Below are 112,653 nucleotides of genomic sequence, written 5' to 3'. Positions count from 1 at the left end.
GAGTGGTCGTTGAAGTGGCATTCCGGCTATCCGCCGCGGGACAAGGATCGGCACGACATGCGCCTGCTTCGGGAGCGCTTCGGCTGAGGGAAGCGCGGCCGGGGGCTGGGGGAGCGCGGCCGGGGGCTGGGGGAGCGCGGGTGAGGGCTGGGGGCGGGCGAGGACTGAAGGGAAACGCGGCCGAGGGCTGGGGGAGCGCGGGCGAGGACTGAAGGAAATGCGGCCGAGGGCTGAGAGAAGCGCGGACGAGGGCTGACGGAAACGCGGGCAGCGGCTGAGGGAAAACGCCGGCGAGGGAACGGCCGGAAAGGGCTACCAGACGTCGCCGTTGCGCCAGTCGCAGGCCAGTACGCCGTCGGGATCGAGGGAACCGCCGCGGATCAGGGCGTCGTCGTCGGTGAGTTCGAGGCCGGTGGGGGAGAGCACGGCTGTCCGGCCGCGCCAGGGCTGCCAGCCGCGGGATAAGTAGAGGCTGCGGCCGGCGTCCGAGGCGGACAGCGCGCCGAAGTCGTAGGCTCGGTCGATCACGGTCTCGGCCGCCGTCATCACCGAGGCGGCCAGGCCCTGTCGGCGCCACGACGGATGGACGGCGACGGCCTCGACGTAGCCGCAGCGCCAGGCCCGGTCGGCGTGGAAGAAGCTGCGCTGCACCACAGCCGCGTGCGCGACTATCGTGTCGTCGCGCGTGGCGATGAAATGCAGCCCGCCCAGTGCGTGGTCCCAGTCGTCGTCGGAGAATTCGCCGTCGAAGGCGTCGTCGAGCAGCCGGCGAATGGCCGAGCGCTGGCCGGGGGACAGTTCCGCGGTCGGGATCACGAGTTGACGGCCCAGCGCAGAAAATCGTATGCATCCTGGCCGCGGGCCGCCGGATCGTCGTACCGGCCGGGCGCGTCCGGCTGTTCGCGAATGCGCAACGCGTCGCGTCCGATGGCGTGCCAGCGCGGGTCGAGGTGGGACACGATGTAACGGCCGGCGCCGCTTTTCGACGTCAACTCGTCAAGCGCCAGCAAATGGTGCAGCCGGGCGACGCCGAGCACCACCCAGGCGATCGACGGATCGTGTTTGCCGAACGCCTCGATGCCCGCCTCCTCGACCTGCGCGATCGTCGAGCGCCAATACGTGTCGAGGTTGTCGCGGGTGAATGCGCGCAGCTCGGCCCGGTCGGTGTGCACCGGCGGCAGCGGCCCGCGCACGACGACCGCGCGTTCGGCCAGCTCGTGCCACGTCACCGGGTTGATGTCGATCTTGCCGGCGGGGTCGAACGAGCCCTGGAAGAACGCGGGCCGGCGTCCGATGGTCAGCGACGAGACGGCCAGGTCGGCCGGTGTGCAGTGGAAACCGTCGAATACGACCTCGGGGTGCCGTTCTTTTGTCGCCTCGTGCGCCTCGGCCAGCATCGCGTGGTCCGGCAGTTCGGCCCACACACCGACGAAGTCGACGTCGCTGCCGGGGAAGAATTCGCCCCAGCACAGCGATCCGTGCAGGAACAGGCCCGTCAATGCGCCGGGCGCGCGGGCATCGACCTCGTCGGCAAACGTGCGAGCAACATCCACGGCGAAGACCTTATTAGACGTACGCGTCCCGGGGTGCCCCAACCGCAATGGCGCGAACCGGGCCAGCAGTTCGGGCCGGCTGCCACGAAAGGCCGTAGACCCGCTGCGGCACCGAACCGGTGGTTGCGCAGAAAAACGCGATAAGAAAGAGCGATGACGACCCCCGCAGCCCGCGCCCGGGAGCAGTACGCGACCACGACCGAGAATTTGGCTTCCAGGATCGCCATCTACGACTACCGCACCAACGAGCAGGACTGGTATTCCTGGCTCGGCGAGCGCCTGCCCCTGAGCGGCGACGTGATCGAGGTCGGCGCCGGCACCGGTGCACTGTGGAGCCGCGTCGACCCGGCAGCCCACCCGATGCGGCTCACGCTCACGGATTTCTCCCCGGCCATGTGCGAGCGGCTCCGCCAAGTCCCCGGCGTGACCGTGCTGCGCAGCGACGCCACCCGGCTGCCGTTCCCCGACGAGAGCGCCGACCTGCTGATCGCCAACCACATGCTCTACCACCTCGACGACCCCGAGGCGGGCCTGCGCGAGTTCGCCCGCGTGCTCCGGCCCGGCGGCCGGCTGGCCATGGGCCTCAACGGCGACGACCACCTGGCCGAGCTGGCCGACATCGGGCCCGCGGTGGGGCGGACCGACCTGGGGCTGCGACCCGGGCACAACGACATCTCGGCGAGCACTGCCGGGGCGTACGTGGGAACGCTTTTCGACGACGTGACGAGCGAGCGCTATCCGTGCGCGCTGGAGGTGCCCGGCCCGGAGCCGGTGCTGCGCTATCTGGCCAGCCAGGGCCGCGCGCCGCTGACCGCCGCCGAGGAGGAGGCGGCCCGCGACTTCATCGCCGCCCGGATCGCCGCCGACGGCTCGTTCCGCATCCGCCAGCACGCAGTGTTGATCACGGCGAGGAAAGGGGCGAGGGGAGGGGCGGAGTGAGGGTCGGCGGGGCGAAGTGAGGGTGAGGGGAGGGGCGGAGTGAGGGTCGGCGGGGCTAAATGAGGGCGGAGCGAAGGCCGGAGGGGCGAAGGGAGGGGCGGCGTGAGGGTCGGCGTGAGGGTCGGCGAAGCGAAGCGAAGTGAGGGCGAGGGGAGGGGCGGAGTGGGGTCGGCGCGGCGAAATGAGGGCGGAGTGAAGGTCGAGGGGCGAAGGGAGAGGCCAAGAGAAGGGCGGAGTGAGGCTTTAGGGGAGGGGCGACGGAAGTGCCCCGCTGACCGATTCGAGTGCGGCGAGGCGGAGGGCCTCGCTGCGGGCGTAGACGGAAGCGCCCGGCCCCGGCTCGAGGCGCCCGTTGACGCCGCTGTAGCTGCCGCCGGCCTCGCGGACGATCAGGGAGGTCGCGGCGAAGTCCCAGATCTGCCCGCCGGTCTGCACGCCCAGGTCGAGGTCGCCGCGCGCGATCATCAGGGCCGGGTGGATCGGCCACGGCAGCGCGGGCGTCACCTCCTTGAGCGGCGCCACCAGTTCGCGCCCCCACTCCTCGGGCACCACGCCGAGCCGGCAGCCGGCCACCGTGTCGGCCCCCGCCGAGACGTGCACGGGCGTCTCGGCGACGACCCGGCCGCCGACGATCCGTCCCTCGAACGCGCCGCCGCCGCGGGTCGCCCACCACACGCTGCCCTGCGCCGGGTGCGCGGCCACCGCGGTCGTGACGACGCCGTCCTCCTCGAGCGCGATCAGGATCAGCCAGCGGTTGTCGCCCGCCACGAACAGCGCCGTCCCGTCGATCGGGTCGATGATCCAGCGGCGTACGGCCGTGCCGGTCTGGCCCTCCTCCTCGCCCAGGATCGCGTCGGACGGGCGGGCCGCGGTGAGCACCTCCCGGATCGCCGCCTCGACGGCCCGGTCGGCCGCGGTCACGACCGAGCCGTCCGCCTTGACCTCGCGCGGCAGGTCGGCCAGCGCCTCGAAGTGCGGCAGGGCCACGGCGGCCCCGGTCATGGCGGCGCGCTGGGCGAGCTGAAGATCCGTCTCCACGTGACCCATCCTGCCTCCGTTCGACGGGCGGGCCGGCGCGAATCGCTGGCGTGTCACCCGCACCAGCACATCGCACGCGTCTTAACGGTCAGCAGACTTCGGCTGTCGCCACCCCGACGGTTCCGCGCGGCACCTCGGCCACGATCTCGCCGGCCGGGTTCATCACGCATGTCGGCCCGAGCCCGAGATGAGTGTCGCCGCGTTCCCCGGTCACGTCGGCCGAGGCCAGCCACAGCCCCGTTTCCGCGATCCGTTTGCGGCGCAGTTCGTTGTGCTTTCCCGCCCACCCGTACGCGTTCTCCCGGCGCATCATGTTCTGCGCCGGGAAGGCGAGCAGGGTCGCCCCCTGACGCGCGACCGCGGCGGCGGCGTGCGGAAACTGCCCGTCGAAGCAGATGTTGACGCCGAACCGCATCCCCGCCGTCTCGAACACCGGATAGGCGTCGCCCGCCGTGAAGACGCGCTCGCCTCGAGTCAAGAACGTTTTCCGGTACGCCCCCACGACCCGCCCGCCGTCGAACACCGCCGCGGTGTTGTAGTAACGATTCCCGGCGCGCTCGATCATGCCCAGCACCACGATCCCCGGCACGTCGAGCCGCACGTCCGCGCAGCTCATCGCATACCGGCGTACGTGGTCCGCAGTCGGCCGGTAGCCCTGCAGGAAACACTCCGGAAAGACGAGCAGGTCGGCCCGTCCCGCGTATTCGTGCACGATGTCGAGCGCCGCCCGCACGTCGCCCATGATCTCGGGCGTCTGACACACTCCGACCACGAGCATGGGTCGCAGTCTGCCGCATAATTGTTGACCATGGCGGCGAGCGACCCCCCCCCGGTGACCCGCTTCTGGATCGGCGGCTCGCCCTGCTCGGGCAAGACCACGGTGGCCGCCCTGATCGCCGCGGAGCTGGACCTGCCGCTCTATTCGTGCGACGACGCCTTCGATCGTCACGCCCCCATGGCCGGCCCCACGATGCGCAAGGTGACGACGATGCCGGTCGGGGAGCGGCTCGCCCAGCCCGTCGCCGTGCAGGTGGACGACGTCTTCCGGCTCTACCGGGAGCAGTTCCCGCTGATCCGGGCCGAGCTCCCGCCCGCGGCCGTGATCGAGGGCGCCGCCCTGCTGCCGTCACTGCTCCACGACGAGACCGTGCCGCCCGCCGACGCCGTCTGGATCGTGCCGGCCCCGGCCTTCCAGCGCCACCACTACGCGCAGCGGCCCTGGGCCCGCGAGCTGGTCGCCGGCCTGCCCCCGTCCGCCTTCGACCACTGGATGCAACGGGACGAGCGCTTCGCCGCCCGGGTCGCCGCCGAGGCCCGTGAGCTGGGCTATCACGTCGTCACCGTCGACGGGTCACGGCCACCGTCCGAGCTCGCCGCCGACCTCCTCGCGCAGCACTCGGCGCAAGGCGTGACCAAACAAGGCGTGACCAAACAAGGCGTGACCAAACAAGGCGTGACCAAACAAGGCGTGACCAAACAAGGCGTGACCAAACAAGGCGTGACAAGGCGAGGCAGCTCTCGACGCGAGCCGTCACCGGGCGTGAGGCATCACCCGTGGCGAGGCGGGTACCCGTCCGGTATGACTGACACCTCGAATGCCGGAGCCAGCACCGAGCAGCACGTCACCGGCGCACCCGAGACCGACGAGTTTCCCACCGACGCCCCGCCCAACGCCGACACGCCCGCGAGCGGGAGCAGCAACAAGGGCATCAACGACACCGACGCCAACCGGCAGCCCGAGGAGAACGAGCCGCCGGACTGAGTCACGAAGCCGGGGCGTGCAGGGTCAGGGTCGTCCAGGCGCCGACGTGCACGCGGTCGCCGTCGGCCAGCGCGCGGGACTGGCCGGCCGTCAGCGGCGCCTGGTCGTCGTTGACGTAGGTGCCGTTGGTCGAGCCGACGTCGGAGACCAGCCACACCCCGTCGACGCTCAGGGTCAGCAGCGCGTGGGAGTGCGACACACCGGGGTCGTCGTCGGACAGGTCGATCTCGGGGTGGGTGCCCTTCGAGGTGCTCTTGCGGCCGATCCGCACCTGCGGCGGGGGCAGGGGGACCGTACGGGTCTTGCCGTCGGCCGGGAACTCGATGCCGTCGATCGCGTTCTCCTCGAAATACGACCGGTCGGGCGCGATCGTGACCGTCCAGCCCGCCAGCTCGGCCGGGGAGCCGGGCAGCGTCGGGGCGACCAGCGTGGGCACCCGGCCCGTGCTGTGGTCGTAGCCGCAGTCCTCGCAGAAGCGGCTCGCCCCGGCTCGCGGCGTGCCGCAGTTCGGGCAGGGCTCGGCGGCGGGCGCGGGCTTCTCAAAAACCGGAGCCGGCGCCGGCGTCGCGGCGGCAGCGCCGTCGATCTTGGCCCCGCACGTGTCGCAGAAGTCGCTCTCCTCCGACACGTGACCCTTGGGGCAGGCATACGTCGTCACTGGCCGCGCCCCACCCGCACGGTCTTGGTGGAGCGGGTGTCCAGCGCCATCTCGTCGGCCGCGGCCACCTTGCGCCGCAGCCGCACCGTGCCGGTCGCCGCGTCCTCGATGTCGACCACCGTGGCCAGCAGCTCGGAGGTGGCCTGGTTGCCGCTCTCGTGGGCCAGCTGGGCCGCCCGGCCGAACTTGATCGTCGCGGTGTGGTCGTCGCCGGCCTTGCGGGCCTCGATGCCGGCCTGGATCGCGTCGGCCAGCTCGGCCTGCCCGGTGTAGTGGGCCACCTGACGGTTGATCTTGGTCGACAGCGCGACGTCGTCGGTCCAGACCGCCCGTACGAGGGACTGGGCGTGCACCGTGTCGCCCTCGACGATCGACACCCGGGCCGCCAGCATCTCGTCGCCCGCCGCGCCCGGTGGCACGTCGATGCAGAGGTGATAGTCGCGGCTCTCGGCGCCCCACGAGCCCAGCGGATAGCGGCCCGCCCGGGCGCCGTCGGCCACCCGCTTGCCGGTCAGGTCGGCCACCTGCGGCTCGACCTGCTTGACGAACCGGACCGTGGCGTTGACCGGCGTCCACACCTTGAGCTGCACGTCGGCCGAGGTCTTGCCCATCGCCGCGGTCATCATCTGCTCGAAGGCGGCGGTGAGGCCGTCGGGCCGGGCCACGATGTCGACAGTGCCCAGCATCGCGTCGGCGATCTTGCGGAGCTCGGAGACCTTCCAGTTGGTGCCGACGCCCCGGCAGTCGACCGCGAACTTGCCGCCGATCGAGGTCAGCACGCTCTCCAGATAGCCCTGCCGCTCGCCGTTGTCGCCGTCGGTGAGCATGATGGCGTGCGCGATGTCGCCCGGCCGCTGCGCGAACAGCTGCGCCGCGAGCAGCAGCCAGGCCCCCATGGCGGTGCCGCCGCTGGCGTGCAGCCGGTCGATCGCCCACGACGCCTCGGCCCGGGTCTGCGCCGAGGCCACCGCGAGCTGGCCGGGCGCCGGGAAGAGCTGCTGCGCCGTGCCGACCCCGGCGATCAGCGCGAAGTGCACGCCGTCGTCGATGCAGGCGACCGCGGCCTTGGCGGCCTGCCGGGCGGCGGTGATGCGGCCCTCGGCCTGCATCGAGCCGGACGCGTCGACGATGATGATCTCGGTCGCCCCGGACGTGCGGGTGCCCGTCGCGCTGCCCGACGACGTGACCGTGACGATCGCGTTGACCTCGGCCGCCCCGAGGGCGAGGTACTCGTTCTGGAAGGCCTCGGCGGTGTACGTCATCCCTGTTCTCCCCCAACTGGCGTGATCGGTACCAGGGCCACGGTGATGTTGTCGGCGCCCCCGGCGGTGATCGCGTAGTCGGCGAGCCACCGGGCCGCAGTGATCAGCGTGCCCTGCTCGCGCAACCCCTCGCGCACCGCGGCCGCGAAGGCGCCCGCGTCGGTCAGGTAGTTCCACAACCCGTCGCTGCACAGCACGAGATGCCCGGGGTCGCCCACCACGAACTCGGCCGTCCGCGGCGCGATCGTGCCCGCGTCGGCCCCGAGCCACGCCGTGATCGCGTGCGCCTTCGGGTCGCGCATCGCCTGCTCGGGGTCGGCGCCCAGCGAGATCACGTGGGTCGCCCACGAGTCGTCCTCGGTGAGCTGCTCGGCCACGCCCTCCTCGGGCACCCAGTACGCCCGGCTGTCGCCGATCCACCCGACGGTGACCGCGCCGCCGCGCACCGCGGCCGCGACGATCGTGCACGCCGGGTTGGAGGCCTGCCGCCGCGGGTCGCCCTCGGCGGCCAGCTTGGCCACCGCGATCTGCGCCGAGCCGATGGCCGTGGCCAGGTCGATCCCGTCACCCAGGGCCGCCCCGGCCGAGGAGACCGCGGTCAGCGAGGCCACGTCGGGGTCGAACGACGAGGAGACGCCGTCGCTGATCACCACGTCGACGTCGCGGCCGCGGGTGGCCAGCCACATCGCGTCCTCGTTGCGGTGGTGGCGCAGCCCGCGGTCGGTCACCGCCGCCGCCACGTCGCCGCAGTCCGTCTCGAGGTGGTCACGTTCCCGCCCGGCCAGCATCCCGCAATGCTCGCAGTACCCGTCGTCGCCGACACCACCCGGGGTGCCGCAGTGGGGACAGGCCGGCTCGGGGGCGAGCGACCGCCCGCAGGCCTCGCAGAAGGCCGCTCCGGCGGCACGCTCGTCGGCGCACGAGGCGCAGTCGGTCATGGTCATCGTGCCTCGCTGTCGCAGTTCAGGCTGGTGTCGGGGGCCCAAGTATGAGCCCACCGGCGCGCGCCGTGGGGGAGGGGGCGGGTCATGTCCTCGTCCGGGGCCGCGACGCGTTGGCCAGGTCGACCAGGCGGATCTTCTCGACGCCGTGCGCGGCCCGGGCCATCTCCCGGTACGCCTCCTCGAGCGCGAACCGGATGTCGCGCTCGCGGATGTTCCCGCTGCGGGCGGACCCGAGCACCGCCGCGGGCAGCGTCGTGCCGCCCGTGACGTTGCGCAGCGCCTGCTCGAGCAGCTCGGCCCGCAGCTGGGCCAGCTGGGCGGCCTCCACCTCGAGCCGTTCGATCAGGGCCGCGGCGGCCGACAGCGAGTCGACGTCGGGCGCCGCCGACGGGTGCGCCTGCACGAGCGCGCGCACCGCCCCGACCTGCGAGCTGCGATAGGCCGACGACGTGCCGGGCACCCGGTTGTACGCCTCGACGGCCCCGCTGCGGTCGCCCGCGCGCAGGCGGCAGCGGGCCAGCCCGGCCGCGGCCGCCGTGTACGACGGGTCGGTGCGGCTGACCACGTCGTAGTAGCCGGCCGCCTTCGGGTCGCCGGCCAGCTCCAGCGTCAGGCCCAGCGCGAGCTGCGGCGCCAGCTCGCCCGGCAGCGCCGAGTAGACCGCGTCGAACCGCTGCTCGGCCGCCGCGAAGTCGCCCGCGGCCAGCCGCAGCAGCCCGTCGTACCAGGCCACCCGCCAGTCGCCGCCCCCGGTGGCGAGCAGCCGGTCGCAGGCCTCGCGGGCCTGGCCGAAGTCGCTGGTGCGGGCGGCCAGGTCGATGCGAGCCCGCAGCGCGCGCAGCCGGGTCTCGATCGTGTCGACCGGGGCCGAGGTCAGCAGCGTGAGCACCTCGGACGGCTCGGTCACGGTGACCGAGGCCAGGAACGCGGCGGCCGGGTCGGTCAGGTCGATCAGTGGGGTCGGCAGGTCCTGCCAGCGCGGCGTCTCGGAGCGCAGGTCGGTGCGCAGCTCGCCGGTGAACAGCCGGGACGGCGCCGGGTGGGCCGTGCCGCCGGCCGCCAGCACCTGCCGCAGCACGCCCAGCATCTGCTCGGCCATCTCGGCCGCGTCGACGAACCGCTCCGCCGGGTCCTTGCGGGTTGCCCGATGCAGCAGCCGGTAGAACGACTCGAACCGCTGGTAGACGTCGAACTCGCCGCGGTCGGGCAGGCTGTCGGCGAACGTGCTCTGGTAACCGCGGAAATCCGTGGTGAGCACGGCCAGCGTACGGCCGATGGTGTAGAGATCGGAGCCGATGGACGGGCCGAGCGTGGCCATCTCGGGGGCCTGATAACCCACCGTGCCGTAGAGCGCCGCGTCGTGGTCGTCGATGTGCACGACGCCGCCGAGGTCGATCAGCTTGAGCTGGTCGGCCACCTGGATCACGTTGTCCGGCTTGAAGTCGCAGTAGATCAGGCCGCGGTCGTGCAGATAGCCGAACGCGGGCATGATCTCCAGGACGTACGCCAGGGCCTGGTCGACCGGCAGCGGGTCGGAGGTGTTGCCGGCCTGCTGGCGCCGGTCCTTGAGGATGTCCTTGAGCGACTTGCCGCCGACGTACTCCATCACGATGTAGCCGGCGCCGTCGTGCTCGACGAAGTTGTAGATCTTGACGATGTTCGGGTGCTCGACCTCGGCCAGGAACCGCCGCTCGGCCACGGCGGCGGCCAGCGCGTCCTCGTCGCCCGCGTTGAGCAGGCCCTTGAGCACCACCCAGCGGTCCGAGACGTTCTTGTCGACGGCCAGATAGATCCAGCCCAGGCCGCCGTGCGCGAGCGCGCCGACCACCTCGTACTGCCCGCCGATCAGGTCGCCCTTGCCGAGCTTGGGCGTGAAGTTGAACGGCTCGCCGCACGAGGGGCAGAAGCCCGACGTACGCCCCTCGCGGTCGCCGCGCGTCCGGCCGACCGCGTTGCCGCACTTCGAGCAGTACCGCTTCGACTCGGGCACCTCGGCGTTGGCCTTGACGACGGTCGCCGGGTCGGCCTGCGTGATCGGCGCGATGTCGACCAGGCCGCCCCCGAAGCGCCGCCGCGACGAGCCGGTGCGCGAGCTGCCGGTGCGGGTGGACCCCACGGTGCGGGTGGAGAGAGCGCCCGTACGGGTCGAGGCCGCGGTCGCCTCGCGCGGTTTGGGCACCGTGCCGGTTCGGGGCGCGAGGCCGCACGTGTCGCAGTACCCGTCCTCGATCGTTCCCGGGCAGTTACGTTCGCACTTCATCGGCCGTCCTTCGCGATCGTGGCGGTGAGCGCATCCTGGTAGGCGTTGACGGCCCGGCGGGCGACGGCGAGGTCGCAGGGTGCGACGTAGAGCGCCTCGCGCGCGGTCGTGGCCAGCGGGGAGAGCTGCGGATTCTCGGCCAGCCCGCGGCGCAGGGCCTTGGCCTGATAGGCGTCGAGGCGCCCGCGCAGCTCGTTGCGGGCGGCCAGCAGGCCGTCGTTGTGGGCCGCGCCCTCGCGCAGCGCGGTGAGGCGCTCGCGGGCCCGCCGGGTCCACTCCGAGAGCCGCGCGCTGATCAGCGGCCACTGCCCGGCGGCGGCCAGCGCGTCGATGGCGGCCAGGTCGGGCCGCAAGTCGCCCACGGGCACGGCGGCGATCTCGTGGGCCGGGAACCGGTCGACGGCCTTCTCGGCGGCCACATAGGCCTGCGCGGTCGCGGCCACCAGCTCGGCCACGAGGCGGTGCGCGTCGGCCAGCCGGTGGGTCAGGGCCTCGCGCAGCTCACCGGCCGACGTGCGCTCGGCGTCGGCCCGCTGGATCAGGGTCCGGACGGCGGCCAGGTCGCGCTCCTCGACGCCCAGGGGATCGCCGGCCAGGGTCGCCGTGAACTGCCCGAGCCGCCGGTCGGCCTCGTCGATCGTGGCCGTGCTGCCGCCCGCCGCGCGGGTCAGCCGGCGTACGGTCTCGAGGGCACCGGCCGCCTCGGCCGCGGCCGGCAGCAGCCTGTCCCACGCCGCCCCGGCCTCGGTGGCCACCCCGACCGCCGTGGCGAACGCGGCCTCCATCGCCGACAGCAGCTGACCCGGCGTGCACGTGTTGTGCACCTGGCCGGGGCCGAGCAGCCCGCGCTGGGCCAGCGGCACGACCTTGACCGACAACGTGATCGACTCGCCCAGCACGTCGTGCCGGAAGCGGGCCCGGTCGTCGTCGTTGGGCCGCTTGATGTCGCGGAAGGCCTGCCCGCGCGCGATCACCTCGGTCAGCAGCCGATAGCCGTCCCACAGCTCGGTCAGCGCCGCGGTCGCGTCGGCCCACGCCACAGCCGTCCGCCCGGTCAGCTTCGACTTGTCCAGCTCCTTGCGGGCCGGGTTGTCGTCGAGGTCGACCAGGTTGGCCGCGATCGCCGTCACCGCGGTCTCGAGCCGCAGCAGCTCGGCCTCTGCCTGTGCGGTCATTTGTCGTACTGGGCCGTGGGCGGGGCGGGGGCCGTGCCGAAGTCGCCCAGCCACCGCTCGTACGTCTTCTTCCAGGTGCCGTCGGCCCGGTTGCGCTCGAGCACGGCGTTGACGAACCGGGCGAACTCCGGGTGCGCCTTCGACATGGCGATCGCGTACGGCTCGTCGGTGAACTTCTGACCGATGACCTTCGCGTACGGGTCCTGCGCGGCCATGCCGGCCAGGATCGTGTCGTCGGTCGAGATGCCGTCGACCTCGTTGCGCTGGAACGCGACCAGGCAGTCGCCGAACGCCGGTTTCGCCACCGCGATCGGTTTCGTGGGCCGCTTGCCGATGTTCTCGAACGACGTGGAGCCAGCGGCCGAGCACACCTTCTTGCCGCCGAGGTCGTCGATGCTCTTCGCCGTCGAGGTCTTCGACACGAGCACCTTCTGCCCGGCTTCGTAATAGATGCTGGAGAAATTCACGTCTCGCCAGCGGTCGCAGTTGGCCGTCATGGTGTCCGCGACGATATCGACACTGCCGTCGGCCGCGGAACTGACCCGCTTGTCGTACCCGATGACTTTGATCTGAATTTTCGTGGCGTCTCCGAAGATGGCCTCGGCGATCTGGCGGCCCATGTCGACGTCGAAGCCCTCGATCTGACCCGTGAAGGGGTTGCGCGAGCTGAACAGCAGCGTGTCCTGGCTGGTGCCGAGCACGAGCCGGCCGCGCTTCTGGATCGTCGCCATGTAGCTGCCGGCAGGCATGTCGCCCGGCGTGGGCAGGGCGCCGGCGGGTCGCAGGCTGGCCCGCGGGTTGCACGCGGGCGCGGGCGGGCGTTCGGCCGGCGGGGCCGCGGTGACGGCGTTCTGCTGCGGCATGGCGGTGGCCGAGGCCAGCGGGCTGGTGTCGCCCGAGCAGGCGGTCAGCGCGGTGGTGGCGGCGAGCGCGGTGACGGCGAGGGCGGCTCGGATGCGCATCAGCGGTATTCCTCCAGTCGCGCGCGGAGACCGGCGAACGCGAAGACGCAGATCGCCACGGCCAGCAGCGGCCCCAGCACGGTGAGCAGGCCCAGCCCGCTGCCCGCGCGGTCGATCTCGGCGGTGAAGAACTCCTTGCGGTTCTCCAGCGCCGAGTCGAGGTCGCCGCGCAGGTCCTCGAACACCTTCGTGGTCTCGGGCCCGATCGCCAGCGCGACCGCCTTGTCGTACTGGCCGCTGTCGTCCAGCGCGCGCACGTCGTCGTGGATCGTGGCGTACTGCTGGAACTGCTTCGACGCCCGGTCCATCGTCCGGCCGAGCTGATAGTCGAGCTGGTCGTACTCGTTGACCATCGGCCCGCCGCGCTGGTTGAGCCGCGCCTCGACGCTGCTGAAGTCGAGCTCGTACGGGCCCGAGCCGGCCCGCGCGGCCAGCGTGAGCGCCTCGTCGCCGCGCGCCTGCAACGTGAGCAGGCGGCTCTGCGCGATCGAGGCCATCGGACCCGAGCCCTGGTTGGCCGCCCGGTCGAGCCGGGCCTGCTGCACGGCCAGGATGCCGATCGCGCCGACCGTGAAGACCAGCGTCAGGCCGGTCGCGGCCAGCAGCGGCACGTTGAAGGTGCGCTGGGTGCGGCGGCTCAGATAGCGCTGGGTGACGATCAGCGTGATCAGCAAAACGACCAGCGACAGCAGCAGCAGCGCGACCCAGCCCAGCGCGCCGGCCGAGGAGTAGCCGTCCTCGACCTCGTCCTGCGCGCCCTCGAACAGCTCGCGGGCCTGCGGCTGCAGCGTGTCGCGGTTGAGCCGGGAGGCCTCGGACAGATACGACGCGCCGATCGGCAGGCCCTGGCGGTTGTTGGCCCGGGCCGTGGCGACCAGCGCGGAGTATTGCGCGACACCGGCCGACAGGTTGCGGACGGCCTCGGCCGCCCGGCCGTCCTCCGGCGTGCGCCGGGCCGCCGAGGTGAGCGCGGTGGTCGCGCGTTCCAGGTCGGCGTCGTAGCGGCGGGTCAGCGCGGTCGGCTCGAGCCCGCCGGCCAGGAACGCCTGCGCGGCAGTGGTGTCGGCGTCGGCCAGCGCCGAATAGATCGTCTCGGCCTCGACCAGCAACGGCTGCGCCCGGTTGCCGAGGTCGCTCGTGCCGGCCCGCGCCGACGCGCCCGCGACGCCCGCGAGCAGGCCGCTGAGCAGCCCGAACCCGACCAGCAGGGCGATCAGCAGCTGCAATCGGCCGGGGGAGGTGTGCCGCAGGCCGCTGACCCGGCGCACGAGGCCGGCCTTGCGTACGGTGGTCGGTGCGGGCCGTGCCGCCAGCGCAGTCGTCAAGCTCTTCTCCCCCGCTGTTGTGCGGCCTTCACTGTGCGGCATCAATGCAAGCCCCCGGCGGCCGGGGCCGCCGGGGGACGTAAATGTCCGTAGATCAGCTGAGTTCGCGCTTGAGCAGCTTGCCCGTCGCGGTCATCGGCAGCGACTCAACGATCGAGACGACGCGGGGATATTTGTAGGCCGCCATCTGCTCCTTGCCCCACTCGACGAGCTCGGCCTCGGTGACCGTCGCGCCCGGGTTGAGGATCACGAACGCCTTGACCTCCTCGCCGTGGCTCGGGTGGGGCACGCCGATCACGGCGGCCAGCGAGACGGCCTCGTGGGTGATCAGGACTTCCTCGATCTCGCGCGGGTAGACGTTGAAGCCACCCCGGATGATCATGTCTTTGGCCCGGTCGACGATGTAGTAATAGCCGTCCTTGTCGCGCCGGCCCAGGTCGCCGCTGCGGAACCAGCCGTCCCGCACGACCTCGGCGGTGGCCTCCGGCCGGTTGTAGTAGCCGCGCATGATGTTGTGGCCGCGGATCGCGATCTCGCCGATCTCGTCGACGTTGTCGATCGTGTTCCACTCGCCGTCGATCAGCTTCACCTCGACACCCCAGATGGGCACGCCGATCGAGCCCGGCCGCGGGTCGGCCCCGGGCCGGCTGAACGTGGCCACCGGCGAGGTCTCGGAGAGCCCGTACCCCTCGAGGATCGTCACCCCGAAGCGCTCCTTGACCGCCTTGATGATCTCGACGGGCAGGCTGGACCCGCCCGAGACGGCCACGCGCATGTTGGCCGCGATGCGCTCGACGTCGACGCCCTCGCCGAGCGCGTTGAGCAGCCCCCACCACATGGTCGGCACCCCGGCGAAGAAGGTGACGTTCTCGCTCTGCAGCAGCTGCACGGCGGCCGCCGCGTCGAAGCGGGGGAGCAGCACCAGCGTGGCGGCGGTGGCGAAGCCCGCGTTCATGTTCACCGTCGAGCCGAACGAGTGGAACAGCGGCAGCACGAGCAGGTGGGTGTCGGTGCCCGGGGTGCCGCCGAACAGCCGGTTGCAGGTGAGCGCGTTCAGCAGCAGGTTCGCGTGGCTGAGCTCGGCACCCTTGGCCTGACCGGTCGTGCCGCTGGTGTAGAGGATGACGGCCGGGTCGGTCTCGGGCAGCAGCACCGCCTCGAAGACCGGCGACTTGCCGGCCAGCCCCGACCCGAGCGTCTCGGCCCCCTCGATCGGCGACGGCGCGGCCGGGTCGGCGGTGATCAGGAAGAACGTCTCGCAGCCCTCGGCCTGCTGGAAGCCGGCGAAGCCCTCGGTGCCCATCGGCAGCTCGGGGGTGCCCTGGAAGCACAGATACGCCTTGGCCTCGGAGTCCTTCAGGTGATACGCGATCTCGCGACCCTTGAGCAGCACGTTCAGCGGCACCACGACGGCGCCGGCCTTGAGGATGCCGTAATAGACGACGGGGAAGTAGGGCAGGTTGGGGCAGGAGAGCGCCACCTTGTCGCCGGGCCGGATGCCGCGCTCGACGAGCAGGTGCGCCACCTGGTTGGCGGCCGCGTCGACCTGGGCGTAGGTCAGGCGCCGGTCACCCAGGACGACGGCCGCCCGGTCGGGGTAGTTGCGGGCGCTGTCCTCGAGCAGGATCGAGAGGTTGAGCATGCGGCGGTTCCCCTTCGCGGTGGCGATTGTGACTGCCGTCTCATCCCAACACGCCCGCCTTACCCGGCAAAAGCCCTTCTCAGCGACCTGTTATCAACTGCCAGGCCGTCCGGCGCAGACCTCCGGGCATCTTCCGGGCATATCGCTGTGCAGGGTCGATCTCGCCAAGCCGGGCCTGAAGGCGTTCGGGCACCCACGAGCCTTCCTCGTACGCGGCGAGCTTCGCGTAGTCGGGCCCGAACAGGCACCACGCGGGCGGCGTCGGCGGCAGCCCGAGCCAGTCACCCATGGGCGCGAGATACGGCTCCTCGGGGCGCTCGGCCGGTCCCCACAGCGTGTTGCGGTCGAGCGTCATGCCGCCCGCGATCGAGGCCGAGACATAGAACGTCTGGTCGCTCGCCATGGCCGAGGCGAATGCCCGCACCCGTACGTCGTGAGGGTCGGCCACGATGTTCAGCGACTGCACCATGACGGGCCCGCGCTTCGTGGCCGCGCCCCCGACCAGCGACATGTGATAGACCGGCTTCTTGCCGGTCATGAACAGCAGCGGGTCGGCCCGCGCCCAGGCGGCCGTGAACTCCTCGTCGCCGCCCCGGCCGCGCAGCGGTTCCGACTCGCCGAACCGCACCGGGATCGCCTCGGGCAGATGCTCGCGGGCCGCGGCCAGCCACCGCGCCGCGACGTCGGTCGTGCGGCGCTCGTACCACCGCACGACCAGCACATCGATCTTGGTGTCGCTCACCGGGCCGAGCTTACGACGGGTTCGCTCGCCACGGCCGGAGGCTCGTCCGCCGCCTTCCCGGGCAACACGAACGAGACCAGGACGGCGACGCCGGTGAAGCCGACCGTCCACCAGAACGCGACGTCGAAGGCGTGCGCGAGATTTCCCGTACGGGAGGTGGCCGTCGAGAGGATGACCGCGAGCAGGGCCACGCCGACCGAGCCGCCGACCTGCTGGGCGATCCGGGTGACGATGCTGGCGTGCGGGACCTGGGCGTGCGCGAGACCGGTGAACGCGACAGTCATGAGCGGGATGATGACCATGCCGAGACCCAGGCCGCGCGCGAACAGGGCGGCCATCAGGGGCCAGACCGGCGTGTGCTCGCCGGCGAACGCGAACGGCACGGTGGCCAGGCCGACCAGCACGAAGCCGAGGATCGAGACGCCGCGCGCGCCGACGCGGTCGACCAGCCGGGCCGCCGCCGTACGGCTGAGCAGCGAACCCAGGCCCTGGGGGATGAGCAGCAACCCGGCGCCCAGCGCGTCCTCGCCGCGCAGCTGCTGCCAGTAGAGCGGGAGCAACAGCATGGCCCCGTACAGGGAAGCTCCTGAGAGGAACATGAGCGTGGACGCCGCCCACGTCGGGCGCGACCGGAGCACCTCGAGATCGACCAGCGCCTCGCCGCGGCGGCGCAGGGCCCACAGCGCGAACGCGGCCAGCAGCAGGGCCCCGCCGATCAGGGGGAGAAGCCCATCCGTACGGGTTATGCCGCCGCCGCCGCTGACGTTGGACAGGCCCCACAGCAGGGCGACCAGAGCCGGGGACATCAGCAGAAGCCCGACGACGTCGAGGCGGATCCGGCGGCCCGGCTCGCCGGCGGGGATCCAGCGCGCGGCGAGGACCAGGCCGGCCAGGCAGATCGGCACGTTGACGAGGAACAGCCAGCGCCAGTCGCCCGCGCCGAGGATCAGGCCGCCGAGCACCGGGCCGAGGATGGGCCCGATCGCGGTCGGCAACGCGACGACAGTCATCAGCCGGGTGCGATCGGCGGCGCTCGCGGCCTGCACGATCATCGTCGTCATCAGCGGCATCATCGCGCCGCCGCCGAGGCCCTGCACCACCCGGAAGGCGATCAGGCTGGGCGCGTCCCAGGCGAACGAGCAGAGCACCGAGCCGAGCAGGAACAGGGTGAGCGCGGCCAGCCACAGCCGTTTCGCCCCGAGGCGGCCCTGCAGCCAGCCGACGGTCGGGATGACCACGCCCAGCGCGAGCAGGTAGGCCGTGCTGACCCACTGGATCGTGCCGACGCCGGCGTCGAGATCGGTGGCCAGCTCGTGCAGCGCGACGCTGACGATAGTCGAGTCGAGGATGACCGCGATGCCGCCGGTGAGCACCGCGAGGGACGTACGGAGGGTCTGCCGTTCGATGGGCATGGCGGCCGCCTTAAGATACGGACATGTATCTAACGGTCTCGACGGTAGGCCCTTGCGATAAGATACGCAAGTGAGTCTTAATACCCGTCGTCGCGGCGCCGAACTGGAGGTCGCGATCCTGGACGCCGCCTGGGCGGTGCTGATCGAATCGGGCTACACCGGCTTCACGTTCGAGGCGATCGCGGCCCGGGCCGGCACGAGCCGCCCGGTGCTGTATCGGCGCTGGCCCCAACGCGACGACCTGCTGGTGGCCACACTGCGCCGGCACTGGGCGGCCAAGCCGATCCCGGTGCCCGACACGGGCTCACTGCGCGACGACGCGATCGGCTTCCTGCGCAACGTCGACCAGGGGCGTACCGGGCTGATGACGCTGATCAGCGCCCAGCTGGTCGAGTATTTCCGGGCCACCGGCACGAACTTCCGCGAACTGCGCGACTCCATGCGCCCACCCGGACAGCCGACGGGCTTCGCCACGATCGTGCAGCGGGCCGTGGCGCGGGGGGAGCTGGCCGACGTGGTCCGGTCGCCCCGGGTGATCGACCTGCCGTTCGACCTGTTCCGCAACGAGATGCTGATGACAATGCGCCCCGTCACCGCCGACTGGATAACCGAAACCATCGACGTCGTCTGGCTGCCCCTCCTGCACACCACCTGAACCGCGCCTGGTCCCGCTTCCGGTCGCTCGCTGCCCCGCCCCCTTGCTTTTCGCGCGCCCTCGCGCCCGCCTCGTTTTCGCGCCCCCCGCCGCGCCCCCGGCCCGCAGCGGTTCTTCGGTCGTTGTTGCGCGCGGGTGTTTCGCCCCGAATTACCCTGAAAGAGTGCGGCAGCAGAGGGACACCCGGGGCGAGCGCCTGCTCTACACGCTGGCCGTCGGCTACGAACGATGGGCGCGCCGCCGCGAACAGGGACGGGTGCGGGCGCTGGTCTTCGGGGCCGGCAGCGCCGCCAGCGTGTTGCTGCACAGCATGGTCTTCGACCCGGACAGCCCGTTCGAGCCGGTCGGCATCCTCGACGACGACCCCGCCAAACGCCGCGAACGGCTCGCCGGCATCTCGGTGCTCGGCACCCGCCACGACCTCGACCGGGCCGTGGCCGACACCCGCGCCGAGGTGGTCATCTTCGCCGTCGGCAACGCCGAGGCCGGCCTGATCCGCGAGCTGCGCGAACGGGCCGTGGCCGCCGGCGCGCGCCTGCTGGTCGTGCCCGAGGCGAGCGAGGTGCTGGACCACGAGCTGGGCGCGGCCGACGTACGCGAGGTCCGGATCACCGACCTGCTCGGCCGCCACCGGATCCGCACCGACTCACCCGCCATAGCCGAGCTGCTCACCGGCCGGCGGGTGCTGGTCACCGGGGCGGGCGGCGAGATCGGTTCCGAGTTGTGCCGGCAGATCCATCGCTACGACCCGGCCGCCCTGATCATGCTCGACCACGACGAGGCCGCCCTGCAGGCCGTCCAGCTCAGTGTCGACCCGCGGGCCGAGCTGCACGACCCGTCCGTCCAGCTGGCCGACGTACGCGACGCCGCCCGGGTGCGCGAGGTATTCCGTACGGGGAAACCGGAAGTGGTCTTTCACGCGGCCGCCCTCCGGCACCAGCCGCTGCTCGAGCGCCACCCCGCCGAGGCCGTCAAGACCAACGTGCTCGGCACCCTCAACGTGCTCGAAGCGGCCGCCGGCGCCGCGCTGTTCGTCAACGTCTCCGCCGACAAGGCCGCCGACCCGGTCAGCGTGCTCGGCTGCACCAAGCGGATCACCGAACGCCTCACCGCCCACTACGGCGGCGTCAGCGTCCGCTTCGGCAACGTGCTCGGCAGCCGCGGTTCCGTGGTCGCCAAGTTCGCCGCCCAGATCGCCGACGGCGGCCCGGTCACGGTCACCGACCCCGACGCCACCCGCTACCTGATGACCACGCAGGAGGCCGTGAGCCTGACCGTCCAGGCCGCCACGCTCGGCGCCCCCGGCGAGGCACTGGTGCTGCAACTCGGTGAGCCCGTGCTGATCGCCGAACTGGCCCGCCAGATGATCGCCCTGGCCGGCCACCCGATCGACATCGTCTTCACCGGCCTGCGCCCCGGCGAAAAACTCGGCGACGTCCTCTTCAACACCGGCGAAACCCCCACCCGGCCGCACCACCCCCTGATTGCGCACGTCACCGTGCCGCCTTTGAACCCCGAAGCCGTACGCGACCTGACCGTCGACGACTCCCCCGAGGGGCTCGCCGGGACGCTCGCCGCGTTGTGCGACCGCCTGGAAAGCCGCCCCGCCGCCTGACCGCCGTTTTGGTTGCGCGTCGCCGTCGTCCGCGCGTCGCCGTCGTCAGCCCGTCGCCGTTCTGGGCCGGTCGCCGTTTCTCAGCTCCTTGCTGTTCTCAGCTGGTCTAGCACCAACGGGTCGATCTTCCCCGCCACGATGCGCATCTCCAGGTTCTCGACGCCTGCCCACGACGCCAGCGACTCGTCCAGGTCGGGCCCGACATGTCCCGCCGCCGCCAGTCGCTCGGCGACCTCGTCGGCCAGTTCGCCGGTCAGCGGGAGCAGGGTCGCCGGGTCGGGGAACTCGAAATACAGGCTGTGCATCTCGAGTAGCCGCCCGAGCTCGGCCACCGGCTCGGCGTGGTCGTCGACCCGCAGATCGACCCACACGTCGCTGGTGCCGCCGTAGCCCATGCCCCGCGCCACCACATAGAGCGCCGCGCTCTGCCGCCCGCGCCGATCGCCACCCGCCTGATCGCCGGCCCGCAACGCCCCCAGCAGCCGATAGGCCAGCCGCTCCTGATCGGCCCCGGCCAGCCACGCCTTCTCCATGTCACCCACGACGCCGGGCCCCGCGAGCATGTTGCCCTGGATCGCGTAACCGTCCCCGGCCACGCCGCCCGCCCACTCGTGGCACTGCTCGCCGGTGAACGTAGCCCCCGGCCCCTCGGCCCCGACCACGCCGACCTGCCGATGCTCGACCGGCCCGGCGTCGCCCGCCAGGAGCGCCTTGACCGTCTCGGTGGCCGCCACCCCGGTGCCGAGCAGCGCGAGCGCCTGCGGCCGATAGGCGAGGTTCGCATACGACTGCGTGGCCACCGCCCCGACATCGACCAGCGCGGCCGGCACCGCGGCCCCGACCCCGAGAAACTTGCTGGCCACGGCGATGCCCAAAGCCTTGCCATCAGCCGAACGCGCCACGATCGAGAACGTCATGGCGAGGACCCTATCCCCATCCGCGAAGCGCTCGAGGGTTATCCACAATGGCAAGTTATCCACAGCCACTCCCGCCAAGATCGCCCCACCCGACTAAAATGGTGAGGGATGGAGGTCCCCCGGTGGGGTGGGCCTCTGTGCACTTGTAGGGGCCAAGATCAGCGTGGTGGTGCGGGGTGAGCGGCGCGGGACCATGCCGGGCCGTGGACCCGGGCGGGCGGCGCGGAACCGGACCGGGTCGCGTGGCCCAGGACGGACCCCGTCGGGTGGCGCTGGATCGAGGCCGAAGAACCGGCGATGATGCTGTCGGTGCCGCTCGCGGCGACTATCCGGGATCCGTTCAGGCCATGGAGCCGGTGACTATCTCCCCAGCCGGCTCGAAGGTGGCCAGGGTGTTGCCGCGGCTGCTGGTGCGGCTGTCGATCAGGCGCAGCGTGCCCGCCTCGGTGAACAGCCGTTTGCCGGTGCCGAGCGCGATCGGGGTGATGACCAGGCGGAAACGGTCGATCAGGCCGGCGCGCCACAGGGCGTTGACCAGGCCGGGGCTGCCGTGGATCTGCAGTTCGGGGCCGTCGGATTGTTTGAGCTCGGCCACCCTCGCGGGCACGTCGCCGGTCAGCAGCACCGAGGGCGACCACGGCAGCGCCGGGGTGCCGCGGGAGGCCACGTACTTGGTGGCGTCGTTGAGCGGCTTGGCGCCGGCGTCCTCGGTGGCGGTGGGCCAGTAGGCGGCCAGGATGTCGTACGTGCCCCGGGCCAGCAGCAGGTCGAACGGTTTGCTCATCGTCTCGGTCAGGAACGCGCCGGTCTCCTCGTCGAACAGGGGCGCCAGCCAACCGCCGTACGGGAATCCGCCTGTCTGGTCTTCGTCGGGGAGGCCGGGCGCCTGCATCACGCCGTCGAGGCTGACGTTGTTGACGACCACCACCTCCCTCACGCGAGCACCCCGTCGATCTGCCCGGCGGCCAGGCGCAGCCCCTCCTCCATGCCCATTTTGGCCATCGTCTGCAGGTGGTCGAGTGAGCCGAACTGGGAGACGACCGTCATGCGGGTGCGGCCGGCGCCGTCGGCTTCGAGGGTGACCGTCGCGTGGGTGGGGTCGGGGGAGGGGGCCGGCGCGCCGTTCTCGTCGGCGAAGCCGTCGTCGAATGCGAGCCGGGCGGGGGCCTCGATGGCCGTGAACTGCCACCAGCCGTGGGCCTTGGTGCCGTCGGGGCCGGTCATGTAATACGCCGAGCGGCCGCCGACCCGGAAGTCGTGCGTGTCGAACGTGGCCGGCCAGGTCGGCGGGCCCCACCAGCGCTCCAGCTGACGCGGGTCCTCCCACACCTGCCAGACGCGCTCGGGCGGGGCATCGAACGACGCCACCATCGTCAGCGTCAGGTTCTGCTCGTCACGGTGCATGTCAAGAACTGGCATTGCCGTCTCCCTTGAGAACGTCCTCGATGCCGCGAACGCGGTGCTGCCACAGCGACGTCAGCACGTCCCCGGCCTGCCGCAGGACCGCCGCCTCGCCGTGAACGACCTGTTCACGGCCGCGGCGTTCCTTGCTGACCAGACCCGCCGCCTCGAGCACCGCCACGTGTTTCTGCACCGCGGCGAAGCTCATCGGATAGAGCCGGGCCAGCGACGACACGGAATGGCCCTCGTGCAGGACCCGGGCGAGGATGTCGCGCCGGGTCGCGTCCGCGAGCGCCTGGAACACGCGATCGGCATCTACAACCATTTGGTTGTACGTTAGCAGAGGGCTACGACGTGGGGAAGCGGAAGCGCGTCTGGGAGTACGGCTCGCCCTTGCCGAACGCGAGCACCTTGGCCGGGGCGACGCCGAAGACGTACGCGTCGTGCTGCTCGTCCAGCTGCGTGAAGGCCTCCCCGGAAACCTTGTAGTCCCAGTTCAGGCGTTCCTTCCAGAGCTGGGCCAGCGCGCGCAGGCGGTCGCCGTCGGTGACCCGTACGGCCTGGCCCTCGACCACCACGTCGAGGCCCTCGTCCTGCTTGTCGGTGCCGGTCGTCAGCACCACGTTCGGGTTCGCCTCGAGGTTTTTGGCCTTCTGCTCGAGCGGCCCGGTGCAGAAATGCAAACTGCCCGCCGTCCACACGGCGGGCAGGGGAGTGACGTGCGGCCGTCCGTCGGCGCGAACCGTGGAGAGCCAGAAGATCTGCGCACCGGTCAGGACCGCGTCCATATCGGACCATGGCCGGGCCGGGGCGCCGGGGGTACTGAATCCAGGATTAATCTCACCAATCGGTTCAGTCATCCACGGGATTCTAGTAGCGGTAGTGCCGCGCCGCCGCCGGTTCCGTGCTGGTCTGCGGGGTGTTGCCGGACCAGCGGTTGCGCGCGGAGTTTGCGGCCGAGCGGGCGCCGGCCTTGCGGCGCGACGACGGCTTGGGGGCGATCTCGACGCCGGGCCGCGGCTCGATCTGCTCCACCGACGACACCACGACGACCGACGCCGAGCCCAGCTCGAGCATCCGCATGGCCGCCGCCCAGTCGCCCGGGATGATGCCGACGACGTTGTAGCGCCGGTTGGTGCAGTAGTCCAGGCATCGGGCAGCGCTGGCGCTGTAGTTCTCCGGGCGAACGTAAATCACTGCGTTGACCACCGGGTCGATCCCTTCACCCATGCCTGTGTGACCGTCTGATGACTCTCGATATCCGAGCGAGGTCTACCTAAACGTCTTCGTCACCATACGCATATCCGCTGTTATGGATAAGTGACCGGACGATCCATCGGCATCGACGGCGATCGGTCCCTTCTGTGCCCACCGACCGGCTAATTTCCTGATTTGGTGTTGCTTTCAACTATCCAGAGGAGAAGACTGCACGATCCCGGCGGGTTGACTTCAACCTCAGTTCACTTTCTACGGTGCCGGCATGACGAATCTCGCGGATCAGCCCGTCGCCTACTGGACCGGTGTCGCGTACGAGGCCATCATCGCCTTCATCCGCGAGCAGCAGGCCGCCCACGGATACACGCAGCCGCAGTTCTGGTTGCTGCGCAATCTGTCCCCTCACGACATCTCGCCCGACGGCCACGGCATGACCCTGGCCGAGCTCGAGGCCGCGATGACCACCTACCTGCGGCGCGAGGACGACCTCGCCGAGGCGGCGGAACCCCTGGTGGAACGGGGTTGGCTGCGCCGCGACGAGGACGACCGGCTGTGGATCACCGACGCCGGCGAGGAGGCGCTGGCCGAGCTCAAGACGTTAACGCCGGCCATCCGGGACGCGATCCACGAGGGCATCGACGACGCCGACTACGCCACCACGGTCGCCGTGCTGCAGCGGATGATCCGCAACGTGGGCGGTCCTGCCATGCTGTGACTGTGCAACGGCACCGCGTTGCGCGATCGGGCCGGTGACAGCGGGCTCGCCGCGACCCTGTTCACCGACCCGGCCGGTCTGGAGATGCGGGTCTATCACGCCTGACCCACCACCACGGCCGGAGCCCGCGTTACGTGCCTCGAGTTTTTCTCAGCTTGCGAGGCGCGGCGGGGGCCGCCCCGGTGCGGTTGTGGGAGCCGACGTCGCGTACGGGGAAACGGTTGTCAGCCTTTGATGCGGCGAGCCCACTGTGCGTTGCCTGAGCGGTCGACGCGGATCAGGGCCACCACGATCTGGTCGGGTGAGGTGAACGGGGCGGCGCCGGACGTCGGCTGATACATCCAGGCGCGGAGGCCGCCGGAGGTGGTCGCGGGGACGGTGACCGCGTCGGGTGAGGTCGTGTGGTCGCCGATGCCGCGGAGCCAGTCGTAGCGGCCGGCCAGCTCGTTGTAGGCGGCCAGCCACGTCGACCCCGAGTCGCCCTGGCCGGTCCAGCTGCCCGCCACGGCCAGCAGCGTGGGCGGGGTGACCCGGCCGTCGAGGGCGATGACCCCGAGTTCGCCGGTGAGACCGCCGCGGTTCCAGTCGACCTCGACGAGGACGGTCTGCTGGGCGGGCGCGAGCGCCATCTGTGGCACGCGCTGCTGCTCGGACGGCGGGCCGAACGTCTCGCGGGCCGCGACCCGCACCGTCGCCCGCGCGTCGATCCGGTCGCCGCCGAACGCCCACCAGCCGGCGCCCGCGGCCAATGTCACGACCACCGCGGCGGCGATCAACCCTCGTCTCACGGCGCCATTAAACGCGACAATCCGCTCGACACACCGGCCGGGGCGGGGATACAAACGGCGGGTGGAGATCGACACGGCTCTGGCCCGGCGGCTGGTCGACTCTCAGTTCCCCCAGTGGTCGGGCCGGGCGCTCGAGCTGGTCGACCCCGCGGGTTCCGATCACGTGATCCACCGGCTGGGCGACGACCTTTCCGTACGGCTTCCGCGCCACTCGGGCGCGGTCAATCAGGCGCGGCTGGAGTCCGAGTGGCTGCCGCGGCTCGCCCCGCACCTGCCCCTCGCGATCCCGGCGCCGGTGGCCGTGGGCGAGCCGGGCCTCGGCTATCCGTGGCACTGGGCCGTCACGCGCTGGCTGCCGGGCGGCCCGGCCACCGATTCCGTGGCGAACGCCGTGCTCCTGGCCGACTTCCTGAGCGCCCTGCAAGCAGTGCCGGCCGTCGGCTCGGCCCTGGTCACCGACGAGCGGCTGGCGGCGCGCGACGACGCCACGCGCGCCGCCATCGCCCAGGTGGCCGGGGTGTTCGACGCCGGCGCGCTCACCGCGGTGTGGGAGGCAGCCCTCCGCGCGCCGTTGTGGGACAGGGCGCCGGTCTGGTTTCACGGCGACTTCCACCAGGGCAACCTGCTCGGCGACGGGGGCCGGGTCACGGCGGTCATCGACTTCGGCGGGCTGGGCCGGGGCGACCCGGCGCGCGACATGATGATGCCGTTCACGCTCATGTCGGCGGGCACGCGGGCGGTGTTCCGCGACCGGCTGGGCGTCGACGACGCGACCTGGGCCCGCGGCCGGGGCTGGGCGCTCGCGACGGGCCTCAACGCCTACTGCTCGTACGCGGCGACGGTGCCGCGAGTGGCCGCCGCGACAACCAAGCAGATCACCGAGGTGCTTGCGGGCTGAACCGCTCGGCCGGGCGGTGCGTACCTCTTGCCGACAACTGTCGGCTGTGGGGGCTTGATAGTGAAAGGCCAGCTATGACTGGACTCAAGCGTGTCCTCGCCGCGTCGGTCGGTGTGGTGGGGGTGGGTGCGGCGGTGCTCTTCGCGAACTTCGCCGACGCCGCCGTTCCGCCCGCCACCGGTGAGCAGGTCGTGACCGAGACGATCGAGGTCACCGGCGTGTTCGACGGCGAGAACAAGCGGTTCATCGGCGGCGGCGAGCTCGGCGACGGCGGGCAGGCCGAGGGGCAGGACGCCCTGTTCGACCTGGCCCCGGGCGCCACGTTGCAGAACGTGATCCTGGGCAGCCCGGCGGCGGACGGCGTGCATTGCGCCGGCAGCTGCACGCTGACCAACGTGCACTGGGAGGACGTCGGGGAGGACGCGGCGACCTTCCGCGGCGCGAACGCGACCGTGGTGATCGACGGCGGCAGCGCGGCGGCCGCCTCCGACAAGGTGTTCCAAGACAATCGGGGCGCCGGCGGGTCGGTGACGATCCGCAACTTCGAGGTCTCCGACTTCGGCAAGCTCTATCGCTCGTGCGGCAACTGCTCCACCCAGGCCGCCCGGACCGTGCGGATGGAGAACATCACCGCCACCGCGCCGGGCGACACCCTGGCCGGCATCAACACCAACCTCGGCGACCGGCTCACGATCGACGGGGCCACGGTCGGCGACGGCATCTCGCTGTGCGACCTGTTCGAGGGCAACGACACGGGCGACGAGCCCACCAAGATCGGGTCGGGTCCCGACGGCGTGAGCTGCGTCGTGACCTAAGTCTTCTCAGGCCGGATGCCCCGGATGGGTGATCACCAGGACCGGTTTCGCGGACTGTTTGATCAGGTCGAGCGGCACGCTTCCGAGCAGCCGCTCGGCCACCTTCGGCCGGGTGCTGGAGCCGGCCACGATGAGGTCGGCGTGGTGCTGCTTGGCGAAGTCGAGGATGGCCTGCACCGGCCGCCCCGGCAGCACCGAGACCGTCGCCTCGACCCCGGCCTCGGCCAGCCGGCGCGCGATCGAGGTGGCCGCCGCGTAGGCGGAGTCGGAGAAGACCGTACGGGGGACCGAGGCGAGCCGTTCGAGCTCGACCCCGTCGGCGGCGACGACCGAGACGACCGCGCCGGTCTGTTTGGCCAGGCCGATCACCGCGTCGGCGAGCCACGGCTGATCGGCTTCGGGCTTGGCGGCGACGACGATACGCATCACTAGACGTTAGCGGTTGATCGCGACCCGTCGATAGTTCTGACTCGACAGAACCAGCAATCTGTACCAGGGTCGGGATTATGGCGGACGACGCGGTGGTGAAGGAAACACAACGCGAACCCGAACTCAAGCGGGTCATGGGCCCGGGGTTGCTCCTGCTCTTCGTGGTCGGCGACATCCTCGGCACCGGCGTCTACGCGCTCACCGGCCGGGTGGCCAACGAGGTCGGCGGGGCCGTGTGGCTGCCGTTCCTCATCGCCTTCCTGGTGGCGCTGCTGACCGCGTTCAGCTATCTCGAGCTGGTCACCAAATATCCGCGGGCGGCCGGCGCCGCGCTCTACACGCACAAAGCGTTCGGCATCCACTTCCTGACGTTCATCGTCGCCTTCGCCGTCATGTGCTCAGGCCTGACCTCGGCGTCCAGCGCGTCCAAGGCGTTCGCGTCCAACTTCGTCGAGGCGTTCGACCTGTCCCTGGGCGACGGCTTCGCGCTGACCGCCATCGCGCTCGGGTTCATGCTGCTGGTCGGCCTGATCAACTTCCGCGGCGTGGGCGAGAGCGTCAAACTCAACGTGCTGCTGACCTGCGTCGAGCTGACCGGCCTGCTGATCGTCATCTGCATCGGCGCGTGGGCGCTGGGCGGCGGCAACGGCGACCTGTCCCGCCTGACCGACTTCCAGGCCGCCGAGGGCGAATCCGCGTTCTTCTCGGTCACCGCGGCCACGGCCCTGGCCTTCTTCGCGATGGTCGGCTTCGAGGATTCGGTCAACATGGCCGAAGAGACAAAGGACCCCGTACGCATTTTCCCCAAGGTGATGCTGACCGGCCTCTGCATCACCGGCGCCATTTACGTACTGGTCTCGATCTCGTCGGTCGCCCTGGTGCCCCCGGCCGAATTGGGCGAGGGCGATGCGCCCCTGCTGAAAGTCGTCGAGGCGGGTGCGTCGGCGTTCCCGTTGTGGATTTTCGCCTTCATCACCATGTTCGCGGTGGCCAACTCGGCTCTGATCAACATGCTGATGGCCTCGCGGCTGCTTTACGGGATGGCCAATGAGCGGGTGCTTCCCCGGGTGCTCGGCAAAGTCCACCCCAGCCGCCGTACGCCGTGGGTCGGCATTGTCTTCACGACGGTCATCGCCTTCGGGCTGATCTGGTTCGCCGATCTGACGGCGCTGGGCGGCACGACGTCTTTGCTGCTGCTGTGCGTGTTTACGGTCGTCAACATCGCCGTTCTGGTGCTACGGCGGGATCGGGTGGAGCACAGCCACTTCAAGGCTCCTACGGTCATCCCGATCATCGGGGCGGTGGCCTGTGCTTATCTGGCCAGTCCGTTGTCGGGGCGGGCGGCGGACGACTACAAAATCGCGGGGATTCTGATCGTCATCGGCATCATTCTGTGGCTGATCACATTCCTGTACAACCGCTATGTCCGCCACGAAGAGACCACCTTGGACCCGACCAACCTCCGCGACTGACTTGCGCTCGTTGCATGTTCATTGATTACTTTGGTCACCCTCGTGTTGTTGTCACGGTGATCCCTCGATGCCGCCTTTAAGCGCCGGCCAGCTGCAACTCATCATGCTGTGGTCCAGGCCAAAGACCTTGACCCAAACGGAACGTGATCCCGCGCGAGCGGCTTGGTCGCTGTCCGTTCTGAGCGTGACCACCGAATGACGAGTTTCAGCTAGCCGGCGGTCAACAACGGCCGAGAGTAGTCACCGCAACCAAAGTCCAGAGGGTGACCAGAGTAATCATTGAAAGCCCACCGAGCGACAGCGAGCCGCCACGGGTGAGTCGTGACGCCCACTCAGCGGAAGCAAGCCGCGGCTACGCTTCAGACCTCGATCTCACACAGCCGCCCGCCGCCGCGCATGTCGGTCAGATAGGCCTTCAGCGCCGCAGTGCGAGACTCGGCCTCATCGATCAGGGTCGTCGCCACCCGGCCCCAATCATCAGGCTGCGGGTCGGCCGGCAGGGCAGCGAAAATCTCCGCGATCTCCCGAACCGTAAGCCCCACCCGCTGCGCGACCTTGGCTACCCGGATCCGGCAGGCCGCACTGTCGTCGAAGCGGCGCTGATCCCCCTGCGTACGGATGGCCGTGATGACGCCGTGCTGCTCGTAGAACCGGACCGCCGACGGCGCGACGCCGCTCTCGGCGGCCACGTCGCTGACCGAGCGGGTGAACGCGGTGATGCTCATGGCTTGACTTAAACATATGTTGAGGGTTCAGCGTAAGCCGCATGACTTCGACATCGCACATCGTCGTCCTGGCCGCCAGCGTGCGCGGGGAGCGGATGGGCCGCGTCCTCGCCGACTGGGCCGGCTCGCGGGTGGCGGCCCAGTTCGCCTCGCACGACCTGATCGACCTGGCCGACTGCGTGCTGCCCGACGACCAGCTGTTGCAGCCCGGCGGCGGCACCGCGACCCCGATCAGCGAGCGCCTTGACGCCGCAGACGGCTACGTGTTCGTCACGCCCGAGTACAATAACTCGTACCCGGGCAGCCTCAAGCGGGCGATCGACTGGCATTACCGCGAGTGGATGTTCAAGCCGGCCACCGTCCTGTCGTACGGGGTGCAGGGTGGCCTGCTCGCCACCGAGCATCTGCGCGGCGTCTTCGCCGAGCTGCACATGGTCACGACGCGGCGCGTGGTCGGGCTGCACACCCCCTGGTACGACCTGGGCCCGTCCGGCTATGCCGCCCCGGAACCGGTGACCAAGGCGTTCGACATGGCGCTGGGCGAGCTCGACTGGTGGTCGGAGACGTTGCGCGTCGCCCGGCGCGACCGCCCGTACGGGAAGTGAAGCGCCTCGGGTTTGTGCTGGCGCTCGGTGGACTGCTCGTCGTCGTCGACACCACCGTCACCGTCGTCGCCGTTCCCGCGATGGTGTCCGGCCTCGGCACCACGCTCGCCGCGATCCAGTGGGTGACCACCGCCTACCTGCTCGGCATCGTCGCCGTGATCCCGGTGGCGGGCTGGGCCTCGGACCGGTTCGGCGCCCGCCGGGTCTATCTGGTCGCGCTCGGCATCTTCACCGTCTGCTCGGTCGCCGCCGGGCTGGCCGGGAACGCCGCCACCCTGGCCGTCTTCCGCGCGTTGCAGGGCGTCGGCGGCGGCCTGCTCAATCCGGTCGGGCAGACCATCGGCATGCGCGCCGTCCCCCGTGAGCAGCGCGGCCGGCTCATGGCGATGCTCGGCCTGCCGCTGATCGTCGGCCCGGTGCTCGGCCCGCCGCTGTCGGGCTGGCTCGTCGACGCCGCCTCCTGGCGCTGGATCTTCCTGATCAACCTGCCGGTCGGCGCGCTCGCCATCGTCCTGTGTGCACGGTTCCTGCCTCGAGACCCACCGACCGAGTTCCCCGTACGCCGGATCGACTGGCCCGGCCTGGCCCTGCTCCCGGCCGGCGGCACCGGCATCGTGCTCGGCTGCACCCTGATCCCGCACGCCACCGGGTTCGCCACCCTCGCCGCCGGGCTGCTACTCGTCACCGCCTTCGTCGCGCGGGCCGTCCGCATCGCCGCACCCCTGGTCGACCTGCGGCTGCTGCGCGTTCGCCTGTTCGCGACCGGCGTCGGCATGCTGACCGCCTTCGGGGCCGCCTATTTCGGCGCGCTCACCGTGCTCCCGCTGTTCGTCCAGGGCGTACGCGGTGACCCGGCCGCCCCAGGCCCTGTTTCGTAGCTGGGGCGGGGCTGCGGCAGGGCCCAGATCCCGCCTGGCGGCGTCCCGTGAAAGCCAGGTTCCAACACCGGGAGCCAGGCTTCCCCGGGCCACCACCAGACGAAATCTGGACCCGGCCTCGCTCCCACCCCAACTACGAAACAGGGCCCAGCCGGCTCCCTCGGCGTCCCCGCGGCGATCGGTGTCGGCGTCACCGTGCAGGTCGCCACCCGCCTCGTCGACCGGATCGCGCCACGGCGGGTAGCGCTCACCGGCGTCACGCTCGGGCTGGTGGCCATGGCCTGGTTGCTCACGGCGACCACGACCAATTCCCCGTACGTGGTGCTCGTCGCGGCCGCCACCCTGCTCGGCATCGCCTCGGGGGCCACGATCCTGCCCACGATGACCGCCGCCGTACGCGACCTGCCCGCGAGCGACCTGCCCGCCGGAACCACGCTGCTGGCCCTGACCCAGCAGCTGGCCGCCGCGGTTGGCGTCGCCGTGGTGGCCACCGTGCTCGAGGTCGCGCTCGACGGCCCGACCGGGGGCGGGGGAGTGGCCGCCATGCTCGCGCTCGACCCCGTCGCCCGTCAGGCCGTGGAGCCCGACCTGGCCGTCGCGGTCGGCAGCGCGTACGGGGTGGGAACGCTCTTGATGGTGATCGCCGTGGTCGTCGCGGTGCGCCTGCCTCAGCGTGTTGACAGTCAGCGTGTGCGTCAATGATCACGTGGGACGATTCTGGTTCGGCGGCGCGGCCGTCTACTCGGTGGCCGCGAGCGTCGTCTGGTTCGTCAGCCTGGTCACGCGGGAGGGTGCGGGCGTCGCCCTCGTGCTGGCCGTGCCGGTGGTGCTGACCGCGCTGCCCGTGCTGCTCGGCCCGCAACGAATCGTGGTGTGGGGCTGCACCGGGCTGCTGGCCGGCTTCGTTCTGATCGGCGCGGCGTCAGTCGGCCTGAGCTACGTGCCCGCCCTGATCATGCTGCTGATCGGCGCCCGCCAGATGATACGAGTCGGGGGCTGAGAGATGCGGATCGCTGTTCTGGCCGTGGGCAGTCGCGGTGACGTCGTGCCGTACGTGGGCCTGGGGGTGCGGCTCCAACGGGCCGGGCACGAGGTCACCATCGCCACGCACCTGCTCTTCGAGAAGATGGTGGTGGAAAACGGCCTCCGGTACGCCCCGCTGCCGCTCGACACTTATGAGGAGCTGAGCGAGAACGCCGGAATTCTGGCCGTCAACCGCTCGGTGGCCGCGCAGGCGCTGCCCCTGGGCCGGGCGATGGCCGACGCCGCCCGCACGGCCGACGTGCTGCTGCTCACCCCGGCCGGCTGGATCGGCGGGCACGTGGCCGAGGCCCTCGAACTGCCCAGCATGGGTGTCTACCTGCAGCCCATGACACCCACCCGCGAGTTCCCGCCGTCCACGGTCACGACCCGCTCGCTCGGCGCGTGGGGCAACCGGGCGGCCGCCACCGCCGTGCTGGAACTGGGGCAGCTGCCCTATCGCGCCGCCGTCCGCGCCCTGCGGGCCGAGCTCGGTCTGCCCCCGATCGGCCATCACAAGTGGCTGCGGCACCTGACCGACTGGCCCATCTGCTACGGCTACAGCCCGCGTGTGGTGCCGCAGCCCGCGGACTGGCCGTCCTCGTGCACGACGGTCGGCTACTGGTGGGCCGCACCCGCCGATTTTGTGCCGTCCCCTTCGCTGGCTGCCTTCCTGGAGGCCGGGCCGCCGCCGGTCTACGTCGGCTTCGGCAGCATGCCCGCGCGGGACAGCCGGGCCCTGTCCGCGCTCGTCGTGCAGGCCGCACGGTCGGCCGGCGTACGGGTGGTGCTGAGCTCCGGATGGGCGGGCCTCGACGCGACCGGCGACGACGTGCTGACCGTCTCCGACGTGCCACACGAGTGGCTGTTCCCACGGATGGCGGCCGTCGTGCACCACGCGGGCGCGGGGACCACTGCCGCCGGTCTGCGTGCCGGTGTGCCCGCCGTGCCGGTGCCACTGTTGGTCGACCAGCCGTTCTGGGCGCAGCGCCTCGTGACGCTGGGGGTGGCCCCGGAGGCCCTTCCGTTCCGGCGGCTGAGCGCTGCGGGGCTGGGAGCGGCAATCCGGGCTGCGGTGGGGGAGCCGGGCTATCGGCGGCGCGCGGGGGAGTTGGCCGTGGGGCTGGCCGAGGAGGACGGGACGGCGGGGGTGCTGCGGGTGCTGGAGCGACTGTCGTAGGCCGTCGCGATACGCCGTTGTAGGGCTGGGCCGCTCCACCTCGTGTCGCAGGGCCGCCCACACCGCCGCCACAGGGCCCCGCCGCCCTAGGGCCCGCTGCACAGGGCCCACCCTCCACGGGGGTCCACCGCCACTGCCGATTTTACCGATCCGGGCGGATCTTTGCGGCTGAGCGACGGGTCGCCTGTGGATAACTCGCCTTTGTGGACAATCGCCTTGATCTTGCTGTTTGTGCTAGCGCGACATGTTGGCTGGTGAGACAGCGCCGGGGTGGCTCGGCGGAAGGCGCGACAGGGCGGCGGCAATGCAGGGCGGGCGGCAGTGCATGGCGGGGCGGCGATGCAAGGCGGACGGCGGAACGGGGCGCAGTGTGAGGCGAGCGGCGGCGAGGGGCGGCCAGGGGTGGCGGGGCGGCCAGAGGTGCCGGGGCGGCGCGGGGCAGCGCGGCGGCGAGGGGCGGGGCGGTGGTGCGGGGCGGGTGGGCGACAGGGCGGGCGGCGGCACGAGGCGGGCACGGCCGGGGCGACGATGCAGGGCGGACGGCGGCGCGAGGCGGGCGGCAGCGCACGGCGGGGCGGCGATGCAAGGCGGACAGCCGCACAGAGCGCAGTGCGAGGCGGGCGGCAGCGCGGTGCGGCGCCGGCGAGAGGCGGGGTCGGCAGGGCGGGGCGGTGGCGCACGGCGGCGGTGCAGGAGCGGGTGGCGGCACCGGGCGAGTGGCGGCGCCGGGCGGGTGGTGGTGCCGGGCGGGTGGCGGTGCCGGGCGGGTGGCGGTGCCGGGTAGGCGGCGGTGCCGGGTGGGGCGGCGGTGCGAGGCGGTGGCGGGGCGCGGCGGGGCTGGACATGGTGAGGGGCCGCGTCCGGACGTGGATGCGGCCCCTCGGGGTGAGAGCGGGTTCAGCCCTTGACGCTGCCTGCCAGCAGGCCGCGGACGAAGTAGCGCTGGAGCAGCAGGAACACCGTCACCGGGACGATGATGGAGACGAACGCGCCCGCCGACAGCAGGTGCCAGGCGGTGCCTCGGGTGCCGCTCAGGTTGGCCAGCTGCAGGGTGATCGGGGCGACCTCGTCACCGCCGCCGGCGAAGACCAGGGCGACCAGCAGGTCGTTCCAGACCCAGAGGAACTGGAAGATGCCGAATGCCGCCAGTGCGGGGGTGAGCAGCGGCAGCATCACCTTGAAGAAGATCGAGACGTGTCCGGCGCCGTCGACGCGGGCGGCCTCGATCAGGCCGGCGGGGATCTCCCGCATGAAGTTGTGCAGCAGGTAGATCGCCAGCGGCAGGGCGAACGTCGCGTGCGACAGCCACAACGTCCAGAACGTGCCGGTGATGTCGATGCTCACGAAGATCTTGAGCAGCGGGATCAGCGTGACCTGCAGCGGGACGATCTGCAAGGCGAAGATCATCAGGAATAGGACGTTCCGGCCGGGGAATTTGATCCAGGCGAACGCGTACGCCGACAGGGCCGCGATCGACATCGGGATCAGCACCGACGGGATGCAGATGATCAGCGAGTTGACGAAGAACGCGGCCAGGTTGACGCCGCCCTCCTCGCCGAACACCTTGCTGTAGTTCTCGAACGTGGTGGTCGGGTCGCTGAAGAACGTCCACCAGCCGGTCGTCTTGATCTCGCGCTCGGGCCGGAACGAGGACACCAGCAGGCCGAAGGTCGGCAGCGTCCACAGGACCGCGATCACGATCGCCGCGATCGACGCCCACGGCGAGCTGAGGCGCTTCTTGGCCACGCCGGCCGTGCTGATCTTCTCGGCCTTCAGCGGCGGGGTCGTCACCGGAGTCGCGGTGCTCATGATGCCTCCGAACGACGCAGCGAGCGGATGTTGTAGATGACGATCGGGATGACCAGGACGAACAGCAGCACCGCGAGCGCGGCGCCCAGGCCCTGGTTGTCGGCGTTGAACGTCTGCCGGTAGAACTCGTTGGCGATGACGCTGGTCTCGAAGTTGCCGCCGGTCATGGTGCGGACGATGTCGAAGACCTTGAGCGTGCCGATGCCGATCGTGGTCAGCACGACCACGACGGTCGGCTGCACGCTGGGCAGTGTGATCTTGCGGAACATGCTCCACGCGTTGACGCCGTCGAGCCGGGCCGCTTCGATGATGTCGTCCGGGATGGCCTTGATGGCCGCGGACAGGATCGTCATGGCGAAGCCGGCCTGGATCCAGATCATCACGATGATGAGCAGGAACGTGTTGAGCGGCGTCTCGATGAGCAACTGGATCGGTTTGCCGCCGAGCCAGACGATCAGCTGGTTGACCAGGCCGATCTGCTTCACGTTGCCCTGGTCGGGGCGGTATTCGTAGACGAACTTCCAGATCACGCCGGCCGCGACGAACGAGATCGACATGGGCAGGAAGATCAGCGCCTTGGCGAACGACTCGAACCGCGACTTGTCGACCAGGATGGCGTAGACGAGGCCGATCGCGGTGGCCACGAACGGCGTCACGACGACCCAGAACACCGTGTTCCGCAGCACGGTCAGCTGGTCCTTGTCGCTGAAGATCGTGCCGTAGTTGTCGAAGCCGATGAACGAGCTGCCCGCGGCGTCGAAGAACGACTGGTAGATGGTGCGGAGGCCCGGATAGACGAGACCGACCGCGAGCATCAGCACGGCCGGCAGCAGGTAGAGGTACGCGACGACCTTGTCGCCGCGCTTGCCGCCGAATCGGCCGGCGATGAAAAGAATGACGCCCATGACCGCGGCGAAAAGCAGCAGGGCCGCGAGCATCTGCAGGATTTTTTCGGGGGTGGTGGAGGCGGTGTTGAACACGCGACCCGGACCTCCTTCTGCGCTGGAGTGAAGAGAGGTTCGGGGCCGGTCGGAAAATCCGACCGGCCCCGGGAAGTGCTATGTGATTACTTGGGCCAAGCCTTTTCGATGTTGTCCACCGTGGTCTTGGTGTCCTGACCGGTGATCCACGCGGTCGACTGCTTCCAGAACGCGTCCGAGCCCACGGCGGCCGGCATCATGTCGGAGCCGTCGAAGCGGAAGGTCGCGTTCGGGTCGAGGAGGATGCCGCCCGCGAGCTTGTCGATCGGGTTCGTCAGGTTGGCCTGGTCGAGACCCTTGTTCGCGGTCACCCAGCCCGAGGAGAGCTTGGCCTTGGTGTTGGCCCAGACGTCCGAGGAGAGGTACGTCTGGAACGCCTTGACCTCGGGGCGGTCGGCGAAGGCCACCACGAACTCACCGGCGCCGAGCACCGGCTTGGTGCTGGCGTCCTTGCCGGGCAGGTAGAACGCGAAGACGTCGCCGTCCTCGGCCACCTTGGTGCCCTTCTCGAAGTTGGCCGCGTAGAAGCTGGCCTGCCGGTGCAGCGAGCACTGGCCCTCGAGGATCTTCAGACCGGCGTCCTGGAACGTCGTGGTCGCGATGCTCTTGACGTCGCCGAGGCCACCGTTGACGTACGCGTCGTTCTTCAGGTAGCCGCCGACCGCGTCGAACGCCGTGGAGATCTCCGGCGCGTTGAACGGGATCTCGTGGTTGACCCACTTGTCGTACGTCTCGGGCGAGCTGGTGCGCAGGACGAAGTCCTCCACCCAGTCGGTGACCGGCCAGCCGGTGGCGTCACCACTGGCGATGCCGGCGCACCACGGCTTGCCGCCGTCCGCGACGATCTTGTCGCTGAGCGCCTTGAGCTCGTCGAGCGTTGTCGGCACGGTGTAGCCCTTGTCCTTGAACTCCGAGGGGGAGTACCAGACCAGGGACTTCACGCTCGCGCCGAGCGGGGCGCCGTAGAACTTGCCGTCGATCGTGGTGTAGGCCTTCCAGGCCTTGTCCCAGAACTTGTCGACGTTGTCCGAGACCTCCTGCGGGGCCGCCACGGCCTTGCCGGTGGAGACCAGCTGCTTGACCAGGCCCGGCTGGGGCACGATGGCGAGGTCCGGCGGGTTGCCGGCGCGGGCCCGCACGAGCACCTGGGTCTCGAAGGACTTGTCACCCTCGTACTTGATGGTGGCGCCGGTGCACGTCTCGAAGGGCTTGTAGGACTCGATGTGCGGGGTGTCCTCGGGGGTCACGATGCCCGTGTAGATCGTGACCGTCTTGCCCTTGATGTCACCGAACTTGGTGTATGGCGCGCAGTCGATGGCGGACGCCGAGGCGTCCGCGTCGCTGCCGCTGTCAGAATCGTCGCCGCCGCACGCCGCGAGGCCGAAGACCAGCCCTGCGCTGAGCGTGCCGGCGAGCGCCGCGCGGAAACGCGGGCTCTTGGTGTGACCGAACATACCGCTCCCTATGTCAAATCGCGCTTCCGACGTCCGGAGACGTCGCCGTCCGAAGCGCTACTTGGATCACAGTCAAGAGGTAACCGGCACATTGCGCAATGATTTCCGCTTGATCGACTCGGTAACGATACGGCGTCGCTGCTCCGGACGCCTTAACCGGTTAAGGTAGAGCCCCTGGTCAGGCCGCGAAAAGCGCCTCACCAGGACCCTAGCGAAAGACAGACCACCCCGCCCGGGATATCGACGGATATCCGAGGGCGGGGTGGTCTGAACGGTCGATACCGACCTTGAGGCCGGCGGTAGTAGCGCTCAGCCGGACAACGCTCAGCCGGCCATCGAGAGGTAGCGGTAGCCGAGGCGGGCCATGCGGTCGGCGTCGAGCACGTTGCGGCCGTCGAGCACGATCGGCGTCCGCATGAGGCCGACGAACTTGCTCCAGTCGAGCTCGATGTACTGCGCCCACTTGGTCACCAGCACCACGGCGTCGCAGTCGTCGAAGACGCCGTCGAGCGTGTCGCTCAGGTGCGGCGCCATCTCGGGGTATTCCCGGCGGAAGCGGTCGCCCGCGATCGGGTCGTGCAGCTTGACCCGGGCGCCCCGGGCCAGCAGCAGGCCCGCGATGTCGAGGGCCGGCGAGTCGCGCAGGTCGTCGGTGTTGGGCTTGAACGCCACGCCGAGCAGGCCGATCTTGCGGCCCTTGAGGATGCGCAGCTCGGACTGCAGGCGCTCGACGGCGATCTCGCGCTGCCGCTGGTTGACGTCGCGGGCGGCCTTCACGATCGGCATGTCGTAGTTGTATTCCGACGCCGTGGCGATCAGGGCCTTGGTGTCCTTGCCGAAGCAGGAGCCGCCCCAGCCGACGCCGGGCTCGAGGAAGCGCGAGCCGATCCGCTGGTCGAGGCCGATGCCCCGGGCCACCTCGGTGATGTCGGCGCCGACCTTGCCGGCCAGCTGGCCGATCTCGTTCACGTAGCTGATCTTGAGGGCCAGGAACGCGTTGGCCGCATACTTGATCAGCTCGGCGCTGGCCAGATCCGTCGAGACCAGCGGGACGGCCGTGGTGTCGTCGGGCCGCGGCTGGAACGTGGGCGGCGTGAAGGTCTGGTTGATCAGCGGGCGGTAGAGGTGGTTGAGCACCTCGAGGGCGCGCGGATTGTCCGAGCCGATGACGATGCGGTCGGGGAACAACGTGTCGTGGATCGCGTTGCCCTCGCGCAGGAACTCCGGATTCGAGGCCACCGAGAATTCGCACACTTCGGGGCGGTCGGCGCGCTGGGCGAACGAATCGCGAAGAATCGCGTCGACCCAGTTGCCGGAGCCGATCGGAACGGTCGACTTGTTGACCACAACGGTGAACTCGTGATCGAGATTTTGCGCGACGCTCTCGGCCGCGGAGCGCAGGTAGCGCAGATCGGGGCTGCCGTCGGCGGCGGACGGCGTCTGCACCGCCACGAAGACCACGTCGGCGCCCGGCACGCCGTCGGCGTAGCTGGTGGTGAACGTGAGGTTGGGCGCGGCCTCGGCGAGCAGCTCCTCCATGCCGGGCTCGTAGATCGGGCACTTGCCCGCGCGCAGCATGTCGACCTTTTCCTGGTCGAGGTCGATGCAGGTCACCTGGTGTCCCAGGAAGGCCAGGCTCACACCGGTGGTCAGCCCGACGTAGCCGGTGCCGACAACACAAACCTTCATCAAACGCTCCTCCACCACAGGCGGCCGGGGGTAACTGCCGCCCCTCCCGTAATCACGGCCAGATGATACACAGCGTAGAAAAACGACGCGCAAATCCCTGACGTACGGTTATGGGTTCATTCCTTAGAGTTGCCGCGCCGTTCGCCGGCGATTACCGCAATTTAAATCGTTCAATACCGCCGCCGCATTGCGGGAGCCGGTGAAATTCCCCACCGGGCGGCGGCACGGGGTCGCGCGCGGGCGCCGGCGGCGCAGGGCAGATTCCCCAAGATGTGCACGATTGTCAACTCCTGGTTTCCAGGGCTTGACAGGGGTGTGACGCGCACACGACCCTTCTGGGAGCGCTCCCATGTTGAGATTCATCGATGGAAGGTCTCGGATGCGTAGGTCCACCCTCGCGGCGGTCGTCGCCGCCGCCCTGCTCAGCGCGTCCGCCGTGGTGATGGCCCGGCCGCTCACGGCCGTCGCGGAGGCCGCCGACCCGTACGTCTGGAAGAACGTGCGGATCGACGGCGGCGGCTTCGTGCCCGGCGTCGTGTTCAACCCCGGCGAACGGAACCTGATCTACGCCCGCACCGACATCGGCGGCGCGTACCGGTGGAACGAGAGCGGGCAGAGCTGGACGCCGCTGCTCGACTGGGTCGGCCAGGACAACTGGGGCTACAACGGGGTGCTGAGCATCGCGCCCGACCCGGTCGACACCACCCGGGTCTACGCCGCGGTCGGCATGTACACCAACAGCTGGGACCCGAACAACGGCGCGATCCTGCGGTCGTCCGACAAGGGCGCCACCTGGCAGATCACCAAGCTGCCGTTCAAGAACGGCGGCAACATGCCGGGCCGGGGCATGGGGGAGCGGCTCGCCGTCGACCCGCGCAACAACCGGAACGTCTATTTCGCCGCCGAGGGCGGAAACGGGCTCTGGCGCAGCACGGACTACGGCGTCACCTGGGGCAAGGTCGCGAACTTCCCCAACGCCGGCAACTACGTGCAGGACCCCAGCGACCCGAACGGCTATCTCAACCAGAACCAGGGCCTGACCTGGGTCACCTTCGGCGCGGCGAACCAGATCTACGTCGGCGTGGCGGACAAGGAGAACCCCGTCTATCGCTCGCTGGACGGCGGGGCGACCTGGGAACGCGTGCCGGGTCAGCCCACCGGATACATCGCGCACAAGGGCGTCGTACAGGGAAATTATCTTTTCATCGCGACGAGCGACACCGGCGGCCCGTACGACGGCGGGGCCGGCCAGGTGCAGCGGTTCGACACGACCACCGGCACCTGGACGAACATCTCGCCGACCCCGGCCGCCGACGCGTACTACGGATACTCCGGGCTCACCGTCGACCGGCAGAAACCGGGCACGCTGATGGTCGCCACGCAGATCTCCTGGTGGCCCGACGCGATCTTCTTCCGCAGCACCGACAACGGCGCCACCTGGACCCGGATCTGGGATTTCACCAGCTATCCGTCGGTCTCGAAGCGCTACACCATGGACATCTCGGCCAACCCGTGGCTGGACTTCAACACCAACCCGCAGCCGCCCGAGTCGACCCCCAAGCTCGGCTGGATGAACGAGTCGCTCGAGATCGACCCGTTCAACTCCAACCGGATGCTCTACGGCACCGGCGCCACCATCTACGGCACGACCCAGCTGACCAACTGGGACAGCAACACCACCTTCACGATCAAGCCGTACGCCAAGGGGCTCGAGGAGACCGCCGTCCTCGACCTGGCCAGCCCGCCCTCGGGCGCCCCGCTGGTCAGCGCGCTGGGCGACATCGGCGGCTTCCACCACGCCTCGCTCGACGCCGTGCAGCCCAGCTTCCACGACACACCGGCGCTGGGCAGCAACACGTCGCTGGACTTCGCCGAGCTCAACCCGCTGGTCTTCGCCCGGGTCGGCAACGCGGACGCGGCCCCGCACATCGGCATCTCGAGTGACGGCGGCAAGAACTGGTATCAGGGCCAGGAGCCGGGCGGGGTCACCGGCGGCGGCACGATCGCGGTCGGCGCCGACGCGGGCTCGATGGTCTGGTCGCCGGTCGGGGCCGGGGTGCACTACTCGACCACCCGCGGCAGCTCGTGGACGGCGTCCAGCGGCGTCCCGGCCGGCGCGATCGTCGAGAGCGACCGCGTCGACCCCAAGACCTTCTACGCGTACGCGGCGGGGAAGTTCTACACGAGCAAGGACGGCGGCGCCTCCTTCACGGCGTCGACGGCCACGCTGCCGGCGACCGGGCGGCTGCACTTCAAGGCCGTGCCGGGTGCGGCCGGAAACGTCTGGTTCGCGGGGGAGAGCGGGCTGCTGCGCTCGACCGACGCCGGGGCCACGTTCACCAAGGTCTCGTCGGTGACCTCGGGCGTCAACGTCGCGTTCGGCAAGGCGGCGCCGGGGGCCACCCACCCGGCGGTCTTCCTGGTCGGCACGGTGGGCGGGGTGACCGGGGTGTTCCGCTCCGACGACACCGGCACCTCCTGGGTCCGCATCAACGACGACCAGCACCAGTACGGCAACGCGGGTGACGCCCTGGCCGGCGATCCGCGCATCTACGGCCGCGTCTACCTGGGCACCAACGGCCGGGGCATCCTGTACGCGGATCGGACCGGTCCCGAGCCGACGCCGGTGACCCCGACCCCGACGACACCCGTGCCGACGACTCCGGTGCCGACGACTCCCGCGCCGACCACTCCGCCGCCGTCCTCCCCCAACCCCAGTGGTGGCTGCACGGCCTCGTACAAGGTCACCGGCACGTGGAGCGGGGGATTCCAAGGTGAGGTCACCGTCACCAACAACGGCACCACGCCGACCAGCGCCTGGACCGTCGGCTGGAGCTTCACCGGCGGCCAGACCGTGACTCAGCTGTGGGGCGGCGCCCACACGCAGACCGGCACCGCGGTCAGCGTGCGCAACGCCTCCTGGAACGGCGCCCTGGCCGCGGGCGCGAGCACCACCTTCGGCTTCCTCGGAAGTCTCAGCGGCAGCACCAACCCCGTCCCCTCCCCGGTCACCTGCGCTCCGGCGTAGGGCGCCTCCCCACAGGAAGGACTTCCCCCGTGCAAGTCAGATCAAGAGCCAGACGCGTGCTGGCCGTCACCGGCGCCGCCGTCCTCGGCGCCGGCGCGGCCCTCGTGGGCGGCGCCCCGGCGTTCGCCGCCCCGGGCTGCACCGTGGTCTACAAGGTGCAGAGCCAGTGGAGCGGCGGGTTCACCGGCGACATCGCCATCACCAACACCGGCGACCCGGTGACGTCGTGGAAGCTCGAATACGCCTTCCCCGACGCGGCGCAGAAGGTGACCCAGGGCTGGAGCGGCGTCTACTCGCAGAGCGGCCAGAACGTCACCGTCAACAACGCGGCCTGGAACGGCAACCTGGGCACGAACGCGACCGTGAGCACCGGCTTCAACGGCACGTTCGGCTCGGCCAACCCGGTGCCGACCGCGTTCTCGCTCAACGGCACGCGCTGCAACGGGGCCGCCAACGCGCCCACGGTCGAGATCAGCAGCCCGGCCGCGAACACCCGCTACACGGCGCCGGCCTCGATCCCGATCACGGCCACCCCGGGCGGGACCGTGGCCAAGGTCGAGTTCTACCACGACGGCCTGCTGCTCAACACCGACACGGCCGCGCCCTACACGTACACCTGGACCGGCGTCCCGGCCCAGGCGGCGGCCTATCACCTGCAGGCGATCGCGTACGACGCGGCGGGCAACAAGAGCAACACCGCCGACGTGCCGGTCTTCGTCGACGCCGCCACCACGCCCGCGATCGTCACGGACTCCACCTTCGTGTCGGTCCCGACCGGTGGCACCGGCACCTTCAAGGTGTCGCTGTCGAAGGCGCCCACGGCCAACGTGACTGTCGCGATCGCCCGCAGCGCCGGCTCGACCGCGGTCTCGGCCGCCCCGGCCTCGCTCACCTTCACCCCGTCGAACTGGAGCACCGGCCAGACCGTCACGGTCACGGCGACCAGCGCGGCGGCGGTCGGCGCGACGGCCACCTTCGGCGCGACCGCGACTGGGCACACCGCCGCGTCGGTCAACGCCCAGGTCGTACGGGTGGGGGCGCCGGACACCCGGTTCACCCAGATGTACAACGACATCAAGAACCCGGCGAACGGCTACTTCAGCCCGGACGGCGTGCCCTACCACTCGATCGAGACGCTGATCGACGAGGCGCCCGACCACGGCCACGAGACCACCTCCGAGGCGTTCAGCTACTGGCTGTGGCTCGAGGCGGAGTACGGGCACACGTCGGGTGACTGGGCGCCGTTCAACAGCGCGTGGGCGACGATGGAGAAGTACATCATCCCGTCGCACGCCGACCAGCCGACCAACGACAAGTACGACGCGTCCAAGCCGGCGACCTACGCGGCGGAGTACCCGTTGCCGTCGCAGTATCCGTCGCAGCTCGACAACAGCGTCTCGGTCGGCAGCGACCCGCTGGCGTCGGAGCTGAAGAGCGCGTACGGCACCTCCGACATCTACGGCATGCACTGGCTGCTCGACGTCGACAACACGTACGGCTTCGGTCGTTGCGGTGACGGCACCACGAAGAACGTCTACATCAACACGTTCCAGCGCGGCCCGCAGGAGTCGACGTTCGAGACCGTGCCGCAGCCCAGCTGTGACACGTTCAAGCACGGCGGCCCCAACGGCTACCTCGACCTGTTCACCAAGGACGCCAGCTACGCCAAGCAGTGGAAGTACACCAACGCCCCGGACGCGGACTCGCGCGCGGTGCAGGCGGCGTACTGGGCGTTGACCTGGGCCACCGAGCAGGGCAAGCAGTCGCAGCTGAGCGGGGCCGTGGCCAACGCGGCCAAGATGGGCGACTACCTCCGGTACTCCTTCTACGACAAGTACTTCAAGCAGCCGGGCTGCGCCTCGACCTCGTGCGCGGCGGGCACCGGCAAGAACGCCTCCAACAACCTGATGTCCTGGTATTACGCCTGGGGCGGCGCGACCGACACCAACGCCGGCTGGGCGTGGCGGATCGGCTCGAGCACCAGCCACTTCGGCTACCAGAACCCGATGGCCGCGTACGTCCTGTCCAACGTGAGCGCCTTCGCCCCGAAGTCGCCCACGGCCAAGGCGGACTGGCAGGCCAGCCTCAACCGGCAGCTCGAGTTCTACCAGTGGCTGCAGTCCTCCGAGGGCGCGATCGCCGGCGGCGCGACGAACAGCTGGAACGGCAGCTACCAGGCCCGCCCGGCCGGCGTGCCGACGTTCTACGGTCTCGCGTACGTGGAAGCCCCGGTCTACGAGGACCCGCCGTCGAACCGCTGGTTCGGCATGCAGACCTGGTCGCTCGAGCGGCTGGCCGAGTACTACTACCTGACCAACGACGCCAAGGCGAAGTCGGTGCTCGACAAGTGGGTCCCGTGGGCGCTGGCCAACAGCGACATCACGGCGACCGACTTCTCGATCCCGTCGGACATGGCGTGGTCGGGCGCCCCCGCGACGTGGAACCCGTCGTCGCCCGCGGCCAACACCAACCTGCACGTCACGGTGACGAGCAAGGGTCAGGACCTCGGCGTGGCGGGCTCGTTCGCCAAGCTGCTGACCTACTACGCGGCCAAGTCGGGCAACGCGGCGGCCAAGACCGCGGCGAAGAACCTGCTCGACGCGATCTGGACGAAGAAGGACTCGAAGGGCGTGTCGGTCACCGAGACGCGCGCCGACTACAACCGGATGGACGACACCTACAACGCGTCGACCGGCCAGGGCATCTACATCCCGCCGGGCTGGACCGGCAAGATGCCGAACGGCGACGTGATCAAGCCGGGCGTGTCCTTCCTGGACATCCGCTCCTTCTACAAGAACGACCCGGACTACCCGAAGGTCGACGCGTACCTCAAGGGCGGCCCGGCGCCGACGTTCAACTACCACCGTTTCTGGGCCCAGGTCGACGTGGCCACCGGCTACGCGGACTTCGCCCGGCTCTTCCCCAACGGATGAGGTGATTCTCGATGCGAAAAAAGCTTCTGATGTACGCCATGGCGGGGCTGCTCGCGGCAGGTGTGGGCGCGGTCGTCTCGCCGGTCGCGGCCCAGGCGCACGGCGCGATGATGGTGCCGGGCAGCCGCACGTGGCTCTGCTACAAGGACGGCCGCAACCCGAACACGGGCGCGATCGAGCCCAAGAACGCGGCCTGCGCCGCCGCGGTCGCCAAGAACGGGCCCAACGCGCTCTACAACTGGTTCGCCGTGCTCCGCTCGGACGGTGCGGGCCGGATGGACGGGTTCATCCCCAACGGTGAGCTCTGCTCCGGCGGCACCGGTGGCCCGTACGACTTCTCGGGCTTCAACCTGGCCCGCAACGACTGGCCGGTCACCCACCTGACCGCGGGCCGGCAGATCGGCATCCAGTACAACAACTGGGCCAAGCACCCCGGCACGTTCCGCCTCTACATCACCAAGGACAGCTGGAGCCCGACCCGGGCCCTGGCGTGGAGCGACCTGGAGTCGACGCCGTTCGACACGGTGACCAACCCGCCCGACCAGGGCGGCCCCGGCTCCGACGACGGCCACTACTACTGGAACGCCACGCTGCCGTCGAACAAGAGCGGCCGCCACCTGATCTACTCGGTGTGGCAACGCTCCGACAGCAACGAGACCTTCTACGGCTGCTCCGACGTCACCTTCGACGGCGGCAACGGCGAGGTCACCGGAGTCGGCGGCGGCACGACCACGCCCCCGCCCACGACGCCCCCGCCGACCACGCCGCCCCCGACCACCCCGCCGCCGACGACACCCCCGCCGACCACACCGCCGCCGGGCAACTCCAACTGCTACGCGATGTTCAACATCGCCAGCGCGTGGAACGGCGGCTTCCAGGCCGAGGTGATGGTGCACGCCGACACGGCAGCCATCAACAACTGGACCGTCTCGTGGACCTGGCCAGGTTCCCAAACCCTGACCCAGGCCTGGAACGGCACAGCGACCAGCAGCGGCTCACTCGTCTCGGTCAAGAACGTCAGCTACAACGGCACAGTCGGCGCCGGCAAGTACGTCACGTTCGGCCTGCTGGGCAACGGCACAGCCCCACCCTCGGTAAACAACCTCGCCTGCTCCACCACCTGATCCGCTGAGAGAACCCCGGCGGCGGCGCTCCCTGGCGCCGCCGCCGGCTACGACTCCAGGAGGGATGACACCTCGAGTTCGAAGGCGAACGGCTTGTCCATGGTCAGCGTCTGACCGGGGACAAGCTTCGCCATGGGCTTGTAGCAGTCGCCCACGAGCTGCTGCACGTGTAATTCGACTGAGTCCTGCGGCTGCTCGACCCGGGTCGGCTATCGATGGGTGCGGAGGCCGCGGAGGGTGAAGTCGAGGCGGCGGTGGTAGTCGGCGCGGGTTTGCTGGTTGCAGGCGCGGACTATGACGCCGCGTTCGAGGATCAAGTTGTTGAGGTCTTCGGGGGTGATGTCGGCGCGGACCACGCCGGCGGCCTGGGCGTCGGTCAGCAGCTGGGTGCCGAAGTGGCAGGCGCGGTCGAACAGGCACGTCAGGGGCTCGGAGTCGGGGAGGGAGCGGATCAGGACGTCGTTGGCTGCGGGCTCGTCGAACTGGAGGAGCCACGTGCGCAGCAGGTATTGCTCGAAGCGGAGCAGGGGGCCCTCAAGGGCGTCCACGGCGTCGATGATCTCGTGGATGCGGGCGGCCACCAGCTCGTCGACCACGGCGTCGATCAGGCCCGTACGGCTGCCGAACCGGTGATAGATCGTGCCTTTGCTGACGCCGGCGGCCCGGGCCACCTCGTCGAGCGGGGTGGTCAGGCCGCCGGTGCGGAACACGTCGAGGGCGGCCCGGCGGATGCCCTCGACGTTGCGCCGCGCGTCGGCTCTCATGCGGGGGAGGCTGCCCTGCTCTGCCACGTCTTGTCCAGCGCCTGGCGGAAGTTGTCGACCGGCTGCGCGCCCGAGACGGCGAACTTGTTGTCGAAGACGAAGAACGGCACGCCGCTGATGCCGAGCTGCCGGGCCTGCGCGAGGTCGGCCCGGATGTCCTTCTCGTACGCCTTGGTCCTGAGCGCCTCGAGGGCGTCGGCGCGGTCGAGGCCGAGCTCGACGGCCAGGTCGGCCAGCACCTCGTGGTCGGCCAGGTTGAGGCCCTCGGTGAACTCGGCCCGGAACAGGCGGTCGACCATCGGCAGCTCCTGGCCGCGCTCCTTGGCCAGGTGGATCATCCGGTGCGCGTCCAGGGTGTTGACCATCATGGTGCGCTCGAACTGATAGTCGAGGCCGGCCTCGGCGCCGCGGGCGGCCAGGTTGGCGTGCGACGCCGCGAGCTGCGGGTTGCCCGCGCCGAAGCGCTGCTCCAGGTATGCGTCGGCCAGGATCGCCTGGTCGGCCGGGAACTCCGGGTTGAGCTGGAAGCTGTGATAGCGGACCTGCACCGACGAGCCGTGCGGGAACTGCTCGACGGCCTCCTTGAGCACGGCGTTGCCCAGGTAGCAGAACGGGCAGACGACGTCGCTCCAGACGTCGACCACGATCGGCTCGGCGGCGCGGCCGAAGACGCTGGCGCTCATCAGTCGCACCACCCGTCGGGACCGCAGACAGCGGAGTCGCCCTCGAGCGGCTCCAGCAGGATCAGGGGGGCGGCGGGAGCGGGTTCGGCCTCGGCCGGCTCCACCTCGGCGACGGCGACGTGCGTCTCGGTACTTGACTGCATGGTCAAGAACGTACCCTCAACTTGACCCCATCGACAAGATGGCCGTCCGACTGGCCGAAAGTTTCGGCGTGGGCAAAGTCCGCAAAAGCCGATGATCCAGCGGTGAAGATATTGACGACATAGATGGTCGCCTCTACGTTACGAGTGTTCGGCTGATGTGTTTCCGAAACTTCCGATCCACCGCGGAGGTTGTTGATGCCCACCCGTCGCGAACTACTCGCCCTCACCTCCGGCGCGGCCGTCACCGCCGCGACCGGCCTTGCCGTGCCCACGTCCGCGTCCGCCCACCAGGGCGACGACGGCGACTGGACCGTCCCCGGGTGGATCGCCACCTGGGCCGCCGCCCCCACGACCGTCCCGCCCAACCCGCCCAGCGCCCCCACCGTGCTGGCCAACCAGACCGTCCGGCACGTCGTGCACTGCAGCGCCGGCGGCGACGAGATCCGCATCCGGGTCACCAACGAGTTCGGCCAGGGTCCCCTGCGCCTGGGTGCCGTCCGGGTCGCCCTGCGCCAGGGCGACGGCGCGAGCACGGCGATCGTGCCCGGCTCCGACCGCCGGGTGACCTTCGGCAACCGGGCCGAGGTGACCCTCCCGGCCGGCTCGCCCCTGCTCAGCGACCCCGTACGGCTGCGGGTCCCGCCCGGCGGCGACCTGGCGATCAGCCTCTACCTGCCCGCCCGCACCCCGGCGACGACCCTGGCCGCGTTCGCGTTCCAGGACAACGTGATCGCGGACGGCGATGTCACCGCCGCACGCACGGTGACCCCGGTCGCCACCATCGGGCAATATCTGTTCCTCTCCGGCGTCGCCGTCCGTGACCGCGGCGCGGCCATCGTCACGCTGGGCGACTCGATCACGAACGGCGCCAACACGCAGAACAACCTCAACCACCGCTGGCCCGACCTGCTCGGCGCGCGGCTGCGCTCGGCCGGGCTGCGGCGGGGAATCGCGAACGTCGGCATCTCGGGCAACCGGCTGCTGCACGACCCCAACCCGGCGCCCGGCAGCGACGCCGAGACGTTCGCGGCGTATTTCGGGCACAGCGGCCTGCGCCGATTCGACCGCGACGTGATCGCCCAGCCCGGCGCGGAATACCTGATCGTGCTGCTCGGCGTGAACGACCTCGGCCACCCGGGGACGGTCGCGCCGCTGTCCGAAGTGGTCAGCGCGGACGACCTGATCGGCGGTCACCGGCAGCTGATCGCCCGCGCGCACGCGGCCGGCCTGGTCGCGCTCGGCGGCACGATCCTGCCGTTCAAGGGCGACACGCTGGGCTTCTACACCGAGGCCAACGAGCGCAAACGCGAGGTGCTCAACCGCTGGATCCGCTCGGGCGGCGAGTACGACGGCGTGATCGACTTCGACCGCGCGATGGGTGACCCGGCCGACCCGCTGCGCCTCAACCCCGCGTACGACAGCGGTGATCACCTGCACCCGAACGACGCCGGCATGGCTGCGATGGCCGCCGCCGTGCCGCTGAGGGTGTTCAAATGAGAGCGCTGATGGCCGCGGTCACGGCGGCCGCGCTGGTGATCATCGTGCCGGCCCCCACACATGCACAAAAAGGGCACAAGCCGTCGGCGGGGTACGTGTCGACGACGAACGGCCCCGGCCGGTTCCCCTTGGCGGGAGCCCCGATCGTGGTCAGCAAGGACGACTACGCGGGCGTGATCAGGGTCGTCGACGACCTGCAGAGCGACCTCAAAAAAGTCACCGGCGTCGAACCAGCAGTAGGCCACGACACGATCCCGGCCGGCCGCGACCCGATCATCGTCGGCACGATCGGCAAGAGCCCGCTGATCGACCGCATCATCGCCCGCGGCAAGCTCGACGTCACCGGCGTACGGGGAAAGTGGGAGACCACGGTCGAACAGGTCGTCAGTGATCCCCTTCCCGGCGTACGGCGGGCCTTTGTGATCGCCGGCAGCGACCAGCGGGGCAGCATCTACGGCGCGTACGACCTGTCGAAGAGCATCGGCGTCTCGCCCTGGCACTTCTGGGACGACGTGCCGGTCGCGAAAAAGCCCCAGCTGTACGTGCTGTCCGGGCGCCATACGCAGGGCACGCCCAAGGTCAAATACCGCGGCTTCTTCATCAACGACGAGAACCCGGCCACCGGCACGTGGGCCCCCGGCTACTTCGGACCGGGCAAGGCCCCCGGCTATCCCGGCGGGCTGAACGCGGATTACTACGCCAAAGTGTTCGAGACCATGCTGCGGCTCAAGGCCAACTATCTGTGGCCGGCCGTGTGGGGCCGCGCGTTCGCCGAGGACGACCCGCTCAACCACGCCACGGCGAGCCTGTACGGCGTGATCATGGGCACCTCGCACGAGGCCCCGATGATGCGCGGCATCGAGGAGTGGAACCGGCACCCCACCGGCACGGGCGAGTGGAGCTTCCGCCGTAACGCCGACGCGATCAAGGCGTACTGGCGGGACGGGGCCGAGCGGATGCGCGACCAGAACATCGAGGGCGTCATCACGCTCGGCATGCGCGGCAACGGCGACGTCTCGCTGCCCGACGGCGACGGGATCGACCTGATGTCCTCGATCATCGACAGCCAGCGCGAGATTTTGCGCGACACGGGGCTGATCGACCGGCCCCAGGTGCAGACCCTTTACAAGGAGGTGCAGCGCTATTGGGACAACGGATATCGGCCGCCGGACGACGTGACAGTCGTGTTCTGCGACGACAACTGGGGCAACCTGCGCAAGCTGCCGGACTCGTCATTGCCCGCGCGTAGTGGTGGCTACGGAATGTACTACCACTTCGACTACGTCGGGGACGGCCGCAATTACAAATGGGCCGACACGATCAACCTCACCAACACGTGGGAACAGCTCAATCTCGCGTACGGGAAAGGGGTTGATCGGTTGTGGGTGGTGAATGTGGGGGATCTGAAGAACGAGGAAGTGCCCACGCAGTTCTTCCTCGACTACGCCTGGAATCCGGACGCGTGGCCGGTCGAGCGGCTGGGGGAGTGGACTTCGCAGTTCGCGGCGCAGAACTTCGGCGACAAGCTCGCGCCGGCCATTGCCGAACTGCTCGACACGTACGGGTTCCTGCAGTCGCGCCGCAAGCCGGAGCTGCTCAATCGGCGGATCACGCTCAACGCGGCCGGCGAGGTCGTTTACGACGATCAGGCCACGCCGTTCAGCCTGACCGACTACGGCGAGATGGACCGGGTGACCGAGGAATGGATCGAGTTGGCGCGGCACGCCGACCGGATCCGCGGAAAAGTGCCGCCGGAGTGGCAGGACGCGTTCTACCAGCTCGTCTATTACCAGATCAAAGACACGGCCATTGTGTACGAGTTGCGGCGGGCACAATTCACCAACATCGCGTACGCGGCTCAGGGTCGGGCGGCCACCAACAAGCTCGCCGATCAGGCCGAGCGGCTATTCGCCGAGGACCAGGCGATGAGCGACTATTACAACACCGCGCTGGCCGGCGGGAAGTGGAAGAACTGGCAGCTCCAACCCAAGATCGGGTACGGAAATGTCGAGCGCTACGGCCCCAATGCGCCCTGGCAGCAGCCGGAACTGAACAACGTCGCGCTGCCGGACGAGATCTATCCGCACCTCAAGCGGATCACCGTGCCGTCCGCGGCCGCGCTGGGGGTCGGCTCGCTGAAGCTGCCCGAGTCGAGCCCGTGGTCCAGCCAGCGGCCGCCGACGCTCGACATTTACAACAAGGGCACGACCCCGTACGGGTATCGGGTCACCACGGGCGCGTCGTGGGTGCACGTGGCGCCGGCCTCGGGGACCGTCACCGACCAGGCGCGACCGACGGTCACGGTCGACTGGAAGCGGGCGCCACGCGGAGTGACCAGCGTGCCGATCACCGTCGCGGGCGCCGGGTCGACGGTCGTCGTGCAGGCCCCGGTCAACAACCCGGCCCTGCCCGCGAAGGGGTTCCTCGAGGCCGACGGTTATGTGGCGATGGAGGCCGACCACTACACGGGTAAGGCCGGGAAGTGGCGGTTGCTGCCGGGGATCGGCAAGACCGGCAACGGGCTGACGCCGCTGAGCGAGGGCGCGCGGCTCGACTACACGATGACGCTGACCAGCAGCGGGCCGGTCAAGGTGACCGCCTATCTGTCGCCGCGCAACAACACGTTGCCGGGGGACGGGCTGAGGTACGCGGTGTCGGTCGACGGGCAGACCCCGCAGGTCGTCAACATCACGACCGCGACCGGGGCCAACGACACCACGATGAACCGGCAGTGGGCCCGCAACACGTCCGACAACATCAACCGGACCACGACCACGCATGCCATTGCCGCGCCGGGCACGCACACGCTGACGTTCCACGCGGTCGACCCGACGGTGATCGTGCAGCGGCTGGTCGTCGACACCGGCGGCGAGAAGTACAGCTACCTCGGGCCGCCTTCCAGCCGGAGGGTCCGATGAGACGGCGCACGCTGCTCGGGGCCGGCGGCCTGGCTTTTTTGCCCGCTTTGCCCCGAGGGGAAGACAAACGCTGGATCCACACGTGGACGGCGATGCCGCAGCTGACCGAGCCGTCGAACCTGCCGCCGGCACCCTTCACCGGGCCGTCGTCGGTGCTGGTCGACACCACGCTGCGGCAGACCGTGCACGTGACGGCCGGCGGAGCAAAGCTGCGATTCCGCTTCTCGAACGCCTTCGGTGGCGCGGCGCTGCCCATCACCGCGGCGGCGGTGGCCCGGCCCCTCGGCGGGCGGGCCGGGGTCTCGGCGATCGTGCCGGGATCGAGCCGGCCGCTCACGTTCGGCGGCCGGCAGTCGGCCACGGTGCCGGTCGGGGCGCAGGTCGTCTCCGACCCGGTGGCGCTGCCGGTGGGCCGGGGCGCAAACCTGACCATCACGGTCTACCTGGCGTCCGGACAGGCGACGCTCAACCTCACGTCGCACCCGGGTTCCCGTACGACGTCGTACTTGATCGGGGGTGACCAGCACACGGCCGTCGACCTGCCCGGGGCCGTGGGGGTGGCGCACTGGTATCTGATCAGCGGCGTCGAGGTGGAGGCGGACGTGCCGGCCATGGCGATCGTCGGGGACTCGCTGACCGACGGGCGGGGGTCGACGACCGACGGAAACGACCGCTGGCCCGATCAGGTGCGCGGGGCCCGGGTGGCGCTGCTCAACCAGGCCGCGGGCGGCAACCGGGTGCTCAACGACGGGCTCGGGCCCAACGTGCTGGCCCGGCTCGACCGCGACGTGCTGGCGACCAGCGGCGTCGACCGGATGCTGATCTTCTCCGGCGTCAACGACATCGGCACGGCCCCGGCCACCGTCGATGCCCAGAAGGCGCTGCTGGACGAGTTGCTCTCCGCGTACGAGCAGATCGTGACGCGGGCGCACGCGGTGGACATCAAGGTCTACGGGGCCACGATCACGCCGTTCGGGGGCAATACCGGATACGACGATCCGGACGGTTACCGCGAGGACACCCGTACGGCCGCGAACAGTGCGATCCGTCACAACCGGATCTTCGACGGGGTGGCGGACTTCGATGCCGCCGTACGGGATCCGGCCCTGCCCCGGCAGCTTCTCGCAGGCTACGACACCGGGGACCACCTGCACCTGAACCCCGCGGGGTATCGAGCGATCGCCCAGGCCGTACCGGCGCGGTGGTTGCGGTGATCCGGTCCGGCCCTCCCAGTTAACACTCGACTTGATCGGGTACCTTCCTCGGCGTCTTGTCGGCGTCGAGGAAGGGGTCGGGCGACCCGTGGCGAGCAAGGACCGATCACTTCTCGGAAAAGCCGGGTTGCTGCTCATGTGCGGCTTCCTGACCGCCGTGGTGGTTTCCGCCGCCTCGTTCCCGGCCGTCGCGCTGGGCGGGCTGGTGGCCAAGGCGGGTGCCGAGGAGTTCGCCTCGCTGCCCAGCACCATCGTCGAGCAGGCCGCGCCGCAGGTGACGCGCGTCTTCGCCGCCGACGGCAAGACCCAGCTGGCCGTGCTCTACGACGAGTTCCGCAGCGACGTGCCGAACAGCCAGATCTCGGTCAACATGCAGAACGCGATCGTCGCCGCCGAGGACCACAAGTTCTACGAGCACAACGGCGTCGACGTGAAGGGCATCGCCCGCGCCTTCGTCAACAACAGCCAGGGCGGCTCGCAGCAGGGCGCCTCGACGCTGACCATGCAGTACGTGCGGATGGCCCAGGCCTACGGCGCGAAGACGGCCCAGGAGGCCATCGACGCGACGAAGGACAGCCCCGAACGCAAGATCGCCGAGATGAAGTACGCGCTGCAGATCGAGAAGGATCTCAACAAGAAGGAGATCCTGACCCGCTATCTCAACCTCGCGCCGTTCGGCAACGGGGCGTACGGGATCTATGCCGGCGCTCAGGTCTATTTCAAGAAGTCGCCCAAGAACCTCACGATCGCCGAGTCGGCGCTGCTGGCCGGCATGGTCAAGGCGCCGACCGCGTTCGACCCGACCACCAAGACCGGCTATCCGCAGGCGCTCGACCGGCGCAACTACATCATCGACAACATGGTCGGGCTGGGCCAGATCACCAAGGCCGAGGGCGAGGCGGCGAAGAAGACCAAGCTTTCCCGTACGACCAACCGGCCCGGCAACGGGTGCACGTCGGTGTCCACGAACAGCTGGGGCTTCTTCTGCGACTACTTCTACCGCTGGTGGATGGAGCAGAAGGACTTCGGCGACAACGCGTACGACCGGGAGCGCCAGCTCAAGAGCGGCGGGTACACGGTCGTCACGTCGATGGACGTCAAGGCCCAGAACGCGGCCCGGCACGAGATCAACCGCAAGATCAAGGACGACAACAAGAACGCGGTCGTGATCGCGGGCACCGAGCCGGGCACCGGCCACGTCAAGGTGCTGGCCACCAACCGCAAGTTCAAGCTCGACGACGGCTCCAACCCGCTGAGCTCGAACCCGGCCGCGCGCAAGGCCGGGGCCCGCGCCTCCTACCCGAACACCACCAACCCGATCATCACCGGTGGCGGCGACATCGCCGGTTACCAGGCCGGCTCGGTGTTCAAGATGTTCACGATGGTGGCCGCGCTCGAGAACGGCTACGAACTGGACCACCCGATCACGTCGGACTCGACGTACAAGTCGAGCTACCCGGTCGCGTTCAACTCGGATGCCGCCTGCCCGGGCACGTCGTTCTACTGCCCGTCGAACTCGTCGCCCAACACCAAGGGCACGTTCAACATGTGGACCGGCTTCGGCAAGTCGGTCAACACGTACTTCGTGCCGCTGCAGGAACAGGTCGGGGCCGAGAAGGTCATCGACGTGTCCAAGCGGTTCGGCATGGTCTACCGCTCCTCCAGCGACCGCGACCTGATGAAGACCGAGGCCGCGGCGCACGAGTTCGGCGCCTTCACCCTCGGCGTGACCACGTCGACGCCGCTCGACATCGCCAACGCGTACGCCACCCTGGCCGGCGACGGCAAATACTGCGCGCCGACCCCGATCAAGCAGATCACCGCGTCGAACGGCAAGAAGCTCAAAACCGGCCAGCCCAACTGCGTCCAGGCGACCACCCCCGACGTGGCCCGCAAGACCATCGACGCGGCCCGCTGCCCGGTCGGCGACCGCGCCCAGCTCGGCAACTGCAACGGCAGCACCGAGGCCAACGCCTACCGCACGATCAGGCACCCGATCTTCGGCAAGACCGGCACCACCGACAGCGACCGTACGGCGTCGCTCGTGGTGGGCTCGTCGAGCCTGGTCGTGGCGGGCTACATGGTCAACCCGGACTGGGCCAACCACACCGACCGCATGCGCCACGACATCGTCAACCCGGTCACGTACCGCACGCTGGCCGACTACCTCGACGGCACCGACCCGGTGGAGTTCAAAAAGCCCGGCGAGTAATTCGGTGTCGCCGCCGCGCCGGGGTTGGTTATAAAGCTCGGGTGACCGAGGAGACCCTGGCCGGCGGCAACACCGTCGGCGCCGCGCGGATCGGCGACGTCGTGCACAAGCAGGCGTCGCCGTGGACGCCGACGGTCCACGCGCTGCTGAAATACCTGGAAGAGGCCGGTTTCGACGGCGCTCCGCGGGCGCTCGGCTTCGACTCGCAGGGCCGCGAGATGCTCTCGTACCTTCCCGGCGAGACTGCTGCGGGCCGGTTCCCCTGGCCGTCCTGGGCGTTCACCGACGTCACGCTGACCCAGGTCGGCCAGTGGCTGCGCCGGGTCCACGATCTAACGGCCGGTTTCGTGCCGCCGCCCGGCGAGCGGTGGTTCCGCGGCCGCACGATGCAGCCCGGCCAGATCATCGGCCATCAGGACGTCGCGCCGTACAACGCGGCGGTCCAGGGCGACCGGCTGACCGGCTTCTTCGACTGGGATACGGCCGGCCCGTCCTCCCGCGACTTCGACCTGGCGTTCGCGGCGCTGTGGTGGGTGCCGCTCTGCCCGCCGGAGGTGGCCGGGAGCGTGGGCTTCCATCACCCCGGCGACCGGTCCCGCCGCCTTCATCTGCTGCTCGACGCGTACGGCTACGAGGACGACCGGCTCGCCTTCCGCGACGCGATCGTGCACCGTTGCCGGCTCCAGGCTGCGGCGATGCGCGAGATGGCCGCGGCCGGCGACCCGGCGGCGATCGCGTTGCTGCCGGTGGCGCGCTACATCGAGGACTCCGCGACCCACGTCGCTGAGCTGCCGGAGGGCTTTTTCCTCAGCTGAGGGCGGGCGCCGGCCGATGGACTGTGCCGTGAAACGACGTTTTGTTGCCGCGGCGGTTCTGGTGCTGGCGCTGGCCGGGTGCACCTCGGCCGACGGGCCCGCGATGACGGTCGAGCAGGCCGGCGCGACATATCTGGAACTCAGCACCGCCTCGAACGCGGCGCGGGAAGCCTGGATGCGCGCTCCGGCCCCGACCACTGCCACCCTTGCCCAGCACAAGCAGTTGGCGGAAGAGGCGGCGGAGGCCACGGCCACCTTCTCTCAGGGGCTGCGGGACAACCACTGGCCCGACGAGGCGCAGCCCGCCATCAGCGCCCTCGACGACGCGCTGCAGGAGCGCGAGGCCGCGTACAAGCGCGTCGCCACGGCTGGGAACGTCGCCGACTATCTGGCCGCCGCGAGTGAGGTTCCGGTGACGACCAGCCTGACCGGGGACGTACGGAAGGCTCTCGGTCTGCCGGAAGGTGCGGTGGTCACCGGTGCGACCCCGCGGTGACCGGTTCGTGACTGCTATCTAGATCGAGGTTGCCTGGGGCGGTCAGCATCGGCTTCGTGGACCTTGTTATTCGAGACCGGCCCGGACCGGCAGTGGACGCGGGGCGGTGTCAGGACTTGCGACGAACGTTGATCGTGACCCGGGGTCTGCCGGCTTCCGGCAAAACGACCGAGGCGCTGAGCTGGGTGGCCGAGGATCCGGAGCATCGGGCCCGGGTGGGCAGCGACGAGATCGCCGCGATGCTGCATCCGCACGTGCTGGCCAGCGACGGGGCGGCGTACAGCTCGCGTTACGCCGAGCGGGAGCAGCTCGTGGTGAACGCCGCGATCGAGGCCCTGCTGCGCTCGGGCGTCGACGTCGTCTGCGACGACCCGTTCCTGCTGCCGCACTACCTCGACGCCGTACGCGAGCTGGCCGCACGCTGCGACGCCGAGCTCGTGGTGTGGGACTTCACCGCCGTCGACGTCGAGGACTGCATCGCCCGCGACCGGCAGCGCGGGCTGGCCGGCGGCCGGGCGATCGGCGAACAGAAGATCCGAATACAACACCAGCTCTTCAGCGCGTACGAACAGGTCGCCGCGGCCGAGGACGGCTGAGCCCCTATGCTGCGCGGGTGGCTTATGTCTTGCGGGCGGTCATCGCTCCCGGCCGTGCCCTGCAGCAACGCGGGCACGGTGTCGTGGTCGACCTCGAGCAGGGGTTCGCGCTCATGCCGATGACCTCGGCCCAGCAAGCCGACGAGCCGTACGGCGAATTCTTACCTCGAGGCTTCGAAGCGACGCTCGCCGAGTGGTCCGCCGAAGATCCGATCGCGTACGTCGAGGCGGAGTACTGGGCGGGCACGGGTCTGCAGTACGCGACGGTGTGGCACCGTGGCGAGGTCGTGTTCGGCCCGCTGTTCAAAGACGAGGACGAGCCGCTGCCGGCCGAGGGGTCGCCGATCTCGCAGGCGCTGCGCCGGCTCGGTGTGTCCGCGCTGGGCCACTACGACGAGTTCGACGCGGCCGGGCTGGGCCGGCATCGCGGCACCGAGGACTGGATCACCGCAGGCGGCGCCTCGACACCGAGCCCATGACGTCGAGGACGACCTCCCCGTTGTCGACCTCGTATGTCCACGGTGGCTCGACGAACGTCGTCCACAGCTTGCTGCCGTCCAGGCTCCAGGCGGCCAGTTCCAGCTCGGCCGACATGAGCACGACGTCGTCGTGGCGTTGCCAGCCCCAGAAGCCGACTTCCGTACGGTCGTGCCAGGTGCGCCGCCAGCCGCCGGACCGGGCGTCGTAGCCGAGCAGACGGGTGCCGGCGCCGATGAAGACTTGGCGCTGCTCCGGGACGACCAGGACTCCGGGCGTGAAGCCGGCGACCGCGGGGGAGAACCGCTGCGTGATCACCAGGCCCGGGCGACCGGATCCGACGGCGACGAAGACGTATCCGTTGTCGTAGCCGGGGTCGGGAAAGTCCTCGGCCAGCTGCGCATCCCTCCGGAGCAGGTCGAGGTCGGGTGGCGCGCTCGAGTTGACCGTGACTGCTAGATCATCCATGGGCACGGCACAGCTCCAGCAGTTGCTCGTCCTCGGGAACCTGGGCGCTCGACCACGAGTGGGGTGAGACGTTGAACCGCCGCTCGGCGGTCAGTTCGGCCCTGAACAGCGGCCGCAACGCGTCGGCCAAGGGGCCGGTGGCGGCCTCGGCGATCTTCGGGCGGGTCATCGGGTCGGCGTGCCAGGCGGTGGTCAAAGGCAGCGCCACCCGATCGGTTTCGCCGGTGAGACGCCACAGCGCGAGGGCGGCCGGCGTCGGCGCCGGAGCGTCCAGGTAGGTCGCGACCAGCGGTCCGGCCGGGGCCGCGGCCGGGCCCATGACGGCGATCTCCTCGAACGCCGCGCCGCCGGCCGGGCCGTCCAGGCGGGCCGTCACCAGCGCCAGGGCGCCGGGGAACCGGTCGATCCGCCACAGCGCTCCGGCCGCCGCGACGGCCAGGCGGGGATCGTCGCTCTTCGCGGCCACCCGCAGCAGGGGCAGCGCCTCGGCCGCCGCCGGACCGATCCGGCCGAGGGTGGCCGCCGACCAGGCCGTCAGGGGCGAGGCGAGCAGGCGGGGGACGGCCGGGGCGGCGGCCGGGCCGAAGGCGCGCAGCGCGGTCTGGAACGCGTACCACTCGAGGGGTTCCCGATCGCCGTCGGCCAGCAGGGGCAGCACGGGAACGAGCTCGGCGGTGATCCGGGCGGCGTGCTCCGGATAGCGGGCGAGCAGGTAACCGGTGTCCTTCGGGCGCCGCGGGAACCGCAGCGAGGCCAGCAACATCGGGAGCGCCCGGTCGTCGCCCAGGCCCGCGAGGATCTCGACATACGGGTGCAGGCCGGGCGGATCGTTCGAGTAGCGGACGGTCCACTCCGGCAGGCCGTCCCGCCACGGCCGGCCGTCGATGTGAGCGAGCCGCCGGGCCACGGTCTCCGCGGCGGGGGCGGCGACCGGCCCCCAGTGCCGGAGCATGCTGCCGGCCCGCCCGGCCAGCTGTCGTGACCGTTCGAAGAACGGCGCGATGCGGCTCACCGTCTCGTGATAGTCGCCCCGCCAGGCCTGGATGAGCTTGTTCGCGGCCCACAGGGCGTCGCCGGCCAGGTCGTCGTGGGGTGAGGCGAGCAGCGGGGTGACGATCGCGATGCGTTCGGCCACGCGCGGCCCGAGGGCGTCGGTCAGGTCCTCGACCATCCGCGAGCAGTGCGGCGCGCGGCGGCCCGCCTCCATCTCCTCCCGCATCACCCGCAGCGAGCCGATCAACGTGTCGGTCTGGAAGCCGCCCGCCTCGGCCGTGGGGCCTTCCTCGGCGTACGCGCGGTCGATGAGCTCGGGCACGCCGTCGAGAGGCGTCCGCTGCGGGTCGCTGCGGGCCACGGCGATGAGCGCGGCCAGCCCGGTCGAGGCCGGCGCCGACCGGACCAGATCCAGCAGGTGCCCGACCTCGTCGGCGTCGAGTTCCAGACTGCCGAGCGCGTCGAAAAGACCCATCCGCGCCTCAGCGTTGTCCTCAGTGCCCAGCAGGCTGACGAACAGGCCGGGCGTTGCCGCGTCGATGGCGACCAGCAGCTTGGGCGCGGCGGCGCGTACGGCGGGGTCGGGGTCGTCGGCCAGCGCGGTCAGGGCGGGCGCCGCGGCCACGGCGAGCGCGTGGGCCCGTACGGCCTGGCGGCGCATCTCGATCGTGCCCTCGTCGTCCAGCTCGGCCTCGTCCGGCCACTCGGCGACGTCGGCCACATCGGCGAGCAGCTGGGCTATCGCGTCCCGGCCGGGCAGACCGGGCGTGGTCAGGGCCTCGATCAAGAACGGCACCGCGGCCACCGTCGAGTCGTAGATGTCGCCCTGGTGGTGGACGGCGCCGTACATGGCGTCGAGGGACGTCTCGCGGATCGCCGGATCGGGGTCGACCAGGCCGCGTATCCACCTCGGCACCTCCCCGGCCGAGCCGTAGGCGTGCTCCAGCGATTCCCAGTCGATGTCGTCCAGCCCCGCGAACACGGCGCAAGCTTAGGTGCCGTGATCACGGCGGAGCAGGGCGAGGGTGCCGGGCAGGAGCGCCCCGGCCGTCCAGGCCGCCGTCACGGCCGGGCCTCGGATCGGCCCGGACTGACGGTGGCGCGGCGCGTGCGGGATCAGCCCAGACTGACCGTGGCTGCGCGTAGCTCCTGGAGGGCGGCCAGCGTATAGGGGGCCAGGTCGGTCTCGCCCTCGGTCTCGGACCACTGGGCGTAGCCCCGCTTGAAGGCGAGCACCCCCAGCTCGCCCGCGAGGGCGGCGATCGGGTCGGGCACGCCGCGGGCGACGAGTGCGTCGGTGATGGCGGCGGCCAGGCTGACGGTCTTGAGAGCGTCGCGTTCCTGCAGCTCGGTGCTGGCGGCGACTGCGGCCTTCAACCGGGGGCCGAGCTCGCGGTTGAGCGGGCCCATCGTGCTCGACGCGCGTTCGAGCCCGGCCGCGACCGCCTCGAGCGGGCTGGCCGTCGCCGGGGCCTCGGCGATGCCCTCGGCCAGCAGCGTGCGCAGCGTCTCCTGCCCGGCCACCAGCAGCTCACGCTTGTCGGGGAAGTGCCGGAAGAACGTGCTCTTGGTGACGCCCGCCCGCTCGGCGATCTGCGCGACCGTCGTGGCGTCATACCCCTGCTCGGCGAACAGGTCGACCGCGGCGACGACGAGCCGCTCCCGCGCCCCCGGTTCCCAACGAGCCATGCCCCCATCATAGTGACGGGACCTTTGTCCCATCACCGTGGTAGCGTGACGGGACAAGAGTCCCATCACTTGCGGGAGAGTTCCATGCGCGTCTTCCTCACCGGCGGCACCGGCCTGATCGGGTCCGCCGTCACCGCCGAGCTGCTCGGCCACGGCCACACCGTGCTCGCCCTGACCCGCTCCGCCGCGTCCGCGCAGGCCGCCGAGGCCGCAGGCGCCGAGCCGCTGCCCGGCGGGCTCGCCGACCTCGACGTGCTGCGCGCCGGCGTGGCCCGGGCCGACGGCGTGATCCACCTGGCCTTCGGCAACGACTTCAGCAGCGCCGAGGCGGTCGCCCGATCCGTCGCCGAAGAGGGTGCGGCCCAGGCCGCGATGGGCGAGGCGCTGGTCGGCAGCGACCGCCCGTACGTGACGGTCTCGGGCACGCCGTGGGTGCCCGGCCGTGCCTCGGTCGAGACCGACCAGGTGCCGACCGACGGCCCCGTCGGCGGCCGGGGACGCGCGGTCATGGGGGTGCTGGCGCTGGCCTCGCGCGGGGTGCGCAGCACGGCCGTCCGGCTGCCGCGCACGGTGCACAACCAGGGGCAGGGCGGGTTCGCCGGTCTGCTGACCGGCATCGCGCGCCAGACCGGGATCTCGGGCTATCCCGGCGACGGCACGATGCGCTGGCCCGCCGTCCACGCGTTGGACGCGGCGGTGCTCTTCCGGCTCGCCCTGGAGCAGGGGCCGGCGGGTACAGCCTGGCACGCGGTCGACGACGAGGGCGACGCGGTGCGCGACATCGCCGGGGTGATCGGACGGCGGCTCGGCCTGCCGGTGCAATCCGTCCCGGACGACACGTTCGGGCCGCTGGGGCCGATCTTCGCTACCGACCAGCCGTCGTCGAGCGCCTACACGCGGGAGACGCTGGGCTGGGTGCCGTCCCACCCGAGCCTGCTGAAGGATCTGGAGAACATTCAGCCTTGATCCCGGGCGGGGTTTGTCCCTGCGGCTCTGCTTGGCTCTCGCGATTGCCGCCTGCGCCGTCGGCCCTGACTGCCGCTTGCGGTCGGTTGTTGGCCAAGGGCGGCTTCCCAGGCGGGCGGGTGGTTGGCCGGGGTCTCTGCCGCCACTCACGCCGGGTGGGTTGCTTGGGTTGCTTCGGCGGCCTGTCGTTGTGCAGTCGGCTTCTGCGGCCGGTTTCGCTTGAGGGGACGCGGACCGTAACGGGCGGCACTCAGCGGGACCACGACGGCCACCGCCTGGGCAGCCGCTTTTGACTGTGAGTGGCTGCAGAAAGCTCGACCACCCGCGCCGTCGGCCCTTGACTGCCGCTTGCGGTCGGTTGTTGGTTAAGAGCGGCTTCCCAGGCGGGTGGGCGGGTGGCCGGGCTCTCTGCCGCCACTCACGCCGGGGTGGGTTGCTTGGCATACTTCGGCGGCCTGTCGTTGTGCAGTCGGCTTCTGAGGCCGGTTTCGCTCGAGGCGACGCGGACCGCAACGGGCGGCACTCAGCCGGACCACGACGCCCACCGCCTGGGCAGCCGCTCTTGCCGCCCGTCGACGGTGAGTGGCGGCAGAAAGCTCGGCCACCCGCTCACCCCGCCTGGGAAGCCGCTCTTGCCGCCCATCGACGGTGAGTGGCGGCAGAGAGCCCGGCCACCCGCCCACCCCGCCTGGGCAGCCGCTCTTGCCGCCCATCGACCGTGAGTGGCGGCAGAAACTCGACCACGCCGCTCCGCCGCCTGGCCAGCCGCTTGCCTCGCTGACCCTGACCGCGACCTGCGCCGTCGACCCCGAATGCCGCGCCGCCATCGGTCAGCCCGGATGCCCGCTCGATCTGCCCCCCGCTGAGCGCTTTCAGAGAACTGTCGTGCGGTCGGCTCGCCGATCTTGGACTGTCGACGACTATACAGGCAATTTAGAGAACGGTTGCTTATTGATGGCATGATCTAATGCGGCATTGTCCCTATGGGGTGGCGGATAATGTAGGCATGGGTCAGATGTCGTTGTTCAGTCGGGCCGTTGTTGCTGGGATGCGGGACAGGACAAAAGCGCGTAATTACTCGCCCGGTAATGAGGAGTTTCGGCGGGAGCATGAGCGGCGTCGGGCTTTTGGGTTGCGGCGGCGGCATGAGGAGAAGGCTCGGTGGGTGGCGGAGAATCAGCCTGAGGCGTGGGCTCAGATCCGGGCGCTGGCTGCTGCTGAGACGCCAATAAAGACGCGTTTGGCCGCGCCTGTTCCGGCGCGGGTTGTTGTTCGTCGGCGTTGGGTCAGTCCGTTGGGGGTGCCGCTTCCGGTTTTGCGGCTTGCCGGCGCTCGTTGCATTTTGATGAGAATGTGTGGTTGTTCTCCGGCGGTGGTTGCGGTGACACTCAGGCTGCGGGTCGGTGCAACCCGTCGTGCTGTGGTCGGGGTTGAAGAAATGGCCGATTCGGTGGCGGGAGCGGATTCTGACGTGGGTTCCGAGGCCGGCGAGATTCGGTCAAGCGTTCAGTTGACTACAGCGTTGATTGCCAGTCCGGCCGCGATGAGGGTGAATCCCGCGATCAGCGCCGGCTTGCGGGCCGACCGGCCGACGGTGACGCCGGCGAGGCCGGTCAGCAAGCCCAGCACGGCGGCCGCGGCGGGCACGGGGCGGATCCAGTCGGGGCCGTCGACCGGGCAGGCGATCTGGCCCGAGGCGTCGAAGCAGGCGTTCGACATGAGGGGTGCGGCCAGAAACAGGGTGAGGGCCGCGAACAGGAGCAGGAGCGCGAAGACTCCGACGAAAGCCGGGCGGCCATACCGTGTTGTCACGTGCGGGATCCAACCACACGAAAGGGCAAGAGTGGGGGCAGGCCCTGGCGCGGAAGCTGCTGGAAGGTTACTTTCCATTTACATCGATCGATGGAAAGCCCCGGTTCCTTCCTCTTCCCCCAGGAGGCTGATCGAAAATGACAACGATGTCACCGTACCGCCGGTGGCTGGCCGTAGCGGCGGCCACCGCAACCGCGACGGCCCTGAGCGCCGTCCCGGCCGAGGCCGCCCCAGCCCCGGCCCCATCCGTACGAGGGCTGTCGGCCACGCAGCAGATGGAGCAGCAACGTCCCCTGGTGGCGGCCGCTTCCGCCGTACGGTGGGCAGTTGAACGCGGCTCCTACCCGGGCTACGCCGGCATCACCCTCAACAAGGCCGACGTCACCGTCTATTGGAAGGGCGCCCTGCCCGCCTCGATGCGCCGGGTCGTCGACCAGGCCTCGGGGCAGGCGCCGGTCAAGGTGCAGCGCGCCGCCTACTCGATGGCCGAGCTGCGGCAGGCGGCCGCGAAGCTGAGCGGGCAGGCCGTCAAGCTGCAGCCCGACGGCAGCGGTCTCATCGTGTCGGTTCCCCAAGCCGTACGGGCCACTGCTGTGCCGGATGTCGGCGTGCCGGTCACCGTGGTCGCGGAGGCCGCTCTCGAGCCGGTCAGCCGCGACGACGACTGGGCGCCGTGGAAGGGTGGCGCCACGATCGTGAACACCGACCAGGGCACCGCCTGCACGTCGGGCTTCGGCGTGCGGAACGGGTCGGCCAGTTACATCCTGACCGCGGCCCACTGCGGGCAGGCCGGGCAGCGCTTCACCGACGGGCGGGGCGAGTTCATCGGCACGATCGGCCCCCGCCACCAGGATCACGACGTGGAGCTGGTGCCGACCTCGAGCGTCGACGGCTACATCTACGTGGGCACGCCGACCGACAGTGTCGCCGCGCCGGTCGAGGGCTGGGGCTGGACGTTCGTCGGCGAATACCTCTGCCAGTCGGGCGTGACCAGTTCGCGGCAGCTCGGCCGGCCGGTGTGCAACCTGAAGGTGCTGTTCTACTACGCCGACCGCGAGGACCTGGTCGAGGCGGAGCAGACGGAGGGCCAGCCGGCGGCGCGGCCGGGTGACAGCGGTGGCCCGATCTATTCGATCGCGGCCAGCGGCAAGGTCGTCGCCAAGGGCACCACCACCCGTACGGCGGGGGCCCGGATCGGCTTCCAGGACTACGGCACCGCGTGGCGCGACTTCGGGGGCATTGTCCCAGCCACCCGGTAGGTTGCGGGCGTGACGTTTCGTGGCTGGCCCAGCGAGGCCCTCGAGTTCTACGAGGGCCTCGCCGCCGACAACTCGAAGACCTACTGGACGGCGCATCAAAGCTTCTACGAGGAGCAGGTGCGCGACCCCATGCGGGAGCTGCTGGCCGCGCTCGAACCCGAGTTCGGGCCCGGCAAGATCTTCCGGCCCTATCGCGACGTGCGGTTCAGCAAGGACAAGACGCCGTACAAGACGCATCTCGGGGCCTGGCTCGACGGCGGGCACTATATCCAGCTGTCCGCGGACGGGCTCGCCGCCGGCTGCGGGATGTATCAGCTGGAGCCCGAGCGGCTCGAGCGCTATCGCCGCGCGGTGGCCGACGACAAGACGGGCGAGGAGCTGACCGCGATCATCGCGTCGATCGAGGGCGGCGGCATCGGCGTACACGGGCACGGGTCTTTGAAGACGGCACCGCGGGGCTATGCCAAGGATCACCCGCGCGTGGAGCTGCTGCGGCACAAGGGCATCACGACCTGGCGGGAGTGGGAGCCCGCGGCCTGGCTGGGCACGAGCAAGGCGAAGACCCGCGTCGTCGAGTTCCTGCGGGCCAGCCGGCCGCTCAAGGACTGGCTCGACACCCACGTCGGGCGTTAGCCCGGCAGCGGCCGCCGGCAGTGATAGACCAGGGCGGGCGGCAGGTTGGCCCAGACCGTACGGCCGATCACGACCTCGTCGAAGCGGGCGCGCAACGAGCGCAACAGGCGGCGCGCGGGCGGCGCCCAGCGGGCATGCACGTACGCGAAAGTGGTGAACGCCCCGCCCGGCGCCAGCGAACCGGTCACCGCGGTGAGCACGTCGCCCTGCAAGGCAGGGGAGAAGGCGGCCCAGGGCAGGCCGCTGACCACGACGTCGGCCGGTGCTGAGAGCAGGGCCGGCAGCTCGCGGGCGTCGGCCTGGACGACCTCGACCGTGGGATGCGCCCGGGAGAGCCGCCCGGCGAAGCGCGGGTTGATCTCGACGGCGACGTGCCGCCCGCGGCCGGCCAGGCGCCGCTGGATCGCCGCCGTGAATGAGCCCGTGCCGGGGCCCAGCTCGACGACCGTCGGATCGCCGGTCCGGGGCACCGGCGCGATCATCACCTCGGCGAGTGTGCGGCCGCTGGGCGCCACCGCGCCGACCTCCAGGGGGCTGCGTGCGAACTCCACGAGGAAACTCATGAGCGTGACGCTAGGGCCGGGAACGGCCGGAAGATCTCGTGCGGGCAGGCGGACCGGCGGCCAGAAGGAGGAGACCGGGCGGCCGGTGGCAGGGGAGCCCGCGTGCGCCCGCGGACGTATCGTGACCTGGTGAAGGCACTGATCGACGTGGGCATCGGGGTGGCCGCCGCCCTGTTCGGCGCGGTCATGATCGTGCTCGGCGCCCCTTCCGGTCAGCCGGTCGCCCAGTGGCTGCTCATCGAGGCCTCGGTGCTCGCGCTGGTGCTGATCAGGCACTTCCCCCTGGTGCTGCTCGGCATCGAGGTCGTGCTGGTCGTCGTGACCGACATCGTGCTCCCGTACGAGAGTCACGTCGCACCGCTGGCCGCGGGGCTCGCGCTCGGCGCCGTCGCCTACCGGCACAGTGGCCTGGTCACGACGGCGGGCTGGCTCGCCACGTACGGGGCCGTGGTCTTCACCGTCGGCCGGCACGACCCGGGACTGCTCTCGGGCGTGGAAGGGGCGTTGCGTCTGTGCTCGATCGCCGCCGCGGTCGGGGCGCCGGTCGCGTTCGGCTGCTGGCTGGCCGGGCTGCGCAAGGTCGCGGCCCAGGAACGCGAGCGCGCGATCGCCGAGCGGGAGGCGGCCCGGATGGGGGAGCGGGCCCGCATCTCCAACGACCTGCACGACCTCGTCGCCCATCACGTGTCGGCGATCGCGATGCGGGCCGGCTCGGCGCGCTATGCCGCCCTGCACGGGAGCGGGCCGGCGGCCGAGCGGCTCGAGGAGTCGGCGACCGCCCTGGACGCGATCCACACCAGCGCGGGCCAGGCGCTCGTCGACCTGCGGGGGCTGCTGCACGTGTTGCGCGATCCGGGCAGCGCCGATCCGCTGCTCGACCCCGAGCAGATGATCAATGATGCGGTCGAGCGCAGCCGTGCGGCGGGGCTGACGGTGACGGCCGATGTGGACGTACGGCTGGCCATGGCGCCGCTCGCGCTGCGGGTGACGGCGGCCCGGGTCGTACAGGAAGCTCTGACCAATGCTTTGAAACACGCCCCGGAATCGGCTGTCAAAGTCGCGCTCAAGAAGGACGACGGAAGGCTTTCGATCATGGTGGATAACGATTTGTCGGATAAATCGGACAGTGCGCTGCCGTCGTCGGGGCACGGGCTCGCCGGAATGCGAGAGCGCGTCGAGATCCTCGGGGGGACCTTCGCGGCCGGGCCGTCCCGCGACGGCTGGAAAGTCGCCGTCACCCTGGAGCTGCCATGATCCGCGTCCTCGTGGTGGACGACCAGGAGCTCGTACGGGCCGGGGTGACGCTCCTGCTGCGGACGGCGGGCGAGGACGTGGTCGGCGAGGCCGCGGACGGGCACGAGGCCGTACGGCTGGCCGAGCGCCTGCGCCCCGACGTGATCCTGATGGACCTGCGGATGCCGCGCGTCGACGGCATCGAGGCCACCCGCCGCATCCTGGCCGCCGCGCCCACCACCCGCGTCGTCATGCTCACCACGTTCGGGGAGGACGCCGAGGTGTACGGGGCTTTGCGCGCGGGCGCCGTGGGCTATCTGCTCAAGGACGGCGCACCCGAGGCCATGGTCGACGCCGTACGCCGGGCCGCCCGCGGCGAATCATTGCTGGCCCCCGCCGTACTATCCCGGGTGGTCGCCCGCGCCCTGAGCGCCCACCGCGAGCAGGCCCAGCCCGGCGAGCTCGACGCCCTGACCCCGCGCGAACGCGAGGTGCTGACCCTAGTTGGCGCGGGTCAGTCCAACGCCGAGATCGGCGAGACCCTGCACCTCGGCGTGACCACCGTGAAGTCGCACGTCGCCGCGGTCACCGAGAAGCTGGGCCTGCGCAACCGGGTGCAGGCCGCGGTCATGGCCCACCGGCTCGGCCTCATCGACGACGACTTCAAGCCCGTACGGTGATGGGGTAGGGCTTTTCCGCCGGCAGGAGCTCGCGCGCACCCGCCTCGTCGCCTGCGTCGAGCCGCCCCTTGATGTCGCGGGCCAGCGCGGTCACGTCGGTGATCCCGGTGACCCACTCGTCGGCATACCTGTCCGAGGCGACCCCCGACAGCCCGAGCTGCAGCGACCGATAGGGCAGCGGCTGCAACCGCAACGACCGCTCCGGATCCCACTGCACCCGCACCGGGCTCGCCTTGGCCGCGGCCGCCCACGCCTGCCGGTCGGCGTGCACGTCCCGGTCGTAGTGGCTGAGGACCGCGTTGGCCAGCGCCCACTCGAACCCGTCACGCCGGACCGACACGGCCAGCACCCGCTCCTGGCCGGGCTTGGTGGCCCAGCCGCAGCGATACATCATCCACAGGAACGACGGCTTGACCCAGGTCATCCGCCCCCGCTTGAACGGCGGCACGAACCGCCCGGCCGCCACCGCCGGCCCGGCGATGGCAGGCGAATAGGCCTGATAAACAACAATCGTCTCCGAGTCGAAAACCGCCCGAATCTGCCGGTAGGGAACCTCACTCACCGGACCATGATCGCGCGAGGGGACCGGTCAGCGCACCTGATTACCGTAGCGGCGCGCCAGACTGTCCACATCGGGCTCGCCGTACGTGGCCACCAGCTCGGCGAACCGGGCGACCTTGGCCGGACCGAAGCGGGCCAACGACTCCGCGTACGACTTGGCGGTCCAGAAGCGGGGCGGGGTTGTCTTGCTGTGGAACTTGTCGGCGTACATGATCACGGTTTCGGTGGGGGTCTCGTCGAGGTAGTCGGCCGGGGGGAGGGGCAGGGCCTGGGTCAGGATGTCGTCGCGGGTGAGGCCTACTCCGGTGTGGTGGGAGCAGATGCGGGCCAGCGGCTCGGGCAGGTCGAGGGAGCGCAGCAGCTCGTGGCCCAGCACGCCGTGGCGGATGTAGGCCTCGTCGGGGCGCAGGCGGTAGACACCGATGTCGTGGAGCAGAGCCCCCGCCCGTACGAGGTCGGGGTCGGTGCCCGGGGCCGGGAAGCTCAGGGCCAGGTCGCGCACGATCAGGCAATGCGTCCAGACGAGCTCGAACGCCGCGGGGGTCGGGGCGAAGCGTTCGTGCAGGGCGCGGATCTCGTCGTCGGTGGGCAGGTCGGTCACGGGCGGGAGACCGTCGCCGGGTTGAAGCCGTACGGGAGCTCGAGGCGGTGGGCGTGCAGCAGGGGCTCGTCGGCGAGCAGGTCGGTCGTGGGGCCGTCGGCGACGATGCGGCCGGCGTCGAGGATGACCGCCCGCGGGCACAGCTGCAACGCGTACGGGAGGTCGTGGGTCACCATGAGCACGGTGACCGGCAGCGGCTCGAGGATCTCGGCCAGCTCGCGGCGGCTGGCCGGGTCGAGATTTGACGACGGCTCGTCGAGCACGAGGATCTCGGGCCGCATCGCGAGCACGGTGGCCACGGCGACGCGGCGGCGCTGACCGAACGACAAGTGATGCGGCACCTGGTCGCGATGCTCGCTCATGCCGACCGCGGCCAGTGCCTCGTCGACGCGTTCTTCCAGAAGAGCGCCCCGTACGCCCAGGTTTTGCGGGCCGAACGCCACGTCCTCGGCGACCGTGGGCATGAAGAGCTGGTCGTCCGGGTCCTGGAAGACGATGCCGACGCGGCGGCGGATCTCGGCCAGGGCGGCGCGGTCGGCCGGATCGACGCGGGCGCCGGCCACGTCGATCGTGCCGGGGCCGCCGTGCAGGATGCCGTTGAGATGCAGCACCAGCGTGGTCTTGCCGGCGCCGTTCGGGCCGAGCAGGGCGACGCGCTCGCCGGGGGCCAGCGTGAGGTCGATGCCGTGCAGCACGGGGGTGCCGTCGGGGTAGGCGAAGTGCAGCCCCTCGACACGCAGAGCAGTCATTCTCGTCAGCCTAATCCCGCGATCAGCGCGATCCCCGCGGTAGCCACCGGTAATGCGGCCGCCGTCACCCACTGCGACATCGGCGCGCGGTTTTCGGACGTACGGGGAAGCCTTCCCGTGTAACCCCGCGACACCATGGCCAGATACACGCGCTCCCCACGCTCGTACGCCCGCAGGAACAGCGCCCCCACGCTCACCGCGAACGCCTTCACCTGCCACAGGAACCGCGGGTCGTACCCCCGGGCCAGCCGGGCGATCCGCATCCGCCGGGCGTCGTCGGCCAGCACGTCCAGGTAGCGCAGCATGAACGTCGCGATCTGGGTGAACACGGCCGGGCAGCGCAGCCGGTCGAGACCGAGGATCAGGTCGCGCATCGTGGTCGTGGCCGCCAGCAGCAGCGACGCCACGACACCGAGGGTGCCCTTGGCGAAGATGTTCCAGGCCCCGTGGATGCCGTCGAGCGACAGGGACAGCCCGAGCCAGTCGACCCGTTCCCCCTGCCCGGCGAACGGCAGCGCGATCGCCAGCAGCACGAACGGCAGCTCGATGGTGGCCCGCTTGGCCAGCCACAGGGCGGGGACGCGGGCGGCCACGGCCACGATCGCCAGCAACAGGGCGTAACCCCCGAACGCCCAGAACTCCGTACGGGGGGTGATGACCACGATGATCGTGAACAGCAGGACGGCGGCGATCTTGACCTCGGGCGCCAGGCGGTGCACGGGGCTCACCCGCTCCAGGAAAAGTGCGCCGCCCATCTAGGCGTCCGTCCCCTGGCGGCGTCGGGCCACCCAGAAGAGGCCCGCGCCCACTCCGAAGGTGATCAGCACGCCCGCCGTGCCCGCCAGCAGCGTCGACACGAAGCTGTTGCCGACGCCCCGGATCCCGTAGTCGGCCAGCGGCGAGTCGCCCAGCTGATGCTCGCCTTCCTCCTGCGCGATGCAGGTCCCGCCGGTGATCTCACCCTCGGCGTTGAACGTGCAGCCCTCGCGGGCCGTCGCGTCCAGCCCGTCGGGGCTCGACGACGCGAAGTTGCTCACCACGCCGGCCAGCAGCACGGCCACGAGCAGCCCACCGGCCAGGAACCAGCCCAGCTTCTTGGTCATGCCTTCACTCCAGCCTCGACGACGGGCGCCGGCTTGCGGAAGCGCCTCAGGGCGTACACGAGATCGGGCCGGACCTTGGCCACGGTGGCGACCGTGGTCGCGGCGATCAGGCCCTCGCCGATGCCGATCAGGGTGTGCGACAACGCCATCGTGCCCGAGACCCAGGGCAGCGACAGCTCGGTCGTGCCACCCAGCGCGTATTCGAACACGAAGCCCTGCGAGGCCACGACCACGCTGACGACCGACGCGACGAACGCCGTCACGGCCAGGCCCTGCGCGTTCCGCGGCAGCACCCGCAGCAGACCCGCGACCAGCAGATATCCGGCCGCCGTGCCGAGCAGCGCCATGTTCGTGATGTTCAGGCCGAGCGCCGTCAGGCCGCCGTCGGCGAACAGCAGGCACTGCACTATCAGCACCGTCGACACGCACAGCGCGCCCACCCACGGCCCGACCAGGATCACTGCCAGCGTGCCGCCCAGCAGGTGCCCCGACACGCCCGGCAGCACCTGGAAGTTCAGCATCTGCACGGCGAAGATGAACGCCGCCACCAGCCCCGCCATCGGCGCCAGCCGCTCGTCGAGATCGTTCCTGGCCTTCCGCACGCAGAACGCGAGCGCGGCCACCGCCAGCACCGCGAACACCGCCGACACCGGCCCGTCCACGATCCCGTTGGCGATGTGCATCGCCGTCGTCTCCATGACGCCTCCCGACTACGGATCTTGGCCGCAGCTTATGAGCAGCACCCGCTGTTGCAAAGTCTTGGCAATTGAACTCCATATGGCAACTGGTAGTTCGACGCATCACTAGTCACGGATGGGTTCATTCATCCCTCTCAAGACAACTTCCAGATCATGTCCTAGCGGGGTGGTGGGTACGGACCGTCGCTCCCGCGGGGGCCGCGACACGATGAGCTGGCCGCTGGCGCGTCCAGGACGCTCATCGCGCCACGGCGACCTGAGTGAGTGGTTGCGCCCAAAATCCGCATGACAGACTCCGGTGCTGTCACCCGTCGATCTAGCGTGCACCGGAAGGGCGGAATGGCTGACGAGGCACAGTTGCAGGTCATGGAGTTCACCAACCTGTCGTACGGGTCGCTGACCTGCCTGATCCGGTGCCTGAGCGGCATCGTCCGGGTCGGCGACCGGGTGCGGCTGGTGGTGTCGGACTCGGTCGTGGAGGGCCCGCTCGTCGACGGCCTGACGGTCACCCGGATCGAGCGCTCCCACGATGTGACGGTGCCGTTCACCGACCCCGGCATGGGCGCGGCGCTCACCGCGACCGGCGACATCGACGTACGGGCGATCCGGGCCACCACGGCCGGAACCCCCGCCGACCAACTGTGGCGGCGCAAACTGCTGTTAGTCCTGGACTGACCGCTCGCCCGGTCGATGGTTCAGGGCCGCGAGGATGACCTCCTGACTGGCGTGGACCGTGGTCGCGAACGCGCCGGGTTCGCGACCGAGGCGTTCGGCGCCCGCCCGCACGACGCCCGACAGCAACTCCACCGTGAGCGGCACGTCGCCGACGTCGCGAAACTCCCCGCGCCCGATGCCGTCCCGGACGACGTTCTCGACCTCGGCCACGATCGCGTTGAACGGGTTGCCCGGCCCCTTCGGCACCTCGGCGACCAGCGGGCCCGCGCCCGGCCGGAACATCGGCTGCAACGCCTGATCCATGGAGGCCCGCAGAAAAGCCTCGACGATCTCCCGCAGCCGAGCCGCAGCCGGCTCCTCAGCCCGCCCGGCGATCGCCGCCACCCGGGCCAGCGCGGGTCGGGCGGCCCGCTCGGTCAACGCCAGCACCAGCGCACTCTTATCCCGCGCGTAGTTGTACAACGTGTTACGCGCCAGCCCGGCCCGGGCCGCGATATGCCCCATATTGATCGAGTCGTAGTCCCGCTCGAGCAGCAACTCCCGCAAGGCCCCGGCAAGCTCCGCCCACACCATCTCGTGGTGCTCCTCAATACTGGCTCCCCGAATCCGCGGCACCCGCCAATCCTCCCTCACCACGCTCCCCACCCGACGCCCCGCCGCGCCACTCGAGGCCCCGCCAGCGCCCGAGGTGCCAGCGAACGCCCCACCGCCCGAGGAGTTATGCGCACCCGAGGCGTCACGCGGACGATGAACGTCGACGGGTTCGCGATCCCCCGCAGCGGCCGCCCGAGGTGTCACGCGCGCCCGAGGTGTCACCGGACGCCCCGCCGCGCCCGAGGCCCCGCCCGCGCCCGAGGTGTCACCGGACGCCCTGCCGCGCCTGAGGGGTCACCCGCGCCCGAGGTGTCACGCGCACCCAAGGCCACGCCCGCGCTCGAGGTGTCACCGGACGCCCTGCCGCACCCGAGTGCCACCCGCGCTTGAGGTGTCACTGAACGTCCCGCCGCGCCCGAGGTGCCGCCCGGCGCTCAGCTGCGCCCGAGGTCGCTGGCGACCGCGGCGTGGCGCGACTTTGGCTTCAGCTCCCGGCGGGCGCGGCGACTTGCCTGGCGGAACTCATGGCCAGGTCGCGTCCACCGAAGTGGTGTATGACCCGGTCTTTCCCGGCGTACTGAGGCGGCCATCGCAGATCCTTCGGATTGCTTGAAGATCACGAAGGAGAGACCTGCGATGGCCGCAGAACCGAGTCTGAATGTCGCTGAGCTGCTACGCGAGCATCTTCAATCGGCGAGCCCTGATCTACTACGGGCGATGGTGCAAACCTTCGCCGAGACGCTGATGTCAGCCGAGGCCGACGCTGTCTGCGGCGCCGAGTACGGCGAACGCAGCGACGAGCGGGTCAACTCGCGTAACGGCTACCGGCATCGCGACTGGGACACCCGGGCCGGCACGGTCGAACTGGCCATCCCGAAGCTGCGCCAGGGCTCCTACTTTCCCGACTGGCTGCTGCAGCACCGCCGCCGCGCCGAACAAGCCCTCGTCAGCGTCGTGGCCACCTCATATCTGCTCGGCGTCTCGACCCGGCGGGTGGAGAAACTGGTCGAGCAACTCGGCATCAAACAACTCTCGAAGTCCCAGGTTTCGGAGATGGCCCGCCACCTGGACGCGCAGGTCGAAGCGTTCCGCAACCGGCCCCTGGACGCCGGCCCCTACACGTTCGTCTGGGTCGACGCCCTCGTGATCAAGGTCCGCGAACACGGACGCACTATCAACGTCCACACCCTGGTCGCGGTCGGGGTCAACGCCGACGGCGGCCGCGAAGTCCTCGGCCTCGAGGTCACCAGCGACGAGGACGGCGCTGGCTGGCTGGCCTTCCTGCGCTCGCTGACTGCCCGGGGCCTGACCGGGGTCCGCCTCGTGGTCTCCGACGCCCACCGCGGCCTCGTCTCGGCGGTCGGGGCGGCGTTGCCGGGCGCGTCCTGGCAGCGCTGCCGCACTCACTACCTGCGCAACCTGCTCGCGAAAGTCCCCAAGAGCGCGCAGCCGTGGGTCGCGACCCTAGTCCGCACCGTGTTCGACCAACCCGACACCGACGAAGTGAAAGCTCAGTTCGCCCGGGTCTTGGACACCATCGGCGACAAGTTTCCCGACGCGGCCGAGCACCTCGACACCGCCCGCGACGACCTGCTCGCCTTCACCGCCTTCCCGCGTGAGCTCTGGCGCCAGATCTGGTCGAACAACCCGCAAGAACGCCTGAACAAAGAAATCCGGCGACGCACCGACGTCGTCGGGATCTTCCCGAACCGGGCCGCGATCATCCGTCTCGTCGGGGCTGTGCTCGCCGAGCAGACCGACGAATGGGTCGAAGGACGTCGCTACATGGGCCTGGACCTGCTCCGTAAAGCCCGGCTCACACCCGTCACCACCGATGCTGACCAGCCAGAAACCGACCAGATCGTCGAGATCGCGGCCTAGCATCAACAAACACGGATCTGCGGTGACCGGCTCTTACACCACGCCAGCGGACGTGACCCATGGCCACCCCGGCCAGGTCGGCGTTCTCCTGGTGGGTGGCGGTGAGCTTGACCAAGTTCAACCGCCAGCCTCCAGCGGTTCGGACGGCTTCGTTGTCGTAGAAACCCACGACCAGCCAGCTGCGCGATTCGCTGGGAAGCCAGTGCTCGGCCCGGACGTGGGCATGGATGGTCGCCCGATCCCCGTCGATCTTGATGACGTGGCTCGTGATGGCGTGGTGGGTCGCGGCCCACGGCGTGAAGCTGGCGCGGAGGATCTCGACGTAATCGGCCAACGGCACGGTCGCCGGCGAAATCCCGGTCACCGACTCGAAGTCGAGGGCGAGCGGGTCTGTGAACACCCGGCCGGGTCGACCGGTGAAGTCCTTGAGGTTGGCGATGTCGGCGTAGTGGCCAAGCAGCTCAATCAGTTCGGCGCGATCGTCCAGGGCAGTCATCAGCGAAGTCCTCTCATTTATACGACAACCTGTCCCAAAGATTACGACACACTGTCGCGTAAAGCAAAAGGTGGCGCTCAGGAAGGCGGCGACGGCGAAGCCGGGCGAAGGGGGGTGGGGCCGGGGGAAGGTGGCGGCGGGGTCGGGCGGAGGGGAGTGGGGCTGGGCCGGCGCAGGGCGGTGGCGGCGGGGTTGGGCGGAGGGGAGTGGGGCTGGGCCGGCGGAGGGCGATGGCGGCGGGGTTGGGCGGAGGGGAGTGGGGCTGGGCCGGCGCAGGGCGATGGCGGCGGGGTCGGGCGGAGGGGAGTGGGGCTGGGCCGGCGCAGGGCGATGGCGGCAGGGTCGGGCGGAGGGCAGTGGGGGCGGAGCTGGGTGGAGGGCAGTGGGGGGCTGGGTCGGCGGGCGGCGGCGAGGCCAGGGCCGGGCGGAGGGCGGTGGCGGCGAGGCTAGGCAGTGGGTGGCGGAGGGAGCGAGGCGGAGGGTCGCGGCGGCGAGGTAGACCAGGGCGGCGTCGAGGTGGGCGGAGAGTAGTGGCGAGGTAGGCGGAGGGTGGTGGCGGCGAGGCCGGGCAGAGGGCGGCGGCGAGGCGGGCGGAGGGAGGCGTTGGGCCGCGGCGGCGAGGAAGGCGGAGGGGTGGCGGCGAGGCCGGGCAGGGGCGGCGGCGGAGCAGGCGGAGGGAGCGAGGCGGAGTGCCGCGGCGGCGAGCCAGGCGGAGGGCGGCGGGAAATCGGGCGGAGTGCGGTAACGGCGGAGTCTGGCCGATGGGCGGTCGCGGCGAGGGCCTGGCAGGGGGGCGGGCGCAGGAGGTAGCGGCGGGCCAGAGCGAAGGCCAGTCGCGGTGGGGTAAGGCTGAGGGGAGTAGCGGCAAAGGGAGGACGGTAGCGGCAACGCAAGCCGAACGGCGGGCGCGGCGGAGCGGAAGGCGTCGAACCGGATAAAGCGCCGAAACTCTAGAAGAGGGCGATCTGCCCCGGCGTAGGTTCGCGGCGGGCCGCCAAGCTCCCCCGGAACACCCAAGGCCGGAACTCAGGCGTCGGGTCGGCGTCGGGTGCTGTCGGGGGATCGCCGCCGTTCAGTGCCCACAGCGACGGCCCTAAGTTGATCCCCCGGGCGCGCAGGGCCTGTCGCATGACGAAGCGGTTGAGCGGCAGCCGGGCCTGCGCCAGGTCGGGGATGGGCAGATCGTGGCGCATGCTCATCAGCCGGCGGTTGCGGTCGACGATCTCGCGGGCGCCGGGCTCGGTGAAGCACTTGGCGGCGTGTGCACCGACGGCGTCGCGCACGAGGGCGACGCCGGCCTCCCAGGCCGCCTCCAGCGTGCCGAACGCCGTCAGCAGCTTGGCCGCCGTTGTGGTGCCGAACCGCCGTACGCCGTGGAGGTTGTCGGACGGGTCGCCCCGAAGGGCGGCGAAATCCCGATATTGCCACGGGTGCACGCCGTAGAGCGAGGGCAGGGTGGCGGCGTCGATCAGCATCGCCTCGTCGAAGCCGCCGTTGCGTACGCGGAGCACTGACGTCGTGTCGTCGATCAGGGCGAACGCGTCGCGGTCGCTGGTCATCAGCACCGACTGCCAGCCCCGGTCGCGGGCCGTGGCGGCCGCGCTGGCCAGCACGTCGTCGGCCTCGTAGGCCCGGGGCACCACCGTGCACACCCCGGCGTCGCGCAGCAGGGCGGGGGCGGCCAGCAGCTGGGCGGTCAGGTCGGCCGCCTTGTCGGGGCGGTGCGCCTTGTAGGCCGGATAGTCGGTGCGGCGGGCCGACTCCTCGGGGCAGTCGAAGCCGACCACCACCGCGTCGGGGCGCAGGTGGGCGGCGGCCCGGGCCAGATATCCGAAAAGGCCGCGCAACGCCCAAATCGGATTGCCGTCGTCGTCGAGCCAGCCGTCGCCCGCGCCGGCGTGGTAGGCGCGGTGCAACATGCTGTTGCCGTCGAGAACGAGCAGGAGTGGCACGCGAGAGAGACTACGCCGGGGGTGCGACGCTTTCCCGCACCACGAGGGTGGGCTCGATCGTCCGGCGTACGGCATCGGTGGTTCCCGATTCGATCTGCGCCAGCAGCAGCTCCAGCGAGGCCGTCGCCACCGCGTCGAAGTCGGGCTTGATCGTCGTCAGCGGGGGGTTGTAGAAACCCGCTTCCGGTACGTCGTCGAAGCCCACGATGCTGACGTCGGCCGGCACCCGGCGCCCGTGCTCGTTGAGCGCCCGCAGCAGCCCCAGCGCGATGTGGTCGTTGGCCGCGAAGACCGCGGTCGCCTCGGGCAGGCGCGCCAGCAGCTGGCCGTTGCGATAGCCCGACGCCGCGCTCCAGTCGCCGGTCAGCAGCGGCGGGATCTCGCGGCCGGCCTCGCGCAGGGCCGCCTCCCAGCCCTGGATGCGCCCGGCCGCGTCGAACCAGTCGGCCGGGCCCGAGATGTGCCAGACCGACGCGTGCCCCTGGCTCAGCAGGTGCTCGGTGGCGGCGCGGGCCCCGGCGACCTGGTCGACGGTCACCAGCGTGGACGAGCGTTCGGGGTCGCCGTCGATGGTCACCAGCGGCACGTCGCCCGGCAGCTTGGCCAGGGCGGGACCGGCGCTGGCCACGGGCGCGATCACAACGAGCCCGGCGACGCGCTGGTCGAGATGCCGCTCCACCGCATCCGCGATCGACCGTTCGTCGAGGTTGCGCACACTGCCCACGTTGACCGCGAACCCGGTGGCCTGCGCCGCCTCCTCGAACGCGGTCAGCATCGACGCCGGACCGTACAGGGAAGAGTTTTGCGCGACGACGCCGATCACCTTGGACGTGCCGGTGACCAGCGCGCGGGCGGCACGATCGGGCCGGTAGCCGAGCTCGGCAATGGCCGCCTGGACCTTGAGGCGGGTCTGCTCGCTGACGTTCGGGTGCTCGTTGAGCACACGCGACACCGTCTGATGCGACACCCCCGCGAGCCGGGCGACGTCCATCATGCCCGGCGGCCGACCACGTTTGACGCTCATCCGCGGCAGGATAACCGCACGGAGCCGGCCGGCGGGGGTCCGCCGGCCGGTCGTGTCGGGTCAGACGAGCGGACAGGTGTTGCGATAGTCCGAGATGGAGGTGTTCGCCGGGCCCGGGCAGATGAACTGGTCGTAGCGGGTGTCGTTGTCGACGAAGCGCTTCAGCCAGGCCGTGGCGAGGCGGGCGGTGAACGTGTTGGTGGTCTGCGGGAAGAAGTGCGAGGCGTTGTTGAGCTCCAGGTACGCCTTCTCCGACGCGGACGGGATGCTGTTGTAGAACGGGATCGAGTGCGACGCGACCGGCGCGATGGTGTCGCTCTCGCCGCCGACGATCAGGGTCGGCACCCGCAGCGTCGACCAGCTCTTGGTCGCGTTCCACGGGGCCAGCGGGACGGCCGCCTGCAGCGACGGCCGGGTGCGGGCGGCCTCGAGGCTCCCGCCGCCGCCCATCGAGTGACCGGCCACGGCCAGCCGCGTGGCGTCGATCCGGGACCGCACCGAGCTCGACCGCGTCAGGTAGTCGAGCGCGGCCAGCAGCTGGTCGCCGCGCGAGCCGGGCTGGTCGTACAGGGTGTTGGTCTCGATGCCGATCACCACGAAGCCGTGCGACGCGAGGCGCGGGCCCAGCCACGAGATGCTCGACCAGCGGGCGGTGAAGCCGGGCGAGATGGCGACCGCCCCGAAGGTGCCGTCGGCGGTGCTGGTCGGGTAGTAGATCGTGCCGCCGCCGAATCCGGTGACCAGCGAGGACACGTTCTCGGTGGCCACGCTGTAGGGCCCACGGCTGGCGTCGAGCGCGGCGGTCGTGGGGGCCGGCCCCCGCTCGTACGGGTTGTCGGCGGCCTGAGCCGGCGCCGCGCCGAGCCCGGCAGCCAGTGCGGCGGCCGCGCCCATCGCGAGGAAGAACCGGCGTGGTTTGCGAAGTTGCTGCACCTGACACGCTCCCGATAATTGGGGATTGATGGCGGTCAGTGTTTGCGCGGCTCCGCGCGGTGCGCATCGGCGAAACCACCGGCCTTGTAACACGCTAGAAATTTCATCTGCCGAAAAGTCCGCGCCGCCACCTTCCCCACCGCGACCTGCGGCGACAGACTCGCGACATGGTTAGTGCACGTCAAGTGCAAAATTCCTTCCCGTACGGTCGGCAAGCGCAACTGACGGCGATCAGCGCGCTGCTGGCGGCGGCGAAGAACGGCCGTGGCGGCGCCCTGGTGCTGGCCGGCGCCCCGGGCGAGGGCCGCACAACCCTGCTGCACGCGGCCGCCGGGAGCCAGCCGCATGCGTTCGCCAGGAGTCAGCCGTCCGCGAGCGCCCTGGGGCTGCTCACGCTGGCCGTCGAGGGGCATGCCGACGAGTCGGAGTTCGCCCTCGCCGGTCTGCAACGCCTGCTCGAGCCGCTGGCCGATCTCGTCCCGAGCCTGCCCACGCGTCAGCAGGCGCCCCTGACTGACGTGATCGACGGACGCCCACCCGCGGCCGGCCCGCTGACGCTCGGAGTGGGCGTGCTCGCCCTGCTGCGCCGGGCCGCCGGCCGGGGCCCGCTGCTTCTGCTGATCGACGACGCCGACCGTCTCGACCCGCTGTCGTGGCAGCAGCTCCGCCTGGTCGCCCGCCGCCTGAGCGGCCTGCCCGTCGCCCTGCTGGCCACCGTGACCGCCGACGACCGGGGCCTGGCCACGGCGGCTGACCTGCCGCTGAGCCGGTTGGAGCCGCTGCCGGAGACCGCAAGCCTCGCCCTCCTCAAAAGCTGCGCGCCCGATCTCGCCCCAGAGGTCGCGGCCGCCCTGACCGACCTGGCCGCGGGCCACCCCGGCGCCCTCACCGACCTCGTCAGCGCGCTGACCCCGGCCCAGCGCCGCGGCTTCGACCCACCGCCCCTCGCCCTGCCACCCGCCAGCACCCTCCGCCGCCACGGCAACGCCCTGATGTCGGTCCTGCCCGCGGCCACCCGCCGCCTGTTGCTCCTGGCCGCCACCGCCCCGGACGCCACCCCCACCGACCTCGTGGCGGCCGCGAGCGACGGCCTGCGCACGCGGGAGTGCGCGAGGGTGCTCGATAGTGCGCGTTTGGGCGACCTCGAACCCGCAGAGCGAGCGGGCCTCGTCGAGGTGTCGTCGAGCGGCGTCCGGTTTACGCCGGAAGTGTTGCGGACGGTCGTCTACGGCGACGCCCCGATCGGCCAACGCCACGCCGCCCACCTGAGCCTGGCCACCGTGCTGGCCAAACGTGGCCGCACCCTGGCCGCCCTCGTGCATCAGGCGGCCGTCACCACAGGGACCGACGACGACCTGGCCCGCGACCTGCTCGAAGCGGCCAAGAACGCCCCGGCCCCCGAAGCCTTCCACGCCCGCCGCCGAGCGGCCGACCTCAGCGCCGATCCGCGGGTGGCCGCGGAAGCCGCGCTGGCCGCCGCCCGCAGCGCCCTGGCCGCGGGCCGCCCCCGGGACGCGGCGCCCCTGCTGCGGCGGGCGGGCAACGCGACCGGCAACACCGTCGTCCAGGCCCGGGCGCGGGCCCTGATCGCCGAGCTGCACGCGCGCGGCGCGCCCGCCGAGTCACGGGACACGCTGCTCGGCGTGGCCGCGGAGACGATGGCGACCGACCCCGCCGCCGCCCTTGACGCGCTGGTGGTGGCGGGGGAGGCGTGTGGGCGTACGGGGGAAGCGGGTTCGTTCCCCGGGTTGGCGCGACAGGCCGCCGACCGCTGCCGCGACGGGCGCCCCGGCACCGAGCTCGCCGTCCAGCAGGTGCTGGGGATGGCCGACCTGCTCACCGGCGACGAGGAGGCCGGTTTCGGGCATCTGCGGGAGGTCGTGCGGCTGGGCGAGCGCAGCGGCGACGCGACCGCGCTGATCCGGGCGGCCGACGCGGGCATCGTGCTCGGCGACGACGACCGGGCCGCGCGCCTGGCCGGGCGGGCCGTGACGCTGGCCCGTGAGCTCGGGGACGCGGCGCTGCTGCCGCGGGCGCTCGAGGTGGCCGCGTACGCGGAGCTGGCCGCGGGCCGTCATGATGCCGCGCACGAGCTCGCTCTGGACGGGGCCGCGACCGCCGGCGGGGCCGACCTGGTCGCCGCCCATTTGTCTCTGCTCGGGCTGCTGGCCGCGTTCCGGGGTGACGCCGCGACCGCCCGCGAGCACGCTGCCGAGGAGCTGGGGAAGCTGGCGGACTGGTCGGAGGCACTGCTCGACCTGGTCGACGGGGAACCGGCGCGCGCGGCCCAACGGCTCGTGCGGGTGGCCCGTACGGGGTCGATGGTCTTGCGCGTGGCCGTCGCCCCGCACCTGGTCGAGACCACCGGCGCGCGCAACGACGTCTTCGACCGGTGGGCCGGGCGCACCGGACGGCCGGGCTGGCTCGCGCTGCGCAGCCGGTGCCGGGCGCTGACCGACGCCGCGGCCGCCGACGACTGCTTCCGGGAGGCGCTGGGCTGGCACGAGCGTGACCCCGACGGCGGCTACGCCCGGGCCCACACCCAGCTTCTTTACGGCCGGCACCTGCGCCGGCACCGCCGCCCGGCCGAGGCCCGCGATCATCTGCGCCGTGCCGCCGAGACTTTCCACCGCTTCGACGCCGGGCCGTGGGCCGAGCAGGCCGCCCGGGAGCTGCGCGCGGCGGGGGAGCGGATCGGCCCGGTCGGCCGTGCCCCGCTCACCGCCCAGCAGGAGCGGATCGCGGGGCTGGTCGCCGAGGGCGCGACCAACCGTGAGGTGGCCCAGCAGCTGCACCTGAGCCCCCGCACGATCGACCATCACCTGCGCAACGTCTTCGCCCGGCTGGGCGTGCGGTCGCGCACCGAGCTGGCCCGGTTAGACCTTTTCCACGGTGACCGGGGTGACCAGCCGGCGGTCCCGGTCGCCGACCACGCGCACTGAGCCGGTCAGCCGCACCCGGCCCGTGCACGGCAGGTCGGCCGCCGACGTGCCGACCAGCACGTCCAGCTCGCCCGGCTCGACGATCCGCGAGAAGTCGCGCCCGGTGAAGGCCGTGCGGTCGGCGTGCACCGTGAAGGTCACGTCCTTGGCCTCGCCCGCCGCCAGCGGCACCCGGGCGAAACCGGTCAGCTGCTTCACCGGCCGGGTCACCTGCGCCACCAGGTCCTTCAGGTAGAGCTGCACGACCTCGTCGCCGGGGCGCGAGCCGGTGTTGCGGACCCGTACGGTCACCTCGAACTCGCCGTCGACCGGCACCTCGGTCGCGCTGATCCGCAGGTCGTCCACCTCGAAGGTGGTGTACGAGCGGCCGTGGCCGAAGGCGAACAGCGGCGTCGGGTCCAGGTTGCTGACCCCCGTGTTCTCCGCGCCCAGCGAGGGCAGCAGGTAGGTGCCGGGCTGGCCGCCCGGGTGCCGCGGGATCTGCACGGGCAGCTTGCCGCCCGGGTTGACGCGGCCCGTCAGGACGCCCGCGATCGCGGCGCCGCCCTCCTCGCCCGGCATGAACGCCTGTACGAGGCCGGCCGCGCGCGAGGCGACCTGCCCCAGCGCGTACGGGCGGCCGGAGACCACAACCACGACGACCGGCTTGCCCGTGGCCAGCAGCTCCTCGATCAGCTCGGCCTGCACGCCGGGCAGCGTGAGGTCCTCGGCGTCGCAGCCCTCGCCCGAGGTGCCGTGCCCGAACAGGCCGGCCAGGTCGCCCACCATCGCCACGGTCACGTCGGCGCCGCGGGCCGCCTCGACCGCCGCCGCGAAGCCCGACTTGTCGTCGCCGATCACCGCGCAACCCTGTTCGTACACGACCTCGGTGCCGGAAAGGGCAGACTTCAGCGCGTCGACCGTGGTCGGCACGTCGATGCCGAGCCCGGCCTGCGGATAGCGCGGCAGCACGTGGTTGGGGAAGGCGTAACAGCCCATGAACGTACGGGGGTCGGCCGCGGCCGGTCCGACGACGGCGAGCCGGGCGACGCCGTCGGCCAGGGGCAGCGCCGTGCCCGCGTCGAGCAGCACGATCGAGCGCTCGGCCATCTCCCGGGCCAGCGCGCGGTTGTCCGCCGAGTCGAGGTCGGTGCCCGCGGCGGCCGCGACTGACTTCTCGGGCGTCCAGTCCGCGTCGAGCAGGCCGAGCTCAATTTTCTGGGTCAGCAGGCGGCGGGCGGCCCGGTCGATCAGCGCCTCGTCGACCTTGCCGATCAGGCCGGGGCCGAAGCCCAGCGTGTCGGGCAGCTCGACGTCGATGCCCGCGGTCAGCGACTGCGCGCCGGCGTCGGCCATGTCCTCGGCCACGTGGTGGGTGGTGGCCAGGAACGGCACCGCCCAGTAGTCGGAGACGACCGTGCCGGTGAAGCCCCACCGGTCGCGCAGCAGCTCGGTGAACAGCCACGGGTCGGCCACCGCGGGCAGGCCGTCGATGTCCGAGTAGGAGTTCATCACCGAGCCCGCGCCGGCCTCGCGGATCGCGGTCTCGAACGTCGGCAGGATGACGTCGAGCAGCTCGCGCCGGCCCATCGGCACCGGGCCGTGGTTGCGGGCGCCGCGCGACGCCGAATACCCGGCGAAGTGCTTGAGCGTCGCGATCACCCCGGCGCTCTGCAGACCCCGTACGTATCCCGCGCCGAGCAGCGCCACCAGGTACGGGTCCTCGCCGATGGTCTCCTCGACCCGGCCCCAGCGGTAGTCGCGCACCACGTCGAGCACGGGGGACAGGCCCTGGTGCACGCCCACGGCGGCCATGTCGCGGCCGATCGCGGCGGCCATCCGCTCGACCAGCTCGGGGTCGAAGGTGGCGCCCCAGGCGATCGCGGCCGGATAGACCGTGGCGCCGAACGTGGTGAACCCGGTCAGGCATTCCTCGTGCACGATCGCCGGAATGCTCAGGCGCGAGTTGGCCAGGACGATGTGCTGCTGACGAACGACCTCGGCGGCGCCTTCGGTGGCAGTGAGGGGGTGACTACCGTAAACCCGGGTCAGGTGCCCGAGTCCGTCCCGGCTGGCCTCCTCCAGGGGTATCGTGCCAGAAGCCGCGAAAACGTCCTGCATAGGAGCGACGTTGAGGGTCTCTTCAGGAGCGATCGCCTCCTCTTCGGCCTGCATGTCGTTGCCGACCCAGCGGCTGCCGAGCTGGCCGAGCTTCTCCTCGAGGGTCATCGCGGCGAGCAGCGCGTCGACGCGCTCGGCGACGGGTAGCGCCGGGTCCTGCCATGGCTTGCGTGCCGGTTCTATGGTCACGGCGCAGCTCCTCAGTGTTTCCTGGGCGGTTCCTGGATTGCGGCTCCGAAACTTTCAGTGTTTGCACAGTGCAATGTTTCGGTGCCGGATGATCTTAATCAGGCTGTGCGCGCTGGTCGGGATCGCGTCCACTCTCGCCGTGGGAGCGCGACCACAGCAAGACCCTTGACATGATCAAGCCGAAACCCTACGTTAACGAAACCTCGTGTTAATTTGCGGTTGTCGAGCGAAACTTGCAGCCTCTGTGACGCGGACGACCACCTACCACGGCGATTCTCTCGCTGCCCCGACGGCGGCACTCGAGTACGGAGATCAGCGTGACCTATAACCCGATGTCCCGGCGGAACTTCCTCGGCCTTGCCGCGGGTGCGGCGGGCGCCGCGGCGCTCGCCGCGTGTGGCAGCTCCGGCCCTGAGAACAGCGGCGGCGGCAGCACCAACGGCGGCGGCAGCGGTGGCGGCGCCAGCTACTGGTCGCTCAGCGGCCCGCCCGGTGAGCCGGTTCGCAAGGAGTCGATCAAGCGGTTCAACGACGCGAACTCGGGCACCAAGATCGAAGAGTTCTACTACCAGAACGACGCCTACAAGCAGAAGATCAAGACGGCGCTGGGCGCGAACCAGGCCCCGACGATGATCTGGGGCTGGGGCGGTGGCGGCCTCAAGGAGTACGTGGCGGCCAACCAGGTCGAGGACCTGACCGACTGGTTCGGCCAGAACGCCGCGGTCAAGGACAAGATCCTGCCGTCGTCGTTCGGCGCGGCCACGGTCAACGGCAAGATCTACGCGATGCCGATCGAGACCGTGCAGCCGATCGTGCTCTTCTACAACAAGAAGGCGTTCGAGAAGATCGGCGCGCAGCCCCCGCAGTCGTGGGGCGACATCATGGCCCTCGTGCCGAAGTTCAACGCACAGAAGATCGCGCCGTTCTCGCTGGCCGGGCAGTCCCGCTGGACCAACATGATGTGGCTGGAGTTCCTCCTCGACCGTACGGCGGGCTCCGAGGTCTTCGACCGCGTGTTCGCCGGCGAGAAGGACGCGTGGAGCGACCCGGCCGTGCTCGACATGCTGACCAAGATCCAGGACCTGGTGAAGGCGAACGGCTTCCAGAAGGGCTTCTCGTCCACGGCGGCCGACTCCAACGCCGACCAGGCGCTGCTCTACACGGGCAAGGCCGCCATGATGGTGCACGGCTCCTGGTCCTACGGCATCCAGGTCGCGCAGGGCGGCAACTTCGTCAAGGACGGCGGCCTGGGCTGGATGAACTTCCCGCCGGTCGAGGGCGGCAAGGGCGACCCGACCAACACGGTCGGCAACCCCGGTCAGTATCTTTCGATCTCCTCCAAGGCCTCGGCCGAGGCGAAGGAGACGGCGAAGAAGTTCTTCTCGACCACGCTGGTCGACGACGCCGAGAAGGCGGCCTGGGTCAAGTCCGGCGGTGTGCCGGTGCTGAAGGGCAGCGAGAGCCTCTTCCAGGGCGCCGACGCCCAGTTCCTCAAGGACATGGCCGCCATCGCCAACGGCGCCAAGACCTTCGCCCAGTCGTGGGACCAGGCGCTCAGCCCGACCGCGGCCGAGACCCTGCTCGACAACATCGCGAAGCTGTTCCAGAACCAGGTCAGCCCGCAGCAGTGGGTCGACGCCATGAACGGAGTCATCGGCAAGTGACAGCGATCGCTCCGCCCGTCGTACGGACGAAAAAGAGCACCGGGTCCAGCGGCGGGCGGAGCGGTCCCGTCCTGTGGATGGCGCTGCCGGCCTTCGTATGGTTCGTGTTGTTCGGCATCGTGCCGCTGCTGGGCGTGGTCGCGCTCAGCTTCACGACCTGGAACGGTATCGGCGAGATCGTGCCGTCCGGCCTGGACAGCTGGAAGGCCACGCTGCAAGATCCCGGCCTGCCGAACGCGCTGTGGGTCACCTTCCTGATCATGGCGTTGTCGTGGGCCGTGCAGACCCCGATGTCCATCCTGCTCGGTGTCTTCCTGGCCACCAGCAAGCGCTACCGCGAGTTCCTGGCGGTGCTGTTCTTCATCCCCCTGCTGCTCAGCTCGGCCGCCATCGCGATCACGTACAAGGCGCTGCTCGACCCGAGCTTCGGCCTCGGCAGCGGCCTGGGCGTGGAATGGCTCAACCAGGACTGGCTCGGCAAGTCGACGCTGGCCATGGGCGTGCTCATCTTCATCGTGTCGTGGCAGTTCATCCCGTTCCACACGCTGATCTATCAGGGTGCGGTGCGGCAGATCCCGACTTCGATGTACGAGGCCTCGCAGATCGACGGGGCCGGCCGCGTACGGCAGTTCCTGTCGATCACGCTGCCCCAGCTCAAATACACGATCATCACCTCGTCCACGCTGATGGTCGTGGGGTCGCTGACCTTCTTCGACCTCATCTATGTGCTGACCGGCGGTGGCCCCGGTGACTCCACCCGGGCGCTCGCGCTGCTCATGTACAGGCAGGGATTCCAGGCCAACCTCATGGGTCCGGCCAGTGCCATCGCCGTGATCCTGGTCCTGGTCGGCCTCGGGTTGTCGTTGCTGCTGCGGCGGCTCGGCGGCCGGGGCGACGAGAGCCAGCTGGAAGGAGCCTGAGTTGGCGACCGTCACGAACCACCGCCCGTCGCCGACCGTCTCGGGCACCCCGGGCGGCGGCACGCGCAAGCGATCCAAGTGGCTGCAGTTCAACTGGATCGGCGGCGGGCTGAGCTGGGTCTGGCTGTTCATCGTGATGCTGCCGATCTATTGGATCGTCATCACGAGCTTCAAGACCCAGGACACGTATTTCATCACCAACCCCCTGGCCCCGCCGAGCGACTTCTCGTTCGCCAACTACAAGACGGTCATCGAGTCCGACGTCGCGCGCTACTTCATCAACAGCGTGATCGTCACGGCCGGCGCGGTGATCCCGGCCGTCCTGATCAGCTTCATGGCGGCGTACGCGATCGTCCGCGGCGCCGGGAGCCGCGTCCTGAAGCTCATGAACGGCGTGTTCGTGATGGGCCTGGCGATCCCGCTGCAGGCGGTGATCATCCCGGTCTATCTGATCATCATCCGGCTCCAGATGTACGACACCCTGGCCGCGATCATCATGCCGTCGATCGCGTTCGCCATCCCGCTGTCCGTGCTCGTGCTGTCGAACTTCATCCGTGACGTCCCGAAGGAGCTCTTCGAGTCGATGCGGATGGACGGCGCCACCGAGTGGGGCACGCTGTGGCGGCTGGCGTTCCCGCTGACCCGTCCCGCGCTGGTCACGGTGACGATCTACAACGCGCTCGGCATCTGGAACGGCTTCCTGCTGCCGCTGGTGCTGACCCAGAGCCCCGACAACCGGACGATCCCGCTCGCCCTGGCCGACTTCTCGGGCCAGTTCGGCGTGAACGTGCCCGCGATCGCCGCCTCGGTCACCCTGACCACGCTGCCGATCGTGATCCTCTACGCCGTCGGGCGCCGCCAGCTACTGAGCGGTCTGACGGCGGGTTTCAGCAAGTAGGCGGGTGCTCTCGCGGACGACCAGCTCGGTCGCCAGCTCCACCCGGGGAGTCTCGATGGGCTCGCCCCGCGACAGTCGCAAGACGGTCCGCGCGGCGAGCCCGCCCATGTCCGCCAGGGGCTGGCGCACGGTGGTCAGCGGCGGCGACGACCAGCGCGCCTCGGGCAGATCGTCGAAGCCGACCACGCTCAGGTCGTCGGGCACCCGGAAGCCGCGCAGCCGGGCCGCCTCGTAGACGCCCAGCGCCATCTGGTCGCTCGACGCGAAGATCGCGGTCGGCGGGTCGTCCCGGTCGAGCAGCCGCTGGGCCGCCGCGAAGCCGCCCTCGTGCCGGAAGTCGCCCGGCTCGATCAGCTTGCGGTCGACGCGCATGCCGGCCGACTCGAGCGCGGCCCGATAGCCGTCGAGCCGGGCCCGGCTGCACTGCAGATTGCGCGGGCCCTCGACCAGCCCGATGCGCTGGTGACCGAGCGAGATCAGATGCTCGGTGGCGCTGCGCCCGCCCGACCAGTTCGTCGCGCCGATCGTCGGCACGTCCGCCGCCGCGCCGCCGGCCGGGTCGATGATCACCATCGGCACGTTGAGCCGGTGCAGCTCCGTATAGACCGGGCCGGCCCCGTCCGAGATCACCAGCACCACGCCGTCGGACTGACGGGACCGCAGATTTTGCAGCCACTGGCGGGTCGACGCGGTGCGCCGGTGCACGGCCGAGATGACCGTGCCGACGCCGGCCGCGTGCGTGACCTCCTCGACGCCGCGGATCAGCTCGACCGCCCACGGACTGTCCAGATCGTGGAAGACGAGGTCGATCAGGCCCGCGCGCAGCGGCTGCCGAGAGTTACGAGGACGGTAGTCGTGCTCTCGCAGGAGGTGCTCGATCCGGTCCCGGGTCTCGGGGGACACATCCGTACGCCCGTTGAGCACTCGCGACACCGTGGGCACGGAAACCCCGGCCGCCTCGGCAATGGTCGCGATTGTGACCCGTCTTCCGCCCGCGGCCATTCGATCTCCTCGTTCGCGCCTGCCCCGCCCCGAAACTTTCGTGCCGGAGTTCCGGAAGTATTGCACATTCCGCGACCGATAAGGGCACGTGCACACGTCTGATCTCGGCGGCGCCGGGGTAAGGGCTGTCTCATGCCTCTCATCGCCGGTCGATACCGCCTGGGGGAGACGCTGGGCACGGGCGGAATGGGCACGGTCTGGCGGGCCCGCGACGAGGTGCTCGACCGTGATGTCGCGGTCAAGGAGGTGCTGCTCCCGGAGGGGGTCGGGCACATCCAGCGCCGTACGCTCCGCGAGGCCCGCGCCTCGGCCCGGCTCGGCCACCCCAACGTCGTACGCATCTTCGACGTCTTCGAGGTGGACGGTCGCATGTGGATCGTCATGGAGTACGTGCCGTCCCGCTCGCTGCAGGAGGAGTTGCGCCTCGAGGGGCCGATGGACCCCCGCCGGGCCGCCCGCATCGGCCTCGACCTGCTGGCCGCCCTGCGCGCCGCGCACGCCGCCGGGGTCGACCACCGCGACGTCAAACCGGCCAACGTCCTGCTCGCCGACGACGGCCGGGTGCTGCTGACCGATTTCGGCATCGCCACGATCGAGGGCGACAGCCTGATCAGCAGTTCGGACATGCTGCTGGGCTCGCCCGAATACATGTCGCCCGAGCGGGCGAAGTTCGGCACGGCCGGGATGGGGTCCGATCTGTGGTCGCTCGGGGCGACGCTGTATGCGGCGGTGGAGGGGCGCTCGCCGTTCCACCGGGGCAACGCGCTGGCCACGCTGACGGCGCTGGCGGCCGACGAACCTGACCCGCCGAAGCAGGCGGGTGCCCTGGAGCCGCTGCTGATGGGCCTGCTGCAGAAGGATCCAGCTGCACGCCTCGACGCGGCCGCCGTCGAACACGGGCTTCGAGCGGCGCTTGCGGGGGCCTATGGTCACGGCCTGGTCCCCGTACGGGATGCGGCTGTGACCACGCATGAGTTGGACGTCCCGCCCTCGCCCGCGAACACCGATGACTCGCCCGCCGACTCGGATGTCTCGTCCACGGACGCTGATGACTCGTCCGCAGACGCCAATGTCTCCCCTGCGGACGCCGATGTTCCGCGTGCGACGGCTCTCGGCATCCCTGCGCAACGGTCCGCTCCTGATGACGCCCCCGCCTACGCGGCCGCGTCGGTTTCGGCCCCGGAGCGCATCCCCGACGACCCCGTGACGCGGTCGGGCCGGCGCTGGATCGTGCTCGCCTCGGTCGCCGCCGCTGCGCTGCTGGCGGCCGCGGTCTGGGGCGTGACCCGTCCCGACGACAGCACCCCCGAGGGCTCCGGCGTCCCGGCCACGTCCGTCCCGGCCGGTTCCGCCCCCGAATCGGCCCAGCCCTCGGCCACACCGTCCGCCCCGGCCAGCCCCTCCTCCTCGCCGAGCGTGGCCACCACGACGACCGCGCCGCCGGGTTCGGCGGGGTCGTCGGATCTGCCCGCCCTGCCCGACGGCTGGCGCGATTATCGGGACCCCACGGGGTTCGCCGTCTATGTCCCCGCGGGCTGGAACCGCTCCAAGGAAGGCAGCATCGTCTACTTCCGGCGCGGCTCCCAGGTGCTGGGCATCGACCAGACCAAGAAGCCGGTCCCCGACCCGGTCGCCGACTGGCGGGGCAAGGCCGACTACCGCGTCTCGATCGGCGACTTCCCGTCGTACCGCGAGATCCGCATCGACGAGGTCGACTACTTCACCAAGGCCGCCGACTGGGAGTTCACGTTCACCCGCAACGGCGTCCGCCAGCACGTCAACAACCGCGGCGTGATCACGTCGCCGAGGCAGGCGTACGGCTTCTATTGGCAGACCCGCGACGACGAGTGGTCCGCCCACCAGGACGACCTCGAACTGATCTTCGACAGCTTCCGCCCCGCCGACTAGCGCCCTGCCGACCGCAATCCTTCCACCAGGAGCGCGGTCATGCGCCGGCCGTAGCCGGGCTCCTCGTCGGGCAGGGGTGCACACAGCTTCGCGACCGCGTACAGGAGGTCTTGGGGGCTGACTCCGGCCCGGATCTCGCCCGCCGTGACCGCCGAGTCGAGCAGGGACTCCAGGGCGGGCCCGAGCTTCGCCATGAAAAAGCCGGAAAGCCCGTCGTACGCGGGATCGCCCGAATGCAGCGCCGCCGCGAACCCGCGCTTGGTCGCCACGAACGCGGCGAGCCGATCGAGCCAGCGCGCCAGGGCCTCGCCGGGTGCGTGCTCGGCGGCGAGCGCGGGGGCCGCCTCGGCGCAGGCGTCGATCTCGCGCTCGATCACCGCCTTGATCAGGTCGGAGCGCTGCGGGAAGTGCCGATACAGCGTGCCGACCCCGACGCCGGCCAGGTCGGTGATCTCCTTCGCGGGCGCGTCCACCCCGGACGTGCCGAAGACCGTCTTCGCCGCGTCGAGCAGCGCCTCGACGTTGCGCCGGGCATCGGTCCGCTTCCGGCGTGGGGCCGCGGTGTCCTCGGTCACCGGCACTTCCTCCTTGCTTATCCGGAAAAGCTTTCCGTATGGTTCCGGAAAGGCTTTCCGCTTCATCGACCCTACCGTGAGGAGACGCTGATGCAGTACCGCACCCTCGGCCGGACCGGGATCAAGGTCAGCCCGTACGGGCTCGGCGCGCTGATGTTCGCCACGCAGGTCGGCAACCCCGACCCGCAGGACTCGATCCGCGTGATCCACAAGGCGCTTGACGCCGGCCTCAACCTCGTCGACACGTCCGATGCCTACGGCGACTCGGAGGAGGTCGTGGGCCGGGCCCTCAAGGGGCGGCGGGACAACGTCGTGCTCGCCACGAAGTTCGGCCGCCCGACCGGCGACGACCCCAACCAGCAGGGCGGCTCCCGCCGCTGGATCATGACCGCGGTCGAGAGCTCGTTGCGGCGCCTGGGCACCGACCACATCGACCTCTATCAGGTGCACGTGCTCGACCCGGAGACCGACCTCGAGGAGACGCTGTCCGCGCTCACCGACCTCATCCGTACGGGAAAAGTGCGCGCGATCGGATCGTCAAACACTCCCGCCACCGGCATCGTCGACGCCCAGTGGCTCGCCGAACGCCGCGGCCTGGCCCGCTTCCACACCGAGCAGCTGCCGTATTCGATCCTCAACCGCGGCAACGAGAACGACGTGCTGCCGACCGCCCAGCACCACGGTCTTGGCACGCTGGTGTGGGGCCCGCTCGGCCAGGGCATGCTCACCGGCCGTGTCCGCCGCGACCAGGCCAACGACCTGCGCCGGGCCCGCTTCTTCCAGCACCTCAACGACGAGCGCCGCATCGACGTCGTCGAGCGCCTCCTCCCGCTGGCCGAGGAGGCCGGCCTGCCGCTGACCCACCTGGCCATGGCCTTCACCATCGCGCACCCCGGCGTGACCAGCGCGCTGCTCGGCGCCCGCACCCTGGACCAGCTCGACGACCTGCTCGCGGGTGTCGGCGTCGTGCTGCCGGACGACCTCCTGGACCGCATCGACGAGATCGTCCCGCCCGGCACCGACGTCACCCGCCTCGACCAGGCCTACCGGCCTCCGGCCCAGCTCGACCCCGCTCTGCGCCGCCGCCCGCGGACGGCCCGCAGCGCCGCCTGACCCCTTCCGCCCGGCCCGGCCCGAGGGCCGCAGCGTCGTGTCCCGCTGCCGTGGCTCGGCCCGGCGGCGGAAGACTTGATCGACCAGAGATGCCGTACGGGGGCCGGCACGGCATGCTGGGCGGGTGAGAAGCTCCGAGGCGGAGGAGAGCACCGCCTATCCGACCTTGTCCGACGCCCAGCTCACGCTGCTGAGGAGCTATGGCACGGCCCGGGAGCTTTCCGTCGGCGAGGTCGTGTATTCACCCGCCGACGAACACAACGATCTCGTGGTGGTGCTCGCCGGCGAGATCGAGGTGCACGACGAGTCGCAGGAGCCGGCCGCGGTGCTCGGCGGGTTCGGCCCGGGCACGTTCGTCGGCGAGCTCAATCTGCTCACCGGCCAGCGGCCCTTCGTGACGGCCCGGGTGACTCGGGCCGGCGCCGCGGCGACCATCCCGATCGGGCGGCTGCGGGACCTGCTGGCCCGGGAGACGGAGCTGGCCGACCTGCTGGTGAAGGCGATGATCGCGCGTCGCCGGCTGCGGCTGGCGGACGAGCGCAGCCCGATCGTGGTCGTCGGGTCCGCGACGTCGGAGGGAACGCTCGCGCTGCGGACGTTCCTGAACCGCAACTCCATGCCGTACCGGTTCCTGGACGCCGACGTCGACGCCGACGTGCCGGCGACCGTGACCGCTGACGACCTGCCGGCGGTGATCGTCCCGGACCGGGTGCTGCGCCGGGCCACGCCGGCCGTGCTCGCCGAGGCGCTGGGGCTCGACGGCGGTTCGGACGACGACGGTCCGTACGACGTCGCCGTGGTGGGGGCCGGACCGGCGGGATTGGCGGCCGCCGTGTACGGCGCGTCGGAGGGTCTGCGGGTCGTGGTGTTCGATGCCATCGCGCCGGGCGGGCAGGCCGGCACCAGCTCGCGGATCGAAAACTATCTCGGCTTCCCGGACGGGATCTCGGGCACCGAGCTGACCAGCCGGGCGGCGATTCAGGCGCTGCGGTTCGGCGCGGCGCTGCGGACGCCGTGCCGGATCACCGGGATCGAGTCCGCCGACGGGACCTTCGCGGTGACACTGACGGACGGAAGCCGTACGGTCGTGCGCGCGGTGGTGGTTGCCGTCGGCGCGGAATACCGGCGACTGCCGCTGGACGGCTGGGACCGCTTCGAGGGCTCCGGCATCTACTTCGCCGCGACCGAGCTGGAGGCCGGACTGTGCGCGGGCGCCGAGGTGGTGGTGCTGGGCGGCGGCAACTCGGCCGGGCAGGCCGCGCTCTACCTGGCCCGGCGCTGCTCGCGGGTGACCGTGGTGATCCGCCGGGAGTCGCTCGAGGAGTCGATGTCGCGCTACCTGATCGACCGCATCGACGCCGACGATCGCATTGTCGTGGCCGCGAACACGGAGATCAGTGCCGTACGGGGAAACGACCACCTCACTTCGGTGGAGCTTCGCGACAAGCGCACCGGTCAGATCCACGAGGCGAAGGTGCGGGCGCTGTTCTGCTTCATCGGCGCCAGGCCGGGCACCGCTTGGCTGCCCGGCGAGATACAGCGCGATGAGGACGGTTTCGTGCTCACCGACGTCGAGCTGCCCGCCTCCGGCGAACGCCACCGGTTCCCGTACGAGACCTCGGCCGACGGGGTGTTCGCGGCCGGTGACGTCCGCCGAGGCTCGATGAAGCGGGTCGCGGCCGCGGTGGGCGAGGGATCCTCGGTCATCCGGTCGGTGCACCAGTATCTGGGTCTGACCGTCTCGACCCGGCAGGCGTGAGGCGCGGTCAACCTCGATCACGACGTGCCGCGACGTCTACAGCCGTCCAGCAACTCAACCTAGCCTCCTAGGACGCTATGTCGACAGTGACCACGGACCCTGGGCTCGTCAACGGGTGATCGACAGGGCGGGGGCGCGGGCGGCTTCGGCCAGGAGGGTGGCGACGGCCTCGTGATCGGTGGCGATCAGGCCCACGGTGACGCGCAGGTGAGGGGTCCCCGGGCCGAGGGTGAAGGCGGTGCCGGCCGCGGCGGCCAGGCCGTTGCTGGCCAAAGAGATCAGGGCGGCCGCCTCGTCGGCGACGGGGAGCCAGAGGTTGAGGCCGTCGCCGGGCGGCACCGTTATGCCATGGGTGGCCAGGGCGGCGACGACCAGGTGGCGGCGCCGGGCGTATTCGGTTCGGGCCGCCGCCACCGCGGTCACCGAGGCCGGGTCGGTGAGCAGGGTCAGCAGCAGGTGCTGGAGGAGGCGACTGGTCCAGCCCTGGCCCAGCAAGCGCCGCTCGAGGATCGGGTCGAGCACGGCGGCGGGGGCCGAGACGGCGGCCAGGCGCAGGTCGGGGCCGTGGGACTTGGAGAAGCTGTGGACGTGGATCGTCTGCCGCGGCAGGTGCGAGCCCAGGGAGTGCAGGGCGGCCGAGGACACGTCGCCGGCCGAGTCGTCCTCCACGACGTACACGTGGGGGGCCCGGGAAAGCACGGTGGCGAGCTCGGCCGCCCGGGTGGACGACCACGAGGCGCCGGTGGGGTTGAGGGCCCGCGGTTGGAGGAAGACCGCGGCGGGTCGCTGGGTCAGGGCCGCCGACAGGGCTGCGGGGAGCATGCCCTGGGCGTCGGTGTCGGCCGCGACGGCTTGCACGCCGAGTGATTCCAGCAGGTCGAGCAGCGGTGGGAAGCACGGGTTCTCGACCACCACGCGGTCGCCCAGGCGCAGCAGCGAGGACGCCACGTGATCGATCGCGTCCATCGCGCCGTCGAAGATGGCCAAGCGTTGGCAGACGTACGGCCATCTCTCGCGTAGCAGCGACGCGAGCGCGGGCAGCACCGGCTCGTCGAGATAGCTTGTCGGCGCGGGGGAGAGGCCGGCCAGCGCGGGCAGCGACGGCAACAAACGCGGATCCGGTACGCCGGTCGACAGGTCGAGCGCGAAGCCGGAGCGCCCGCGCAGGGCCGCCCGGTAGCGGCCCGGACCGTCGGCCCGTGAGGCGGCGACGATCGTGCCGCGCCGCCCGTCGGTCTGGATCGTGCCGGCCCGGCGCAGGAGCTGCCAGGCCGCGCTGACCGTCGTGGGCGACATACGCAGTTCAAGAGCCACCGCCCGTACGGGGGGAAGCTTGCTGCCGGGAAGCAGGACGCCCTCGCCTATCGCGCGCCCGACGGCATCGGCTAGGCCCCGGGCGGAGACCTCGTCTAGGCGCAGGGCCGGAAAAATGTCTTCAGTCCGATCAAGGGCGGCGGGTGGGGAGGCGGACGTACTTTGTGACAGTACGTTTCATGCATTGTTCGGTCCATAGGTGTTACGTAATCTCCGGACATGAATCGCATCGCGCACTGGATCGGCGGCGCCGAGCGCCCCGGCACGTCGGGCCGGGTCGGCCCCGTCTTCAATCCCGCCACCGGCGAGCAGACCGCCGAGGTCGATCTCGCCTCGGCCGCCGAGGTCGGCGAGGCCGTCGCGGTGGCCGCGGAAGCCGCCAAGGAGTGGCGCGCGGCCTCCCTGTCCAAGCGCTCCGCGGTGCTGTTCAAGTTCCGCGAGCTGCTGGCGGCCAAGAGCGGCGAGCTGGCCGCGATCATCACCAGCGAGCACGGCAAGGTGCTCTCCGACGCGGCCGGCGAGGTGGCCCGCGGCCTGGAGAACGCCGAGTTCGCCACCGGCATCCCGCACCTGATGAAGGGCTCGTTCTCGGAGCAGGCGGCGACCGGGGTCGACGTCTATTCGATCAAGCAGCCGCTCGGGGTGGTCGCCGGCATCACGCCGTTCAACTTCCCGGCCATGGTGCCGCTGTGGATGTGCACCACGGCGATCGCGGCCGGCAACGCCTTCGTGCTCAAGCCCAGCGAGAAGGACCCGTCGTCGGCGCTGTTCCTGGCCCGGCTGTGGCGCGAGGCGGGCCTGCCCGAGGGCGTCTTCACCGTCGTCAACGGCGACAAGGAGGCCGTCGACGCGATCCTGACCGACCCGCGGATCGCCGCGGTCAGCTTCGTCGGCTCGACCCCGATCGCGAAGTACATCTACGAGACCGGCACCGCGCACGGCAAGCGGGTGCAGGCCCTCGGCGGCGCCAAGAACCACATGCTGGTGCTGCCGGACGCCGAGCTCGACGCGGCCGCCGACGCCGCGGTCAACGCCGCGTACGGCTCGGCCGGTGAGCGCTGCATGGCCGTCTCGGTCGTGGTGGCCGTCGGGGACATCGGTGACCCGCTGGTGGAGGCGATCGCGGCCCGGCTGCCCAAACTCAAGATCGGCGCTGGTACGGACCCCGAGTCGCAGATGGGCCCGCTGATCACCGCGCAGCACCGCGAGAAGGTGGCCGGCTACATCGCGCAGGGGGCCGCCGAGGGTGCGACCGTGGTCGCCGACGGGCGCGAGGCGGAGGTTCCCGGCGACGGCTACTTCCTGGGTGTCACGCTGCTCGACCACGTCAAGCCCGAGATGGACGTCTACGTCGACGAGATCTTCGGCCCCGTGCTGGCCGTCGTGCGCGCCGAGACGTACGCGGAAGCCGTTGCTCTGATCAATGACAACGAGTACGGCAACGGCACCGCCATCTTCACCCGGGACGGCGGCGCGGCCCGGCAGTTCCAGTTCGACGTGAACGCGGGCATGGTCGGCGTCAACGTGCCGATCCCGGTGCCGGTGGCCTACTACTCGTTCGGCGGCTGGAAGGCCTCGCTGTTCGGCGACACCCACATGTACGGGCCGGACGGCATCCACTTCTTCACCCGTTCCAAGGTCGTCACGTCGCGCTGGCCCGACCCGGGCACGTCCGCGATCGACCTCGGCTTCCCGACAAACCGATGACCGCCGAGACCGTACGCGGGGACGACCGCGCTCATGTCTTCCACAGCTGGTCGGCCCAGGGCCTGATCAACCCGCTCCCGATCGAGGGGGCGCTGGGCTCCTATTTCTGGGACTACGACGGCAACCGGTATCTCGACTTCTCGTCGCAGCTGGTCAACGTCAACATCGGCCACCAGCACCCGCGGCTCGTCGCAGCCATCCAGGAGCAGGCGGCCAAGCTCTGCACGATCCAGCCCGCCTTCGCCAACGACAAGCGCGGCGAGGCGGCCCGGCTGATCAGCGAGCTCGCCCCGGGCAGCCTGAACAAGGTGTTCTTCACCAACGGCGGGGCCGAGGCCAACGAGAACGCGATCCGGCTGGCCCGCGGGCACACCGGCCGGCAGAAGATCCTGTCGACGTACCGCAGCTATCACGGCGGCACGACGACGGCGATCGCCGCCACCGGCGACCCGCGGCGCTGGGCCAACGAGAACACCGCGGTCGGCCTGGTGCACTTCTGGGGCCCGTACGCGTACCGGTCGCCCTTCTTCTCGGAAAGCGAGCAGCAGGAGACCGAGCGGGCGCTGAAGCACCTGCGCGACACGATCGTCTTCGAGGGCGCCGGCACGATCGCCGCCGTCCTGCTGGAGACGGTGGTCGGCACCAACGGCATCCTTGTGCCGCCGCCGGGCTATCTGCGGGGCGTGCGGGAGCTCTGCGACGAGTTCGGGATCGTGTTCATCGCCGACGAGGTGATGGCCGGCTTCGGGCGCTGCGGCGAGTGGTTCGCCGTCGACCGCTGGGGTGTCACGCCGGATCTGATCACCTTCGCCAAGGGGGTCAACTCCGGTTATCTGCCGCTCGGCGGGGTCGTCATCTCGGACGAGATCGCCGAGACGTTCCGGGAACGGCCGTTCCCCGGTGGGCTGACGTATTCGGGCCATCCGCTGGCTTGCGCGTCGGCCGTCGCCTCCATTGAGATCTTCAAGGAGGAGGGGATCGTCGAGCACGCGCGGGCGATCGGCGACGACGTGATCGCGCCGGGGCTGGCCGCGCTGGCCGCCAAGCATCCGAGCGTGGGGGAGGTCCGTGGCCTGGGCGTTTTCTGGGCGATCGAGCTCGTCCGGGATCGGGAGACCCGGGAGCCGCTCGTGCCGTTCAACGCGGCCGGCCCCGCCGCCGGGCCGATGAACGAGCTGGCCGCGGCCTGCAAGGAGCGCGGGTTGTGGCCGTTCACCCACTTCAATCGGGTGCACGTCGCGCCGCCCTGTACGGTGAGCGCCGACGAGGTGCGTGAAGGTCTGTCGATCCTCGACGATGCGCTGTCGGTGGCCGACAGGTATTACGCGGGCTAACGCGGGATTGCGTCGCCGCGACGGGCGCTGAGCGCCGATTCCGTTTCAAGTTTGGAAATTAGTTTCGGATTCCCTTGTCTTCCGTCCTTCGCATGTGTCAAGGTCTCGCAGTCGTTTGTGTGGGAGCTGTCACAAGCCCTCAACCGGAGGTCCTATTCCGTGAGCGCCGCGTTGCCCGTTCTGCGTAACTTCGTCGGTGGCGAATACACCGATACCGCAGATCAGGTCACCTCGCAGGTGATCGATCCGAGCACCGGGGAGGCGTACGCGCTCGCGCCGGTCTCCACCGAGCGGGACGTGGACGCGGCGATGGCGGCGGCGGGGTCGGGCTTCGAGGCCTGGCGCGACGCCACCCCGGCCGAGCGGCAGCGGGCCATGCTGCGCATCGCCGACGCGGTCGAGGCGCGGGCCGGCGAGATCATCGCGGCCGAGTGCCGGAACACGGGCAAGCCGGTCGAGGCGACCCGCGCCGAGGAGATGGGGCCGCTCCTCGACGAGCTGCGCTTCTTCGCGGGCGCGGCGCGGATCCTGGAAGGCAAGTCCGCGGGGGAGTATCTGCGCGACCACACGTCCTACGTGCGGCGCGAGCCGATCGGCGTGTGCGCGCAGATCACCCCGTGGAACTATCCGATGGTGATGGCGGTGTGGAAGTTCGCGCCGGCGATCGCGGCGGGTAACGCCGTCGTGCTCAAGCCGTCGGACACCACCCCGGTCAGCACACTGCTGCTGGCCGAGATCGCCGCCGAGTTCCTGCCGCCGGGCGTGCTCAACGTGGTCTGCGGCGACCGCGGCACCGGGCGGGCCGTGGTCGCCCACCCGGCCCCGCAGCTCGTCTCGATCACCGGCTCGACCCGGGCCGGCATGGAGGTCGCGGTCTCGGCGGCCGCCGACCTCAAGCGGGCCCACCTCGAGCTGGGCGGCAAGGCGCCGGTCATCGTGTTCGACGACGCCGACATCGCGGCCACGGCCGGGGCGATCGCCGGGGCCGGCTACTTCAACGCCGGCCAGGACTGCACGGCGGCCACCCGGGTGCTCGTGCACGGCCGGGTCGCCGCCGACTTCACCGCCGCGCTGGCCGAGGCGGCCCGCAACACCAAGGTCGGCGCGCCCGCGGACACCGACGCGTTCTTCGGCCCGGTCAACAACGCCGGCCAGCTGGCCCGGGTGCAGGGCTTCCTCGACCGCGCGCCCGACCACGCCGACATCGTGGCCGGCGGCAAGCGGATCGGCGACCGCGGCTACTTCCTCGAGCCGACCGTCGTGGCCGGTCTCCGGCAGCGCGACGAGATGATCCAGGACGAGGTCTTCGGGCCGGTCATCACCGTCCAGTCGTTCGACGACGAGGATGCCGCCGTCCGCTGGGCCAACGACGTGCGCTTCGGGCTGAGCGCCAGCGTCTGGACCCAGAACCACGGGCGGGCCATGCGGGTCTCGCGGCGGCTGGACTTCGGCGCCGTCTGGATCAACACCCACCTGCCGTTCGTCTCGGAGATGCCGCACGGGGGCTTCGGTCACTCCGGTTACGGCAAAGACCTTTCGATGTACGGGTTCGAGGAGTACACCCGGATCAAGCACGTGATGAGCTACCTCGGCTGACCGCCCCCACATAAACAGAGGAACGCCATGACCACCCCCCAGCACGCGCCGGCGATCGAATTCGTCGGCGTGAACAAGAACTATCTGTCGCACGGTGAGACGGTGCCCGCCGTCAAGCGGACCGACCTGGCGATCGCGCAGGGTGAGTTCTTCTCGCTGCTGGGCCCGTCCGGGTGCGGCAAGACCACCACGATGCGCATGATCGCGGGCTTCGAGGAGCCGACCGCCGGCAAGGTCATGCTGGACGGCCGCGACGTCACCGGCGTGGCCGCCAACAAGCGCGACGTCAACATGGTGTTCCAGTCGTACGCCCTGTTCCCGCACCTGAACACGTACCAGAACGTCGCCTTCGGCCTGGAGCGCAAGAAGGTCGCCAAGAACGAGATCGGCCGCCGGGTCGGCGAGATCCTCGAGATCGTGTCGCTGACCGGCATGGAGAAGCGCTCGCCCAAGGAGATGTCCGGCGGCCAGCAGCAGCGGGTGGCCCTGGCCCGGGCGCTGGTCAACCGGCCGCGGGCGCTGCTGCTGGACGAGCCGCTGGGCGCCCTCGACCTCAAGCTGCGCCAGCAGATGCAGATCGAGCTCAAGCGCATCCAGCGCGAGGTCGGCATCACCTTCGTCTACGTCACCCACGACCAGGGCGAGGCGCTGACGATGTCGGACCGGATCGCGGTCATGAACGCGGGCGTGATCGAGCAGCTGGGCTCGCCGCGCGAGATCTACGAGCGGCCGGCGTCGCGCTTCGTGGCCGGCTTCATCGGCACCTCGAACATCGTGGACGGGCACGTCGAGCGGGTCGAGGGCGGGCTGGCCCTGCTGAGCTACACCACTCAGGACAGGGTGGTCGTGCCGGTCGGGCAGTCGACGCGCACCGGGGACAAGCTCGAGGTGTCGATCCGCCCGGAAAAGATCGACTTGCACCGGGGTGTCCCGCCGGTCACCGCCACGGGCGGCAGTGTGCTCTCGGGCACAGTGACCGAGGTCGTTTATCACGGAACCTCAACGAATTACACCGTAGCCACCGCGGCCGGCGCGGACTTTACTGTCTTCGATCAAAATGCATCGAACGCCGAGGATCTTGCCGTCCGCGGTGATCGTGTCTATCTCACCTGGGCCCCCCAGCACTCATATCTGATCGGAGTCTGAATGTCCGCGTCGAACTTCTCCGACCCCTCCCTCCTCCGTGGTCTGACCCAGCGTCGCTTCGGTCGTCGGGACGCGCTTCGGCTCTCCGGACTCGCCGCCATGGGCGGCGCCCTCGCCGCCTGCGGGGTGCAAGGACAGGGCACGCAGGCGCCCGCCAGCGCCGAGCCCGACGCGGTGGCGCAGTTCTGGAACGGCAAGGTCAAGAACGGCTCGATGAGCTTCGCCGGCTGGCCGCTTTACATGGACCCCAAGCAGCCCGAGCTCAAGAAGTTCACGGCCAGGACCGGCATCAAGGTCAAGTACGACGAGGTCATCCAGGAGATGGGCCCCTGGTTCGCCAAGGTGCAGCCGCAGCTGTCGGCGGGCCAGTCCATCGGGTACGACCTGATGGTCATCACCAACAGCTTCCAGTTCACGCAGTTCCGCGACTCGGGCTTCCTGGCCCCGCTCGACCACTCGAAGCTGCCGAACTACGCCAAGAACGCCGGCGCCGCGTACAAGAAGGAAGCCTTCGACCCGGGCAACGCCTACTCGATCCCGTGGGCCTCCGGCATGACCGGCATCGCGTACGACTTCAACAGGACCGGCCGTGAGATCACCAAGCTCGCCGACCTGTGGGACCCGCAGTTCAAGGGCAAGGTCGGCATGTTCTCCGACATCCAGGAGCTCGGCAACTTCGGCCTGCTGGCGCTGGGCATCGACCCGGCCGAGTCGACCGCCGACGACTGGGAGAAGGCGGCCGACCACCTGCGCAAGCAGAAGGACGACAAGATCGTCCGCAACTACTACGACCAGTCCTACATCGAGGCCCTGGGCAGCGGCGAGGTGTGGCTGACCCAGGCCTGGTCGGGCGACATCTTCCAGAAGAACATCTCGGACGGCACCGACTTCCGGTTCGTGATCCCCGATGAGGGCGGCACGATCTGGACCGACAACATGACGATCCCGGTCACCGCCCCCAACCCGGTCGACGCGCTCATGCTGATGGACTTCTTCTACGAGGTCGAGAACGCCGCGACGCTCGCCGAATACATCAACTACGTCTGCCCGGTGCCCGCCGCGCAGCCTGTCATCCGCACCCACGCCGGCAAGGCGACCGGCGAGGACAAGGACGCCCTGCTCGACGTGGCCGACTCCAAGCTGGTGTTCCCGACCAAGGTGGAGTACGACAAGCTGCACTACTACGTAGCGTTCGAGGCCACGGCCGAGCAGCAGAAGTTCCAGAAGACCTTCGAACCTATCGTGCTGGGATGAGATGAACCGCGTCAAAAACAAGCTCGCCCCGTACCTGCTGGTTCTGCCGGGCGGGGTCTGGCTGCTGGTCTTCTTCGCGGTGCCGATGGTCGCGATGTTGTCGCTCTCCCTGCAGGAGGGCGACATCGTCAACGGCTACCGCTTCACCGGCCACTGGCAGACATACACGGAGGCCATCTCCGCGTACGACACGCAGATCATCCGGTCGCTCATCTACGGGGCCATCGCGACGATCGTGCTGATCGTGCTGGCGTTCCCGGTGGCGTACTGGATCGCGTTCTACGGCGGCCGGCGCAAGCCGACGTATCTGTTCCTGGTCCTGCTGCCGTTCTTCGTCTCGTTCGTGCTGCGCACCATCTCGTGGCGGCAGATCCTGACCGACGAGGGGCCGCTGATCTCCCCGCTGCGCAGCGCCGGCCTGGTCGACCAGTCGTTCCACATCCTCGGCACGCCGTTCGCGGTGATCGCCGGGCTGGTCTACAACTTCCTGCCGTTCATGGTGCTGCCGATCTATGTGGCGCTCGAGCGGATCGACCCGCGCGTGGTCGAGGCGGCGCGCGACCTGTACGCCAACCCGGCCACCACGTTCCGCAAGGTGGTCTTCCCGCTGGCCCTGCCCGGCGTCTTCGCGGGCGTGCTGATGACGTTCGTGCCGGCCAGCTCGGACTACGTCAACTCGGAGGTGCTGGGCAGCGCCGACACCACGATGATCGGTCAGGTCATCCAGACCCAGTTCCTCGAGAACTCCGACTATCCGACCGCGTCGGCGCTCTCCTTCGTGCTGATGCTCGTGCTGCTGATCGGCGTCTTCACGTACGCCCGCATCCTCGGCACCGAGGACGTCATGAAGGTGGCCGCCCGATGACCGCACCGACGCTCGACCGCCGGCAGCAGTCCACGCAGGTGGAGGAGGCGGCCCGGATCAAGCCGAAGCGCCGGATCACCGGGCCCGGCCTGCTCCACGCGTGGACCTGGCTGATCATCGCCTGGCTGGTCCTGCCGATCGTCGTGATGATCGCGTTCGGGTTCAACGACACCCCGGGCCGCTACAACCAGACCTGGGTCGGGTTCACGTTCAAGTGGTACGGGCGCCTGTTCGAATATTCGGACCTGACCAGCGCCCTGATCACGTCGATCCTCATCGCGATCGTGGCCAGCCTGCTCTCCGGCGCGCTGGGCACGGGCATCGGCTACGCGCTGGGCCGCTACCGGTTCCGCGGCTCCGGCTCGCTCAACCTGATCATGTTCGCGACGATGTCCTCGCCCGAGCTGATCATGGGGGCGTCGCTGCTCAGCCTGTTCGTCTCGGCCGGCGCCGGGCTCGGGCCGGTGACGATCACGATCGCGCACGTGATGTTCTCGATCTCGTTCGTCGCCGTCGTCGTGCGGGCCCGGGTGATGACCCTGGACCGCTCGATCGAGGAGGCCGCGGCCGACCTGGGCGCCAACGCGTGGACCACGTTCTGGAAGGTCACCTTCCCGATCATCCTGCCGGCGATCTTCTCCGGCGTGCTGCTGGCGTTCGCGCTCTCCATCGACGACTTCATCGTCACCGCCTTCACGGCGGGCACCACCAAGACGTTCCCGCTGTGGATCTGGGGCGCCACCCGCGTCGGCATCCCGCCGCAGGTCAACGTCATGGGCACGCTCATCTTCGCGGTCGGCGTGTTCTTCGCGCTGCTCGCCAACATCCGATCGTCGAGCAAGGGTAAGCGGGATTGATAACTCGTGCCTCCATCCTTTTCGTCCCTGAAGGATGCCGTTACTGAGCCGTACTGGCTCACCCAGGCGGGGGCTCCGGCCCCCGCCGCCCCGCTCGACGGGCTCGGCACCGCGGATCTGGCGGTGGTCGGGGCCGGCTACAGCGGGTTGTGGACCGCCCTGATGGCCAAGGAGCGCGACCCCGGCCGCGACGTCGTGGTGATCGAGGCGGGCACCGCGGGCTGGGCCGCGTCCGGCCGCAACGGCGGGTTCTGCTCGGCGTCGCTCACCCACGGCCACGCCAACGGGGCCAGCCGGTTCCCGGGCGAGATCGACCATCTCGAGAAGCTGGGCCGGCAGAACCTCGACGAGATCGAGGCGGCGGTCGCGCGCTACGGCATCGACTGCGACTTCTCCCGTACGGGGGAACTGAGCGTCGCCACCGCGCCCTGGCAGCTGGCCGAGATGCGCGCGCAGCTGCGGCCCGGCGAACAGCTGCTCGACCGCGACCGGGTGCGGGGCGAGGTCGACTCGCCCACGTACGTCGGCGGGGTGTGGGACCGCGAGAACTGCGCGATGATCGACCCGGCCCGGCTCGTCTGGGGCCTGCGCGAGGCGTGCCTGTCGCTGGGCGTGCGCTTCTACGAGCAGTCGCCCGTGGAACGGCTCACCCGGCATGGCGCCGGGATGCGGCTGCACACCTGGCGGGGCCGGCTCGACGCGGCCAAGGTCGCGCTGGCCACCGGCGCGCACGGCCGGCTGCTGCGGCGCCTGGGCCACTTCGTGGTGCCGGTCTACGACTACGCGCTGATGACCGAGCCGCTCACGCCGGCCCAGCTGGCCTCGCTCGGCTGGCGCCACCGGCAGGGCATCGGCGACGCGGCCAACCAGTTCCACTACTACCGCCTGAGCGCCGACAACCGCATCCTCTGGGGCGGCTACGACGCGGTCTACTACAACGGCGGCCGGATCGAGGTGTCCCACGACCAGCGCGAGGCCACGTTCGCGCTGCTGGCCGACCACTTCTTCACCACGTTCCCGCAGCTGGAGGGCCTGCGCTTCACGCACAAGTGGGGCGGCGTGATCGACACGTGCAGCCGGTTCAGCAGCTTCTTCGGCACCGCCCACGGCGGCCGGGTGGCGTACGCGGTCGGCTACACCGGCCTGGGCGTGGGCGCCACCCGCTTCGGCGCCAACGTCATGCTCGACCTGCTGGCGGGCGCGCCGACCGAGCGTACGGCGCTCAAGATGGTGCGCAGCAAGCCGATCCCGTTCCCGCCGGAACCGGTGCGCTCGGGCGTCATCCAGCTCACCCGCTGGTCGATCGCCCGCGCCGACCACAACGACGGCCGCCGCAACCTGTGGCTACGCACCCTCGACAAGGTCGGCCTGGGCTTCGACTCCTGACGATTGGTGACCTTGGGCGACGCTGGACTAAGCTGCTAGCTAACCGCGGAGGTGGCGCTGTGCCCGCTGAGTTCAGCTTTCCCAGGTTCGAGGTCCACGTCGAGAGGGACGAGGTCCACTTCAACATGCACGAGGCCAAGACCCACCTGTCCCGGATCATCGAGCGCGTCGAGCAGGGCGAAGAGATCTTCATCGACCGGGCCGGCGTCCCCGTGGCCAAGGTGGTTCCGCTGGTGCGCCGGGTCAACCGGGTGGGCCTCGGCTCCCTGGCCGGCCAGGTCGACCTCTCCGGCGACTGGGATTCGGCCGAGACCAACGCCGAGATCGCGCGGGATTTCGGCGTCGGCGGATGAGCCTGCTGCTCGACACGCACGTCGCGCTCTGGGCCATCACCGGCGACCCGACGCTGGGCGAGGAGCTGCTCTCCCGGCTGCGCCACGACCCCGACATCTTCCTGTCCCCGGTCTCCCTGTGGGAGATCACGATCAAGCAAGCCGTGGGCAAACTCGGCGGCCCACCTGATCTGGCCGAGCGGATCGCCGACATCGGATTCCGCGAGCTCCCGATCACCTACGAGCATGCGATCGTGGCGGGCCGCCTTCCCCCGCACCACCGCGACCCGTTCGACCGCATGCTCATCGCCCAGGCCCGCGTCACCGGCCTGACGCTGGCCACCCGCGACACGTCGATAAGCCTGTACGACGTCGACCTGCTCAAGGTGTGAGCAACGCCGACCTCGTCGAGCTGACGGCTGCGCGCGGTCACTCGCCGCGCCGCTATTGTCTGCGGGCGTGAGACGTGGGCGCCTGGCGAGGATTCGGGAACTTCGGGCTGTCGTCGCTGGGCTCGTGCGGGATGTGGGGGAGGACGATCCGCGGACCGTCGAGTCGCGGCTTCGGCTGGCGGGGGAGCTGAGGGGGAGCCTCGACGAGGACGGGAGCTTCGACGAGCCCGACGTCGAGCCGCAGCGGTGGGAGGAACTGCTGGCGGCCGAGTTGGGCCGTGCGTTGGCGAGCCGGGTGCGGACGTTCGGGGACGAGCATCCGCAGACGTTGGAGGTGCGGCGGCTGCAGCTCATGCGACGGCCCGACCCCGACCGGCGGCCGCCGGTCGCCCTGGATGACCTGGAAGAGCTGGCCGCCGTGCACGAACGCGTGTTGGGACCGGACGACCCGGAGACGCTGGGGCTGCTGGAGCGGCTGCCGGGCGCGACTGGGCCCCGTGCACCCGGAGACCGTCGAGGCGCGGACGCTGCACTGGCACCTCCACGAGCGGGCGGACCACATCCCGCTGGTCGAGCAGATCTTCGCCGACCACGAGCGGCTCCTCGGGCCGGACGATCCGCGGACGCTGCACGCCGGTGTGGAGCTCGCGCGCCTCTACGGGTGGACGGACCCGCGCTGCACTGCCCTCGCCGCACGCCTCGTTGAGCCGTTGTACGCGGCGCCCGAGCCGGACTGGGATGACGTCCGGGCGGTTCTGCACTACCTGTCGGCCCGGCACGCGCAGACGGGGCGGATGGACGAGTTCCACGCGGTGTGGAACCGTTATCCGACGCCGGACGAGGACGAGCGACTGGCTCCCGGCGACCCGGACTATCCGGCCACCGACGACGACCTCTGACGGTCAGAGGGCTACGCCGGTCAGGACCATTACTCGGGGTTCGGTGTAGTCGGTCATGGCGCTGGCTACGCCCTCGCGGCCGGTGCCGCTGGCTTTCACTCCGCCGTACGGCATCTGGTCGGCTCGGAAGCTGGGGACGTCGCCGATGATGACGCCGCCCACCCGGAGCCGGCGGGACGCCTCGAAGGCCAGGTCGAGGCGGCGGGTGAAGACGCCCGCCTGCAGGCCGAACGCGGAGTCGTTGATCGCGTCCAGGCCGGCCTCGTCGGAGTCGACGGGGGTCAGCACGAGCACCGGGCCGAACACCTCGTCGGCGCTGACCTTGGCGGCGGCGGGGACGCCGGTCAGCACCGTGGGGGCGATCGTGGTGCCGTGGCGCTCGCCGCCGAGCAGGACGCGGGCTCCGGCGGTGACGGCCTCGGTGATCCACTGCTCGATGCGGTCGGCGGCCTGGTCGTTGATGACCGGGCCGACGTCGGTGGCCTCGTCGCGGGGGTCACCGGTGCGCAACGCCCGCACCGCGTCGAGCAGCAGGGGCGTGAAGGCCTCGAGGTGTGCGCGGTGCACGAGCACGCGCTGGACGGCGATGCAGCTCTGCCCGGCCTGATAGTTGCCGAAGGTGGCGATCCGCTGGGCCGCGAACGCCAGGTCGTCCCAGTCGCGGCAGATCAGCGCGGCCGCGTTGCCGCCCAGCTCCAGGGTCACGTGCTTGCGGGGCGCGGCGTCCTGGATGAGCGCGCCGACCGGGCCGCTGCCGGTGAACGAGACCACGGGCAGGCGCGGGTCGGCGACCAGCGCGGCCATCCGCTCGTTGGGCACCGGCAGCACGGAGAACATCCCGTACGGGAGGTCGAGGTCCGCCATGATCTCGCCCAGCAGCAGGGCCGTCAGGGGAGTGGCGGGCGCCGGCTTGACGATGATCGGGGCGCCCACGGCCAGGGCCGGCGCGACCTTGTGGGCGACCAGGTTGAGCGGGAAGTTGAACGGCGCGATGCCCAGCACGGGGCCGCGCGGCACCCGGCGGACCAGGGCGATCCGACCGGCCGCGGCGGGATCGGTGTCCAGCCGCTGCAGCTCGCCGGAGAAGCGACGGGCCTCCTCGGCGGCCCAGCGGAACGTGGAGACGGCCCGCGCGACCTCGGCCCTGGCCCACTTGACCGGTTTGCCGTTCTCGGCGGTGATCAGGGCCGCGAACTCCCCGGCGCGGCGGCCCAGCTGCCGGCTGATCTCGTCAAGGGCGCCGGCCCGCTCGGCGGCGGTCAGGGCGGCGGCCGGGCCGGTGGCCGACACCGCGGCGGCGACGGCCTCCTCGACCTGCTCGGCGGTGGCGTGGGAGGTCTCGCCCACCACCCGCGTGTCGTACGGGTGACGCACAGTCAGGACGTCCGCGCTGGTGGCCGGCTTCCCGGCGACGTGGAAGGGGATCACGGCCGGGAGCGTACCCGCAGATGCAGCACGGAAATAGTTGTCGGGCCTCTTGCATGCGACGGAATCAGTGAAATGATCGGGTCCACAAGCCTGAAGGAGTTGAGCCATGCCCACGTCGGCCGAGTTGCACAAGCGCCGGGCCGCGGTTGTCGCGCGGGGGGTCAGCAGCATGGTCCCGTCCTACGTGAGCAGCGCCACCGGCGGGACGATGACCGATGTGGACGGCCGCGAGTGGATCGACTTCGCCGCGGGCATCGCCGTGACGAACGTCGGCAACGCCGCCCCCAAGGTCGTCGCCGCGGTGCAGGCTCAGGTCGAGCGCTTCACCCACACCTGCTTCATGATCGCGCCGTACGAGCAGTATGTCGCGGTCTGCGAGGAGCTGGCGGCCCTCACTCCGGGTGACTTCGAGAAGCGCTCGGCGCTGTTCAACTCGGGCGCCGAGGCCGTCGAGAACGCGGTGAAGATCGCCCGGCACGCCACCGGGCGCCAGGCGGTCGTCGTGTTCGACCACGCCTATCACGGCCGCACCAACCTGACGATGGCCCTGACCGCCAAGGTCATGCCGTACAAGCAGGGCTTCGGCCCGTTCGCGGGCGAGATCTACCGCGTGCCGATGTCCTATCCGCTGCGCGACGGCCGCGGCGGGGCCGAGGCGGCGGCGTACGCGATCGGCCAGATCGAGAAGACCGTCGGCGCGAGCAACGTGGCCGCCGTGCTGATCGAGCCCATCCAGGGCGAGGGCGGTTTCATCGTGCCCGCCGAGGGGTTCCTGCCGGCGATCGCGGCGTGGAGCAAGGCGGCCGGAGCCGTGTACATCGCCGACGAGATCCAGACGGGCTTCTGCCGTACGGGTGCCTTCTTCGCGAGCGAGCACGAGGGCGTCGAGCCGGATCTGATCACCACCGCCAAGGGCATCGCCGGTGGGCTGCCCCTGGCCGCGGTCACCGGCCGCGCCGAGCTCATGGACGCCGTGCACCCGGGCGGCCTCGGCGGCACGTACGGGGGCAACCCGATCGCCTGTGCCGCCGCGCTGGCCTCGATCGAGACCATGCGCGAGCTCGACCTGGCCGCCGCCGCCCGCCGCATCGAGTCGATCGCGCGGCCCCGGCTGGAGGCCCTCGCGGCCAAGCACCCGTCGATCGCCGAGGTGCGCGGTCGCGGCGCGATGCTCGCCGTCGAGGTCGTGATACCCGGCGAGGACGGTCCGGCAGGCCCGGCGCCGGACGCCGCAGCCACCGCCGCGGTCGCCAAGGCCGCGCACGAGCTGGGCCTGCTGCTGCTCACCTGCGGCACCTACGGCAACGTGATCCGGCTGCTGCCGCCGCTGATCATCTCCGACGAGGAGCTCGATCGCGGACTCACCTTGCTCGAACAAGCCTTCTCCGTCGTTTAAGAACATTCAGGAGCCCCCCGTTGAGCGACCTTCAGTCACCCGACTACGAAAAGCTGTCCGGCGCCGCCCGCGACCACCTGTGGATGCACTTCACCCGGCTGTCGTCCTACCAGAAGGCCGAAGTCCCGATGATCGTGCGCGGCGACGGCTGCTACATCTGGGACTCCAACGGCCGGCGCTACCTCGACGGGCTGTCCGCGCTGTTCGTCGTGCAGACCGGCCACGGCCGTCAGGAGCTGGCCGAGGCCGCCGCCAAGCAGGCCGGTGAGCTGGCCTACTTCCCGATCTGGTCGTACGCGCACCCCAAGGCCGTCGAGCTGGCCGCGCGGCTGGCCGACCTGACCCCGGGCGACCTCAACCGGGTCTTCTTCACCACCGGCGGCTCCGAGGCCGTCGAGTCGGCGTGGAAGCTGGCCCGCTCGTACTTCAAGCGCACCGGCAAGCCGACCAAGACCAAGGTGCTCTCGCGCAACATCGCCTACCACGGCACCTCGATGGGCGCCCTGTCGATCACCGGCATCCCCGCGCTGAAGCAGGACTTCGAGCCGCTCGTGCCGTCGACGTTCCGGGTGCCCAACACCAACTACTACCGCCGCCCCGACGAGAGCATGTCGCCCGAGCAGTTCGGCGTGTGGGCGGCCGACCGGATCGCCGAGGCCATCGAGTTCGAGGGCCCCGACACGGTGGCCGCGGTCTTCCTCGAGCCGGTGCAGAACGCGGGCGGCTGCTTCCCGCCCCCGCCCGGCTACTTCCAGCGGGTCCGTGAGATCTGCGACCGGTACGACGTGCTGATGGTCTCCGACGACGTGATCAGCGGCTTCGGCCGGCTCGGCGAATACTTCGGCGGCCACCGGTACGGCTACACGCCCGACATCATCACCGTCGCCAAGGGCCTGACCAGCGGCTACGTCCCGCTCGGGGCGATGATCGCGTCGGAGCGGCTGGCCGAGCCGTTCCTCGAGGGCACCAACTGGTTCGCCCACGGCATCACGTACGGCGGGCACCCGGTCGGATCGGCGGTGGCGCTGGCCAACCTCGACATCATGGAGCGCGAGGAGCTCAACAAGCACGTCCGGGACAACAGCGACCTGTTCCGGTCGTACCTCGACAAGCTGAGCGACCTGCCGATCGTCGGCGACGTGCGCGGCGACGGCTACTTCTTCGGCCTCGAGCTGGTCAAGGACAAGGCGACCAAGGAGACGTTCAACGAGGAGGAGTCGGAGCGGCTGCTGCGCGGCTTCCTGTCCTCGGCGCTGTTCGAGGCCGGGCTGTACTGCCGCGCCGACGACCGGGGCGACCCGGTCATCCAGCTCGCGCCGCCGCTGATCGCGGGCGAGGCCCAGTTCGCCGAGATCGAGCAGATCCTGCGCTCGGTGCTGACGGAAGCCTCCACCTTGCTTTGATGAAGGGGCGCCGGGCCGCCACGGGGCATCCCCCGCGGCGGCCCGGCCATTTCACGGCCGGTCGCCGATGTCCTCGACCACGGCCTGCGTCAGAACGACGGTCTGCGACCGCACGGCGGCGTCGAGCGGGTTGGTGCTCAGCCGTCGTCCCACGTCGGGTGCCACTCCGTCGCTCCGCGTCGCGTACGGCGACGGGGTGGTGCGCTTCGGCGCCGGTGCCATGGACGCCTTCTGGCCCGACGGCAAGGGGAACACCGACTGGTACCCGGCCCAGCGCCCGGTGGCCGGGTCAAAGAGCAGGTCATTCGTGGATTCATGTTCGCGTTTGCGTATCACCACCAGCCGGCGTTCGCCCACTGTCGTCTCGCCGACGCTCACCGGCAGGCCGGACAACGTGTCGAACACTCCTCGCAGCCGCTCGGCGGGGATGTAACGGTCCACGGTGAAGAGGTCGAACAACCCTCCCCAGATTTTCCGGTCGTCGGAGTCGAGGCCTTGGTGCTCCGGGGCTTTGACCAGGGCGTCCCGGATCTCCGTCGGATCGGTGGGACCGGCGACCAGCTGCTGCAGACTGGGTACGCCGAGGCTGCCCGGCTTGTATTTGCCGGATGCCTTCCACCCGCGGACCTCGGCCAGCATGTCCGGCCGCGGCTTGCTGGCGTCACACTCAGTGAGGCCGAGGCTGCGGGTGTCGGCGTCAAGCCAGTCCTCGCAGGTCCGGGCGTAGGCGAAGCCGTCCCGTTCCCGGCTGACTGAGTTCCCCCCGTTTCGACGGAGCGGTGGTTACCTGCTTCCGGTCGGGGCAGGGGTGAGGTTATCTGGCTCGGTTTGGGCGTGCCAGGCCGCCTCGTATTCGTCGGGGCTGAGGTAGCCGAGT

At 70.5% G+C, this 112,653-nt stretch carries 107 protein-coding genes (1 of these 107 only partly in view); 53 read left to right on the top strand and 54 right to left on the bottom strand.

What is annotated here, in order from left to right:
- Nucleotides 1-87, top strand: partial view of a nucleotidyltransferase domain-containing protein gene (locus tag JKJ07_RS32295; RefSeq protein ID WP_307834513.1) — the end only. The gene continues 411 nt to the left of window position 1, outside the view; only the last 87 of its 498 coding nucleotides appear in the window; its start codon lies beyond the left edge, outside the window; it ends in the stop codon at nucleotides 85-87.
- A 225-nt stretch (nucleotides 88-312) separates the two neighbouring features.
- On the opposite strand, the gene JKJ07_RS32290 is transcribed toward JKJ07_RS32295, so the two are convergent.
- Together JKJ07_RS32290 and JKJ07_RS32285 are read right to left on the bottom strand one after the other, a co-directional pair.
- Complete coding sequence (locus tag JKJ07_RS32290) at nucleotides 313-846, bottom strand: GNAT family N-acetyltransferase (protein ID WP_438871454.1); 534 nt, start codon at nucleotides 844-846, stop codon at nucleotides 313-315.
- Nucleotides 813-1,553, bottom strand: coding sequence for a hypothetical protein (locus JKJ07_RS32285; protein WP_202995669.1), 741 nt, complete (start codon nucleotides 1,551-1,553; stop codon nucleotides 813-815). Before JKJ07_RS32285 ends, JKJ07_RS32290 begins: the two co-directional genes overlap by 34 nt.
- 153 nt (nucleotides 1,554-1,706) lie before the next feature.
- Between JKJ07_RS32285 and JKJ07_RS32280 the strand changes: the two genes are divergently transcribed.
- Complete coding sequence (locus JKJ07_RS32280; protein WP_202995668.1) at nucleotides 1,707-2,492, top strand: class I SAM-dependent methyltransferase; 786 nt, start codon at nucleotides 1,707-1,709, stop codon at nucleotides 2,490-2,492.
- A 243-nt stretch (nucleotides 2,493-2,735) separates the two neighbouring features.
- On the opposite strand, the gene JKJ07_RS32275 is transcribed toward JKJ07_RS32280, so the two are convergent.
- Nucleotides 2,736-3,539, bottom strand: a complete 804-nt coding sequence (locus JKJ07_RS32275; RefSeq protein ID WP_202995667.1) for an inositol monophosphatase family protein — start codon at nucleotides 3,537-3,539, stop codon at nucleotides 2,736-2,738.
- Nucleotides 3,540-3,618: 79 nt separating this feature from the next.
- Nucleotides 3,619-4,308: a carbon-nitrogen hydrolase family protein gene (locus tag JKJ07_RS32270; RefSeq protein ID WP_202995666.1), complete on the bottom strand. Its 690-nt coding sequence runs from the start codon at nucleotides 4,306-4,308 to the stop codon at nucleotides 3,619-3,621.
- Nucleotides 4,309-4,362: 54 nt separating this feature from the next.
- On the opposite strand from JKJ07_RS32270, the gene JKJ07_RS50325 reads away from it, so the two are divergent.
- Nucleotides 4,363-5,292, top strand: a complete 930-nt coding sequence (locus tag JKJ07_RS50325; RefSeq protein WP_236030275.1) for a hypothetical protein — start codon at nucleotides 4,363-4,365, stop codon at nucleotides 5,290-5,292.
- Between the two features lies 1 nt (nucleotide 5,293).
- Here the strand turns inward: JKJ07_RS50325 and JKJ07_RS51925 are convergent, their stop codons facing one another.
- The 10 genes from JKJ07_RS51925 to JKJ07_RS32215 all read right to left on the bottom strand — a co-directional run bounded on the left by JKJ07_RS51925 (nucleotide 5,294) and on the right by JKJ07_RS32215 (nucleotide 17,674).
- A complete protein-coding gene (locus JKJ07_RS51925; RefSeq protein WP_202995665.1) occupies nucleotides 5,294-5,950 on the bottom strand; it encodes a double zinc ribbon and FHA domain-containing protein in 657 nt (218 codons plus the stop codon).
- Nucleotides 5,947-7,212 carry a vWA domain-containing protein gene (locus tag JKJ07_RS32255; RefSeq protein ID WP_202995664.1) on the bottom strand — a complete coding sequence of 422 codons (1,266 nt, stop codon included), beginning with the start codon at nucleotides 7,210-7,212 and terminating at the stop codon, nucleotides 5,947-5,949. Before JKJ07_RS32255 ends, JKJ07_RS51925 begins: the two co-directional genes overlap by 4 nt.
- Nucleotides 7,209-8,156 (bottom strand): protein phosphatase 2C domain-containing protein, encoded by a 948-nt coding sequence (locus JKJ07_RS32250; RefSeq protein WP_202995663.1) that lies wholly within the window; start codon nucleotides 8,154-8,156, stop codon nucleotides 7,209-7,211. Before JKJ07_RS32250 ends, JKJ07_RS32255 begins: the two co-directional genes overlap by 4 nt.
- A gap of 82 nt (nucleotides 8,157-8,238) precedes the next feature.
- Nucleotides 8,239-10,416, bottom strand: a complete 2,178-nt coding sequence (locus JKJ07_RS32245; RefSeq protein ID WP_202995662.1) for a serine/threonine-protein kinase — start codon at nucleotides 10,414-10,416, stop codon at nucleotides 8,239-8,241.
- Nucleotides 10,413-11,591, bottom strand: coding sequence for a hypothetical protein (locus tag JKJ07_RS32240; RefSeq protein WP_202995661.1), 1,179 nt, complete (start codon nucleotides 11,589-11,591; stop codon nucleotides 10,413-10,415). Before JKJ07_RS32240 ends, JKJ07_RS32245 begins: the two co-directional genes overlap by 4 nt.
- The gene (locus tag JKJ07_RS32235) at nucleotides 11,588-12,553 is read right to left on the bottom strand and encodes a glutamate ABC transporter substrate-binding protein (protein ID WP_202995660.1); all 966 of its coding nucleotides are present in this window, start codon (nucleotides 12,551-12,553) and stop codon (nucleotides 11,588-11,590) included. The genes JKJ07_RS32240 and JKJ07_RS32235 overlap by 4 nt, the downstream gene beginning before the upstream one ends.
- Nucleotides 12,553-13,878, bottom strand: a complete 1,326-nt coding sequence (locus tag JKJ07_RS32230) for a GlnX family signal transduction membrane protein (protein WP_202995659.1) — start codon at nucleotides 13,876-13,878, stop codon at nucleotides 12,553-12,555. Before JKJ07_RS32230 ends, JKJ07_RS32235 begins: the two co-directional genes overlap by 1 nt.
- Before the next feature lie 94 nt (nucleotides 13,879-13,972).
- The gene (locus tag JKJ07_RS32225; protein WP_202995658.1) at nucleotides 13,973-15,520 is read right to left on the bottom strand and encodes a long-chain-fatty-acid--CoA ligase; all 1,548 of its coding nucleotides are present in this window, start codon (nucleotides 15,518-15,520) and stop codon (nucleotides 13,973-13,975) included.
- Nucleotides 15,521-15,599: 79 nt separating this feature from the next.
- Complete coding sequence (locus JKJ07_RS32220) at nucleotides 15,600-16,262, bottom strand: hypothetical protein (RefSeq protein ID WP_202995657.1); 663 nt, start codon at nucleotides 16,260-16,262, stop codon at nucleotides 15,600-15,602.
- On the bottom strand, nucleotides 16,259-17,674 hold the full coding sequence (locus tag JKJ07_RS32215) for an MDR family MFS transporter (protein ID WP_202995656.1): 1,416 nt from the start codon (nucleotides 17,672-17,674) through the stop codon (nucleotides 16,259-16,261). Before JKJ07_RS32215 ends, JKJ07_RS32220 begins: the two co-directional genes overlap by 4 nt.
- 70 nt (nucleotides 17,675-17,744) lie before the next feature.
- Between JKJ07_RS32215 and JKJ07_RS32210 the strand changes: the two genes are divergently transcribed.
- Together JKJ07_RS32210 and JKJ07_RS32205 are read left to right on the top strand one after the other, a co-directional pair.
- On the top strand, nucleotides 17,745-18,329 hold the full coding sequence (locus JKJ07_RS32210) for a TetR/AcrR family transcriptional regulator (RefSeq protein ID WP_202995655.1): 585 nt from the start codon (nucleotides 17,745-17,747) through the stop codon (nucleotides 18,327-18,329).
- A gap of 163 nt (nucleotides 18,330-18,492) precedes the next feature.
- Nucleotides 18,493-19,944 (top strand): polysaccharide biosynthesis protein, encoded by a 1,452-nt coding sequence (locus JKJ07_RS32205; protein ID WP_307834511.1) that lies wholly within the window; start codon nucleotides 18,493-18,495, stop codon nucleotides 19,942-19,944.
- Between the two features lie 80 nt (nucleotides 19,945-20,024).
- Here the strand turns inward: JKJ07_RS32205 and JKJ07_RS32200 are convergent, their stop codons facing one another.
- From JKJ07_RS32200 to JKJ07_RS32175, 6 genes are all read right to left on the bottom strand, one after another.
- Nucleotides 20,025-20,861: a DUF1028 domain-containing protein gene (locus tag JKJ07_RS32200; RefSeq protein ID WP_202995654.1), complete on the bottom strand. Its 837-nt coding sequence runs from the start codon at nucleotides 20,859-20,861 to the stop codon at nucleotides 20,025-20,027.
- A gap of 340 nt (nucleotides 20,862-21,201) precedes the next feature.
- Nucleotides 21,202-21,798, bottom strand: coding sequence for a dihydrofolate reductase family protein (locus JKJ07_RS32195; protein WP_202995653.1), 597 nt, complete (start codon nucleotides 21,796-21,798; stop codon nucleotides 21,202-21,204).
- Nucleotides 21,795-22,280 (bottom strand): SRPBCC family protein, encoded by a 486-nt coding sequence (locus JKJ07_RS32190; protein WP_202995652.1) that lies wholly within the window; start codon nucleotides 22,278-22,280, stop codon nucleotides 21,795-21,797. Before JKJ07_RS32190 ends, JKJ07_RS32195 begins: the two co-directional genes overlap by 4 nt.
- The gene (locus tag JKJ07_RS32185; RefSeq protein WP_202995651.1) at nucleotides 22,267-22,587 is read right to left on the bottom strand and encodes an ArsR/SmtB family transcription factor; all 321 of its coding nucleotides are present in this window, start codon (nucleotides 22,585-22,587) and stop codon (nucleotides 22,267-22,269) included. The genes JKJ07_RS32190 and JKJ07_RS32185 overlap by 14 nt, the downstream gene beginning before the upstream one ends.
- Before the next feature lie 22 nt (nucleotides 22,588-22,609).
- Nucleotides 22,610-23,050, bottom strand: coding sequence for a pyridoxamine 5'-phosphate oxidase family protein (locus JKJ07_RS32180; RefSeq protein WP_236030274.1), 441 nt, complete (start codon nucleotides 23,048-23,050; stop codon nucleotides 22,610-22,612).
- 82 nt (nucleotides 23,051-23,132) lie between these two features.
- Nucleotides 23,133-23,492, bottom strand: a complete 360-nt coding sequence (locus tag JKJ07_RS32175; RefSeq protein ID WP_202995649.1) for a hypothetical protein — start codon at nucleotides 23,490-23,492, stop codon at nucleotides 23,133-23,135.
- Between the two features lie 250 nt (nucleotides 23,493-23,742).
- Here JKJ07_RS32175 and JKJ07_RS32170 point away from each other — a divergent pair, with 250 nt between their 5' ends.
- Complete coding sequence (locus tag JKJ07_RS32170) at nucleotides 23,743-24,192, top strand: MarR family winged helix-turn-helix transcriptional regulator (protein WP_202995648.1); 450 nt, start codon at nucleotides 23,743-23,745, stop codon at nucleotides 24,190-24,192.
- A 224-nt stretch (nucleotides 24,193-24,416) separates the two neighbouring features.
- On the opposite strand, the gene JKJ07_RS32165 is transcribed toward JKJ07_RS32170, so the two are convergent.
- Nucleotides 24,417-24,980, bottom strand: a complete 564-nt coding sequence (locus JKJ07_RS32165) for a hypothetical protein (protein WP_236030273.1) — start codon at nucleotides 24,978-24,980, stop codon at nucleotides 24,417-24,419.
- Between the two features lie 61 nt (nucleotides 24,981-25,041).
- Here JKJ07_RS32165 and JKJ07_RS32160 point away from each other — a divergent pair, with 61 nt between their 5' ends.
- Entirely contained in the window at nucleotides 25,042-25,878 is an 837-nt protein-coding gene (locus JKJ07_RS32160) for an aminoglycoside phosphotransferase family protein (RefSeq protein WP_307834510.1), read from the top strand.
- A gap of 74 nt (nucleotides 25,879-25,952) precedes the next feature.
- The gene (locus JKJ07_RS32155) at nucleotides 25,953-26,693 is read left to right on the top strand and encodes a pectate lyase (protein WP_202995645.1); all 741 of its coding nucleotides are present in this window, start codon (nucleotides 25,953-25,955) and stop codon (nucleotides 26,691-26,693) included.
- A 6-nt stretch (nucleotides 26,694-26,699) separates the two neighbouring features.
- On the opposite strand, the gene JKJ07_RS32150 is transcribed toward JKJ07_RS32155, so the two are convergent.
- Entirely contained in the window at nucleotides 26,700-27,119 is a 420-nt protein-coding gene (locus JKJ07_RS32150; RefSeq protein ID WP_202995644.1) for a universal stress protein, read from the bottom strand.
- An 80-nt stretch (nucleotides 27,120-27,199) separates the two neighbouring features.
- Here JKJ07_RS32150 and JKJ07_RS32145 point away from each other — a divergent pair, with 80 nt between their 5' ends.
- On the top strand, nucleotides 27,200-28,594 hold the full coding sequence (locus tag JKJ07_RS32145; RefSeq protein WP_202995643.1) for an APC family permease: 1,395 nt from the start codon (nucleotides 27,200-27,202) through the stop codon (nucleotides 28,592-28,594).
- A gap of 359 nt (nucleotides 28,595-28,953) precedes the next feature.
- On the opposite strand, the gene JKJ07_RS32140 is transcribed toward JKJ07_RS32145, so the two are convergent.
- Nucleotides 28,954-29,319, bottom strand: a complete 366-nt coding sequence (locus JKJ07_RS32140; RefSeq protein WP_202995642.1) for a MerR family transcriptional regulator — start codon at nucleotides 29,317-29,319, stop codon at nucleotides 28,954-28,956.
- A gap of 41 nt (nucleotides 29,320-29,360) precedes the next feature.
- On the opposite strand from JKJ07_RS32140, the gene JKJ07_RS32135 reads away from it, so the two are divergent.
- The 5 genes from JKJ07_RS32135 (at nucleotide 29,361) to JKJ07_RS32115 (ending at nucleotide 33,002) form a co-directional block, all read left to right on the top strand.
- Entirely contained in the window at nucleotides 29,361-29,924 is a 564-nt protein-coding gene (locus tag JKJ07_RS32135) for an NADPH-dependent FMN reductase (RefSeq protein ID WP_202995641.1), read from the top strand.
- A complete protein-coding gene (locus JKJ07_RS32130; protein ID WP_202995640.1) occupies nucleotides 29,921-30,802 on the top strand; it encodes an MFS transporter in 882 nt (293 codons plus the stop codon). Before JKJ07_RS32135 ends, JKJ07_RS32130 begins: the two co-directional genes overlap by 4 nt.
- 195 nt (nucleotides 30,803-30,997) lie before the next feature.
- Nucleotides 30,998-31,504 (top strand): MFS transporter, encoded by a 507-nt coding sequence (locus tag JKJ07_RS32125; protein WP_202995639.1) that lies wholly within the window; start codon nucleotides 30,998-31,000, stop codon nucleotides 31,502-31,504.
- Between the two features lie 4 nt (nucleotides 31,505-31,508).
- Entirely contained in the window at nucleotides 31,509-31,802 is a 294-nt protein-coding gene (locus tag JKJ07_RS32120) for a hypothetical protein (protein WP_202995638.1), read from the top strand.
- Nucleotides 31,803-31,805: 3 nt separating this feature from the next.
- Nucleotides 31,806-33,002: a glycosyltransferase gene (locus JKJ07_RS32115; protein ID WP_202995637.1), complete on the top strand. Its 1,197-nt coding sequence runs from the start codon at nucleotides 31,806-31,808 to the stop codon at nucleotides 33,000-33,002.
- 897 nt (nucleotides 33,003-33,899) lie between these two features.
- Here the strand turns inward: JKJ07_RS32115 and JKJ07_RS32110 are convergent.
- The 4 genes from JKJ07_RS32110 to JKJ07_RS32095 form a co-directional block, all read right to left on the bottom strand.
- Nucleotides 33,900-34,811, bottom strand: a complete 912-nt coding sequence (locus JKJ07_RS32110; protein ID WP_202995636.1) for a carbohydrate ABC transporter permease — start codon at nucleotides 34,809-34,811, stop codon at nucleotides 33,900-33,902.
- A complete protein-coding gene (locus JKJ07_RS32105) occupies nucleotides 34,808-35,749 on the bottom strand; it encodes a carbohydrate ABC transporter permease (RefSeq protein WP_202995961.1) in 942 nt (313 codons plus the stop codon). The genes JKJ07_RS32110 and JKJ07_RS32105 overlap by 4 nt, the downstream gene beginning before the upstream one ends.
- Nucleotides 35,750-35,877: 128 nt before the next feature.
- Nucleotides 35,878-37,245, bottom strand: coding sequence for an ABC transporter substrate-binding protein (locus JKJ07_RS32100; protein ID WP_202995635.1), 1,368 nt, complete (start codon nucleotides 37,243-37,245; stop codon nucleotides 35,878-35,880).
- 324 nt (nucleotides 37,246-37,569) lie between these two features.
- Nucleotides 37,570-38,934 (bottom strand): UDP-glucose dehydrogenase family protein, encoded by a 1,365-nt coding sequence (locus JKJ07_RS32095; protein WP_202995634.1) that lies wholly within the window; start codon nucleotides 38,932-38,934, stop codon nucleotides 37,570-37,572.
- A gap of 379 nt (nucleotides 38,935-39,313) precedes the next feature.
- Between JKJ07_RS32095 and JKJ07_RS32090 the strand changes: the two genes are divergently transcribed.
- From JKJ07_RS32090 to JKJ07_RS32080, 3 genes are read left to right on the top strand one after another with little or no spacing between them, the layout of a single operon-like run.
- A complete protein-coding gene (locus JKJ07_RS32090; protein ID WP_202995633.1) occupies nucleotides 39,314-41,962 on the top strand; it encodes a cellulose binding domain-containing protein in 2,649 nt (882 codons plus the stop codon).
- A gap of 59 nt (nucleotides 41,963-42,021) precedes the next feature.
- Entirely contained in the window at nucleotides 42,022-44,895 is a 2,874-nt protein-coding gene (locus tag JKJ07_RS32085; RefSeq protein WP_236030308.1) for a glycoside hydrolase family 48 protein, read from the top strand.
- Nucleotides 44,896-44,906: 11 nt separating this feature from the next.
- Nucleotides 44,907-46,019, top strand: coding sequence for a lytic polysaccharide monooxygenase auxiliary activity family 9 protein (locus JKJ07_RS32080; protein ID WP_202995631.1), 1,113 nt, complete (start codon nucleotides 44,907-44,909; stop codon nucleotides 46,017-46,019).
- 209 nt (nucleotides 46,020-46,228) lie between these two features.
- On the opposite strand, the gene JKJ07_RS32075 is transcribed toward JKJ07_RS32080, so the two are convergent.
- Genes JKJ07_RS32075 through JKJ07_RS32060 form a run of 4 tightly spaced genes read right to left on the bottom strand, consistent with a single transcriptional unit; the run spans nucleotide 46,229 to nucleotide 47,812 of the window.
- Complete coding sequence (locus JKJ07_RS32075) at nucleotides 46,229-46,783, bottom strand: TetR/AcrR family transcriptional regulator (RefSeq protein ID WP_202995630.1); 555 nt, start codon at nucleotides 46,781-46,783, stop codon at nucleotides 46,229-46,231.
- Nucleotides 46,780-47,466, bottom strand: a complete 687-nt coding sequence (locus JKJ07_RS32070; protein ID WP_202995629.1) for a DsbA family oxidoreductase — start codon at nucleotides 47,464-47,466, stop codon at nucleotides 46,780-46,782. The genes JKJ07_RS32075 and JKJ07_RS32070 overlap by 4 nt, the downstream gene beginning before the upstream one ends.
- The gene (locus JKJ07_RS32065) at nucleotides 47,466-47,609 is read right to left on the bottom strand and encodes a hypothetical protein (RefSeq protein WP_202995628.1); all 144 of its coding nucleotides are present in this window, start codon (nucleotides 47,607-47,609) and stop codon (nucleotides 47,466-47,468) included. The genes JKJ07_RS32070 and JKJ07_RS32065 overlap by 1 nt, the downstream gene beginning before the upstream one ends.
- A gap of 2 nt (nucleotides 47,610-47,611) precedes the next feature.
- Nucleotides 47,612-47,812, bottom strand: a complete 201-nt coding sequence (locus JKJ07_RS32060; protein ID WP_202995627.1) for a hypothetical protein — start codon at nucleotides 47,810-47,812, stop codon at nucleotides 47,612-47,614.
- Here JKJ07_RS32060 and JKJ07_RS32055 point away from each other — a divergent pair.
- The 8 genes from JKJ07_RS32055 (at nucleotide 47,805) to JKJ07_RS32020 (ending at nucleotide 57,836) form a co-directional block, all read left to right on the top strand.
- On the top strand, nucleotides 47,805-49,106 hold the full coding sequence (locus tag JKJ07_RS32055) for an SGNH/GDSL hydrolase family protein (RefSeq protein WP_202995626.1): 1,302 nt from the start codon (nucleotides 47,805-47,807) through the stop codon (nucleotides 49,104-49,106). The genes JKJ07_RS32060 and JKJ07_RS32055 overlap by 8 nt on opposite strands.
- Nucleotides 49,103-52,024, top strand: coding sequence for a glycosyl hydrolase 115 family protein (locus JKJ07_RS32050; RefSeq protein ID WP_202995625.1), 2,922 nt, complete (start codon nucleotides 49,103-49,105; stop codon nucleotides 52,022-52,024). The genes JKJ07_RS32055 and JKJ07_RS32050 overlap by 4 nt, the downstream gene beginning before the upstream one ends.
- Nucleotides 52,021-53,238, top strand: coding sequence for an SGNH/GDSL hydrolase family protein (locus JKJ07_RS32045; RefSeq protein WP_202995624.1), 1,218 nt, complete (start codon nucleotides 52,021-52,023; stop codon nucleotides 53,236-53,238). The genes JKJ07_RS32050 and JKJ07_RS32045 overlap by 4 nt, the downstream gene beginning before the upstream one ends.
- An 88-nt stretch (nucleotides 53,239-53,326) precedes the next feature.
- Nucleotides 53,327-55,450 (top strand): transglycosylase domain-containing protein, encoded by a 2,124-nt coding sequence (locus JKJ07_RS32040; RefSeq protein WP_307834509.1) that lies wholly within the window; start codon nucleotides 53,327-53,329, stop codon nucleotides 55,448-55,450.
- Nucleotides 55,451-55,491: 41 nt separating this feature from the next.
- A complete protein-coding gene (locus tag JKJ07_RS32035) occupies nucleotides 55,492-56,265 on the top strand; it encodes a phosphotransferase (RefSeq protein ID WP_202995623.1) in 774 nt (257 codons plus the stop codon).
- Nucleotides 56,266-56,293: 28 nt separating this feature from the next.
- On the top strand, nucleotides 56,294-56,761 hold the full coding sequence (locus JKJ07_RS32030; protein WP_202995622.1) for a hypothetical protein: 468 nt from the start codon (nucleotides 56,294-56,296) through the stop codon (nucleotides 56,759-56,761).
- A gap of 116 nt (nucleotides 56,762-56,877) precedes the next feature.
- A complete protein-coding gene (locus JKJ07_RS32025; protein ID WP_202995621.1) occupies nucleotides 56,878-57,357 on the top strand; it encodes an AAA family ATPase in 480 nt (159 codons plus the stop codon).
- A gap of 17 nt (nucleotides 57,358-57,374) precedes the next feature.
- Nucleotides 57,375-57,836, top strand: coding sequence for a hypothetical protein (locus JKJ07_RS32020; protein WP_202995620.1), 462 nt, complete (start codon nucleotides 57,375-57,377; stop codon nucleotides 57,834-57,836).
- On the opposite strand, the gene JKJ07_RS32015 is transcribed toward JKJ07_RS32020, so the two are convergent.
- The 3 genes from JKJ07_RS32015 to JKJ07_RS32005 all read right to left on the bottom strand — a co-directional run bounded on the left by JKJ07_RS32015 (nucleotide 57,802) and on the right by JKJ07_RS32005 (nucleotide 60,984).
- Nucleotides 57,802-58,302, bottom strand: a complete 501-nt coding sequence (locus JKJ07_RS32015) for a hypothetical protein (protein WP_202995619.1) — start codon at nucleotides 58,300-58,302, stop codon at nucleotides 57,802-57,804. The genes JKJ07_RS32020 and JKJ07_RS32015 overlap by 35 nt on opposite strands.
- Complete coding sequence (locus tag JKJ07_RS32010) at nucleotides 58,295-60,277, bottom strand: hypothetical protein (RefSeq protein WP_202995618.1); 1,983 nt, start codon at nucleotides 60,275-60,277, stop codon at nucleotides 58,295-58,297. The genes JKJ07_RS32015 and JKJ07_RS32010 overlap by 8 nt, the downstream gene beginning before the upstream one ends.
- Before the next feature lie 134 nt (nucleotides 60,278-60,411).
- Complete coding sequence (locus tag JKJ07_RS32005) at nucleotides 60,412-60,984, bottom strand: TetR/AcrR family transcriptional regulator (protein ID WP_202995617.1); 573 nt, start codon at nucleotides 60,982-60,984, stop codon at nucleotides 60,412-60,414.
- Nucleotides 60,985-61,068: 84 nt separating this feature from the next.
- On the opposite strand from JKJ07_RS32005, the gene JKJ07_RS32000 reads away from it, so the two are divergent.
- The gene (locus JKJ07_RS32000; protein ID WP_202995616.1) at nucleotides 61,069-61,950 is read left to right on the top strand and encodes an SDR family oxidoreductase; all 882 of its coding nucleotides are present in this window, start codon (nucleotides 61,069-61,071) and stop codon (nucleotides 61,948-61,950) included.
- 1,506 nt (nucleotides 61,951-63,456) lie between these two features.
- Here the strand turns inward: JKJ07_RS32000 and JKJ07_RS31995 are convergent.
- Entirely contained in the window at nucleotides 63,457-63,762 is a 306-nt protein-coding gene (locus JKJ07_RS31995) for a hypothetical protein (RefSeq protein ID WP_202995615.1), read from the bottom strand.
- Between the two features lie 146 nt (nucleotides 63,763-63,908).
- On the opposite strand from JKJ07_RS31995, the gene JKJ07_RS31990 reads away from it, so the two are divergent.
- Both JKJ07_RS31990 and JKJ07_RS31985 read left to right on the top strand, forming a co-directional pair.
- Nucleotides 63,909-65,021 (top strand): chymotrypsin family serine protease, encoded by a 1,113-nt coding sequence (locus tag JKJ07_RS31990; RefSeq protein WP_202995614.1) that lies wholly within the window; start codon nucleotides 63,909-63,911, stop codon nucleotides 65,019-65,021.
- Between the two features lie 9 nt (nucleotides 65,022-65,030).
- Nucleotides 65,031-65,654 carry a DUF2461 domain-containing protein gene (locus JKJ07_RS31985; RefSeq protein ID WP_202995613.1) on the top strand — a complete coding sequence of 208 codons (624 nt, stop codon included), beginning with the start codon at nucleotides 65,031-65,033 and terminating at the stop codon, nucleotides 65,652-65,654.
- On the opposite strand, the gene JKJ07_RS31980 is transcribed toward JKJ07_RS31985, so the two are convergent.
- Nucleotides 65,651-66,217 (bottom strand): class I SAM-dependent methyltransferase, encoded by a 567-nt coding sequence (locus JKJ07_RS31980; RefSeq protein ID WP_202995612.1) that lies wholly within the window; start codon nucleotides 66,215-66,217, stop codon nucleotides 65,651-65,653. The two genes, JKJ07_RS31985 and JKJ07_RS31980, sit on opposite strands and share 4 nt — an antisense overlap.
- Nucleotides 66,218-66,346: 129 nt before the next feature.
- Between JKJ07_RS31980 and JKJ07_RS31975 the strand changes: the two genes are divergently transcribed.
- Together JKJ07_RS31975 and JKJ07_RS31970 are read left to right on the top strand one after the other, a co-directional pair.
- The gene (locus JKJ07_RS31975; RefSeq protein WP_202995611.1) at nucleotides 66,347-67,471 is read left to right on the top strand and encodes a sensor histidine kinase; all 1,125 of its coding nucleotides are present in this window, start codon (nucleotides 66,347-66,349) and stop codon (nucleotides 67,469-67,471) included.
- The gene (locus tag JKJ07_RS31970; protein ID WP_202995610.1) at nucleotides 67,468-68,130 is read left to right on the top strand and encodes a response regulator; all 663 of its coding nucleotides are present in this window, start codon (nucleotides 67,468-67,470) and stop codon (nucleotides 68,128-68,130) included. Before JKJ07_RS31975 ends, JKJ07_RS31970 begins: the two co-directional genes overlap by 4 nt.
- Here the strand turns inward: JKJ07_RS31970 and JKJ07_RS31965 are convergent.
- From JKJ07_RS31965 to JKJ07_RS31940, 6 genes are read right to left on the bottom strand one after another with little or no spacing between them, the layout of a single operon-like run.
- The gene (locus JKJ07_RS31965) at nucleotides 68,114-68,692 is read right to left on the bottom strand and encodes a DUF4291 domain-containing protein (RefSeq protein WP_202995609.1); all 579 of its coding nucleotides are present in this window, start codon (nucleotides 68,690-68,692) and stop codon (nucleotides 68,114-68,116) included. The genes JKJ07_RS31970 and JKJ07_RS31965 overlap by 17 nt on opposite strands.
- A 27-nt stretch (nucleotides 68,693-68,719) precedes the next feature.
- Nucleotides 68,720-69,292 carry an HDIG domain-containing metalloprotein gene (locus tag JKJ07_RS31960; RefSeq protein WP_202995608.1) on the bottom strand — a complete coding sequence of 191 codons (573 nt, stop codon included), beginning with the start codon at nucleotides 69,290-69,292 and terminating at the stop codon, nucleotides 68,720-68,722.
- Complete coding sequence (locus JKJ07_RS31955; RefSeq protein WP_202995607.1) at nucleotides 69,289-70,041, bottom strand: energy-coupling factor ABC transporter ATP-binding protein; 753 nt, start codon at nucleotides 70,039-70,041, stop codon at nucleotides 69,289-69,291. The genes JKJ07_RS31960 and JKJ07_RS31955 overlap by 4 nt, the downstream gene beginning before the upstream one ends.
- A gap of 5 nt (nucleotides 70,042-70,046) precedes the next feature.
- The gene (cbiQ, locus tag JKJ07_RS31950; protein WP_202995606.1) at nucleotides 70,047-70,796 is read right to left on the bottom strand and encodes a cobalt ECF transporter T component CbiQ; all 750 of its coding nucleotides are present in this window, start codon (nucleotides 70,794-70,796) and stop codon (nucleotides 70,047-70,049) included.
- Nucleotides 70,797-71,144 (bottom strand): PDGLE domain-containing protein, encoded by a 348-nt coding sequence (locus tag JKJ07_RS31945; protein WP_202995605.1) that lies wholly within the window; start codon nucleotides 71,142-71,144, stop codon nucleotides 70,797-70,799.
- Nucleotides 71,141-71,842 carry an energy-coupling factor ABC transporter permease gene (locus tag JKJ07_RS31940; RefSeq protein ID WP_202995604.1) on the bottom strand — a complete coding sequence of 234 codons (702 nt, stop codon included), beginning with the start codon at nucleotides 71,840-71,842 and terminating at the stop codon, nucleotides 71,141-71,143. Before JKJ07_RS31940 ends, JKJ07_RS31945 begins: the two co-directional genes overlap by 4 nt.
- A 339-nt stretch (nucleotides 71,843-72,181) precedes the next feature.
- Between JKJ07_RS31940 and JKJ07_RS31935 the strand changes: the two genes are divergently transcribed.
- A complete protein-coding gene (locus JKJ07_RS31935; protein WP_202995603.1) occupies nucleotides 72,182-72,517 on the top strand; it encodes a hypothetical protein in 336 nt (111 codons plus the stop codon).
- On the opposite strand, the gene JKJ07_RS31930 is transcribed toward JKJ07_RS31935, so the two are convergent.
- Complete coding sequence (locus JKJ07_RS31930; RefSeq protein ID WP_202995602.1) at nucleotides 72,503-73,132, bottom strand: TetR/AcrR family transcriptional regulator; 630 nt, start codon at nucleotides 73,130-73,132, stop codon at nucleotides 72,503-72,505. The two genes, JKJ07_RS31935 and JKJ07_RS31930, sit on opposite strands and share 15 nt — an antisense overlap.
- Before the next feature lie 615 nt (nucleotides 73,133-73,747).
- On the opposite strand from JKJ07_RS31930, the gene JKJ07_RS31925 reads away from it, so the two are divergent.
- Entirely contained in the window at nucleotides 73,748-74,992 is a 1,245-nt protein-coding gene (locus JKJ07_RS31925; protein WP_202995601.1) for an IS256 family transposase, read from the top strand.
- Here JKJ07_RS31925 and JKJ07_RS31920 read toward each other — a convergent pair.
- From JKJ07_RS31920 to JKJ07_RS31905, 4 genes are all read right to left on the bottom strand, one after another.
- A complete protein-coding gene (locus JKJ07_RS31920) occupies nucleotides 74,937-75,488 on the bottom strand; it encodes a nuclear transport factor 2 family protein (RefSeq protein ID WP_202995600.1) in 552 nt (183 codons plus the stop codon). The two genes, JKJ07_RS31925 and JKJ07_RS31920, sit on opposite strands and share 56 nt — an antisense overlap.
- Nucleotides 75,489-76,438: 950 nt before the next feature.
- Nucleotides 76,439-77,440, bottom strand: coding sequence for a 5'-3' exonuclease (locus JKJ07_RS31915; protein ID WP_307834508.1), 1,002 nt, complete (start codon nucleotides 77,438-77,440; stop codon nucleotides 76,439-76,441).
- Nucleotides 77,441-77,450: 10 nt separating this feature from the next.
- Complete coding sequence (locus tag JKJ07_RS31910) at nucleotides 77,451-78,464, bottom strand: LacI family DNA-binding transcriptional regulator (RefSeq protein WP_438871451.1); 1,014 nt, start codon at nucleotides 78,462-78,464, stop codon at nucleotides 77,451-77,453.
- Between the two features lie 60 nt (nucleotides 78,465-78,524).
- Nucleotides 78,525-79,358, bottom strand: a complete 834-nt coding sequence (locus tag JKJ07_RS31905; RefSeq protein ID WP_202995958.1) for an alpha/beta hydrolase family protein — start codon at nucleotides 79,356-79,358, stop codon at nucleotides 78,525-78,527.
- Nucleotides 79,359-79,582: 224 nt separating this feature from the next.
- Between JKJ07_RS31905 and JKJ07_RS31900 the strand changes: the two genes are divergently transcribed.
- Nucleotides 79,583-82,339, top strand: a complete 2,757-nt coding sequence (locus tag JKJ07_RS31900; RefSeq protein WP_202995598.1) for a LuxR C-terminal-related transcriptional regulator — start codon at nucleotides 79,583-79,585, stop codon at nucleotides 82,337-82,339.
- Here JKJ07_RS31900 and JKJ07_RS31895 read toward each other — a convergent pair.
- Complete coding sequence (locus tag JKJ07_RS31895; RefSeq protein WP_307834507.1) at nucleotides 82,274-84,628, bottom strand: glycoside hydrolase family 3 N-terminal domain-containing protein; 2,355 nt, start codon at nucleotides 84,626-84,628, stop codon at nucleotides 82,274-82,276. The genes JKJ07_RS31900 and JKJ07_RS31895 overlap by 66 nt on opposite strands.
- 317 nt (nucleotides 84,629-84,945) lie before the next feature.
- On the opposite strand from JKJ07_RS31895, the gene JKJ07_RS31890 reads away from it, so the two are divergent.
- The 3 genes from JKJ07_RS31890 to JKJ07_RS31880 are packed head-to-tail and all read left to right on the top strand — an operon-like array spanning nucleotide 84,946 to nucleotide 88,110.
- Complete coding sequence (locus JKJ07_RS31890; RefSeq protein WP_202995597.1) at nucleotides 84,946-86,292, top strand: extracellular solute-binding protein; 1,347 nt, start codon at nucleotides 84,946-84,948, stop codon at nucleotides 86,290-86,292.
- The gene (locus tag JKJ07_RS31885; RefSeq protein ID WP_307834506.1) at nucleotides 86,289-87,212 is read left to right on the top strand and encodes a carbohydrate ABC transporter permease; all 924 of its coding nucleotides are present in this window, start codon (nucleotides 86,289-86,291) and stop codon (nucleotides 87,210-87,212) included. Before JKJ07_RS31890 ends, JKJ07_RS31885 begins: the two co-directional genes overlap by 4 nt.
- Before the next feature lies 1 nt (nucleotide 87,213).
- Nucleotides 87,214-88,110, top strand: coding sequence for a carbohydrate ABC transporter permease (locus tag JKJ07_RS31880; RefSeq protein WP_236030271.1), 897 nt, complete (start codon nucleotides 87,214-87,216; stop codon nucleotides 88,108-88,110).
- On the opposite strand, the gene JKJ07_RS31875 is transcribed toward JKJ07_RS31880, so the two are convergent.
- Nucleotides 88,075-89,112: a LacI family DNA-binding transcriptional regulator gene (locus tag JKJ07_RS31875; RefSeq protein WP_202995596.1), complete on the bottom strand. Its 1,038-nt coding sequence runs from the start codon at nucleotides 89,110-89,112 to the stop codon at nucleotides 88,075-88,077. The genes JKJ07_RS31880 and JKJ07_RS31875 overlap by 36 nt on opposite strands.
- A 132-nt stretch (nucleotides 89,113-89,244) precedes the next feature.
- Here JKJ07_RS31875 and JKJ07_RS31870 point away from each other — a divergent pair, with 132 nt between their 5' ends.
- The gene (locus JKJ07_RS31870; protein WP_202995595.1) at nucleotides 89,245-91,020 is read left to right on the top strand and encodes a serine/threonine-protein kinase; all 1,776 of its coding nucleotides are present in this window, start codon (nucleotides 89,245-89,247) and stop codon (nucleotides 91,018-91,020) included.
- On the opposite strand, the gene JKJ07_RS31865 is transcribed toward JKJ07_RS31870, so the two are convergent.
- Nucleotides 91,017-91,595 carry a TetR/AcrR family transcriptional regulator gene (locus tag JKJ07_RS31865; protein ID WP_307834505.1) on the bottom strand — a complete coding sequence of 193 codons (579 nt, stop codon included), beginning with the start codon at nucleotides 91,593-91,595 and terminating at the stop codon, nucleotides 91,017-91,019. The genes JKJ07_RS31870 and JKJ07_RS31865 overlap by 4 nt on opposite strands.
- 90 nt (nucleotides 91,596-91,685) lie before the next feature.
- On the opposite strand from JKJ07_RS31865, the gene JKJ07_RS31860 reads away from it, so the two are divergent.
- Nucleotides 91,686-92,708, top strand: coding sequence for an aldo/keto reductase (locus tag JKJ07_RS31860; RefSeq protein WP_202995593.1), 1,023 nt, complete (start codon nucleotides 91,686-91,688; stop codon nucleotides 92,706-92,708).
- Between the two features lie 124 nt (nucleotides 92,709-92,832).
- Complete coding sequence (locus JKJ07_RS31855) at nucleotides 92,833-94,467, top strand: FAD-dependent oxidoreductase (RefSeq protein ID WP_202995592.1); 1,635 nt, start codon at nucleotides 92,833-92,835, stop codon at nucleotides 94,465-94,467.
- 108 nt (nucleotides 94,468-94,575) lie between these two features.
- Here the strand turns inward: JKJ07_RS31855 and JKJ07_RS31850 are convergent, their stop codons facing one another.
- Nucleotides 94,576-95,886, bottom strand: a complete 1,311-nt coding sequence (locus JKJ07_RS31850) for an aminotransferase class I/II-fold pyridoxal phosphate-dependent enzyme (protein ID WP_236030299.1) — start codon at nucleotides 95,884-95,886, stop codon at nucleotides 94,576-94,578.
- Between the two features lie 114 nt (nucleotides 95,887-96,000).
- On the opposite strand from JKJ07_RS31850, the gene JKJ07_RS31845 reads away from it, so the two are divergent.
- The 10 genes from JKJ07_RS31845 (at nucleotide 96,001) to JKJ07_RS31800 (ending at nucleotide 106,650) form a co-directional block, all read left to right on the top strand.
- Entirely contained in the window at nucleotides 96,001-97,488 is a 1,488-nt protein-coding gene (locus JKJ07_RS31845; RefSeq protein WP_202995591.1) for a CoA-acylating methylmalonate-semialdehyde dehydrogenase, read from the top strand.
- Nucleotides 97,485-98,822 (top strand): aspartate aminotransferase family protein, encoded by a 1,338-nt coding sequence (locus JKJ07_RS31840; RefSeq protein ID WP_202995590.1) that lies wholly within the window; start codon nucleotides 97,485-97,487, stop codon nucleotides 98,820-98,822. The genes JKJ07_RS31845 and JKJ07_RS31840 overlap by 4 nt, the downstream gene beginning before the upstream one ends.
- A 159-nt stretch (nucleotides 98,823-98,981) precedes the next feature.
- Nucleotides 98,982-100,418, top strand: a complete 1,437-nt coding sequence (locus JKJ07_RS31835) for an aminobutyraldehyde dehydrogenase (protein ID WP_307834504.1) — start codon at nucleotides 98,982-98,984, stop codon at nucleotides 100,416-100,418.
- Nucleotides 100,419-100,445: 27 nt separating this feature from the next.
- On the top strand, nucleotides 100,446-101,564 hold the full coding sequence (locus JKJ07_RS31830) for an ABC transporter ATP-binding protein (protein ID WP_202995589.1): 1,119 nt from the start codon (nucleotides 100,446-100,448) through the stop codon (nucleotides 101,562-101,564).
- Nucleotides 101,565-102,818 (top strand): polyamine ABC transporter substrate-binding protein, encoded by a 1,254-nt coding sequence (locus JKJ07_RS31825; RefSeq protein WP_202995588.1) that lies wholly within the window; start codon nucleotides 101,565-101,567, stop codon nucleotides 102,816-102,818. It begins immediately after the preceding gene.
- A gap of 1 nt (nucleotide 102,819) precedes the next feature.
- A complete protein-coding gene (locus tag JKJ07_RS31820; protein ID WP_202995587.1) occupies nucleotides 102,820-103,683 on the top strand; it encodes an ABC transporter permease in 864 nt (287 codons plus the stop codon).
- On the top strand, nucleotides 103,680-104,540 hold the full coding sequence (locus JKJ07_RS31815) for an ABC transporter permease (protein WP_202995586.1): 861 nt from the start codon (nucleotides 103,680-103,682) through the stop codon (nucleotides 104,538-104,540). Before JKJ07_RS31820 ends, JKJ07_RS31815 begins: the two co-directional genes overlap by 4 nt.
- Nucleotides 104,541-104,546: 6 nt before the next feature.
- Nucleotides 104,547-105,926 carry an NAD(P)/FAD-dependent oxidoreductase gene (locus JKJ07_RS31810; protein ID WP_202995585.1) on the top strand — a complete coding sequence of 460 codons (1,380 nt, stop codon included), beginning with the start codon at nucleotides 104,547-104,549 and terminating at the stop codon, nucleotides 105,924-105,926.
- 125 nt (nucleotides 105,927-106,051) lie between these two features.
- On the top strand, nucleotides 106,052-106,279 hold the full coding sequence (locus tag JKJ07_RS31805; RefSeq protein WP_202995952.1) for a type II toxin-antitoxin system Phd/YefM family antitoxin: 228 nt from the start codon (nucleotides 106,052-106,054) through the stop codon (nucleotides 106,277-106,279).
- A complete protein-coding gene (locus JKJ07_RS31800) occupies nucleotides 106,276-106,650 on the top strand; it encodes a type II toxin-antitoxin system VapC family toxin (RefSeq protein WP_202995584.1) in 375 nt (124 codons plus the stop codon). The genes JKJ07_RS31805 and JKJ07_RS31800 overlap by 4 nt, the downstream gene beginning before the upstream one ends.
- 52 nt (nucleotides 106,651-106,702) lie before the next feature.
- On the opposite strand, the gene JKJ07_RS31795 is transcribed toward JKJ07_RS31800, so the two are convergent.
- The gene (locus JKJ07_RS31795; protein WP_202995583.1) at nucleotides 106,703-107,074 is read right to left on the bottom strand and encodes a hypothetical protein; all 372 of its coding nucleotides are present in this window, start codon (nucleotides 107,072-107,074) and stop codon (nucleotides 106,703-106,705) included.
- Between JKJ07_RS31795 and JKJ07_RS52300 the strand changes: the two genes are divergently transcribed.
- Entirely contained in the window at nucleotides 107,003-107,356 is a 354-nt protein-coding gene (locus JKJ07_RS52300) for a hypothetical protein (RefSeq protein ID WP_369077011.1), read from the top strand. The genes JKJ07_RS31795 and JKJ07_RS52300 overlap by 72 nt on opposite strands.
- A gap of 4 nt (nucleotides 107,357-107,360) precedes the next feature.
- Nucleotides 107,361-107,549: a hypothetical protein gene (locus tag JKJ07_RS52295; RefSeq protein ID WP_369077008.1), complete on the top strand. Its 189-nt coding sequence runs from the start codon at nucleotides 107,361-107,363 to the stop codon at nucleotides 107,547-107,549.
- Between the two features lie 3 nt (nucleotides 107,550-107,552).
- Here the strand turns inward: JKJ07_RS52295 and JKJ07_RS31785 are convergent, their stop codons facing one another.
- Complete coding sequence (locus tag JKJ07_RS31785) at nucleotides 107,553-108,977, bottom strand: aldehyde dehydrogenase family protein (protein WP_307834503.1); 1,425 nt, start codon at nucleotides 108,975-108,977, stop codon at nucleotides 107,553-107,555.
- 106 nt (nucleotides 108,978-109,083) lie between these two features.
- On the opposite strand from JKJ07_RS31785, the gene gabT reads away from it, so the two are divergent.
- A complete protein-coding gene (gene gabT, locus JKJ07_RS31780) occupies nucleotides 109,084-110,373 on the top strand; it encodes a 4-aminobutyrate--2-oxoglutarate transaminase (RefSeq protein WP_202995580.1) in 1,290 nt (429 codons plus the stop codon).
- 20 nt (nucleotides 110,374-110,393) lie between these two features.
- Complete coding sequence (locus JKJ07_RS31775; protein ID WP_202995579.1) at nucleotides 110,394-111,776, top strand: aspartate aminotransferase family protein; 1,383 nt, start codon at nucleotides 110,394-110,396, stop codon at nucleotides 111,774-111,776.
- A 51-nt stretch (nucleotides 111,777-111,827) separates the two neighbouring features.
- Here JKJ07_RS31775 and JKJ07_RS31770 read toward each other — a convergent pair whose 3' ends face one another.
- A complete protein-coding gene (locus JKJ07_RS31770) occupies nucleotides 111,828-112,415 on the bottom strand; it encodes a hypothetical protein (protein WP_202995578.1) in 588 nt (195 codons plus the stop codon).
- Nucleotides 112,416-112,653 lie beyond the last annotated feature (238 nt).

Source organism: Paractinoplanes lichenicola (assembly GCF_016785085.1).
Classification (GTDB): domain Bacteria; phylum Actinomycetota; class Actinomycetes; order Mycobacteriales; family Micromonosporaceae; genus Actinoplanes; species Actinoplanes lichenicola.
The sequence above is the reverse complement of the archived record's forward strand: the minus strand, read 5'-3'. Positions and strand labels throughout refer to the sequence as shown.

What these genes read in the sequence shown, in the direction of transcription:
- JKJ07_RS31925 (WP_202995601.1), top strand. Translation starts at nt 73,748, where the DNA reads ATGGCCGCAGAACCGAGTCTGAATGTCGCTGAGCTGCTACGCGAGCAT.
- JKJ07_RS31860 (WP_202995593.1), top strand. Translation starts at nt 91,686, where the DNA reads ATGCAGTACCGCACCCTCGGCCGGACCGGGATCAAGGTCAGCCCGTAC.
- JKJ07_RS32095 (WP_202995634.1), bottom strand. Translation starts at nt 38,934, where the DNA reads ATGAAGGTTTGTGTTGTCGGCACCGGCTACGTCGGGCTGACCACCGGT.
- JKJ07_RS32065 (WP_202995628.1), bottom strand. Translation starts at nt 47,609, where the DNA reads ATGCAGTCAAGTACCGAGACGCACGTCGCCGTCGCCGAGGTGGAGCCG.
- JKJ07_RS31910 (WP_438871451.1), bottom strand. Translation starts at nt 78,464, where the DNA reads ATGAGCGTCAAACGTGGTCGGCCGCCGGGCATGATGGACGTCGCCCGG.
- JKJ07_RS31945 (WP_202995605.1), bottom strand. Translation starts at nt 71,144, where the DNA reads ATGACCAAGAAGCTGGGCTGGTTCCTGGCCGGTGGGCTGCTCGTGGCC.
- JKJ07_RS31845 (WP_202995591.1), top strand. Translation starts at nt 96,001, where the DNA reads ATGAATCGCATCGCGCACTGGATCGGCGGCGCCGAGCGCCCCGGCACG.
- JKJ07_RS32110 (WP_202995636.1), bottom strand. Translation starts at nt 34,811, where the DNA reads ATGAGCACCGCGACTCCGGTGACGACCCCGCCGCTGAAGGCCGAGAAG.
- JKJ07_RS32075 (WP_202995630.1), bottom strand. Translation starts at nt 46,783, where the DNA reads ATGAGAGCCGACGCGCGGCGCAACGTCGAGGGCATCCGCCGGGCCGCC.
- JKJ07_RS31770 (WP_202995578.1), bottom strand. Translation starts at nt 112,415, where the DNA reads ATGCTGGCCGAGGTCCGCGGGTGGAAGGCATCCGGCAAATACAAGCCG.
- JKJ07_RS32275 (WP_202995667.1), bottom strand. Translation starts at nt 3,539, where the DNA reads ATGGGTCACGTGGAGACGGATCTTCAGCTCGCCCAGCGCGCCGCCATG.
- JKJ07_RS32235 (WP_202995660.1), bottom strand. Translation starts at nt 12,553, where the DNA reads ATGCGCATCCGAGCCGCCCTCGCCGTCACCGCGCTCGCCGCCACCACC.
- JKJ07_RS32250 (WP_202995663.1), bottom strand. Translation starts at nt 8,156, where the DNA reads ATGACCATGACCGACTGCGCCTCGTGCGCCGACGAGCGTGCCGCCGGA.
- JKJ07_RS32000 (WP_202995616.1), top strand. Translation starts at nt 61,069, where the DNA reads ATGCGCGTCTTCCTCACCGGCGGCACCGGCCTGATCGGGTCCGCCGTC.
- JKJ07_RS32185 (WP_202995651.1), bottom strand. Translation starts at nt 22,587, where the DNA reads ATGGTTGTAGATGCCGATCGCGTGTTCCAGGCGCTCGCGGACGCGACC.
- JKJ07_RS32180 (WP_236030274.1), bottom strand. Translation starts at nt 23,050, where the DNA reads ATGGACGCGGTCCTGACCGGTGCGCAGATCTTCTGGCTCTCCACGGTT.
- JKJ07_RS32070 (WP_202995629.1), bottom strand. Translation starts at nt 47,466, where the DNA reads ATGAGCGCCAGCGTCTTCGGCCGCGCCGCCGAGCCGATCGTGGTCGAC.
- JKJ07_RS32225 (WP_202995658.1), bottom strand. Translation starts at nt 15,520, where the DNA reads ATGCTCAACCTCTCGATCCTGCTCGAGGACAGCGCCCGCAACTACCCC.
- JKJ07_RS31815 (WP_202995586.1), top strand. Translation starts at nt 103,680, where the DNA reads ATGACCGCACCGACGCTCGACCGCCGGCAGCAGTCCACGCAGGTGGAG.
- JKJ07_RS31820 (WP_202995587.1), top strand. Translation starts at nt 102,820, where the DNA reads ATGAACCGCGTCAAAAACAAGCTCGCCCCGTACCTGCTGGTTCTGCCG.
- JKJ07_RS52300 (WP_369077011.1), top strand. Translation starts at nt 107,003, where the DNA reads ATGCGACGGCCCGACCCCGACCGGCGGCCGCCGGTCGCCCTGGATGAC.
- JKJ07_RS31980 (WP_202995612.1), bottom strand. Translation starts at nt 66,217, where the DNA reads ATGAGTTTCCTCGTGGAGTTCGCACGCAGCCCCCTGGAGGTCGGCGCG.
- JKJ07_RS32140 (WP_202995642.1), bottom strand. Translation starts at nt 29,319, where the DNA reads ATGAGCATCACCGCGTTCACCCGCTCGGTCAGCGACGTGGCCGCCGAG.
- JKJ07_RS32045 (WP_202995624.1), top strand. Translation starts at nt 52,021, where the DNA reads ATGAGACGGCGCACGCTGCTCGGGGCCGGCGGCCTGGCTTTTTTGCCC.
- JKJ07_RS31800 (WP_202995584.1), top strand. Translation starts at nt 106,276, where the DNA reads ATGAGCCTGCTGCTCGACACGCACGTCGCGCTCTGGGCCATCACCGGC.
- cbiQ (WP_202995606.1), bottom strand. Translation starts at nt 70,796, where the DNA reads ATGGGCGGCGCACTTTTCCTGGAGCGGGTGAGCCCCGTGCACCGCCTG.
- JKJ07_RS32255 (WP_202995664.1), bottom strand. Translation starts at nt 7,212, where the DNA reads ATGACGTACACCGCCGAGGCCTTCCAGAACGAGTACCTCGCCCTCGGG.
- JKJ07_RS32200 (WP_202995654.1), bottom strand. Translation starts at nt 20,861, where the DNA reads ATGACGTTCTCGATCGTGGCGCGTTCGGCTGATGGCAAGGCTTTGGGC.
- JKJ07_RS32005 (WP_202995617.1), bottom strand. Translation starts at nt 60,984, where the DNA reads ATGGCTCGTTGGGAACCGGGGGCGCGGGAGCGGCTCGTCGTCGCCGCG.
- JKJ07_RS32080 (WP_202995631.1), top strand. Translation starts at nt 44,907, where the DNA reads ATGCGAAAAAAGCTTCTGATGTACGCCATGGCGGGGCTGCTCGCGGCA.
- JKJ07_RS31840 (WP_202995590.1), top strand. Translation starts at nt 97,485, where the DNA reads ATGACCGCCGAGACCGTACGCGGGGACGACCGCGCTCATGTCTTCCAC.
- JKJ07_RS32105 (WP_202995961.1), bottom strand. Translation starts at nt 35,749, where the DNA reads ATGCTCGCGGCCCTGCTGCTTTTCGCCGCGGTCATGGGCGTCATTCTT.
- JKJ07_RS31920 (WP_202995600.1), bottom strand. Translation starts at nt 75,488, where the DNA reads ATGACTGCCCTGGACGATCGCGCCGAACTGATTGAGCTGCTTGGCCAC.
- JKJ07_RS32050 (WP_202995625.1), top strand. Translation starts at nt 49,103, where the DNA reads ATGAGAGCGCTGATGGCCGCGGTCACGGCGGCCGCGCTGGTGATCATC.
- JKJ07_RS31970 (WP_202995610.1), top strand. Translation starts at nt 67,468, where the DNA reads ATGATCCGCGTCCTCGTGGTGGACGACCAGGAGCTCGTACGGGCCGGG.
- JKJ07_RS31905 (WP_202995958.1), bottom strand. Translation starts at nt 79,358, where the DNA reads ATGGGCGCGGCCGCCGCACTGGCTGCCGGGCTCGGCGCGGCGCCGGCT.
- JKJ07_RS31825 (WP_202995588.1), top strand. Translation starts at nt 101,565, where the DNA reads ATGTCCGCGTCGAACTTCTCCGACCCCTCCCTCCTCCGTGGTCTGACC.
- JKJ07_RS32270 (WP_202995666.1), bottom strand. Translation starts at nt 4,308, where the DNA reads ATGCTCGTGGTCGGAGTGTGTCAGACGCCCGAGATCATGGGCGACGTG.
- JKJ07_RS32240 (WP_202995661.1), bottom strand. Translation starts at nt 11,591, where the DNA reads ATGACCGCACAGGCAGAGGCCGAGCTGCTGCGGCTCGAGACCGCGGTG.
- JKJ07_RS32115 (WP_202995637.1), top strand. Translation starts at nt 31,806, where the DNA reads ATGCGGATCGCTGTTCTGGCCGTGGGCAGTCGCGGTGACGTCGTGCCG.
- JKJ07_RS32145 (WP_202995643.1), top strand. Translation starts at nt 27,200, where the DNA reads ATGGCGGACGACGCGGTGGTGAAGGAAACACAACGCGAACCCGAACTC.
- JKJ07_RS32055 (WP_202995626.1), top strand. Translation starts at nt 47,805, where the DNA reads ATGCCCACCCGTCGCGAACTACTCGCCCTCACCTCCGGCGCGGCCGTC.
- JKJ07_RS32170 (WP_202995648.1), top strand. Translation starts at nt 23,743, where the DNA reads ATGACGAATCTCGCGGATCAGCCCGTCGCCTACTGGACCGGTGTCGCG.
- JKJ07_RS32215 (WP_202995656.1), bottom strand. Translation starts at nt 17,674, where the DNA reads ATGCCCATCGAACGGCAGACCCTCCGTACGTCCCTCGCGGTGCTCACC.
- JKJ07_RS32015 (WP_202995619.1), bottom strand. Translation starts at nt 58,302, where the DNA reads ATGGATGATCTAGCAGTCACGGTCAACTCGAGCGCGCCACCCGACCTC.
- JKJ07_RS31805 (WP_202995952.1), top strand. Translation starts at nt 106,052, where the DNA reads ATGCACGAGGCCAAGACCCACCTGTCCCGGATCATCGAGCGCGTCGAG.
- JKJ07_RS31935 (WP_202995603.1), top strand. Translation starts at nt 72,182, where the DNA reads ATGGCTGACGAGGCACAGTTGCAGGTCATGGAGTTCACCAACCTGTCG.
- gabT (WP_202995580.1), top strand. Translation starts at nt 109,084, where the DNA reads ATGCCCACGTCGGCCGAGTTGCACAAGCGCCGGGCCGCGGTTGTCGCG.
- JKJ07_RS31830 (WP_202995589.1), top strand. Translation starts at nt 100,446, where the DNA reads ATGACCACCCCCCAGCACGCGCCGGCGATCGAATTCGTCGGCGTGAAC.
- JKJ07_RS31955 (WP_202995607.1), bottom strand. Translation starts at nt 70,041, where the DNA reads ATGACTGCTCTGCGTGTCGAGGGGCTGCACTTCGCCTACCCCGACGGC.
- JKJ07_RS32150 (WP_202995644.1), bottom strand. Translation starts at nt 27,119, where the DNA reads ATGCGTATCGTCGTCGCCGCCAAGCCCGAAGCCGATCAGCCGTGGCTC.
- JKJ07_RS32155 (WP_202995645.1), top strand. Translation starts at nt 25,953, where the DNA reads ATGACTGGACTCAAGCGTGTCCTCGCCGCGTCGGTCGGTGTGGTGGGG.
- JKJ07_RS31875 (WP_202995596.1), bottom strand. Translation starts at nt 89,112, where the DNA reads ATGGCCGCGGGCGGAAGACGGGTCACAATCGCGACCATTGCCGAGGCG.
- JKJ07_RS32280 (WP_202995668.1), top strand. Translation starts at nt 1,707, where the DNA reads ATGACGACCCCCGCAGCCCGCGCCCGGGAGCAGTACGCGACCACGACC.
- JKJ07_RS32245 (WP_202995662.1), bottom strand. Translation starts at nt 10,416, where the DNA reads ATGAAGTGCGAACGTAACTGCCCGGGAACGATCGAGGACGGGTACTGC.
- JKJ07_RS31870 (WP_202995595.1), top strand. Translation starts at nt 89,245, where the DNA reads ATGCCTCTCATCGCCGGTCGATACCGCCTGGGGGAGACGCTGGGCACG.
- JKJ07_RS32175 (WP_202995649.1), bottom strand. Translation starts at nt 23,492, where the DNA reads ATGGGTGAAGGGATCGACCCGGTGGTCAACGCAGTGATTTACGTTCGC.
- JKJ07_RS32090 (WP_202995633.1), top strand. Translation starts at nt 39,314, where the DNA reads ATGCGTAGGTCCACCCTCGCGGCGGTCGTCGCCGCCGCCCTGCTCAGC.
- JKJ07_RS32135 (WP_202995641.1), top strand. Translation starts at nt 29,361, where the DNA reads ATGACTTCGACATCGCACATCGTCGTCCTGGCCGCCAGCGTGCGCGGG.
- JKJ07_RS32100 (WP_202995635.1), bottom strand. Translation starts at nt 37,245, where the DNA reads ATGTTCGGTCACACCAAGAGCCCGCGTTTCCGCGCGGCGCTCGCCGGC.
- JKJ07_RS31990 (WP_202995614.1), top strand. Translation starts at nt 63,909, where the DNA reads ATGTCACCGTACCGCCGGTGGCTGGCCGTAGCGGCGGCCACCGCAACC.
- JKJ07_RS32190 (WP_202995652.1), bottom strand. Translation starts at nt 22,280, where the DNA reads ATGCCAGTTCTTGACATGCACCGTGACGAGCAGAACCTGACGCTGACG.
- JKJ07_RS31940 (WP_202995604.1), bottom strand. Translation starts at nt 71,842, where the DNA reads ATGGAGACGACGGCGATGCACATCGCCAACGGGATCGTGGACGGGCCG.